This window comes from Hymenobacter terrenus (assembly GCF_000972495.1).
GTDB classification, from domain to species: Bacteria; Bacteroidota; Bacteroidia; order Cytophagales; family Hymenobacteraceae; genus Hymenobacter; species Hymenobacter terrenus.
In genome coordinates this window covers 55627-168132 of sequence record NZ_LATM01000010.1, presented here as the reverse complement: position 1 = coordinate 168132, position 112506 = coordinate 55627, and the positions used below count along the sequence as shown (strand labels likewise).

Here is a 112506-nt window from a genome sequence, read left to right as displayed (position 1 = left end):
GCTCACGAGCCTGCCCCCCGGCATCTACACCCTGCATGCTCACACCAAGGACGGACGACGCTCCCAGCGCCTCACCGTCGAGTAAATACGGCCCTTGGGCCAAATACAAATACCCGTCCTGTTTAGCTAGCGTCCGCGCGGCTGAAGCAGGACGGACTTTTTTGATACGCTTCCTTTTGCTTGGGGACTTGGGTAGCGCCGACAGGCTTCGTGGCGCCTGCCCCGGTGAGAGTGGCCCAATATTCAGGGTCTAATAAATTTCCGGGTGACCTCTGATTTTATTAGACGGCCATGAGGGTATCTCTTCGGCGCACGGGGGTGCAACTCGGGAAGCAGCGCAATGCCTGCTAATGTGGGCGACGCGCCTGCTCCCCTACTCCCCGGCAACCTCCGCAAGGCTACCCACTGGCGGAAATAGCTTGGAGGCCTTGTTATGAGCAGTGCAGCACATGGTGGAATTATGTTCTGCGTAAGCTTAATTTGCCTGACATGTCCAAACAACTTCTTCCCTTGTTGCTGCTGTCGGCCCTTGGCTTCAGCAACGCAGCAGCCCAAAAAGCCAGCAAATCCACCCGCGCGGCCCTCTATTCGGCGGCCGGCAAAAAGGCTAAAGTGTACGCCACGACGGCTAATACGGCCCAGCGCCTGTCGCCCACAGCCGACCTTGTGTTTCAACCCGCCGAGCAGCCACTGGAAACCCAAATATGTGTATTTGTAGACCCTGGCCACACGTTTCAGACCATGCTAGGCATCGGCGGGGCGTTGACTGATGCCGCGGCCGAAACCTTTGCCAAGCTGCCGAAGCCGCAGCAGCAGGAGTTTCTGCGGGCTTATTACAGCCCCAAAGACGGCATTGGCTACACGCTGGCCCGCACGCCCATCCACAGCAGCGACTTTTCGAGTGACAGCTACACGTACGTAGCTGATAAGGACGAAGCGCTGAAGACCTTCAGCGTGAAGCACGACGAGCAGTTTCGCATTCCGTTCATTAAGCAAGCCATAGCGGCGGCTGGCGGCAAGCTCACCCTGTTTGTGAGCCCCTGGAGCCCACCGGGCTGGATGAAGACCACCGGCGACATCCTCCACGGTGGCAAGCTGCTGCCTCAATACCGCCAGGCCTGGGCCAACTACTACGTAAAATTTATCAAGACCTACGAGCTGCTGGGCATCCCGGTATGGGGACTGTCGGTGCAGAACGAGCCAATGGCCATTCAAAAGTGGGAGTCCTGCATTTTCACGGCTGAGGATGAGCGCGACTTCATCAAGGCCTACCTCGGCCCGACGCTGGAAAAAGGTGGCCTGGGCAACAAAAAACTCATTGCCTGGGACCACAACCGCGACCTGGTATATCAGCGCGCCAGCACCGTGCTCGACGACCCACAGGCTGCCAAGTACGTCTGGGGCATCGGCTACCACTGGTACGAAACCTGGACCGGCAGCGCTATGCTCTTCGACAACGTGAAGCGCGTGCACGAAACCTACCCCGACAAAAACCTGCTCTTTACCGAGGGCTGCGTCGAGAAATTCAGTCTGGACCGCGTAACCGACTGGGCGCTGGGCGAGCGGTACGGCATGTCGATGATTGGCGACTTCAACGCTGGCACCGTGGGCTGGACCGACTGGAACGTGCTGCTCGACGAAACCGGGGGCCCCAACCACGTGGGCAACTTCTGCTTCGCCCCCATCATCGCCGACACCAAGGCCGGCAAGCTCATCTACACCAACGCCTATTATTACATCGGCCATTTCGCGAAGTTCATTCGCCCCGGCGCCAAGCGCATTATCAGCTCTGCCAACCGTGACGCGCTACAAACAACCGCCTTCCGCAACCCCGACGGTACCGTAGCCGTGGTGGTGATGAACCAGACCGACAAACCGCTGGACTTCCAGCTCTGGGTTTCGGGCCAGGGTGCTACAGCTACGGCCGCCGCGCACTCTATTATGACGCTGGTTTTCTAGCCAGCTTCCCCATCCCCAAGGTAAAGCCCGCGCTGCTACACAGCGCGGGCTTTTTTGCTCGGAGCCGGCCGTTTCCGCTTGGCTTTCGGCTTCTTGCGAGGTGGCAGGCGCTCGCGCTCCGCCTTACGCTCGGCCCGCATGAGCAGGCGCTCTGGCAGGCGCGCCATGAGCCGGTCGCGCACGTACTGCGCCAGGCTGGCGAGCGGTACTGTGCGTGTAGTGCGCAGGAAATGGCTGATTTCACGGCTCCGCAATGTGCTGGCACCCGCCAAGCCCCGCGCCAGCAGAAACTGCTTCACCTCTTCCAGCAACAGGAGCTTGGCCAGCGGCGCGCGCTCCACGGTGGCATTGTAGCCGGCGGCGCGGTGGGCACGCAGGCCATTGGCTGAGGCCACCAGCACGCCCACCCACTCCGGCAGCAAAGGCAGTAGCTTAGCCAGATGCTTTTCAGTGACAACGAAGGTCACGAAATCATAAACTTCGCCGTAGCAGCGCAGCTGGTTGCCAACGCGCTGCAAGGTATCGCCGTCGCCTTTCACCTCGTAGCCATGCATAAAATCGGGGGTGATGTGCACCACGTCGGCGCGAGTGGTACCGGTGGGCAGCTCATCAACGTGCACGCCGCCCGTGAGCAGTGGATAGAGCAAGGCGCGGATTTCCGGGTCGTTCATGGCAACCCCAAAAATAAGCTCGCTCGGGCTAGTTCGAATAAAATATGAGATGCCCCAACCAGAGCAGGTGACTGGCCGGCATGCTTAGCCTCACCCAAGGCTGTTTAACGCCGCGATTTATGCGGAAAATTCTTTAAGTACGCAGCTCAAGCACAACCCGTATTTGCAGGGAGAAACTGTGAAAAACCCCACCGGAACTTTGTGCTAGTCTCATCGTGAGGCGGCTTGGCAGAGTGATGTGCCCGGCAATACAGCGGCTGTTATCATTTACCCAGATGAACACCAACACTGATTTTGCCGTCCCTTACGGGGCGCTTGGCGACGTTGCCTTTGCGACCTACCTCTACTACCGCGAAGCCCAGAAGGTAGTAGCTACCGCCGCCGATTTTGCCGCCTGGCTGGCCACCCTGCCCATTACCCAGCGGACCCATGCCGAAGCGCGCGGCTTGGCCGCGGCCCGTTCCGTACCGGAGTTCAAGCGCTTTTTATTGGAGGCGCGGGGCCATCTGCTCACCGAACTTTATGGCGGCCCGGCTATCGCCCACGGTGTTTGCCTACTGGCTGGCCCTGCCCGACGAACCCTCTCCGGGGGTGGAAGATGCAAGTACACGACAAGCCTTACTCCACTGCTTGCGACATCCTCGTCTCCTTCTATACCCTCTTGGCAGCGCACGAAGTGGGGTAAAACCGCGCACTTACTGGCGATGCGACGCTACTGGCAGCAGACCGCTGGTCGCTACTTATGAAGTTTCGTTGCCCTTCCACATCCCCAAACCGCTACTTCCGCTTATGGAAATGCTTACCATCCAACTAGGTGGCTACCAGGGCTGCATGGGGCTGAGCCTGCGTGGCAGCTGCTCTACGCCCGCCGATGCCGATTAACTTGTCCAAGCCACCCAACGCATGCTGGTGGCCCGCACCGCCCAGCTATGGATAGACTGCCAGCAGCTCCAGTCGCTTTCGGTGCTGGGCCAGCGGGCGCTGCTACAGGCCGACACCCGCGCGCGGGCAGCGGGCACCGTATGCTACTGGTGCGGCATGTCGGCTTATGTACTGGCGCAGCTGGCCGAAAGTGGCGTGCAGAACGTGCTCACTCTGCTGCCCGCCGAAGATTTTCAAGGTCCGACCTTCCTGCTGCCCTCAACCTAGAGTGGCTTTTCGGGTGGAGTACTGGTCATCAAGCTTCGCTCTCTCTTGGAGAGGAACCGGGGGTGAGCTTAACCCGGCCGCGCTGCATAGATAGTTCTAAGAACCAGTACAGATTGTGCTCACAGTTTAGGCTGGGCTACTGCTTTTCCGCAGGGGGCAGCCCAGGCTGTTTTTGGGGCTTATTCAGCAGTCCAGGGCAATGCGCTGGCAGTCACGGAGCCACGCTTCGGCTTCGGGCAAATGCTGAAATATCTGCAGTTCCAGACTGCCTAACTCCCGGCGGTTGATGCTGGCCGTCACCACGTCGAACAAACAGTCGGCCTGCACCACGTGAGCTATATAACGCAGCCCCATGCGCTCGGCTTGGGGCATCCATACCTGCGCCAGCCACTCAATCGAATCGAACCAGGGGCCGCGCAGAGCCACGTTATCGTTGAGCAGGTACGGGCAATGCAGCTCGGTCAGGGTATGCAAGTAAACGCTGGCTCCGTGCACGGCTTCGTGCATGTCAACGAAGCCGCGCCAGGTGGCCCGCAGCCACCGCTCGCTCTCGTCAAACGTGAGCGTGCATCTACTACCATCAACGTCTGGCAGAGAAGCTATTATCATAATGACGGAGCATGAGGGCGAACGTAATCCCCCGGAGCGGCTTTGTTGAAATACAATTAGGTGTTCATTCGAAGCTTCGGGCTGAATACCTCGTATAGAACGCCTTCAACCGGCCGCAAACGGAGCTGACTGGCAAAAGTACCCGCCGTCTCTAGCAAAAATCCCCAATTTAATACGGATTTGCCGGTGCTTATAATACGGATTTAGCCTTGATAACTACGTATATTTCCTCATATGTCTACTCTCTTTGCCAGGCGAGAAACGTTACTAGAGTTATTTGGCGCTTTTGTTGAAAGGCTTTTAATGCCCCACATTTTCTGTATTTGTTATGATTCGCATCATTCTAGTTGATGACCATCCTATTGTTCGTGACGGTATTCGTTCCTTGCTGGAGCGCGAGCCCGCTCTGCAAGTTGTAGGCACGGCCGGTAACGGCCAGGAACTGCTCGACCAGCTTCCCGATATTCCCGTCGACCTGATTTTGGTAGACATCAATATGCCCGTGATGGACGGTTATGAAACCACGCTCCGCCTGCGGGAGGAGTATCCGGAAGTGCGCGTATTGGCGCTGTCCATGCTGGCCGAGGAGCTATACATTGGTCGTATGCTCGACGCTGGCGCCCGCGGCTACGTGCTCAAGAGCGCCGGCAAGGAGGAAATCGTGTACGCCATCCGGCAGGTGATGGACGGGAAACGCTTTTTATGCTCCGAAGTTGGCCTCAGCATGCTGTATAAGGTTTTGGACTGGAACAACAGCGGGGGCCTGGCCGAGCCCAAACGCACCCAGCTGCTATCCAAGCGGGAAATGGAGGTTCTGCAGCTAATTAGCGAGGGCCTCACCAACGCCGAAATCGCCGAGCGCCTTTTCACCAGCAAGCGCACCGTGGAAACCCACCGCCAGAACCTCCTCGAAAAGACCCAGGCCAAAAATACAGCGGCACTTGTCAAGCTGGCGCTGTCCGATGGGTTGATTAAGTAGTCGCAGCCGCCCATCCCGCGTCGCCATGCCCTTACCTGCCGATTCTTCGCTCTCTGCCCAAGCCCGGCAGCGCCTCCGTGAGCGGGCGGCCGGGCTCAGCATCCCTCCCAAACCGCTCGACGCTTCTACTCTGGCGGCGGTGCCGGAGCTGGTGCGGGAGTTGCAAGTAAACCAGCTGGAGCTGGCAATGCAGTACGAGGCACTGCGGGCCGCGCAAGCCGACGCCGACGCCGAGCGGGCCGCCAGCGAAACAGCCCGGACTCAGTACGACCATCTTTACGACTTCGCGCCCGTGGCGCTTTTTACGCTGGGGGCCGATGGCTGCATTGCGCAGCTTAATGAGCGCGCCAGCCGCTTGCTAGGCAGCACGGGCGCCCGCCTCACCGGCCGGCGCTTTTTGCTCTTCGTGGCCCCAGACAGTCAAAAGGAGTTTGAGGCTTTTTTGGCCAATATCTTCGGCAGCCAACTACGACACACAGTGGAGCTGCACATGCAAACGCACGCTGGCACCCGGTTTGTGGCAAACCTTAGCGGCCAGCTGTGCAACAGTACCGATGGCCCGCCCACTGCTCAGCTGGCTGTGATGGACGCCACGGCCCTGAGCCAGGAAATGGAGCGGCGCCAGCACAGCGAGGAACGCCTGCACCTGGCCCTGGCCGCCTCGGGCACCGGGGTATGGGTGTGGACGATGGCCACTAACACCCTGGAATGGGACGCCCAGGCTCAGGCGTGCTTCGGCCGGCCCCACGACCCCAACCCGACCTCCTTTGAGGTGCTGCAAACGGCCCTGCACCCCGACGATGTACTGCCCATGCAACGGGCCCTGCGGGCCACCGTGACACGAGGGCAGTCGCTCGACATCGAGCACCGCGTGCAGTGGCCCGATGGCTCGGTGCACCATCTGGCTGCGCACGGCAAGGTGCAGTACAACGCGCAGGGTCAGCCCGAATGCCTGATTGGCCTCATCCGGGACGTAACGCCCCGGTACTTGGCTGTGGCCGAGCTGGACTATCGCAACCGCCAGCTACAGGAGCTCCTCGACAATATGCCCATGCTGTTTGCGCGCCTCTCGCCCACGGGCCAGTTCCTGGAGTTAGCCGGCGCGGGGCGGCAGCGCCTGGGCATCACCGACTCCAGCGGCTTGGTTGGGAAATCCGTTTACGATACTTTCCCCAACCTCACCGAGCCCGTTCGCCGCCTGCTCGCGGGCGAGGCCGTCAGCTTCATCGGCTTGATTGAAGTGCTTGGCCAGCCGGTTTATTTCCAGAATTACGGCTTTTTCGACCAGCAGCGGCAGCAGGGTGTCATCTTTGCCATCGATGTGACGGAATCCGAGCAAATGAGATTTCGACTGAGTAAAGAGCAGAGATTCACCAAAAGCCTGCTCGACCACTACGTAGATGGGGTATTGGCCTTCGACCGCACGGGGCGCCTCACGGCCTGGAACCGGGTGATGGAAGCCCTCACCGGCCTGGCCGAAGCCGATGCCCTCGGGCAAGATGTATTTGCCTGCCTGCCGTTCGGCCAAGCCTCAGTGCCGGGCGAAATCATCACCGACCTGTTGCACGGCAGCAGCCGGCCACGTTTCCATCAGCCTTTTACCTGGGCTGTGCCCGCCGTCGAGTTTGAAGTAACGGCCATTTCTCTGCCCAATGAGGACGGCGCTGGTGGTGCCGGCGGCCTGCTCATGCTACGCGACGTGACGAGCCGCAATCGTCTGCATGCCAACGCGGCCCGCATTAAGGCCGAGCAGCAGCGCGAAATATTTCGCATGGTGCTCATGGCCCAGGAAGTGGAGCGCGAACGCATTGCCGAAGCCCTGCACAACGGCGTAGGGCAGCTGCTCTATGCCACCAAGTTGCGTCTGAGCGAAGGCGAAAAAACCCATGGGGCCATGGAGCTATTGGAAGAGGCCATTAAAGCTACCCGCAACGTATCGTTCGAGCTTACGCCCAGAATCCTGGAGGATTTTGGGCTGGCCGCGGCCTTACACAAGCTAGCTCAAAGCATCCCGCCCGAAAAGCTGCGCCTGCAACTGTACCTCAGCGGCTTGCAATGCCCTCTGCCCAAGGTGCTCACGGTGGCCGTGTACCGCATGGTGCAGGAGCTGCTGAACAACGTGGTGAAGCATTCCCGTGCCGAGGAAGCCACCCTGCACGTGGTCTACGAAGACGACCACGTGCACATCAGCATGGAAGACGATGGTAGCGGCTTCGACGTGGCCACCGCCCTGGGCCAGGCCAAGGGTATTGGCCTGGCAGCGCTTTCCAACCGGGTGGCCCTGCTGGGCGGGCTGTTTGATTTAACCTCTCGTCCGGGCCGCGGCACCATCGCCACGCTCACCCTACCGGTGGTGGAATAAGGCAGGGCCTTATGTAGAGTAACCCGAAACCTGGCCGGAGTAGGGTTAGCCAAATGCTCACCTGGGCCGCGACCCAGCTGTTGCTGAGCACCAAGCGGCCGTGCAAACTACTTAATTGATGACCCGAATGCGTGGATAATGTTTATTTAACCTCCCCGCCCATAGCCGGATAAAATCTTGATAATCTTGACTATTTTCCGGTATAAGTAGGCTAGCCGAGTAATTTCGGCGTCGTTGTTTTGCCTGTTGTGCAGTACCTTGGCACCTTGCTACGTTCTCCCTATCAGCCTGTGGCGAGCCGCGCAAACCGCAGTACCCTGGTTAGGTTGTGGGGAAACGAAGCGGTAAGTTTATGCTTTGGTTGCTTTACTGTATCCCCCTACATGTCCCGAAAAAAGGTTCTATTTCTCATCGGTTCGCCCAACCAAACCACGCAGATGCACCAGATTGCACAGCTGCTGGAAGATGAATTTGAGCCCTTCTTCAGCCAGATTTATTACGATGGCCGGCTGCGCCCCTTCTACAAGTTCCTGTGCTGGACGGGTGGGCTGAACCCCACCGTCGTCACGGGCCCCATCAAGGCGAAGGCCGATAAGTACTTGGCCGAACACGGCCTGCACAACGACTTTGAGGCCCGGCAGTTCGGCAACAGCTACGACCTGGTGGTGTGCTGCTCCGACATTATCACGCCCTGGCCGCTGGTGCGGGGCACCAAAACCGTGTTTGTGCAAGAAGGCATGACCGACCCGCTCAACTGGTGGGCGCGCCTCATCCGCAAGCTCAACTGGGCCCCCAGCCTGGCCATCGGCACGGCCCTCAACGGCTTGGCCAACTGTTGCGACGTGTACTGCGTGGCCTCGGAAGGCTACAAGGAGCACTTTGCCCACGTGGGCGTCGACCGCGATAAGCTCATTGTCACGGGCATTCCCAACTTCGACAACGTGGAGCGGGTGCGCCACAACGACTTCCCCCACCGCGACTACGTGCTGGTGGCCACTTCTGACCTACGCGAAACCTACACACCCGAAAACCGCCCGAAGTTTATCCGCGAGTGTGCCCGTATCGCCGCTGGTCGGCCGATGATTTTTAAGCTTCACCCCAATGAAAAGCTGCCGCGGGCCGTCGATGAAATCAAAGAGCACGCCCCGCCCGGCACCCTCATTTATACCGATGGCAACACCGACCACATGATTGCCAACTGCGCCGAACTCATTACTCAATATTCGACCGTAGTTTACGTTGGCTTGATATTGGGCAAACCGGTGCACTCTTATTTCGACGTGGAAGACCTCAAACGCAAGCAGCCCTGGCAGAATGGTGGCACCTCCTCGCGGCGCATCGCGGCCATCTGCCGCGGCTTCAGCCACTTTGAGGGTAGCGGGCCCGAATTCCTGCGCCAGTACCAGTCCGAATCATTTACCGCTTCTTCCGAGGCGGACAATTCCCTAGCCGTTCATTAGAGATATTTAAGAGGAGCGCGTTAAAAGTCAAACCCACCACTTGGTTTTAACCTTTAACGCGCTCCTTTTACATCTGTCTTGCATCGCCTACCAATTTTTCCCTGTTTTAATTCAACTTTCCAGAATATTTCCGTCTGACTACCGACTACGGAATATTGCCTACCGCAATATGGCTGCCCCGAAAATCCTGACCGTTGTGCAAGCTCGCATAGGCTCGTCGCGCCTGCCCGGCAAGGTGCTGCTGCCACTGGTAGGCCAGCCCTTGCTCGTGCGCATGGTGGAGCGGGTGCAGCGCGCTCAGCTGGCCGGCACTGTGGTAGTGGCCACCACCACCGAAGCCGCTGATGATGCCCTAGCCGACTGCTGCGCCACTCATGGCCTGCCCTGCTTTCGCGGCGACGCCCTGGATTTGCTCGACCGCCACTACCAGGCTGCCCGCCATTACGGCGCCGACGTGGTGCTGAAAATTCCCTCGGACTGCCCGCTCATCGACCCCGCCGTGATTGACCAGGTACTGGGCTTTTACCTGGCGAATGCCGAGCACTATGATTTCGTGAGTAACCTGCACCCCGCTACCTTCCCCGATGGCAACGATGTGGAGATAATGCCCATCGCCGTGCTGGAAACCGCCTGGCGCGAAGCCCGGCGACCCCTAGAGCGGGAGCACACCACGCCATTCTTCTGGGAAAACCCCGACCGGTTCCGGCTGGCCAACGTGCCGTGGGAATCAGGCCAGGACTTCTCGATGAGCCACCGCTGGACCATCGACTACCCCGAAGACTACGCCTTCATCAGCGCCGTTTACGAGGCGCTGTACCCCACTAACCCAGCCTTTGGGCTGGACGACATCCTGAATTTGCTAACTGCACGTCCCGACATCGCCCAGATCAATGCCCAATGGGCTGGCGTAAACTGGTACCGCAACCACCTCGACGAGTTGAAAACCGTTGACGCCTCCCAGACCAGGGGGATTTAGTTACTACTTGATGTAAAGGTTAATACCACCAAGTAATAGCAAAGTTCTTTGGCCACGGGCAACCAAGTACGAGCAAACCGCATCTAAACAACGAGCAACTGATACTTATGAACCTCGAGAAACAACAGCATCTTCAGCAACTGGCCTTACGGGTGCGTGAGCACATTGTGCACCTCAGCACCGACGGTGGCTGCTTCACTGGCGCCTCCCTCTCCTGCGCCGACCTGCTGGTGTACCTCTACGCCGACTGCCTGAACGTGCGGCCCGACAACCTACAAGACCCTAACCGGGACTACCTCTTTCTATCGAAAGGTCACGACGTACCGGCCCTCTACGGCACCTTCGTGGAGCTTGGCTTTCTCGATAAGGACCGCCTGGCCCAGCACCTGAGCACCGACGACCATATTTACTGGCATCCCAACCGGAACGTGCCGGGCGTTGAATTCCATTCGGGTTCGCTCGGCCACCTGCCCAGCGTGGCCTTAGGCGTAGCTATGGACTGCCGGATGCGCGGCCAGGACAACAAGGTCATCGTCATCACCGGCGACGGCGAGCTGAACGAAGGTACGGTGTGGGAATCCCTGCTCGTAGCCAGTGCCCACCAAGTAAATAACCTCACGCTGGTGGTCGACCGCAACCACTTCCAGGCCAACGTGGCCACCGAAGACCTGATTCCGCTGGAGCCACTGGCGCCCAAGTTCGAAGCATTCGGCTGCGCCGTGCGCCGCATCGACGGACACGATTTCAGCCAGTTGGAAGACGCTTTCTCGGCTCTCCCCTTCTCGGACACAAAGCCCTCGGTTATCATCTGCGATACGGTGCGCGGGCGCGGCCTGCCCAGCATCGAGGCCCGGGCCGACCGATGGTTCTGCAATTTCTCGGCCGAGGAAGTGGAAGACTTACTGCGCGAGCTGCACAGCCAGGAAGCAACAAACCTGACCAGCGAAACCCTCACGGTAAGATAGGAATCATCATTAAAGAACATCATGTCGAGCGCAGTCGAGACATCTCGCGTGCCACCACTAATTTCTGATTACTGCCCCGAGCGAGATGTCTCGGCTGCACTCGACATGACTGTTTTACGATTTAGGACCACATCATGACTTACGAAGAACTTATCAAGGAAACCGCTCTCGCCGATGACCGGCTGGTGGTGATGACGGCCGAAAACCGCGCCCTCATCCGCAACCTACCCGCCGTACTCGGTCCGCGCTTCATCGACACCGGCATCACCGAGCAAACGCTGATAGGAGCGGCGGCCGGGCTGGCCCTGCGCGGACGCGTGCCAGTAGTGCATGCGCTGGCGACCTTCCTCACCCTGCGGGCTTTCGAATTCATCCGCACCGACGTGGGCATCGGTAAGCTGCCGGTGAAGCTGAGCGGCTTCGTGCCCGGCTTCCTCTCCGACGGCAACGGCCCTACCCATCAAGCTATTGAGGATGTTAGCCTAATGCGCGGCATCCCCGGCATGACCGTTTTTGCGCCCGCCGATGAGGCCGATATGCTCGCCATGCTGCCCGCCATCTGGGCCTCCCCCGTGCCGGCTTACGTCCGCGTCAATACCCGCCCCGCCACCTACGAGCACGCCCCGTTCGAAATTGGCAAGGCCGAAATTGTAGCCGAAGGCACCGACGTAACCATTCTCACCTACGGCATGCTGTTCGAGCAAACGCTGGTGGCCCGCGAACTGTTGCAAGCTCAGGGCAAATCGGTGGGCCTCATCAACCTGCGCAGCCTCAAGCCCGTGGACGAAACCGCCCTGCTCGACGTCGTCCGCCGCGGCTCGCTCATCGTCACGGTAGAGGACCATTTCATTACTGGCGGGCTATACTCTATCCTGGCTGAAGTGCTGCTGCGCAACCAACTTATGGCCCGCGTGCTGCCCCTGGCACTGGAAGAGCGCTGGTACCGTCCCGGCCGCCTGAGCGCCGTACTGGAGCACGAAGGCTTTACTGGTCAGCATATTGCCCGGCGCATTGCCGAAGCACTGGGCGAGACAACGGAAAATATTTCCGCTGGTCCGGCCGTTATGGAAAATCATTTCGCAGAGTAGTGCGTCTGTTGCGCCTAATTGGCTAAACGCAGCAAGTACGTCAGTGTCTTTAGTAGCTAATGCTTTGCCCGGAGTGCCCTTTCTCCTCTGACTTTGAAAGAAAATCCGATGGAAACTTTAGAGACAAAAAAAGTTTCCATCGTACTCGGATAATTCTTGTTGCAATATCTTTGCGGCATTCGTTGCAAAAAGCCAGGGCCTACTTTTAACGCACAAGCAACTCACTATTTCACCGCTCAGCTCTTAGTATTACTCGTTTTTCTCAGGCCCCATTGATATAAGATAACCCGCGAAAGACCTTAACAGCAGTTTGTGTTCTTCCCCGCTCTAAAAGCCATCCTAATGCCCAATACCGTTTCCTTCAACGAGAATTACCCCGACATCACGCAGTCGGACGCCCTATATGCCCGCGCCAGCCGCATTATGACGCCCGTGACCCAGACCCTGGCCAAAGGCCCCGGTCAGTATACCAAAGGGGTGTCGCCGAAGTATGTGAAGCGCGGCCAAGGCAGCCACATTTGGGATGTCGATGGCAACGAATTCATTGATTTCCAGATGGGTATTGGCCCAATTTCGCTCGGCTACGCCTACCCACGGGTCGATGATGCCATCCGGGCGCAGTTGCAGGACGGCATCACGTTCTCGATGATGCACGAGCTGGAAGTGCAGCTTTCGGAGCTAATTCACGAAATCATTCCCAACGCTGAAAGCATCCGCATCAGCAAGACGGGGGCTGACGTGTGTTCGGCAGCCGTGCGGGTGTCACGCGCTTTCACTGGCCGCACCAAAGTGCTGTGCTGTGGCTACCACGGCTGGCACGACTGGTACATCGGCACCACTAGCCGCGACAAAGGGATTCCGCAAGAAATAAAGGACCTGACCGGAGCTTTCGATTACAACAACCTCGATTCGCTGAAAGCGTTGCTGGACGAAGACGTGGCCTGCGTCATCCTAGAGCCGTTCATTTTCGACGCACCCAAGGATAATTTCCTGCATGAAGTGGCTCGCCTATGCAAGGAAAACGGCACGCTGCTTATTTTCGATGAGATGTGGACCGGCTTCCGCGTGGCCGTGGGCGGGGCGCAGGAGTATTTTGGCATCACGCCCGATCTGGCAGTGTACTCCAAGGCATTCGCCAACGGCATGCCCATTGCCTTGCTCACCGGTCGCCGCGATGTGATGGAACTGTTCGAGCAGGACGTTTTCTTCTTCACCACCTTCGGCGGCGAGGCCTTGAGCATGGCCGCGGCCATGGCCACTATCGCCGAAATGCGCGAAAAGAACGTGCCTGCCCGCTTGGCCGAGCAAGGCAAAAAGCTCAAGGATGGCTACAATGAAATTGCCGCCGACTTGGGCCTGAGCCAGTACACCAAATGCTATGGCTACGACTGCCGCACCATCGTAATCTTCGACGCCTCGGCCGGCAACCCGTTGGAGATAAAAGCCTTCGTCCAACAGGAGCTATTCAAGCGCGGCATTTTGTGGGGTGGTTTCCACAACATGTGCTTCTCGCACACCGACGAGGATGTGGCCCACACGCTGGCCGCCTACCGCGAAGTATTGCCCCTACTGAAGGAGGCCATCGAGGCGAAGGATGTAACCGCCCGCCTGCTGGGCGAGCCGGTAGAGGCGGTATTCCGCAAAGTGACCAATGCGGCACCTGCAAAAGCCAAGCTGTAAGTGGCGCGCAGCCTTCGCTGCGCGTACCGCCAGGTCAAACCCTACTCTCTGAACTCTTAACAAGCACAACATCCCCATTCGCCGCGTTGCGGCGATACGCGCAGCGAAGGCTGCGCGCCACAACATGAACTTATTCTCTCTTACTAACAAAACAGCCATTGTGACTGGCGCTTGCGGGCTTATTGGCCGGCAGCACTGCACGGCACTTGCACTGGCTGGGGCCAATGTGGTAGTTGCCGACCTCAACGCCGAAGCCTGCGCGGGCGTCGCCGCCGAACTGCCCGGCGGCCTACACTTGCCACTGGCTGTTGACGTGACCAGCCCTGAGTCCCTGGCCGCCGCGCGCGACCATATTCTGGCCCAGTTCGGCCACATTGATGTGCTGGTGAACAACGCGGCCATCAACGACATGTTTGAAAACCCAGCGCTGGCGGCTGACCTAAGCAAGTTTGAAAATTTCCCGCTCGACACCTGGCAGAAGTCCCTGGAAGTGAACGTGACGGGTATTTTTCTGGCAGCCCAGGTTTTTGGTACGCCAATGGCACAGCAAGGGCACGGCAGCATTATCAACGTGGCCAGCACCTACGGCATCGTGGGCCCCGACCAGAGCATTTACCGCAATGCGCAGGGCGAGCAGACGTTCTATAAATCACCTTCCTACCCAGCCACCAAGGGCGCGGTTATCAGCTTCACCCGCTACCTGGCCGCTTATTGGGGCAAAGATGGCGTGCGGGTAAACACACTGTCGCCGGGCGGTGTGGAAAACAGTCAGGACGAGTTTTTCATCAAGCAGTACAGCGCCAAAACACCGCTTGGCCGCATGGCCGCCGCGACCGACTACCAGGGGGCGGTGGTATTTCTGGCCTCCGATGCCTCGGCTTATATGACGGGCGCTAATCTGGTGGTAGACGGTGGCTGGACAGCCATTTGATTTGGACCACCTAACCAGAGAAATACTTTCGTAATCATTTCATAATCTTCACCCTATGAGGCGCGCTAGGGAAATGTACAATCTTTGATGTCCACTAATTCAGCCGCTTACATGGAGCTTACTGAACTATATGCTAAAGCTCAGCGCGTGAAGCTGGTGCTCACCGATTCGGACGGCGTCCTGACTGATAATGGGGTTTATTATTCGGCGCAGGGCGAGGAGATGAAACGGTTTTCGATTCGTGATGGCATGGGCGTGGAACGCCTGCGCAACGCGGGCATCGCCACGGGCATCGTGACGGGGGAAATGTCACCTTCGGTGGCCAAGCGGGCCGAGAAGCTGCGCATCACGGAGCTGCACCTAGGCGTGAAAGACAAAGCGGCCCGGCTACACGACATCCTACAACGCCTGCAATTGCAGGCCGACGAAGTTGCCTTTATCGGTGACGACACCAACGACGTGGAAATTATGGGACTGGTAGGGCTGGCGGCCTGCCCGGCCGATGCCACCGAGTTTGCCCGCCAATTAGCCCACTACCACTGCACCACTCCCGGCGGCCACGGCTGTTTCCGCGAGCTGGCCGAGCTTATCATTGCCAGCCAAGGCGCTGCTGCCAACAACCGGCAACCAGTATTTCCCGAGCAGCAATTGCTGCACACCTCGCATTAGCCAGATTGGCTAAAACCCTTTTCCACCCTTTTTCGCACGCTAACTTCACTTTTTATGAACGCGGTTGAAATCCAGAAAAGCCGGCACATTGGGGCCGGTCATCCCACTTACATCATTGCCGAAATCGGCATCAACCACAACGGGTCGCTGGACCTGGCCAAGCAGCTCATTGCTGAGGCTGCCCGCGCCGGCTGCGACGCGGTGAAGTTTCAGAAGCGTACGCCCGAGCTCTGCGTGCCCAAAGACCAGTGGGAAAAGCAGCGCGACACCCCCTGGGGCCGCATGAGTTACATCGATTACAAGCGTAAAACCGAGTTCGGCCAAGAAGAATACACGGCGATTGATGACTACTGCCGGGCGCTGGGCATCGACTGGTTTGCCTCGTGCTGGGACGAGCCCTCGGTGGATTTTATGGAGCAGTTTCAGCCTGTGCTCTACAAAATGGCCTCCGCCTCCCTCACCGACCGGCCGCTGCTGGACCGCGTGCGCGCCACCGGCCGCCCGCTGATGCTCAGCACCGGCATGTCGACGCTAAATGAAATTCATCAGGCGGTAGAATGGGTGGGCCTTGATAACCTGCTCATCGCCCACTCCACTTCGGCCTATCCCTGCCCACCGCAGGAGTTGAACCTGCGCATGGTGCCGGCCCTGCAAGCGCTGTTCCCCACCACCCCCATCGGTTACTCCGGCCACGAAACCGGCCTAGCCACTACAGTAGCCGCCGTCGCCCTGGGTGCTAGCTTCGTCGAGCGCCATTTTACCCTAGACCGCGCCATGTGGGGTTCTGACCACGCAGCCTCAGTAGAGCCGGGTGGCATGGCCAAATTGGTGCGTGACATCCGCGACGTGGAGGAGGCGCTGGGCGACGGCCAAAAGCGCGTGTACGACAGCGAGTTGGAGCCTCGGCGCCGGCTCCGGCGCGAGATTACACCAGTGGAGGCTCAGTAAGCCGCCAAAGAATGTAGCGCCCGCCGCAAACAAAACGCGGCTGGGCGCGTCTGAATCGGGAAGGTTTTTCGCGATTAGTATGCCGAGGATATGAAACACGTTGAAATCGTTACCACGGCCATCCTGCTGACATGGGTGGCCGTGGTTATTTTGTTGGAACGGCGGTTCCCCTATCGGAAAGGGCTGCCCTTTTTCCGCGAAGGCTTCTGGACGGACTTGGTGCTCTACACCTTGGTGCAAAGCTATGCGCTGAAAATCATCATTTTCGATTATATCATCCTGCCACTCGACCGCCATTTCGAGTTTTCAAAGCTCCACTTTGTGACGGGCTGGCCGGTGTGGGTACAGGTGCTGTTTTTTGTCATCACCCACGATTTTTATATCTACTGGTTTCATCGGTTTCAGCACCACAGCCCCCTGTTCTGGCGCACCCACGAGGCGCACCATTCGGGCAAGCAGGTGGACTGGCTGGCTGGCTCCCGCTCCCATGCCCTCGAGATTCTCATCAACCAGACCATTGAGTTTGCGCCCATCATCCTGCTCGGCGCCGACCCTGTGGTTGTACCCATTAAGGCGTTGATTGACGCCGTTTGGGGCATTTACATTCACGCCAATATTGACGTGAAATCCGGCCGGCTGCAATACTTTATTAATGGCCCCGAGATGCACCTCTGGCACCACGCCGACCACCAGGAAGTGTTTCACGCGAATTTCTCGACTAAGTTTGCCTTTTGGGACTGGATTTTTGGTACCGCATACTTGCCTGGTCATAAACCGTTGAAATGGGGCTTGTACTACGATTTTCCGAAAGACTACTTCCTGCAACACGTTTTTTCCGTGAAGCGGTTTGATGAACAGCAGTTGTTACGCTACCCGCTTTTCCGCCGTTACTACAACCTGCGCCCAGCCCTTTGGCGACGGCTGCGCACAGCCATTACCCGTAAAAAGCCAGCTGAAACGCCGGTAGCCTCGCAACTGCCCGCATAACCCGGCTCAGTTCGCTCACTTACTTTTTCGCCAATGTCTTGGATTTATTTGGTTGTGGCCTCGCTATTTGAGGTGGCCTGGACCTACAGCCTCAAAAGCCTCAGTATACAGAAAATTCGCACCATCGATTGGTCGCAGTTCCAGTCCCACCCCGCCGGGCTGATGCCTTTGGTGCCGCTGATAGGCTACATAGCATTCGGGGTTGGAAACGTTGTGTTTCTATCCATGGCCATGCGCCAGATTCCCACGGCCACAGCCTACGCCACTTGGATGGCCCTGGCCGTAGTCGGCCTGCGCATCATCGATAGTGTCGTCTTGAAGCAGCCTTTTTCGCTGATGCACCTATTTTACACTTCCTTAATTATCGCGGGAGTATTAGGCCTGCGGCGGCTTGAGTAGCAAAGCTTCGTTTTAAATACTTGCTCGTGAATAGAGGCGGCCCTTTCGCTCGAAGGTTCTGGCTTTGATGAATACGAATGGTTTTTATACAGCTGTAATAAGCTTCTTGATAGGAAATGAGCATGCATGCTCATTTCCTATCAAGATTGCGTTTCGGAGGGCGCGCTGTTGGTTGCATCCAATCATTCAGCCAATTCAAGTTAAGGCCTGACCACGTAGCTAGCGGTCGTCCTCAGTGGGCTAGTGGAGACAGACTAAAAGCCGCGCGGCGGTGACACAGGCGCTAGGTGTTTCTGTCACCGCTATGCGGCTTTCGTATTTTTCCATGCGCGATGTTCACTACCAACCTGTCGCCTTATGAGGTACAACCGCTGCACGCCTAAGCCGCAATTCGGGTTAGCTAGCCGGTTGCTACTTCCCTCCTATTATGTCACCACCAGCTTGCTGATAATTAAATTTAACGATTGACTTATTCTAGGATTAAGTCAAACTATTACGCTGAAAAAGACATCTTATACAAGATAATTAGTATTCAGAGGCAACCTTCCCGGTAGGGCACTCCGAGTTGTCCGAGGTTCACTTATCCGACGCCGTAATTGATGGAGTTGCCGTGCACCAAGAGGCCAGATTTTATTGTTTTGGGATTTCCCAAATTCCTCAATTACCTTTGATGTATCAATTCCTCTCGTTTGAAGGATTGTTTTTATACAGAGGCGTGGAGAGACAGGCTCTATGATACGCCGGCAACCATCCGCAACCGCGGGCAAGGTGCCAAGTCCTGACCATATAAAAACAAGTCGCCGTGTGCTGCTCAACCAACCCCCGATTGCTATCCTCCCACGCTCTTGCTCTGCAATTGCGGTGCTATTGCATGCCCGGCTCCCACGTCTGTATGACGGGGGCCTTCGCTGGTTGTTGAAGCTCCCCTTCTTGCTGTGGTTGCCGCAAAGGCAATACCTAATGCCGGCTGCTGCGCAAGCATCTGCATCCAAGCGTGTGGTCTGGCCGCACGTGCGGTAGCTGCGAGCCGGTTTTTCAGCCACTTGGTGTTTGCCTGCAAACACCCCATCTCTTTCACCTATGGAATTACCCCTGGCAGGGCTGGTTGAGGACCTGCGCCGCTACCTGGTAGGCCAATCAGTGCCGGATACGCTGGCCATGATTGCGGACCATTTCCCCGGCAAAGCCTCCTTTTCAACCTCATTTGGCCTCGAAGACCAAATCATCACCCACTTCATTCTTGAGAATGAGCTGCCCATTCGCGTGTTTACGCTCGACACAGGCCGTAATTTTCAGGAAACCTACTCGACTTGGAATAAAACGCTACTCCGCTATAACAAGCCCATTGAAGTGTTTGCGCCGCAACGTGACAGTGTAGAAAAACTGTTGCAGGAAAAGGGCCCAAACAGTTTCTACGAGAGCATTGAGAATCGGAAGGAATGCTGCCACATCCGAAAAGTGGAGCCCTTGCAACGGGCACTGGCAGGGCAAAAAGTGTGGGTGACGGGCATCCGGGCCGAGCAATCGGCCAACCGCCAGCACATGCACCCGGCCGAGTGGGACGCCGGCCACCAGCTCATCAAGGTTCACCCGCTGTTTGAATGGACCTGGGACCAGGCCTGGGCCTTTGCGCAGGAGCACGGCATTCCGGTCAATCCGCTGCATCGGCAGGGTTTTGTGAGCATTGGCTGCGCGCCGTGTACTCGGGCCATCAAGCCGGGCGAAGACTTCCGGGCCGGGCGGTGGTGGTGGGAAGACCAAGCTGCAAAGGAATGCGGCCTGCACGCTACCACCCCACATCAGGGCTTCGACCCCGTGGTAGAGCAAGTACCTGCCTAAATTTTTATCTTAACCTATCTTAACTCGTGGCGGCGCATGTCAGGCCACCGTTTTTTACGCACCAATGGCTACTGTTGAATTAGATTATCTGGACCGGCTGGAAGCCGAAGCTATTCACATTCTACGCGAAGTTGCCGGGCAGTTTGAGCGCCCCGCCTTGCTGTTCTCGGGCGGTAAAGACTCGATTGCTCTCACCCGCCTAGCCGAAAAGGCCTTCCGACCAGGCAAGTTTCCTTTCCCGCTGGTTCATATCGACACAGGCCACAATTTTCAGGAAATTATTGATTTTCGCGATTCCCTGGCTGCTTCCCTCGGCGAAAAGCTCATAGTGCGCAAGGTGGAAGACACCATCCGGGAGCGCGGCCTGCGCGAGCCGGGCGGCAAGTACCCCAGCCGCAATCCGCTCCAGACCTACACGCTGCTCGATGTGATTGAGGAGTTTGAGTTTGATGCCTGCATCGGCGGAGCACGGCGCGACGAGGAGAAGGCCCGCGCTAAGGAACGGATTTTCTCGGTGCGCGACGAGTTTGGGCAGTGGGACCCACGCCGCCAGCGCCCCGAGCTGTGGAACATCTACAACGGCCGCATTCAGAAGGGCGAAAACGTGCGCGTGTTCCCCATCTCGAACTGGACCGAGCTGGATGTGTGGAATTATATTCAGCGTGAAAACATCCCCTTGCCCGACATCTATTTCTCGCACGAGCGCCGCTGCGTGGTGCTGCCAAGCGGTCAGCTCCTGGGCCTGAGCGAACACCTCCGCCTCGATGACACGGATGAAATCGTGAGTCGCCGCGTGCGTTTCCGCACCGTAGGCGACTCGACCTGCACGGCCGCCGTGGAGAGCGACGCCTCCTCGATTGACGATATCATTGCCGATTTGCTACTGGCGAAAGTGAGCGAGCGCGGCGCGACCAGGCTCGATGATAACCTCTCGGAAACCGGAATGGAGGACCGCAAGCGCAACGGGTATTTCTAAGAGATTTTATACCACACCTATCTGGCCGCCCTACTACGCTCGGCATGACGTTCTAAAGAATCACAACAATGGACCTTCTCCGATTTATCACTTGCGGCAGTGTCGACGATGGCAAAAGCACGCTCATTGGTCGTCTGCTTTATGACAGCGACTCAGTGTCGCTTGATGTGCTGGCTACGCTGGAAAAGCGCCGCCACGCCAGCGGTGAAGTTGACTTGGCACTTCTTACTGATGGCCTGAAGGCTGAGCGCGAACAGGGCATCACCATCGATGTGGCCCACAAATACTTTACTACGCCGCGTCGAAAGTTCATTATTACTGATGCGCCGGGCCACGTGCAGTACACCCGCAACATGGTAACCGGGGCCTCGAATGCTGACCTCGCCATTGTGCTGGTAGATGCCCGCCAGGGGGTTATTGAGCAAACCCGGCGGCACACACTCATTGCCTCGCTGCTGGGGATTCAGCACTTTGTCCTAGCCGTGAACAAAATGGATTTGGTGGGCCATGATGAAGCGGTGTTCAATGAGATTGTAGCGAACTACCAGGCCGTAACCGAGCAGCTGAAACTGGCCAGTGTAGTGGCCATTCCCATGAGCGCCCTCAATGGCGACAATGTGGTACGGCCCTCGCGGCAGCTATTCTGGTACGAGGGTTCCAGCCTGCTGGAACACCTCGAAAGCGTGCCCGTCCCGGCTGATGCCAATCCCAACGAACCCCGCTTCCAAGTGCAATATGTGATTCGCCCGCAAACCGAGGAGTTGCCGGATTACCGGGGTTACGCCGGCCGCATTCAGAGCGGCACCTACCGCCCCGGCGACCAAGTGCGCATTTGGCCTTCGGGGCTGGAAACGACAATTGAGGCCATCGAAGTAAACCAGGCTGAAGTAGCGGAGGCCACGGCCCCGCAGGCTGTGGTATTGCGCCTGCGCGACGACGTAGACGTGAGCCGCGGCGATACTATTGTGCCAGTCACGGCCCACCCAGCCGTGACGCGCGAGGTAGAAGCCACCTTGTGCTGGATGCACGAGCGCCCGCTAAAAGTCGGCCGCAAACTGCTGGTGCAGCACCACAGTGCCGTGGTGAAAGCGTCGGTTACGGCCATTGTGCACAAAACGAACGTGGCCACGTTCGAGAGTGTTGGCACTGATACCGCCCAACTCAACGACATCGTGCGGGTACAGCTGAAAACGGCTGGTCCGCTAGTGGTGGATGATTACCGCCAGAACCGCGCCACTGGCGCATTTATCCTGGTTGACGACCAAACGGGCGAAACCCTGGCCGCCGGCTTAGTAACTGAAACCAACCCTGACCTTTTCGCGACGCCGGTAGCGGCCGAACCCGCCTTTTCTATCTGAGCCAATTACTGGTGGTTAATTGCCAATTCGAACTAACTACCAGCAGCTGACAACTACCAACTGCCTTATGCTTACCAATCTATTCCTTCCGCGCCTGACGGTGGTGGGTGCCGGCCCCGGCGACCCGGAGTTGCTCACGCTCAAGGGCGCGCGGGTGCTGGCCACGGCCGACGTGGTGCTGTACGACGCCCTAGCCAATGAGGCGCTGCTCACCCACGCCCGGCTAGCTACAGTCAAAATATTCGTAGGCAAACGCCGGGGTTTCAAGGGCTTCACGCAGGATGAAATCAACGACCTGATTGTGGAGCAGGCCTACCGTCACGGCCACGTGGTGCGGTTGAAGGGCGGCGACCCGTTCGTATTTGGCCGGGGGCGCGAGGAAATGTTGCACGCCGAGCGGTACGGCCTGAGCACGGAGTACGTGCCCGGTATCAGCAGCGCGGTGGCAGCGGCAGGGAGCCTGGGTATTCCGGCCACACACCGCGGCCTGAGTGAAGGATTTCGGGTACTGACGGCTACTACCGCTAATAACCAGCTGTCGGCAGCCGTGGCGGAGGCAGCCCAGTCGCCGCACACGACTACCGTTATTTTAATGGGAATGAGTCGGTTGTCGGAAATCATGGCTTTATTCTGCCAGCACGGCGGCGCGGATGTGCCGGCAGCCGTGGTGCAGGATGGCACGCTACCCACGGCTCGAATCGTGACAGGTACTGTGGCTGATTTGGCTGCCAAAACAGCCCGTGCGGGATTGCGGGCGCCGGCTGTCATCGTGGTGGGTGAAGTGGTCCGCCTGGCTATCAACCCAGCCGATGCTTTTTCGCCCGTAGACCACGAGACTTTACTTACTCAGCTTTTGCCTTACGCCAACGTGGCCTGAACCCGGCCCGGCTCTCCATATAATTAAAAAATCTGCTTGTTCGTGAATTCAACATTCCCTCCTTTGCCCCTGCCCTCCGGCTTTGACGAAGCGGCGCTCCGCCAGCTATCGACTGGCCTCAACGCGCAACAACTGGTGTGGCTGAGCGGCTATTTCTATGGGCAAGCAGCCGTTGCGGCCGCCGCTGGGGTGCAGCCCGAAACAGCAGTTCAAGCCCCGGCGCAGCTGGCCGAGAAACTTACTATCCTCTACGGCTCGCACACTGGCAATGGCAAAAAAGTGGCTCAGCAAGCAGCGGCAGCAGCTAAGCAGCGCGGCCTGACGGCCGAAGTGCGGGATATGAACGACTACCCCACCCGGCAGCTGGCGCAGGAGCAAAACCTGCTGCTCATCGTGAGCACGCACGGCGAGGGCGAGCCCCCTGTGGCGGCCGAGGAGCTGCACCGCTTCGTGCTGGGAACGCGGGCCCCAAGGCTGCCGCAACTGCGCTTCTCCGTACTGGCGCTGGGCGACCGCAGCTACCTGCACTTCTGCCAGACGGGCCTGGATTTCGACCAGCGGCTGGGTGAACTAGGTGGGCAGCGGCTGCTTGACCGCGTGGATTGCGACGTGGATTACCACGCTGACGCTGATGCCTGGATAGCGGCTGTGTTGGATAAAATAGCTGTGAGTGCTCCGGCTACGACCTCGGCGACGGTTGGCGCCAGTACCAGCACTAGCGCTCCGGCACTAAACGCGGCCATTACGCGGACTAACCCGTGGCCGGCGCGGGTGCTGGAAAGCATTCAGCTGAATGGGCGCGGCTCGACTAAGGAAACCTACCATATTGAGTTGGATTTGGCGGGTTCGGGGTTGCAATACGCACCGGGCGACGCCTTGGCGGTACTTCCGGTGAATGAGGACGGGCTGGTGGAAGAAGTGCTGCGCGCCGCCCGCCTCAGCGACACGGCACCGGTGCAGCTGGGCAACGAGAGCCGCCCGCTGGCCGCCGTGCTGGCAGGCCGCCGAGAGCTAACGGTGCTCACCCGCGACGTGCTGGAGCGCTACGCCGCCCTGGCGCCGCACGCCGAGCTGCACTCGCTGCTGGCCGATACGGCACTCCTGCAACCATACATTTATGGCCGCGACGTGGCCGATTTGCTCACTGATTTCCCCACCGACCAGCTTACGGCCCAGGTGCTGGCCGAAACCTTGCGCCCACTGCCCAGCCGCGCCTACTCCATTGCCAGCAGCCTGCTGGTACATCCTGACGAAGTGCATCTTACCGTAGGTGCCGTGCGCTACAACGCGCACGGCCGCCGCAAGCACGGCGTATGCTCGTCGTACCTGGCCGACCAGGTTTCGGTGGGTGATACGGCGCGGGTATTCGTGGAAACGAACGAATATTTCAAGCTGCCGGCCAACCCAGCCACCGACATCATCATGGTAGGCGCGGGCACGGGCGTAGCACCGTTCCGGGCCTTCGTGGAGGAGCGGGTGGAGTTGGGCGCCACTGGCCGCAACTGGCTACTGTTTGGTAACCCGCACTTCACCACCGATTTCCTATATCAGGCCGAATGGCAGCAGCACCTCAAACGGGGCGGGCTGGCCAAGCTCGATGTGGCTTTCTCGCGCGACCAAGCGGCAAAAATCTACGTGCAGGACCGGCTCCTGGAAAGCAGCCGCGACGTGTTCGGCTGGCTCGAAAACGGGGCGCAGTTCTACGTCTGCGGGGATAAAAATCGCCTGGGCGGCGCCGTGCAAGCGGCTCTGACTGAGGTGGTACGACGCGAAGCGGGCGTATCGGCCGATGAAGCAGCGAGCTACGTGCGTGACTTGAAAAAGCAGCGGCGGTATCTGGAAGACGTGTATTAATTGACAGTCAACGCCTCACGAGAGGATCTGCGCTAAGACTCACCCTAAAAAACTATGAAAATGCTTTTCATCCTGAATAAGACTGTCCGGTTTAGCCCTGCGGGGCGATGTTGTTGAAGCTGCCGCCGACCGCGTGCGGATGTGCCACAGGCGGCACGCCGCGACCTTAAGACGAGTGCTGACTTATCCGACTCAGCCAATTCAACACTCCCGGCAATCTACTTTTGAGATGAAATCTTATTACTCCGCTTTATGGCTGTTTTTGATACTACTATTGGTCAGTGCGACCGCCGCTTTTGCCCAGAGTGAAATTATTGCCATCAGTGGCGAAGTACGCGAAAAAAGCACCAACGAGGCACTGCCGGGGGTAAGCGTGAGCGTGAAAGGAGCCAGCGTAGGCACTCAGACCGACGCGGAGGGAAAATTTGAGCTGCAAGCCAAGCTGCAATACCCGTTCGTGCTCGTATTCAACGCCATTGGGCACGAGCCGCGCGAGATTGAGATTGCCCGCGGCAGCCGGCGCATTGCCGTCTCGCTCGATTCGCGCGAAATCGTTACCAACGAAGTCGTAGTGTCGGCCTCCCGGGTAGAGGAAAGCCGGCTGAAGTCGCCGGTGGCCATTGAGAAGCTGGATATCCGGGCTATTAAGGAGACGCCCGCGCCGAGCTTCTACGACGCATTGGAGAATGTGAAGGGCGTGCAGATGACTACCAGCAGCCTCACGTTTAAAGTGCCAAATACACGGGGCTTTAATATTCCGAACAACTTCCGCTTCATGCAACTGGTGGATGGCGTGGACATGCAGGCGGCTACCCTGGGTGTGCCGCTGGGCAACGCCATCGGGCCCACGGAGTTGGATATTGCCAGCGTGGAAATTACGCCCGGCGCGGCCTCGGCACTCTACGGGATGAACGCCATCAACGGCATGGCCAACCTCACCACCAAAAGCCCTTTCACCTACCAGGGGCTGAGTGTGTACCAGAAAGTGGGCGTGAACCACGTCGACGGCACCGACCGCGACCCGAGCGCGCTCAACGAAACGGCGGTACGCTACGCGCAGGCCTTCAACAACCGTTTTGCTTTCAAGGTGAACGGCAGCTTCCTGCGTGGTACCGACTGGCTGGCCAACACCCAAACCGACCAGAATCCGCAAAACCTGTCCCCGGCCAACCCCCGCTTCCCGGAGCTGAGCGGCCCGAACAACCCCGCCGCCGACCTCTGGAACCGCTACGGCGACGACAACGCCGGCAACGTGAGCATCACCATTCCTTACAATGGCCGCAACGAAACCTTCAACGTGCGGCGCACCGGCTACTACGAGCGGGACCTCACCAATCCCATTGTGCGCAACTTCAAGGCCGACGCCAGCCTGCACTACAAGCTGAAGGACAACCTGGAGCTGAGCTATGGCTACCGTTTCGGGCTGATGGACGGTGTGTTTCAGCGCGGCAACAAGATTCAGCTCGACGGCGTGACTGTGCAAAACCACAAAATCGAGCTGAAAGGCAAAGACTTCACCGCCCGCGCCTACATGCTGATTGAGGACACCGGCGATTCCTACAACCTCAACCCCCTGGCCCTCAACCTTGACCTGCAAAATGGCTCTAATGCCGTGTGGGGCACCAGATTCCGCACCGAGCTGCAAAGCCAGCTCACCGCCGGCCAGCCCCTGGCCACTGCCATGCAGCAGGCTCGCACCGTGGCCGACCAAGGCCGTGCCGTGCCCGGCACGGCCGCCTTCAACGACCTCAAAAACCAGATAACCCGCACCAACAATTGGGACAGCGGCGTGAACGTGCCGGGCGCGCCCATCCCTGGCGGCGCGGCCCTCACCCAACGGAGCCACACCTACCACACCGAAGGCATCTGGAATCTGGGTCCGCGCGTCAAGTTCGCTGATGTGCTCATTGGTGGCGATGCCCGCCTGTACGAAGTGATTCCGGACGGTAACAACTTCGTGGACTTCAGCCGGCCCCTTGCCGAGCGGATTCAGCCCGGCGGAAACAACCAGTACTACAAGAAAATCGGCGGCTTCGTGCAGGCTACCAAGCTCCTGCTGCAAGACCGCCTGAAGCTCACTGCCTCGCTGCGAGCCGACTACAACCCCGAATTTGACCCCAAGCTGAACCCACGCGTGGCCGCCGTGTACACCGTGGCTGAGAAGCACAACTTCCGCGCTTCCTACCAAAATGGCTGGCGTTTCCCCTCGCTGTTCGAAGCTCTCTCCTTCGTGAATAACGGCAACGTGCGCCGCGTGGGTGGCCTGGCCCGTGTCAACACAGGCCTCAATTACCTCGACAATTCTTATACGCTGGCCTCCATCAGCACCTTCAACGCGGCTGTGAATGCTTACGTGGCCGCCAATGCCGGCAGCACCGCCAGCCAGGCCGCCCTGCGCCCCGAAATCCGCAGCCTGCTCACCGTCGGCAACCTGCCCACCGAGCAGCCCGAGCAAATTAATGCCTACGAAGTGGGCTACCGCAGCGTGCTGTTCGAAAACCGTCTATCCATCGACGCCGACGCCTACTATAATGTGTACTCCGGCTTCCTGGGTCAGGTGGAGGTGAGCGTGCCCAGAAACGCCGCCGGCCAGCAAGTAACCGTGGGCTCGGATGATGCCGTGCTGGCCGCGCTAAATGCCAACCGGGGGGCTCGCCAGGACCGCTACCGCGTGTATACCAACGCCCTGAACAAGTACAATAGCTACGGTTCGACCCTGGGCCTGACGTACAATTTCTACCAGAAATTCACCATCGGCGGCAACGTTAACTACAACAACATCAGCACCAATAAGCAGTCTGACATCTTCGTAACCGGCTTCAACACCCCGAAGTGGGCTACCAACCTGTCGTTCGGCAACCGCGAAATCGTGCGTAACGTGGGCTTCAACGTGGTGTGGCGCCGCCAAAGCTCCTTCCTTTGGGAAAGCCCGTTGGCCAACGGACGGGTGCCCGCCTACCAGACCGTGGATGCCCAGGTGAACCTGCGCGTGCCCACGCTGAAAACCACCATCAAGCTCGGCGGCGCCAACGTGCTCAACAACCGCTATATTCAATACGCCGCCGGGCCTACCATTGGTGGGCTCTACTACGTGGCGCTGACATTTGACAACACCGTACTCCATTAGACTTCATGACGAGGCTGATTCTTTCTTGGGGACTGTTATTGCTCGCGGCGTTGCCAGCGCGGGCGCAGAAGCAGTATGTCCGGGAGCAGCAACTCTGGCTGGGCGTGTTCAACCAAACGCGCTTCTCGACGCACTGGGGCAGCTGGACGGATTTGCACCTGCGCCTGCACGAGAAGTTTGTTAACAGCCTGTTTCAGGGCATGGGACGGGTGGGCCTCACCTACTACCTCACCGACGATGTGCGCCTGACCGCCGGCTATGCCTACCTGCACAATTTTCCGGACGGCGCCCGCACCGTGGGCCAGCCCGAGCACCGGCCCTGGCAGCAGGTGCAGTGGTTTACGCGCTTTCCCAAGGCTCGCCTCATGCAGTGGGTACGGTTGGAAGAGCGGTTTCGCCAACAGGTAGTGAATAACGAGAAGCTGGGGTCTAATTTTGACTTCAACTACCGCACTCGGTATAATGCAGCGCTGTTCCTAGCCCTCACCAAAGGCGGATTCGAGCCGGGCGGCCTGCAATTTCTGCTTAACGATGAGCTGATGGTCAACTTTGGCGAAGAAATTCGCTACAACTATTTCGACCAAAACCGGCTGTTTGCGGGGCTTGTGTACCAGATGAGCAAGCACGGCCAGTTGCAGGGTGGCTACATGCACCTATTTCAGCAGCTGCCGGCCGGCAACGTCTACCGCAACCAGCACAGCATCCGGGTTTTCTACTTTCACAATTTTGATTTGCGGCCCAGCACCGCCCCCGTTCCCACCCCGCAGTAATTTATCATGGCCGATACTCCCAAATTATCCGAAGTTGAAATCGTAAAAGATGCCAGCAATTACCTGCGCGGCACCATTGTCGAGAGCCTGAGCAACCGCATCACGGGCGCGCTCAACCATGACGATACGCATCTCATCAAGTTCCACGGCTCGTACCAGCAAACCGACCGTGACCTCGACAGCGAGCGCAAGCTTCAGAAACTGGAGCCCCTGTATTCCTTCATGATTCGGGTGCGGGTGCCCGGCGGCACGGCCACGCCCGCCCAGTGGCAGCGCATGGACGACCTGGCCGACGAGTACGGCAACGGCACCATCAAGCTTACCACCCGGCAGGCCTTCCAGCTGCACGGCGTGCTGAAGCGTGACTTGCAGGCCACCATTCAAGGCTTCAACGAAGCTCTGCTGGATAGCATTGCGGGCTGCGGCGACGTGAACCGCAACGTGATGTGCAGCCCCAATCCGCACGAGTCGGCCGTGCACGCTGAGGTATACGCCGCGGCCGCGGCCATCAGCGCCCACCTTACGCCGCGTACCACAGCCTACTGGGAGCTGTGGCTGAATGGCGAGCAGCAAAGCACCACCGAGCCAGCCGACGAAGAGCCGATTTATGGCAAAACCTATCTGCCGCGCAAGTTCAAAATCGCGCTGGCGGTGCCGCCTTACAACGACGTCGATATTTTCGCCAACGACATCGGCCTCATCGCCATCGCGGAAAAAGGCAAGGTCCTCGGCTACAACGTGGCCGTGGGCGGCGGCCTGGGTATGACCTTCGGTATGAACGAAACCTACCCGCGCCTGGCCGACATCATTGGCTTTGTGCCCGCCGCTAACGTACTAGATGTGTGCGAGAAAGTAGTGACTATTCAGCGCGATTGGGGCAACCGCGAAAACCGCAAGTTTTCGCGTCTAAAATACACCATTGATAAAGTGGGACTGTCGGCGTTTCAGGCCGAGTTGCACCAGCGGCTGGGCTACGACCTGACCCCGGCCCGGCCCTACCACTTCCAAAGCTCCACTGATGCCTTCGGCTGGTCGGGCAACCCCAAGGGCCTGTCGCACCTCACCTTGTTCATCGAAGGCGGCCGCATTCACAACCTGCCGGGCTACGCGCTGAAGACCGCGCTGCGCGAAATTGCCGCCTTCCACACCGGCGAATTTCGCCTCACCGGCAACCAGAACCTGGTGCTGGCCAACATCAAGTCGGCGCACCGCAGCCGCATCCAGGCCCTGCTCGAAGCGCACGGCGCCTGGCCCAACACCGCTCATCAAACTGCGCTACGCCAGCACTCGCTGGCTTGCGTGGCCCTGAATACCTGCTCACAAGCCTTCGCCGAAGCCGAGCGCTACCTGCCCCAGCTGCTCGACAAGCTCGATACCATTATCCGGGCCCACGGCCTAGCCGAGGCCGGCATTCTGATTCGGATGACGGGCTGCCCCAACGGCTGCGCCCGGCCCTACCTCGGCGAAATTGGGCTGGTGGGCAAAGCTCCCGGCCGCTACAATCTATATCTAGGGGCCGACCATGCCGGCGAGCGCCTCAACAAGCTCTACCGGGAAATGCTGGATGAGGATGGTATTCTGCGTGAGCTGACGCCTATTCTGGCCGATTATGCGGCCCAGCGCCAGCCCCAGGAAGGCTTCGGCGATTTTGTAATCCGCCAGGGCTACGTGCAGGCCACTACCCACGGCCTGAATTTCCACGCCTGAACTTCCGTGAACTTATGGCCGTTGACCACCTTGCCTCTACCGCTCCCGTCGTGACGAACGCCAAGCTGCCCCTCGAAGCTCCCCCGACCACCAACGCCCTGTTTCCGGTGTTCTTGAAGCTAGAGCAGTTTCGGGTGTTGCTGGTGGGCGGCGGCAACGTGGGCCTGGAGAAGCTCACGGCCATTCTGCGCAACAGCCCGGCCACGGCCGTGACGGTGGTAGCCCCGCGCCTGTTGCCCCAATTGCGGGAGCTGGCCGGGCGCCACCCGCGGGTGCAGCTGCACGCCCGCCCCTATGCCGACGACGACCTCGACGACCAGGATTTCGTGTTCGTCGCCACCGACGACCCGGCCCTGAACCGCCACGTGAAAGCTACGGCCTCGGCCCGTCGCATCCTCACCAACGTGGCCGACACGCCCGAGGAATGCGACTTTTACCTGTCCTCGGTGGTGCAGAAGGGCGACCTGAAAGTGGCCATTTCCACCAACGGTAAGTCGCCCACCGTGGGCAAGCGCCTGCGCGCCGTGCTCGAAGAAACCCTGCCCGGCGAGCTGCACACGCTCCTGCAGAACATGACCGTCATCCGCCAACGGCTGAAGGGCGACTTTGCCTACAAAATCAAAGCCCTGAACGCCGTGACGGCGGAGCTGGCTTACGGCCCCACCTACGAGTCGCCGGCTACAGCCTACTGGCGGCGCATTGCCACGGGCGCGCTGGCTACGTTTGCGCTTTTTATCCTGGTCAATATTCTCTCCTACTACATTACCTGGGGCCAGGCGTGGACATTTTTGAAGAGTTCCGGCACGTTTTACACGTTTGTGGGAGTGGGCTTTGTAGCGCAATTGATTGACGGTTTGCTGGGTATGGGTTACGGGGTGGTGTCGGCCATCAGCCTGATGTCGCTGGGGCTGAGCCCCGTGTCGGTTAGTGCCAGCATCCACACGGCGGAGATGTTTGCCAGTGGGGCTTCCGGCTACCAGCACTACCGCTTCGGTAATGTTAATAAGCGGCTGTTTAGAGTGTTACTCCTGCCTGGGGTGCTCGGCTCGGTTAGTGGCGCCCTGCTCCTCTCCTACTTCGGCGAGCAGTATGCTGGTTGGATTAAGCCTATTCTGGCCGTGTATCTGCTCATTCTAGGCCTGCGCATCATCAGCAAAGCGGTGCTCAAGCAGCATGACAAGCGCCGCAAGGTGAAGAACGCCGGCTGGCTGGCCGGCGCCGGCGGCTTCCTCGACTCGTTCGGCGGCGGTGGCTGGGGGCCATTGGTTACCAGCACCTTGATTACCAACGGCCGCACACCACGCTACGTTATCGGCACGGTAAGCTTGGTGGAGTTCTTTGTGACCTTCGCGAGTGCGCTCACGTTTTTCTCCATCCTGGGCATTTCGCACTGGCAGATTGTGGCCGGCCTCATCGTGGGTGGGGTGGCGGCTGCGCCCTTTGCTGCCCAGCTTGCCGGCCGCATTCCCACGCGCTGGATGTTCGTAGGGGTGGGCCTGATGGTGATAGTGTGGAGCCTGTGGGCATTGCGTAAGCTGTTTTAGAATAGCTCACCTTTAAAATAGCTCACCGTAACATTTTAGTTAGGAGAACGAAAAATATAATTTCGATAAGCAGAACCATACGGGGGAAAGTGGTACAGTTATGCGGCAACCACCGCTCTATCTGGCTTTCAGGCACACTTTCTTATCTTCTGCTTATGTGCTCCACTCTATCCTGCTGCCGCCAGCGATATACCCGGCCGCTACCCACTCAATTATATTATTTGGCGCGCCTGTTCCTCGCGAACAGTAGCGAGGAGCTACTCCCTGGTCAGCAGCAACGGCTCGAAAACCGCATGGAGGAGCTCTGGAACCAGATCCAGCCAACGGTGGAGCATCGCTGCCACGTGTCAACCATCGACGCCATAGGCCTCACCGAGCGATTAATAGCTACCCTTTTGCAGCAAGAATGCTGTCGCCAATCGCTCCGGCAAACGGTTTCGCTGCTCGAAGCCATGAGCTCAGCGGTACCGCTGGACTAAAATGCGACTAAAAAAGCTTTCCACGTTTAAAATCGCCTTCCCATTTTTGGACTTTCCTTGTAGCCAGTGCGGCGATTTAGCGGGTCTACCTAATTAACAAGAGAAGTAAAGAAGTGAAAAAGCCCCAGCGAGGCTGCACCCGCTAGGGCCTTTTAGATGGGATGCTTCGCAAATTGGATTGAGAGTAGTGATAAATACGGACGAGGAAATACCATTTTAACCGACCGGAACTACGGGTTTTCCGGGTGGCGGCTCCGTAAAAAGTGAACGTATAGCCAGTAGCCAGCGGGGAACTGCGGGCCGTATCAACCACTTTTCATCCTTTCCCACATGTTTTATCACGATAGAGAACTCCAGTATAAAGTGCGAGTCGACAAGCCAAACCCGGCGTTTGCGCGAATGCTTCAGCAAGCTATTGGCGGCGTCGAAGGCGAAATCCGGGTCTGTTTGCAGTACCTATTTCAGGCCTGGGGCCAGCGCGGACCGGAGAAGTACCGTAACATGCTGCTCGAAACCGGCACCGAGGAAATTGCCCACATCGAGATGCTAGCCACCGCCGTGGCCCTCAACCTGGAAGGCGCTCCGATGAGTATGCAGGACGAGTTTGCCAAGGATAAAATGGTGGGCGCCATCCTCGGTGGCATGGACCCGCGCCAGATTCTTTCCGCCGGCCAGGCAGCCCTGGCGACCGATGCCAACGGGGTGCCCTTCAACGGCTCTTGGGTAGTGGGCAGCGGCAACCTCATGGCCGACATGTATTCTAACGTAGCCGCCGAAAGCACCGGCCGCGTCCTAGCTACCCGCCTGTGGGAAATGACGGACGACCACGGCATGAAGGACATGCTGTCCTTCCTTATCGCCCGCGACACCATGCACCAGAACCAGTGGATGGCCGTCATCGAAGAAAACGGCGGCCTGAACGCCATGCCGATTCCCAACAGTTTTCCGCAGAGCGAGGAAGTGCAGGACTTCAACTATGCCTTCGTGAGTACCTACATCGGCGACCAGACCACGACGGCCGGCCGCTGGGCAGCAGGGCCCTCGCTGGATGGCAAGGGCGAATTTCACGTGAAAAAAGCCGCGCCCCTCGGTGGTATCCCGACCCTGGCTACACCCGACCCGCGCGGCCACGCCCAGAAAGAGCAGATGACGGCCATGGAGTCGGTGATGGGGACCATCAGCGACAAAGTGAAGGGCGCCATCAGTGGCAGCGGCGGCCACAGCAGCGACGGCATTTAACTTCTGATTACAAGCGCATAATGTAGCCAATAGCTACCGGCCGCTGGCCGGTAGCTATTGTTTTTCCTACCAGCTGGGCTTACATGGGCAGCGGGCGCATTCGCCGAACCCGCGCTGCCTCCTCGCCAACTACCCCACTTCCTAATCAACCCATAGAACCCTCATTATCTGTACCCAATGCCACTCCACCACGAACTAGATAAGAAGCTGAGCAAGACCTTTGAGCCCTCGTCCCGCATTGATGACGTTTTCAAGGGCTACGACATCACCTTTCTCACCAATGAGCACGGCGAACCGGTTGTGCTGTTTTTCGGCCGGCGCCGACCCGATGGCATCATTGCCGGCGAACGATACACGCGCACCATCAAGCGCGAGCCCGGCAGCCTAGCGGTGAAGCACAGCCATTGGGATTTGCAAGGCAAAATCATGCGCTGATTGGTTCCTGCCGAGTCTCAGCTTGGCGGGAATTAACCATTTCATCAGCCGCAGCCCCTTGACCCTAGCCAGCAAGGCGAGCAAATGCACCTCCTCATCCTTCGTCAAGGTGCCGTCGGCATGGCGGCGCTCCAGGTCAGCCAGCTCGGCGCGGTCCTTATCGGTGGGTGGGGTGTTGCGGCGAATGAAGTCCCACTCGGATTGGTAGCCGGGGTCGTCGCGGCTGTTGGTGGGCACGAGCACGGCCACGGCTGCCGCCACGCCCAGCTCGGGCAGTAGGGCCAGCAAGCGCGCCAGTAGCCCCAGCGGGGCGGGTGGCACGGGCACCTCCACCGGGGGCACTGGTACGGGTGGTACTACCGGCGTCTGCGGCAGCACGAACGGGTTTTGATTGAAGGCCTGTGGGCTGGGGGCGGGGCCGCCGGGCTGCCAGTGCCAGCCGTCGGGGTCAGAGAGGGTAACCCGGCAATTGGTAGGAGCCGCCCTCGGTGTCGCCGCTACTAAAAAACTCCTGGTAGCCCACGCAGTACGCCGCTTCGAAACGCAGCGTTTCCAGCGTGCGGCTCGTTGCGTCAGAAAAGACGGCCTCAGCAGGCAGCCGTTTGAGCGGGTCGCTGGCCCACTCTTCTAAAAAGTCGTGGTCCGGCACGTCGAGCACGAACTCGGCCAGCGTCTGGCGCACCCTAGCAATGGCCCGGCCGCGAGCGTCGGTATCCTGGCTGCTGCCGTAGCTGCTGCCGTAGGTGCAGTGCCAGACGCGGAACACGTACCCCGCTACGCGCAGCTCAGCGTAAAAAGAGGCCATCAGTAGAAGCAGTAAGGGAAGGGAAAGAAGCGGCGAAGATAGGGTGGCGGTGGCCAAACCACGCGGTAGCGGCTGGAGGAGCGGTATAGCAGGTTAATCTTTCACTGACCGTCGCGAAAACTAACCTTAAAAGAAGCTGCTATACATTTTGGGCGCGTGGGAAAAATGTATAGCATGGGCTTGCTATACATTTTTCCCACGCGCCCAAAATGTATAGCAAGCTTGTTCGTAGCTCCACGGCGGCCACTTGGTTGCTTCATATATACTGGCGTCGTCCGTCACGCTGCTACGTACCCACGCGCAGCTGACCTGCCTAGCACAGGCGCCGCAGCAGCTGGCGCACGTCGGCGGGGCCAGCTACGGAATAGCGGGCCAGCGAGCGGGGCGCGCCGCCCACCTTCACGGTGTAGGCCTCGGGCGGCAGCGCGCCAAAGGTGTCCTCGTCGGTGCGGTCGTCGCCGATGGCCAGAATAAACTCGGGCGGGTCGGGGCTGAGCCAGCGGGCCGCCGCGGTGCCTTTGTTGATGCCGACATTCTTGATTTCAAGTATCTTATTGCCTTCCAGCACCTGCAAGTCAGTGTTGGAGGTGATGAAGGTGAGGTGGCTCATCAAGTCGCGGGCCCGGATGGCGCCTAGCTCGGCATCAGCACGGCGGTAGTGCCACACCAGGGAGTAGTCCTTATCTTCGATGAAGGAACCCGCCGTGCGGCGCACGTACAGCTCCAGCATGGGCCGCAGCTCACGCTTCCAGTCGGCCCGCAGCTCCTGGAAAAGCTGCCAGTCTTCGCCGGCCCGCCGCAGCCACACGCCGTGCTCGGCAACGAAGTTGAGTGGCAGGTGGCCCAGCCACTGGTCCAGCGTGGCCCGGTCGCGCCCGCTGATGATGACCACGCGGTTGCGGGCATCACTGGTGAGGGCACCGAGCAGTTCCAGCAGCTCCGCGTCGGGCCGGGCGTGCTGGGGATTAGCCTGGAAGCTCACCAGCGTGCCGTCGTAGTCGAGAAGCAGCAACCGGTGGGGCGCGGCCTGGTAGTCGTGCAGCAGCTGGTCGATGGCGCCGGGACTCAGGGCATCGGTGGCCAGGGTTTGCTGCTTCATCTTGCTATAAGCCAGGCGTTCCATAAACAGTCGAGTCCAGGCAAATACGTCGTACTGGCGCACGAGGGCCTGCAGGTTGGCCATGCGGGTGGTTTGCTCCTCCTCGGGCATGCGCAGGGCCTCGTGCATGGCTTCGGCCATGTAGTCGGTATCGGTGGGGTTGATGAGCAGGGCATCGGAGAGCTCGACGGCCGCGCCGGCTCGCTCGCTGAGGATGAGCACGCCCCTCTGGTCGGTTTTACTGGCGATAAATTCCTTGGCTACCAGGTTCATGCCATCGCGCACAGGCGTTACCAGCGCCACATCAGCCAGGGTGTAGAAGGCCACCAGCTCGTCGAACGGAAACGAGCGGTAGAAGTAGTGAATCGGCGTCCAGCTGATGGAGCTGTGCCGGGCGTTGATGCGGCCTACCAGCTCGTCGATTTCTTCTTTCAGGGCCGCGTACTGGGCCACTTGGTCGCGGGAGGGCACCACTACCATCAGCAGACTCACGTGGCCGCACCATTCGGGATGGCGCACCAGCAGCTGCTCGAAGGCCAACACTCGCTGGGCAATGCCCTTGGTATAATCGAGCCGGTCGATGCTGAGGATGACGCGCACGTCTTTCAAGGCCTCGCGGTAGTGCAACTGATGCGCCTGCGCGGCCTCCGAATCGGCGGCCTCGGCGTAGCGTTGGTAGTCGATGCCCATCGGGAAGGCATCGACCAGCACCGTGCGGGTGCCGGTTTCGACCAGCCCGTTCTGATTCGACAGCCCCAGCAAGTGCGACGCGGCGCTGAGAAAGTGCCGCATGTAGCCGTAGGTGTGAAACCCGATAAGGTCGGCCCCGAGCATGCCGCGCAGCAGGTCGGCACCCCAGGGCAGCACCCGCACCAGCTCGTAGGAGGGAAACGGGATATGCAGGAAAAAGCCGATGGTGGCCTCGGGCCGCTCGCGGCGCAGCATTTCGGGCAGCAGCAGCAGCTGGTAGTCGTGCACCCAAATGGTGTCGTCGGGACCGGTCTGGGCAAGCACAGCCTGGCAGAATTTCTCATTCACGGCCACATAAGCCTGCCAGTGGGAGGAGTCGTAGGTGGCAAACTGCGGGAAGTAATGAAAGGTAGGCCACAGAGTGCCGTTGCTGAACCCCTCGTAATAGTCGCGGATTTCGGGCTCGGTCAGAAACACCGGGGCCATGCTGTTTTCGCGCAGGCGTTCGGTCACCTGCTCGTGCTCGGCCGGGTCGTCCACGAACGTGCCCGGCCAGCCCACCCACACGTTGCCATCGGCCTGGTAGATGGAGCCCAGCCCAGTGGCCAGCCCGCCCTCGCTGGGGTGAAAGGTGAGACCATCGGCGGTGCGCTGTACCTTGGTGGGCAGCCGGTTAGAGACAATTATCGTTCTGGACATTAAGCGGGTGATAGAAAAGTATCGGGTTTACTCGAAACAGATAGGGCCATCAGTAGAGCGCAGCCTCTGGCATGCTACGTCCGGCGCTCCTCGCTTTGAGCGAGGCTATCGGCGGCACGCCAAATGCCATGCTCTGCATGATGGGCAGTGGTTCTTTGGACTATTTCTCTGGTTCCTTCGGCTTCCCTTTGGTCGGCTTGGGGCCGGCGGCGGGGTAGCCGGGCAGGGTAAACCGCTGCCCCTTGGCCAGCAGGTGCACACGCAGGTCTCGGATAGAAAAGACTTCGCCGGGCTGCACTTCATAGATGGTGTTGCCGGTGCATTCGTGGCCATCAACCACCGTGACCATACCGGTGCCAAGCACTTCCAGCTCACGGCCGTCGGTCACGAGCACGGCGGTGTCTTCCTCCAGGCCCAGGCCAACGCAGCCGGGATTGGTGGCAATAATCTGGGCCATGCGCACGATGCGGCCCCGGGCAATAAAGTGGGTGTCGATGGCCACATCGCGCATCAACTGCAGGCCGGTGGTGATGTGAATCTCATCTTTGAGAAAGCCAGCATCGTTGCGGCCCTGGTAAATCATAGGCGTGCTCATGGCCGCCGCGCCAGCGCTGGTGCCGGCAATGATGATGCGCTCGGTAATGTAGCGCTCGGTGAGGCGCTGGAGCAAGTGGGTGCCGCCTAGAATGGCCGTCAGACGCAGCTGGTCGCCGCCCGTAAAAATGACACCATCGGCTCGGTTGATGACCTCCAGTGCCTCGGCCTCATTGGCCTGCTGGCGGTCTTGAATGTCGAGTACTTCGATGTTTTCGATGCCCAGGGAAGTAAATAGACTCACGTAGTCTTGCGCGGCTTCCTTGGGCTCTTGCGAGGCGACGGGCAGCACAACGATGGTGCGCTGGCCTTTTAGCTCATCCACAAAACGCTGGAGGATAAAGCCGGATGATTGTTCGGGGGCAGCATTTTTCTGGTCGGGCGCTTGGCGCTGCTCATGGCCCCCAATGGCCAGCAATAGGCCTTTGGGGGTGGGAAAGTGGATGGGCATGTAGTAGGGTGTTAGTTTTCAGTTGCTCAATGTCCGTTGTCAGGTTTTGACGGTTGAAATCCAGATTGTCTGGCTGCTACGTCCAACAACGGACAAGTGGCAGCAGCCAATAAAAACAACACAGACGCCCCAATGGGCCGTGCCCACTAAAGCGCCTGTGGAGGTAGTGGGGGCCGACGCAGCGGGTAGAATACGGGCATGCTCCCTAGCTCATCGCTGCCGCTGTATTGCCAGCAACGATAGACTCACTGTTTTTTTACGGCTAAGAAATGGGCCTAGAGACACCAGAAATACGGAAAACGGCTACCGGTTAATTGGTATTCTATTAAGTTAAGTATTGAATCCGTTTAGTAAATCGTCAGAACGTCCCGCTACAGAAGGCGTCCTGCCGAGCGCCGAGCGGAAGAGGCCGTCATGCTGAGCGCAGCCGAAGCATCTCGCGTGCTACCACTAATCCAATCGTGAGGACGAACGCGAGCGAGATGCTTCGGCTCCGCTCAGCATGACGGGATTAGAACGGTTTCGGGGTTGATGTCTTGTAGCGCGAACTTTTAGTCCATGAGTCCGCACGTCAGCTGGTCTGGCGGACTCACGGACTAAAAGTCAGCACTACAGCGTGGCGGTGCACAGATTCCGAAACGGCGCTAGGTGCTCCACAAGGCCAACTGTATATGGTCGCTTCTTTCTACTCAGCAGCGTGTTTTTATGTGCCGCCCTCGGAACATGAGTGAGAGTTGACCTACTCGTCTTTCCACATGGCTATGTAGGGCTCGCCGTCGGCCACGCGGTAGGCGCGGCGCATCAGGTTGGAATTAAATTCAAGGGCGATGTTGCCAGCCTGGTCGATGGCAATCATGCCCTTGTCACCTTTCAGGTCTTCGTCGTGCAACTGGAGGGCGGCCTGGCAGGCTTCGACCAGCGGCAGGCCCTTGTACTTGACCAAAGCGTAGACCTCGTGGGCCAGCGCGCCACGCACGATTACCTCGCCGTCGCCGGTGCAGGATATGGCGCAGGCGTCGTTGCTGGCGTAGGTACCACCGCCCAGCACGGGGCTGTCGCCCACGCGGCCTTTGAGCTGGCCTTCGATGCCGCCGGTGCTGGTGGCCACGGCGAGGTTGCCGGCCTGGTCGAGCGCCACGGCGCCCACGGTGTCGTGCCCTGCGGGCTGAGCCAGCTCTTCCTGCTTGGTCTTCAGCCACTCCTGTTGGGTCTTCTCGGTCAGAAAATGGCTTGGCGGCTTCAGGGGCAGGCCGTATTCGAGGGCTAGCTCCAGGGCGCCGTCGCCGGCCATGTACACGTGGGGGCTGCGCTCCATCACGGCGCGAGCCAGGCTGACGGGGTGCTCCACGTAGCGGACGCTGTTGACGGCGCCGGCCTGCAGATTGGAGCCGTCCATGATGGCGGCATCCATCTGCACCTCACCCTGCTGGGTGAGGCCGCTGCCGCGCCCGGCGTTGAAGTGCTCGTTGTCTTCGAGGCTGCGCACACTGGCTTCTACAGCATCGAGGGCGCTGCCGCCGCGGTGGAGGACTTCCCAGCCGGCTTGCAGCGCGAGGGCCAGGCCCTCGCGCTGGAGGGCTTCTTCTTCCGGACTCAGCTGGCCGGGTTTCATGGTCACGGCGCCACCATGGATAACAATTGCGTAGGTACTCATGCGTAGCCAATGGGGGTAAGTTGCCAGAGCTGGCCATTGCCATCGGGCAGGCAGCGGAGGCGGTGATAGCCGCGCAGCCAGTGGCCGCTGAAATTAAGCTGGAGCAATCCCTGCGCCAGCCGGACGCGCAAGTCCGAGGACTTGCCGTCGCGGGCGGGCACCTGGTGAACGGGACCAGTTTCGACGCAGGCTAGCGAATCGGGTGGCGTTGGCGTGGGCAGCAGCCACAGCATGACCGACTTCTTATTCAGCTTCTTGATAGTATTGGGAATTACCCAGTTAGCAACGCACCCTTGTGCATCTTCTATGGTTAGCTGGTGGTAGTTGGGGATTTCCTGGGAGCGGCGCACCGAAAAAGATGGTGTGGAGCGAGCCGTCAGAACATCCGCCCCAGCGGAGGTGGGGAAAGGACTCATAATGAGTAGCGGATTAGCGAGTGAATAATTCTCGCTGTATAACGTGCGCTAACCTCAGCGGAGAGATGTAATAAACACGGGTTTTGGCGGATAAGACCCGCATGTTTTTCTACGTGCTTTTACGTAGTAGCAGCAATTATGTGCACTTAACCCCTTGTCTTTTAGTAGCATTCAGCCACAAAAGCGGGCTGTACACCAAAAGCGCCGGGCACTTTTTTCGCAAGCCCCACAATAACCCTCGCTTTGGCAATCCGGTAAATCAGGCTCTACCCAGAGAGCAGCCAGCAGTGATTGCCCATGGGCGGAGCAGGCTGTTGACTATCACCGGGTTGGTATTGGTGTGGCGATAACCGCTGAAGCAGGCAACAACTACTAAAACCATGAAAAAAGAGGATATCTACTTATGGGATTGGAAGCGCATACTTATCGGGAATGCCCCGGTAGAGTTTATGCTGGAAATAGCCATCCGTACGCTCATTATCTACCTGGCTTTCCTAATTATGATGCGCTTCATGGGCAAGCGCATGAATTCGCAGCTCAACGTGACCGAACTATCGGTTATGATTATGCTCGGGGCCATTGTGGCGGTGGCCATGCAGCTGCCCGAGCGGGGCCTGCTCCACAGCATGCTTGCGCTGCTGTGCGTGTGGGCACTGTACCGGGGCATCAACTGGTGGTCGTTTAAGAGTCAACGGGTGGCCCGCCTCGTGCAGGGCGATTTGCAGCAGGTGGTGGCCAATGGCGAGCTAGACCTGGCGGGCATGGCTACCGTCCGCCTCTCGCGCGAGCAGTTGTTTGCCCAGCTGCGCGGGAAAAAAATTCAGCACCTGGGCCAGCTCAAGCGGGTGTACATGGAAGCCAACGGCGAGTTCAGCATCTACCAGCAGACGCCGGCCCGGCCGGGCCTGTCCATCATGCCCGACAAGGACCTGGCCATGCACCAGACCGAACCGCAGGATGGCCACCAGAAAGCCTGCGAGCGCTGCGGCCATACCGAGCCCACCGACCGCCAGCCCCGCTCCTGCCCGAGCTGCGGCAACGAGGCCTGGACCAACGCCGTGCAACTAGCGCAAGACCGTAAACAGGACCAGGAGCATCCGCAACCCGTACTGTCATGAAACCTGAAGATATCCACCTCAGCGACTGGATACGCATCCTTGTGGGCGATGTGCCCGGCAGCTTCTACATCGAGGCCATTTTCCGGGCCGCGTTCATTTACCTGCTGCTGCTGGGCTCGATGCGGCTGATGGGCAACCGCATGGGCAAGCCCCTGACGCGCAACGAAATCATTGCCATGGTATCGTTGGCAGCCGGCGGTGGCGTGGCCCTTATGGCTCCCGACCGGGGCCTGCTGCCGGTAGTCATCATCTCGGCTATTGTTATCAGCTATCAGCGCCTGATTTCCTGGCTAGCGTTTCGCAATAAGAAGTTTGAAAGCACGGTGCTCGACGACATGAGCATCCTGGTAAAAGACGGCCGCCTGCAGCTCGACAAGCTGGAAGAAGGCGTGCTGTGCCGCGAGCAGGTGTTTGCCAAGCTGCGGCAGGAAGGCATCGCCAACATGGGCAACGTGCAGCGCGCCTACCATGAGGCCAACGGCACGTTCTCCGTCCTCACTTTTTCGGATTCGGAGCCCCGTACCGGCCTGTCGCTGTTGCCCCTGAACGATAAGGCATTTCGGCAGGAGCAGGAGAAAGCGCCTGACCAGTTTGCCTGCGGCAGTTGCGCCAATCTGCTGCACAGCTCCCACCAACCCGTTACCCAATGCCCACGCTGCGGCCACCAGGCCTGGGAGCCGGCCGTGGTGGGCAGTTGATTACCGCAGACACAGGGGCCCACGAGCCCCCTGCGGGGTCGTTCCCGGTAGAGCGGGCCCTCCTCCAGAAGAGTGGGAGCCGGACGTTGAAAGAACGGATGACGGTCTACACAAGCGTGGTGCTACGGCCCCAAAAATCGTGGTACCATCTCGCTTCAGATCTCTACCAATCCACGAAGGCTTTACCGGTAGCAAGCGCTTGCTTCAGCCACTTCTCCTCCTACCCTGCCCGGAAACTGCTATACTTGCCCCTCTTACCATCTGGCCGTTTCATGCAGGACGATGACTATCCGCAGCTGACTATTCGTGAAATCCAACAGCACAGCCCCAATACCCGCACGCTGGTACTCCAGCCCCCGGCTGACGAACCACTTCTCTACGAGGCTGGCCTGACCCTGTTGCACTCGCGGCATGGCAACGAAGCAGGCCAGTGCGGCAATTGCGCCGTGCGCTGCACCCAAGGCCACGTCTGGATGAGTACCAACGAAGTCCTAACGGACCGGGAGCTAGTCCGCGGCCTGGTCCTTACTTGCTCCGGCTACCCAATAGCAGGCGACGTGCATCTGGATTTCAGCCCGGAATAAACCACTCCGGTGATTATCTACCGGCTCCCCCGGCCCCCGGTTAATTTGATGCGCGAAGCCTTCAGAGAGGCAGGAGAGCCAGTCGAAGAAGAAGAGGCTTTGGTTAAAGACAAGCCGTTCGTCTCCAGCGCTCTTCTCGTTGGGAGAGGGAATTGAGTAGGCTTCCATAAGAAATCAGCGGGGCAGCGGCTGCGGTGTGAACGTTGGGCCCTGGCAGCGAGGGCCCTGCGCGGTCCAGGCCAGGGGGTCGATGCAGAGTTGGCGCTCGGTCATGCCTTTGTTCCAGGCGTGGTACACGAGGTATTCGGTCTTACCGTCGGGGCTGAGGACGTGAGAATGATGGCCCGGCCCGCGCACGTGGCCCGGCACCGCGTGTAGCACCCGGGCACCCCGCTCGGCCCCGGCATCGGAGTAGGGCCCCAGAATGTGGTCGGCCACGCAGAAATCCACCCCGTAGCGCTCAGTGAGGAAGTTGGCGCCGCTGTAAAAGCAGTAGTATTTGCCAGCATGGCGGCGCACGAAAGGTCCTTCCAGCGTGTGCCACTGCGCAAACGTGCGGTTGTCGTAAAGCGGCATCCGGCGGTTGGCCTCGAAGAGGGTCCAGGCGTGCTTGGCGCGCATTACGGTGCGGGGCTCATTGGCCAGCTTGGTCATACCCACTAGCTTGTCTACGGCCAAGCCCGTGCCGGGGAGGTAGCCGTTATTAGTATCGATGAAGTCGCGGGCATAAAACAGGTACCACTGGCCGTCGGTGTCGCGGTACGGGTGGGCATCGATGGTGAACTTGCTCTGCGGCACATCCAGCAGGGCAACTTCGGTGTAGGGGCCTTGCGGTTTGTTGCTGGTAGCCACGTGCAGGCGGTGGCCCTCTGTGGCCGCGATGGCCCCACCACCCCGCGAGTAATACATGTAAAATGTGCCCTCGTGCAGCACCACTTCAGGAGCCCAGAACTGGGCGCCCTCGCTACCAGCGGGTGGGGTGAGGGCCCCACCTGCGTCCTGCCAGTCCACCAGATTTCGAGAAGTAAGCAGGCTGAACACCCGCCCGTCCGTAGTGCGGCCGTCGCCCGTAGTACCGAAAGCATAATATGTGTCCTCGTGCCGCAGCACGAAGGGGTCGGGGAAATTGCGGGCCAGTACGGGGTTGGTGTAAGTGCGGGCCGCTGCCTGCGCCGACAGGACCGGCAGCAGCGTGAGGACGCCCCCGGCCGCAACATAGCGCAGAAAGTTGCGGCGGGAAACTTCAGGCCGGGACGTCATCAGCGGAAGGCGGTTCATAGCAATAAGGGAAAGTGGGTGATGATTACGTTAGAACCGATACATGGTAGTAGCGTGGAATCCGTGAGTTTATGACAGCGTTTACGGTTTACGCTCGCCGTCAATACTGTGGTAAACAAGAGGGGCAGCGGAGTCAGGGGGCGTGCACGTAGCACAGGGCGGCGAAGATAGTCGTCGGCAAACCTCCTTCGGCGCTCTATGCGCAAACGTTTGCGTGAGATGCTTCCCACTGTACCTTCGCTGTCCTGACCAACATTAGCGCGGTCCTACTCGTTCTTCAATCTCAGGTTGCTATGTCTGTCAAAAACTTACTGCTAGGGCTCCTACTGCTGGTTAGCCCGCTTGCTCACGCTCAAAAAGTTAGGCCCAAAGCTCCCCGCCAGCCAGCCGAACAAGTATGGCCCATTGCGAAAGCCAAGGCTTGGTACCGCGCACACCCCTGGATGAGCGGCACCAACTTCATCCCCAGCACGGCTATCAACCAGTTGGAAATGTGGCAGGCCGATACGTTCGACCCGCAAACCATCGACAGGGAACTGGGCTGGGCCGAAGGCATTGGCTTCAATACCATGCGCGTATTCCTGCACAGCCTGGCCTGGCAGCAAGACCCAAAAGGCTTCGAACAGCGGGTGGATAACTACCTGAGCATCGCTGACAAGTACCACATCGAAACCATCTTTGTCTTCTTCGACGACTGCTGGAACAAAACGGCGAAAGCCGGCCCCCAGCCCGCGCCCAAAACCGGCATCCACAACTCGGGCTGGGTGCAGGACCCCGGCGAGCCCGTCTCCCGTGACTCGGCCACCTTCGTCGCGCTGAAGCCCTACGTGCAGGCCGTGCTCAAGCGGTTCGGGCACGATAAGCGCGTTCTACTCTGAGACTTGTATAATGAGCCGGGCAACAGCGAGAAGCGCACGGCCTCGCTACCGTTGCTGCGCAACGTCTTCGCCTGGGCCCGCGCCGTCAACCCCGAGCAGCCGTTAAGCGTCGGCTTCTGGGCCTGGGACTTTGAAGCACTAAATACCTATCAGGCATTGCATTCCGACATCATCACCTACCATTGCTACGACGACCTGGTAACACACCAGCGCCTCATTCAGGTGCCGCCTCATTCAGGTGCTAAAAACGCACGGACGGCCCCTCATTTGCACCGAGTATATGGCCCGCCCACGCAACAGCCGGTTCGCCAACATCATGCCCCTGCTGAAACAGGAGAACGTGGGCGCTATCAATTGGGGCCTGGTTGAGGGCAAAACCAATACTAAATATGCCTGGGAAACGCCCCTGGCCGATGGCAGCGAGCCCAACGAGTGGTTCCATGAGGTGTTTCGAAAAGACGGCACCCCCTACCGCCAGGACGAAACCGGGCTTATTAGAAAACTGAATGACAAATAAATAAAACATCACAAAGCCCTGCTGGGGCGGGTGCCGTAGTGCTAATCTTGGTAAGATTAGCACTACGGCACCCGCCCCGTTTTTTGTAAATACTCCATCAAAGACTGAGCGGAAACGTGATTAATACGTAGCCAGTGGTAATGAGTACGTACGCAAACGTTTGTATTAATACTGAATTATTTAAAATAATTCATTAAATTGTTTTAATTTACTTTATCTCCTCATAACAGATGGCCTAACCGCGCAAGGGCAACCCCATAGCCCGATAATCAGTATCATGAGGCATCAAACAGCGTACCGCTTATGACCTGCAAACTGATATGCAACTCACTTACAGCCTTAAACATAATAAATGTGTGGCTTAGCTAGTGCCAATCAACCTCCGCTCTGGCGATTGGCACAGGCAATTTGTATGCTCTAGCCTAGACAGATTAGCGGCAATACGAGCAATAAATCACAGGTTTTATGCAAACGTTTGCAAAATCTAAATCAAATATTACTTTTACCAGAAATCTTTTCCCACTCAACAAATTCTCATGAAAAACAACCTACTCGGGGTAACAGCACTGGGGTCGGTGCTGCCGACGCTGCTTTGTTGCCTGCCTTTGCAGATGGCTGCCATTGGCCGGGTCTCTGCTACTCCGCTTGCTATTGGTATCCGCGATGCCCGGCCCACTACGCTCATTAACGGCCGCGTTGTTGATGAAAAAGGCGAAGGTATCCCCGGCGTGACGGTGCTCGTGAAAGGTACCAGCACGGGGGTATCCACCAACTCCAACGGAGATTTTAGCCTCGACGTGCCCGACGGAGCCACACTCGTATTCTCCTCCGTAGGCTACGCATCCAAGGAGGTTGCCGTGACGGGCCCGACCGTGAACGTAACCCTGGCTCAGGATGTCCAGCAGCTGAGCGAGGCGGTGGTAGTGGGCTACCTGGTGCAGGAGCGCCAGAATGTGACCGGCGCGGTGTCATCGGTGAGCGCGCAGGACGTGCGCCGTGCGCCGGTGGCCAGCGTGGGCGAGGCCATTCAGGGCCGCGTGCCCGGTGTGCAGGTGACCAACTCCGGTCAGCCCGGCCAGGCGCCGACCATCAACATCCGCGGGCTGGGCACCATTGCCAGCGGCAGCGGCCCGCTCTATGTGATAGATGGGCTGTGGGTGCAGGGCCAGGGTGGCCAGCGCGACTTTAACCCGGCTGACGTGGAGTCGGTGCAAATTCTGAAGGACGCCGCTTCGCTGGCGCCCTACGGTGCTTCGGGTGCCAACGGCGTGGTTATCATCACCACGAAGAAGGGTAAATCGGGCACCACAGCCGTGAATTTCAGCGCTAACGGGGGCGTGCAAAACCTGGTGAAGCGCCTCGATTTGATGAATGCGGCACAGTGGGCAAACATCAACAACCAGGCTTATGACAACGCCGGCCTGGCCCGGCAGCCGTTTGCGGCTACCCTGCCCGGCATCGATACCGACTGGCAGGATGAGTTTTTCAAGCAAGGCTCGATTCAGGACTATAATCTGGGCTTTTCGGGCGGCGGCCCCAACTCAAACTTCAACGTATCGGGCGGTTATCTTCGGCAAACCGGCACGGTGCAGGGGCCGGATTTTGAGCGCTACAGCCTACGCGTAAACACGGGCTTCACCCGCGGGCGGTTCCGCATTGGCGAAAACGCGCTGCTCTCGCGCACCAACCAAACCCGCCTGAACGTCATTCCCAGCTACGGCTCGCCATTCTATAACGTGGTGCAGATGCTGCCCGTCAACCCGGTGTATGACCAGACTGTACCGGGCGGCTTCGGCATCGGCAACCCCAACGCCAACACGTTTGGCCTCAATCCTATCGCCTCGCAAAGCCTGCTCAACGACACGGGCACTTCGAACCGCCTGCAGGGCAACGTGTACGGCGAAGTGTCGATTACTGATTTCCTGCGCTATCGTCTCAACCTGGCCACGGAGTTTCACGCTTTTCGCGACCAGCAGCGGCGGAAGTATGGCATCTGGCGGCAGAACGACATCACGCAGCCCTCGAACTTCGGCGACAGCCAAGGCAACGAGTTATTCGGCATGGCCGAAAACACGCTCACCTTCGACAAAAGCCTCGGCGACCATAACGTAACTATTGTGGGTGGCTACAGCCGCCAGCGCTTCGAGCGGGAGTTCACGCGGGGCGTCAACTTCGGCTACGGCGAGGGGCCTAACTATTACTGGGCGCTGAGTGCCGGCAGCCAGACGCCGCAGAGCATTGGCTCATCGTACGTATGGAGCAAGGAGTCCTTTTTCGCCCAGCTTACCTACGACTACAACCAGCGCTACCTGGTGACGGCCGCTTTCCGGCGCGACGGCTCCTCCCGCTTCGACCCCGACAACCGCTGGGGTAATTTCGGAGCTGGTTCGCTGGGCTGGCGGATTTCGAAGGAGAAATTCTTTGAAAACGTCAGTGTCATTTCGGACCTGAAGCTGCGGGCCTCCTACGGCCAGCTGGGCAACGACTTGCTCATTGGCGAGTACGGCGGCTCGTATTTGCCGCAGAGCTTTATCAACACCAATACCAACTATGGCTTGGGGGGCGGCACCCAAAACGGTGCCATCCAAACCAACTACGCCAGCACCAATATTCGCTGGGAAAGGCGCCGAACGACCAACGTAGGCTTCGACGCCGGGTTCCTGGAAAACCGGCTGACGCTGTCGGCCGACTACTACGTGTCGCAAACCACCGACGCACTGGTTGCGCCTAGCCTGCCCTCCATTCTCGGCAACGCGGGGAACAACCCGTACCGCAACTTAGGAAAGCTCGAAAACAAAGGCTTTGAGTTTGTGCTGGGCTACAACGATGACCGCGCCAAGTTCCGCTACGGCGCCACAGCCAACCTGACCACGCTGAAGAACACCGTACTCGACCTGGGCACTGTTGGCGGCGAAGCAGGCAGCGGCTCACGCAACTTCTTCACCGGGGGCCCCCGCGACATCACCCGCACCGAAGTGGGCTACGAGGTGGGGTCGTTCTACCTCTACCAGTTCGACGGCATCTACCAGACCGGCGACGCCAACATTCCGGCGGGCCTGGCTCCCGGCGACGTACGCTACAAGGACATCAACAGCGACGGGGTGATTGATGACCGCGACCGGGCTCACGTGGGCAATGTATTTCCCAAGCTGCAATACGGCCTGAACCTGAACCTGGGCTACGGCGCCTTCGATTTGACGGCCTTCTTCCAGGGGGTGCAAGGCAACGACATCATGAACCTGGGCCGGTTCCTGACCGACAACACCGCCGACAACAGCAACTACCGCGAAGACTTCAGCCCCTGGACGCCCACCAATCCCTCCACCACTACCCCGCGGGCCATCAAGGCAGGTGGCGACAATGGCGCGGCGGCTGGCAACAACGCTCGGTTTAACTCGACGCGCTGGCTGGAAAACGGCTCGTACCTGCGGCTGAAAAACCTGCAACTGGGCTACACCGTGCCCAAAACCCTGCTTGAACGCACCAAGTACGTGGCGTCGCTGCGCATCGTGGCCACGGCCCAGAACCTGTTCACGGTGACCGACTACACTGGCTACGACCCCGAAACCGTGGGCAGCAACGGCGGCTACGACCCCAACACGGGCACCGTGGGCGGCAACAACGCCCTGACTAATAGCCTGGCCCGCGGCGTTGACGAAGGCTCTTACCCCAACCTGCGCTCATTCACACTGGGCATTCAGGCCGGCTTCTAAGGCCTCTTCCCTTCACTCTTCAGTTATCCTTCGATATGAAAGTTTCATTTTTAGCCCGATTGGGATTGGCAGGCGTCTTACTACTTGGTGCCACGGCTTGCGAAAAAGACCTGCTCGACCAAACGAACCCCAATCTGCCGTCTACGGAACAGTCTTGGAAGACGAGCGACGACGCGGTGAAAGCCTCCGTAGCCAACTACGCCGGCCTGCAAGGCCTGGGGATGTACCGGCGCTGGCTGAATTTCGCGCTGGACCTGCGCGATGACACCGGCTTCAGCCAGAGCCCCTGGGGCGAGTTGGCCAACTTCACCCAATTCGTCCAGTCGAACTACGACTTTGAGGTATCGCGCGACATCTGGCGCGACCACTACCGCACCATCTTCCGCAGCAACCAAATACTCACCAACGTGCCCGGCATTCAGATGGACGCCACGCTGCAAAAGCGCATACTTGCCGAAGCACGCTTTTTGCGGGCGCTGAGCTACTTCAACCTCGTTTCGCTCTACGGTAACGTGCCCTTGGTGCTGCAATACTCGACCAACCTGAACCAGACCAGCGCCCAAGGCACCGAAGCTCAGGTGTGGGACCAGATTATCAAAGACTTGCAGGATGCGCAGCCGGATTTACCGGTCTCGTACACGGGCAACAACGTGGGCCGGGCCACGAAAGGCGCCGCCATCACGCTGCTGGGCAAAGTATACATGCAAAACAAGCGCTGGGCCGATGCGCAGGCACAGTTCGCGCAGATTATCGCCCCGAACAGTGGTTACAGCCTGGTGGCCTACACCGATAACTTCCGCCACACGACGGAAAACAACCCGGAATCCATCTTCGAGGTGCAATTTTCGGACGTGAACAGAGGTGGCAACGACGCCGCTGTTAACGGCCCCGACGCAACGTCATCACAGGGCGGGCAGCGCTCGCAGTTCTGGGGCATTCCTGGCACACCAGAAGAAAAGGGCAGGCCCGAAACCGGCATCCCGGGTGCGGGCTTCGGCGATGGCGAGGTGCGGCCGTGGGTGGTGCGCGAGTTTTTGCTAGAGCCTACTGCCACCGGACAGCGCGACCCGCGCCTGGCCGCTACGGTGTTCTACAACCGACGCGACCAAACGCAGTTTGCCACCCCGCTGCCCATCGATGCCGACACCTTGGTGTACGGCCGGGGTTTCGTCACCCGCTATCGCAAGGACGCGCGGAATCTGTCGCGGGTGTACTGGCGCAAGTACGCCACCGACTACTACCGGACCTTCGAGGACTTTGACTCGCCCATCAACCACCGCGTGATGCGCTTTGCCGACGTGTTGCTGTTGCAGGCCGAAGCCATCAACGAGCTGAGTGGCCCGGCCAACGCGGTGCCCCTCATCAACCGGGTGCGCGAGCGGTCTGGCCTGGCGCCCCTCAACGCCGGGGCTTTCTCGCAGGCCTCGCTACGGATGCAGCTCATGCACGAGCGCGTGACGGAGCTGGCCGGCGAGGGCGTGCGGTGGTTCGACTTGCAGCGCTGGGGCCTGCTCGACAACCAGCCCAGTGTTGACCAGTTCAAGGCCCGCGACCCCGACTTCAACAACTTCGTGGTGGGCAAATCGCGCCTGTTGCCCCTGCTGCAAACCGAAGTCGACCTAAACAGACTAATGCAAAACCCTGGCTACTAACCTCTAATTCAACCAGCCAGAATACCTTTCAGCCGCTACGCTCCCACGTAGCGGCTGTTTTGCTTAAAGTAGAGGGGCTCGGTATTGGGGAGCTTCTTTGCCAGAACCTGGGTCTACTAAAGAAAAGAGGCCTGCGCTGCCCATTGAAATGCTCGCATTTTCGCCTTATCCCACTCCATGATGCGCCTCATCACTCGTTCCTTCCTCGCTTTCTGGCTGCTACTGAGCTTATCAGCCTGCCAGAAAACCTCCGAACCCGTGGTGGCCGTGACGCCGCCCACCACGTTCACCAACCCATTGCTGGCTTCGGGCCCCGACCCGTGGGTCATCGAAAAGGACGGCTTCTATTACTACATGCACACCAACGGCCGCAACCTGGTGCTACGCAAAACGGCAAAAATGAGCGAGTTAAGCTCGGCCTTGAGCCGGGTGATTTGGACGCCGCCCACCACCGGCCCGAATAGTAGCGACATCTGGGCGCCGGAAATCCACTTTCTCGACGGCAAGTGGTATGTGTACTACACGGCCGGCCCCGGCAACTGCTGCGGCAGCCAGCGCCTGTGGGTGCTCGAAAACGCCAGCGCCGACCCCACCACCGGCACTTGGACCGAAAAGGGCCAACTCATAGTGCCAGGCGAAGATTTGTGGGCCATCGACGCCACTATTCTCGAGCAGAACGGCAACCGCTACGCCATCTGGTCGGGCCAGGAAGCAGGCTCCGATCAACAGAACCTCTACATCGCTCGGATGAGCAACCCCTGGACCCTCACCGGCCCGCGGGTGCGCCTGAGCCAGCCGCAGGAAAGCTGGGAGATTAATGGCTTTCCCACCTTTCCCAAGGTGAACGAAGGGCCCCAAATCCTCAAGCACGGTGGCAAAACCTTCCTCGTCTACTCGGCCAGCCATTGCAGCAGCGACAGTTACGCCCTGGGCATGCTCACGGCCAGCAGCACCGCCGACCCCATGGACCCCGCCGCCTGGACAAAATCGGCCACCCCGGTTTTCACTCAAAACCCCGCCGCCCGGGCCTTCGGCCCCGGCCACAACAGCTTCTTCACTTCCAAGGACGGGCAGCAAAACTGGATTCTTTACCACGCCAACCCGCAAGCCGGCCAAGGCTGCGGCGACTTTCGCACCCCGCGCATGCAGCCCTTCACGTTCCGCGCCGACGGCATGCCCGACTTTGGCACGCCGGTGGCTACCGGCACGGCCCTGCCGCGGCCCGGTGGCGAATAGTGCCGGGCCGCGGCTCCGGGGCCCCTACTTCACTCAAGGTCTTTTCCATCTTCAACATCTAAAGCTTTCTTTTCTGTGCTTCAAATTCCCCACCGTTTGATTTTGCTTTTCCTGGTGGCCAGCCTGCCTGGACTTTGCCAGCAGGCTCCCAAACGCACCTCCGCGCCCAAACGCCCAGCCACCAAAATCATCAACCCCGCTGCCCCTCCGGCCTTTGTGCTGGCCAACCCCGTGCTGCCCGGCGACTTTCCTGACCCCTCCGTGACCAAGATTGGCGACACATACTGGGCCTCGGCCACGTCGTCGAACTGGGGGCCGGTATTTCCCCTGCTGAAATCGAAGAACTTGACGGAGTGGCAGCTCATCGGCCACGTATTTCCGGATAAGGTGCCGGACTGGGCCGACTACTATTTCTGGGCCCCCGAGGTCACCCAGGAAGGCAACAAGACTTACGTGTTTTACTCCGCGCACAAAAAGGGCGGCAACCTGGCAGTGGGCGTGGCCAGTGCCGACCGTCCCGAAGGCCCCTACCGCGACCACGGCCCCCTGGTGGGCGAGCCCGACGGCTCGATTGACGGCTTCCCGATGCGCGACGAGAATGGCAAGCTGTACTTAATCTGGAAAGAAGACGGTAATAGCGTCAACCAGCCCACGCCCATCTGGGCGCAGGCGCTGAATGATACCCGCACTGCCCTCACCGGCGAGAAAGTCGAGCTGTTTCGCAACACCGCGCCCTGGGAGGGCAACCTTGTGGAAGGTGTGAGTATGATACGCCACAACGGCTATTTCTACGCCTTTTATGCCGCCAACGGCTGCTGCGGGCACAACTGCACCTACGGCACCGGTGTGGCGCGCGCCAAAAGCCTCCTCGGTCCCTGGGAGAAGAATGCGGCCAACCCCATCATTAAAGCCACCACGGCCTGGCGCTGCCCCGGCCACGGCACCGTTACGCAGGGCTTCGACGGCCGCTGGTTTTTGCTACACCACGCCTACGCGGCCGAAAGCTTCGAGAATGTGGGCCGCCAGGGTGTGCTGAGCGAGTTTGTGTGGAACACGGCCGGCTGGCCGGAGTTTTTGCCCAGCGACAGCAAGCCCGCCGCTGTTAACAAAACTGTTTTCCGCCCCATCACCGACGAATTCACGGGCGCGGCCCTGGGCCTGAGCTGGCAGTGGCCGGTAGAAGACAAGCCACAATTTGCCCTGCGCAACGGGCAGCTGCAGCTCACCGCGCACCCCGACAAAGGCGGCGCGGCCCTGGGCCGCCACACGCTCACGGCTACGTACACCGCTACCACTACCCTACTCGCGCCGGCCACGCTGCCCGCCGGCAGCACCGCCGGCCTGGCCGCCATCGGCGACCCCAAGAATACGTTGGCGCTCACGGCCGGCGGGGGCAAGCTGCAGCTCTGGGAGCGGCGCGATGGCAAGACCAGCATGCTGGCCGAAACGCCACTCCCAGCCGCTGCCGGCAAGGCCGTGCAGCTACGCGTGCAGGTGAGCGGCGGCAACAGCTACCGCTTCGCCTGGAGCGCCGACGGCAAAACCTGGACCAACCCCCTGGCCGATAACGGCGCCATCAACGGCCAATTTTTGCCGCCCTGGGACCGGGGCGTGCGCATAGGCATGGTAGCCGAAGGTCCAACCTCCGTGACGGCCGCCTTCGAACGGTTCGCGCTGGATAGCCAGCCCTAGCTAGCGGGCAGTCGCTGGCGGATGGTTATTAGTTGTTTGTTATCAGTTGGGTAAAACACGTCTTGGCTCCTGATAGCTACCAGCTGATAATTAGCGCTTAACAACCGTCCGCCAGCGGCTGACCACTAAGCTGAGAATGCCAGCAAAGTTTTCTATTTATTTTAAGCTCCTCAATATTGTAGTTTTGCCAAGCCAGCCAAGCTCAAGGCTTTGCTTGTGTAAAAGCGCTGCTCGACTTCTTTCTATTGATAAATTTTTACTAATACCCGCACGCAGTGGCAGCAAAACGAGCATCCATCGCGGATTTGGCTAAGGAGTTGAACGTCTCCATTTCCACCGTTTCGCGGGCGCTAAACAACGACCCCAACATCAGCGTCGCCACCCGAACCCGCGTGGTGGCGCTGGCGCAAGAGCGGCACTACCAGCCAAACCGCCTCGCCGCTGGTCTGCGCAAGGGCCGCAGCAACCTGTTGGGCGTAATGGTGCCACACATCGAGGGCGCGTTTTTCGCGGGGGTGATGCACGGCATCGAAACCGCGGCCACCAAAGCCGGCTTCCACGTCATGATTTGCCAGTCGAACGAAGACGTGCACCACGAAAAGCAGAACATTGAAACCCTGCTCAATGCCCAGGTCGAGGGCATTCTGGTGTCCCTCTCCCGCACGACGCACGATTTCAAACACTTCGAAAAAGTGCGGAAGCACGGTGTGCCGCTGGTGTTTTTCGACCGCATTCTGGAGGGCACCGATGTAAATGCCGTCGTAATCGACGACCACCAGGCGGCCTACCAGGTCGTGCAGCACCTCATCGAGCAAGGCCACCGGCGCATTGCGCATTTTGCTGGCCCGCAACATCTCAATATCTACAAAAACCGCCGTCAGGGCTACTTATCGGCCCTCTACACCCATGGCTTGCCGGTGGAGGAAGAGTTGATTTTCACCTGCGATATGACGCTCGACGACGGCGTGGCGGGCATGCAGCAGTTTCTGGGGCTGCCCGCCGCCACGCGCCCCGATGCCGTGTTTTCGGCCAGCGACTTTTCGGCCCTCGGCGCCATGCAGGTACTGAAAGAGCAGGGTCTGCGCGTGCCCCTGGATCTGGCCCTGGCCGGCTTTAGCAATGAGCTGTTTACCTCCTACATCGAGCCGAGTCTGACCTCCGTCGACCAGCGCTGCGAACAAATGGGCCAGTCGGCTGTGGACATGTTTCTCGACATGCTGGAAGTGCGCACCGATGCGCGCCGCACCCGCCGCATTGTACTGCAGCCCAAGGTGTTGATTCGGGATTCATCCGTGCGGCATCCGGCGGCGTAAGGCAAAGCGGGCTAGGCTTTTTGGCGCTTGCGCCCCCGCGTGAGGGCGCTGATGGCCATGCCCAAACCAGCTACCGCTGCCAGGGCCAGTGCCGGGTGTTACTGCGCCTTCACGTAGAGGCTGCCCGAGCGGCACCAGCCGTGGTGGGTGCCCCGCTCGGGCAGGCCGTAGTCAGGCCGGTACAGGGCATTGTCGTCCCGGCTGCGCGAGGGCCGGTCGTCATGCTGCGAGGGGTACATCCAGGCTTCCATGATTTTGTCGGTAAGACGCTCGGCCACGCTGCCGAGCATGGTAAAAAACTTAGCCTGAAAGCCTATGAACAGGTCGCGCTTCGGGTGCTCGGCCGCAAAGAAAATGGCTTCGGCCACGGTTTCGGGGACGTACACCACGCCCACGTGCGAGGGCTGCTTGGGCAAGTAGTTGCGGGCGTGCTCATTGTAAGGCGTATCGATGCGGCCCGGGTGGATGAGCGTGACCGAGACCGGGGCATCTTCCTTTTCCAGCTCCATGCGCAGGGCATCGGTCCAGCCGTGCAGGGCATGCTTGGAGGCCGAGTAAGTGGACTGTACCGGTGTGGCACGGTCGCCAAAAAAGCTGCCGACGTTGATGAGTGCCCCGGCACTGCCGCCCTCTTTAAAATGCTTCACCGCCAACCATGAGCTGTACACGACGCCCCAAAAGTTGGTGTCGAACATGCGCCGCATGTCTGGAATGGACACTTCCTCGCAGCTACCGAAGATGGACACACCCGCGTTGCTCACCCAGGTGTCGAAGCCGCCAAACTCGGTAATGGCCGCTTCGGCAATGCGTATCACGTCTTCTTCCCCCACGTCGGCAATCAAGGCAACAGCCTGGCCGCCCTGGCGGCGGATTTCTGCTGCGAGTTGTTGCAAGGCATCTTCATTGCGGGCAGCCAGTACGAGTTTGGCACCGCGCTGGGCCGCCATGCGGGCCGTAACCAAACCAATGCCGCTGGAAGCGCCGGTGATAACAATGGTTTACTGAGAGAGTAGTTTGAGCGCAAGATTCATAGTTGGGTGGAGCAAAAGGATGGGGAAATATCTTGCTTGTTGTATGAGGGTCCGTACCGATAGAAACACGAGTTCAGCTCGCTGGAAAGACGGAAAATGAACCGTAGCGCGGACCTACAAAGTCCGCGCCTGAACGATATCCCAACAACCAAGGCACCCTTCTCCTCATACGCGGCTCCCAGCGCCCGCACTTCTAGCATTGCCATTTACCGGCGGTCAGCTGGCAGTCGGTGGCGGTGCAGCCTTCGCGCAGCACCCAGTTGCCAGGCTGCCCCCGCCAGTTCAGATTGCCATCGGGGTCGGCACCGTGCGCGATGTCGAGGGACGTCACATCGAGAGTGTCCGTATCGGGCGAAACGTGGTTGACCCGCAGATGCTCCACGTATTGCAGGGCCAGCTTGCCGGTGTCGAGGCAGTTAGGATGCAGGGCCAGGTTGTGGGCCGGCGAAGTCATGGCCGCGGAAGGATAAAGCAGCCCATCGAAGGCCTGGCCCAACTGGCAAGCCTCCGCCACAGCAATGGACAGCCGGTAGTGGTGCTGGTTGTCGTCGTCCACTGTTTTAGTGAAGGTGCTGGTGAGGAAGGCCGCCACGTGGCGGGTAGGAGTCGGCAGCTGCGCCAGGGCACGCTGCAAGGCCTTTTCGCGGTCAGAGTGGGGGTCGTCGGCGCAGGTATCGGCGTAGCCAAAGCTCAGAATGCGCAGCGGCCGCTGAGCCTGCCAACGGGTAATAACAATCCGGTCGCCGGGCTGCACGTGTGCCTCAAAGAAGGGCGGATGCCAGGTGGCGCTGCAATAGAACATGGGCGCCCCGGCCCGGTTGGCCCGCTGGTCGTGCCGCACCCGCTCGGCCGGCGGGTACGATACGTCGACCAGCCGGGCCGGCGGCTCGTTGCACAGAATGCCCCGGTACAGCAGCAGGCCGGGCGTAAATTCCAAGCAGCGCAGCGGCTGGCCTTCCAGCAGCTCGCGCACCCGTTGGGTTAGGTCTTCGATGGAGTGCTGCCGCAAATCCAAGCCCCGGAGCGAAGCTAAGCGGCTTTTTACCAGAGCGTGCGCAGACGGAGAATCGGAAACATCGCTTTTCATCGATAATAAATCAAAAGGCTGCTTCCTTAATTTGATAGATTAACAGCAAAAATGCCCGCAGTAGGCAGGCATTTTTGGCAGCAATAAGCAGCGCTCAATATTCTGAAGAAGGATTCTAGTTACGCTGTCGTCAAAGGGTATTACCCATTCACCAAATTGCAATAAATGTAGCAGGCCCATATCAAATACAGGAAATAATCAGGCTTATTCATTAATTACGAAGGACCATTACATACGCTTTATCAGCGAGCATGTTCAAGTTTATAAGCTCTGTTACCAATTGAATATTTATTAGTTTTTATTAATTATTTACCTCTGAACCTCAGACAAATAAGACCACTTTTTTTGCTTATCAGATTTGCTAATCGCATAAAATACGGAACCAGGAATTACGCATAAATACGCTGCAAATGAGGACTTATTACCGTTTTATCCGCACTACTTGAATTAGAGTCCCCCTTTAATAGCAATTTATCATCACGGCCGGAGTTAGCCTTTACTCTACGGCCAGCTGCCGGGCCTGCCCCCCGCCGCGCACTAGGTACAAGCCCGGCACCAAGCTAGCCGGTAGCTCTAACTGAAGCGGCCCGGTGGCCGGTAGCGCGGCCGTACGTAGTACCCGGCCGGTGAAATCCAGTAGCTGCACCGACTCACCGGGGGGCAAACCGGCCACAGCTACGGTACCGCGCGCCGGGTTGGGCCACACCTCCAAGTGACTAGCCAAGCCGATGGGCACGGGCACGGCTCGCACTGGCGAGAAGGCCTCACTGCCATCCTGGTCTATTTGGCGCAGCCGGTAATACACAGTGGGGCCGGGGTAGGTAGCAAGAGCGGCGTCATCAAACGCATAGCTCGTGGGGATGCTGCGTTCCCCCTGCCCGGCCACCCAGCCCAGGCGATGGAAGTTGGAACCATCCGAAGAAGCTTCGACCGCAAAGCCGGCGCTGTTTTTCTCCGAGGCCGTAGTCCAGGTGAGGTGAGCCGTCGTGTGCCGGGCATCAGCACTGAAAGCGGTCAATTCCACGGGCAGAGGCGTACCGGTGAGGGTGAGGTTGGCGTTGTTGATGGCGAAGAAAACGTTGTTCAGAGCCTGGATTTTCAGGCGGCCCTTGGTAGTAGCCACGTTGGGCAGCTGCACCTGCGCCGTGCCATCGTTGGGAGTACTGGCCAGCAATACGATGGGAAATGTGAGGCCGCCGTCGGTTGAAAACAGGATTTGCACGTCGGTGCAGTTCACGGGAGGTAAGTCGGTACCCAACACACTCCAGGTCACGGTATAGAGGCTGTTCGACGCGGCCGTGAAAGCCCGGCTAGGAGCAGTAACTTTAAAGGGGCCGGCTGCGGCCACGGCCATCCTCAGGTTGACACCGGCCACGCCCCCACCCCCGCTCCGATTGTCGCGCGCCGTAAAGCGAAAATTGAGCGGACGAGCCACTTTCGGCAGGATTTCGCCCAACGAAACCGTATTATCCAGAATACTTTGTAGCACTGGAAACGTGCGAACGGGGCTGGCCACCGGCGCAAAGCTGCGGAACAACGGCGGCCCCGATACGTCGGTAGCCGCCCCCGCCAAGCCGCTGGGGTTGCCCCGGTCCAGCTCCTCCCAGGAGTAGGTAAGGGCGTCGCCATCGGGGTCGGTACCGCTCCCGGCTAGGGCAAAGGGCGTACCGATGGGAATGGTATACCTGATGGACGGCACGCTCACGCTCGGAGGCTGATTATCGGTGGGCGTGAGCGTACCGCAGGTTAAGTCAGGAATAATGGCGCTCAGGCTGCCGGCGTGAAAGTAGTTAATGCCAGGCCCCACGTCATCGGGCGCACATCGCGAGTCATACGACATAATCGTGTTGCCAGCGCCTGGCTCATAGGCCGAGTATGGCTGCCGGGTGCCACCAGCACAGTTGCCCTGGTCACTGTTAAAAGTATGCTCAGCGCCAAGCTGATGGCCGAGTTCGTGGGTTACGACCGTAGCCATCAGCCCCGGCGAATTACCAGTAGAAGCGCCGCCCCCTGCCCAGCCTGGCACGCACACCACCCCCGTATAGGCAATGCCTGAGTAGCCTCCGCTCCGGTATCCCAACACGTGCCCCAGGTCATAATTAGCTGCTCCAACAATCCCATCTATAGAAGTCATATTGGTGTCCATTAAACTCTTAGGGTTGCTGTTATCGTAAGGGTCAGTGGCCGCATCAGGGTAAATAAGCAGGTCATTATTGGCAATAAGCTGAAGCCGCAACGACAGCTCCCGCTCATATACAGCATTTACAGTATTCACCAGCGTCACCATCTGGGCCATGGTACCAACCAAACTTCCGTTGCCAAAGCCTGGGTTCTGATAAAACTCGCCGGTGGCGGCCAGCGCCAAGCGCAGGGTGCGCAACTCCCTGCCGTAAGGGTCTGGCGGACTAGCTGGGAGACCTGTCAGTCGCTTGGCCCGGCCTGGCGCTGGCAGCGCCTGACAGGCAAAATCAACCGTCGCATCCGCACGGCTTTGGTAGAGGTTGGGGGCAGCGGGGTCGGCGGCTAGGCTAAGCGAGCCACTGGGAATAAATACCTGCGCATGAAGGCCCACCGGTGATATTTCCAGGCGCACCGACGTGGCCACATCGATTCCCCGCCCGGCATAGGCCCGAATTTGGGGGTAGCGCGCGGCCAGCGCCGGGGCCATCACCGGCACTTGGGTGATGGCAAAGCGGTGGAGCGTACCGTCCGGGAAGGGCAGGTCCAGGGTAACGGCTTCAGTCGGTCGGGTTTCGGGTGGGACCGAGGCCAGACGAGCCATAAGCTGGGCCTCATTCAATCTAAACCAACTAGCCGGCTTTAATTTATCTTCTGCACCGCGAGCTACGGGAGCCGGCACGGCCTGCCACAACGACCCTCCGGACTGAGCGTATCCCAACTGCACCAAAAGCAGAAACGGCAAAAGGAGCAAGGTGAAATGATGCGTGGTTTTCATAATCAAAGTCGGAGGGCAATGACATTAAATGTGAAAAGACTGGTAGCTAATACGGCACCTTTACATGCGGCGGCGCTTTTTCGGGTCGAAACATATTAATTCGGTCATCAGGCACAGTGTTTATTACCGCCACCGTGAACTCAGAATTGACAAGCTTAGTCTCAAATTCATAAAATAATTTGCGCATCGCACTATCTCACTACTGGCAACTGCAAGCACGCCCATAAATGAAGGGGAAAATGGTTATTAAAAAATTAAATTCTCAGAAAATGTTCAGGAGCTAGCCGGAAAATATTTCAGCCTAATATTCGATTAAGACTCTCCTAAGAATCGTTTTCAAATAATGGAAACTTTGAGAGGATATATACGCCAGCTTGTGCTCTATGAGTAGTACTAAATCACTGCCTATTACATATAACGGGGTTATAATATCACCCAGCAAGGGAAATTGATGAGATAATAGTGTAAACTACAGACAATAAGTGTTTTTTGAGTAGTGCATACCTATTTCTCACCAATGCAATGGCACGCCAGATAATTTGGCGCCGAGTCGTGCCAGCTACGTTAAGCCCGCATTGTAATGACCTGCGCGTAACTTAGGCCCATGAATAGAGCCCTTCTACCTGCGGGGATGATGCTCTTCGCAATGATTGGGTTGACTCCCATTTATGCGCAAGCACCCACTCCGGAGGGCAACCGCATTGTCCTGGTTAAGCTAAACCAACCACCCTGCAAATCACTCTCCAGCGATGATATTATCACGGCTAGGATAGCATACCGCATCGCCGAGGCCGAGCAGTCTGCCGACGGCTTTGCAGTTTCCATCAAGTTTCAGGGAACCGACCCGCGCATGACCTTCTCGGTGACAAGAGGACGCACAAGCACGCCTACTCCTGACGGCACGGCAGTCACCCTGCGCAGCGACACGCTAACGCTGACCTACCCGATGGCAGCCATCATGCAGGATGCGCGGCTGCGACGCCCAATTACGTGCTATTTCTACCTGCACCGTAACATGGGCAAGGGGCGTAGCATCGTCATTGCCCGTACGCCTCCAATTGTATTTCGAGAGTGCCTGTAGCTGGTGAGTAGGGCTTGGCAATAGTGTCACTGCTCGTAGCCTCACCGTTAAATCGAGCGCTTATGCTTCTTCCCCGATGCCGCCCGAGTCAAGCATAAGCATACTGGCGCCGGTGTGGCGGGTGCATACGTACGTGTGGTGAGGTCTGATAGAGCGGTACGACCATCTCTATGGCCTTACCGCGCACATATGCACCCGCATCAGGAGCCAACGCAGGCACCCGGCGTGTTTCAATGGCTTAGGCTTACGCATACCCGTGTATGCAGTTGAAGACGAGAACCGAACTGTTTTTTAGATACTCTGTAGAGCGCGATTCTTTCAGCCGTTGGCAAAATGAATTTCTGTTTCTACTAATCGGCCAGTGGGTCGTTCAACTGAAGTCAGCACCGCCGCTTTCGTATAACCAGAGCAATCAGCCCTTGAGACCGAGTTCTGTAACCGCCACGGTCGAAATAGCGAAAGAAGGAAATAAGAGCTCCCTATTTCTGAATCGAAACGCGCAGGTGCTGCACCTGCTGACCACTTTGCAGCCGTACGAGGTAGATACCCGCGCTTAGTTCCTGTGCTTCCACGGGTACTTCGCGCTGCTCGCCAGTGTGCAATTGGCCGGTGAAGAGCGAGCGCACCCGGCGCCCCTGCAAGTCGAACAAATCAAGTTGCGCCGGGCCCTCGCTGCCTGCTAAGACCTGCACCCGGAACTGACCAACGCTGGGATTAGGCGACGCCTGCAACAGGGTGGGGCCAGTGGTAACGAGCGAAGTAGAGCGTGCGGTAGCCCGCTGAGTCTGGGGGGAAGAGCCCACTTCCAGAGTGACCCTGCCAGTGGAATAGAGAATGGGCACGCAGGGTTCCAGTCCGCCATACTCAACTACGTAGCCAGCCGTGTTGCCCCCGGTGTTGCAATTATCCACGTCGTTCCACAGGCCCGAGTGGCCGTAGAGCTGGCCGTAGTCTTCGCCCTGGGGGCGCCATTGATTTTTATAATCGTCGGGCTGGTTAGGGAGCCAGTGGCTATAGGCCGCGCCGATACCGTTGGCTCCGCCGCGCCAGAACAGTTGCCCCGCCTCCGGGCCAGTCTGCCAGCGCCACTCGCCTTCGACCCCGGTATCGGAGGCGCCAAACCAGTAGGCGCCGGGCGCCCGCCCCACAAGGAAGTCTTTTTCGCCGACAGATGTGATGGTGGTCAGGTAGCCCGCCATGCCCTGGTAGCGCCGGGCGGCCGCGGCGGCCCGCGCATCGGCCCAGCAGATGCCCGGGCCGCTGACGAACTCGTAGTAATGCCCGGTGCCCGGGGAGGCCAGCACTGGGCCCGCCTCCTGAAGCAGATAGGTGAAGGTGGCCGTGCCCACAAAACCCGGCCGGGGAGTGTAGGTGAAAGTGCCGTTGGCGTTGCGCACCAGTGTGCCCGAGCTGGGCGAGCCCACGCTCGCCACCTGGAGCGCCCGGCCTAGGGGGTCGGAGTCATTGGCCAGGAGTTGGGCGGGCGCAATGGTGAGCGGGCCCGCGCCCACGGTCAGGCGGTCGGCAGAAGCCACGGGCTGATTGACAGTGCTATTAGTACAGGCCGATGGTGACGACTGGGAATATTTGATGGTCACAAAGTCGGTGCTAAAATCAGCGTCTTCCGAATCCCCGGTCACGTAGAGGTTGCCCGCTGGGTCCAGGGCCAGGGCAATGCCATTGTCAGCCCCGTTGCCGACCGGGCCATTATAACGGGCCTCCCAGAGCTGCTGGCCGGCGGGCGAGTACTTAACCGTCGCATAGTCTTTGGCGACAGTGCCGGTCACGTACGCGTTGCCTGCCGCGTCGACCTCCAGGTCACTGAAGGAGTCTGAGCCGATACTCGGGCTCTGATTTGTCCAGAGCTGCTGGCCGCCAGAGGAATACTTTGTTGTAATAGAGTTGCCAGTGAGGAAGCTATAACCGCTCACGAACACATTCCCTGCGGCGTCCAAGGCCGTGGCCGTCGGATAGACCCCGCCGCTGGCAGTCCAGAGCTGCTGCCCACTGGGGGAATACTTGACCGTGACATATCCGCTCGCAGTGGTACCGTCCTCATACTGGATATACCCGCTCACGTAGGCGTTGCCCGCCGGGTCCACGGCGATAATGCGCCCTTCGTTATAGGTATTACCCGGGGTATTGTAACGGGCTACCCAGAGTTGCTGGCCGGTTGGCGAATACTTAATGGTGGCAAACTCGCTGGAGTTGGCCATTCCGGCCCGATACGAAATCCCTGTCACGTATACATTACCCGCCGCGTCCAGGTCCAGCCTTTGGGCGTAATCCCCATTGCTGTCGGGGCTGCTGTAGCGGGCGGCCCAGAGCTGTTGTCCGGTCGTAGAATACTTCACCGTAAGGTAATCGTTTTGGGAGTCGCCCGTCACGTAAACGTTGCCCGCCGCATCTACTTTGAGGGAATACAATCGCGCATTGGTTTGGACCGTCCACTGTTGTACGCCGCCGGGCGAGTACTTCAGAATTACCGTGCCGCCCACCCCTTCTGCCGCCACATAGGCATTCCCAGCCGCATCGACGCCGACAGCCATTCCATAGGTTGAAACCACCCGTAAGCCAGCGTACCGGGCCCAGACCTGCTGACCTGTGGGCGAGTACTTAATGGTGAGCAGGTCTCCACTAAATGTAGCTGATAGGCCCGTCACGAACACATTACCTGCGAGGTCGACGGTGACATCACGGGCCAGTTGCAAGCTGGCGGTGCGCGCAGGAACTGGCTGGTAGTGGCGCGCGACCCATTCCTGGGTGACTTGCTCCACACTACTATCAGCCCGTAACGGCGTAGCGGTCATACCTGTAGAGAGCAAAGCCGGGTGGGAAGGCTGCCGGGCGGCCTTGCCCAGCCGAGCCAAGAGGCTCCCGGTGGCTGGGGAGGAGCTAGCTGCCTGATGCCCCCGGTACGGGGCCGGTCGGACGGTCCCTTGCGACGTGGAGGCGCGTTTTTCCTGAGGGGTTGCATGAGGAAAAGGCAGCTGCCGGGCGTAGCCCATCAAAGAGAGCAGCAGACTCCCCGCTAGCAGCAGAGCTGGGGTAAACATTTGTTTCATGGTCCAGGAGTATAAGGGTGACAAGAAAAAGGCCGAGCCCGCAAGCGGGGGATGGGCTTGCTCAAGCTTGGTTATTTGAGTTTCATTAAAGCAGAGTTCAGCATCAGGGAAAGGCATATGCGCCTTCTAATACAAAAGAATACATTTCTAATGTTTATATACTGCGTATTAATACCTGATTTGTTCAGCGCGTTCCCCGCTACCTCCAATTAGCTCTTTCTGTGACCACTTACTATAACCATCTCAGGAGCCGAGGTAGTAGAGCAGCTTGGGGCTGATGCCCTACCGGGTACGACCCAACTGCCGGGCCGCCGCCTGTATGCTGCGGCTCTCGCTGGCCAGACTTAGCGCCTCGACCTTAAATTCCTCGTCGTACCTGCGCCGTTTGTCGGGTGACGCCCCGCTCTTTTTTGCCGTCATCACAGAAGAAATAGACGTCTTCCTTCTATCCGTCTTGCCTAGACTACCTCAGCTATTTGGGTAGAATTTATCAGCGTCCGCTGACCATTCTTCTCGATAAGAATAAAGGGAGAGGCAACCATGCGTTTGAAAAGAGGATAACGACCACCATGGCCGTTACGCGTGTGAGGTAGCGTTTGCCTCAATAGCACCACTTGCAGGGCTCCATCGACTGCTGAGCCGACAGCCAGACTGATGGGCACCACGCTGGCCCCGCAGCGGCTCAGCCCGCGGCAGCCGGCCGTGGCGTGGTACTTGACCGTGTTGCCGCTGTCGCAATAGTACACCTCTGTCTTGGTGCTGCGCGTGGTCTTTGCCTTAACTCTGGTCCCCGCGTGGTGAATGACCGTTTTGCGGGTGGTCCGCGGGTGGGTGGTTTGGGCCGGCGCGGTGAAAGAAAAGCCCAGGATGGTAGCGAGGAGTAGCAGGTGTTTCATGGGAGCAAGGTAAGGAAAAGCCCCACTAGGTGGGCTTGTCCTTACCCAAAACTCAAACGCCTTGCCGGCCATGTGGCTGGAAGAACATTTTTGCGCGGTTACCTATCCGATGTGGTGCTTTTCAAGCGAGGTCAGCCGGCTCAAAAGGGTCTTTGCGTTGCTTCGGGAAAGCCGGAAAAAGATTTGGGTAAGGACAAGGTGGTGCGGGGCTTCTCTTATACCGTTTTGGCTAATCCGTACTTGGATAGGTCTGCTCGAATGGCACCACAGACGCCAACCAAATATTCCCGATATTCTAGAATAGAGGCGATGTAGTTTTCTAATGCGTGCGTGAGTTCTGCTTCCTTCTCGTGGTAGGAGTGCCCTAAGTTTTGCTTACTCTGCGATTTAATGTCCGCTTCATTGAAAAGCCTCCAGATCATCTTTTTATCAGTAGCAACATCAACGAAATGCTTTTCGGCTACGATGAGGCGGCCTGCTACGTCTCCTGTTTTCTGCTCTAGGACTTCTTCTTCAAAATAGAGGTATGCCGTGTTGAGTGATTTGGAGGAGATGGCATCAGCAGCTGCCTGCAGGTCTTCGGACCTTTTCAGTAACTTGGCGCTGTAAGCATTGTCCGCTTCCTCACCGAAATCTGCCGTCAACAGGCCTGCCCGTAATAGGTCTAGTTTGTCAATGATGGAAACCAATCGACCGACGTATTGCTCAGCGGAGTCGATGCGCTTGGCAGCGTATAACTTGCGGAACTCCTGCTCATGGTCGGCCTTGCGCTGCTCAACGTCCAGCCTCTTTAGCCGCACGTTGTGGCGGTTAGTAATGAACAATACGGCTACCGTAGTAGCTAGAGGCAGAAAGAGATTGAGAGTTGCTTGCCAATCCATGGGGATGCCTTTTCTGAATAGATATACTTTACGGCTAACCTACAAAAAAGCCCCAGGGATGCTGGGGCTTTTTTGTAGGTTAAGTCTTGTGCGAAAAATTAACTAAAATTCATGCCAAAGAGTTTGCTGGAAGGTGATAGAACAAGTATTGCTTGGTCTTCTATCAGGGTTGGGTCAGCTAGCTCTTTATTGCCAAAACTATCCTCTAGTGAACCTTCTTCATTGATAGTAATAACGTATTGGAATTCTCGTCCATTCTCTACTACCTTATTAACAAATTCGATTACTGAGATAAAATGCGCTTTATCAACTCCATCAAAAATACCATCATGTATAAGAAACCGCGGAAAATTCTTTGTATGAAGGATATTATTAGTTGCCACCGTTAAATCATAAATGAGAGTTCGGCCGCTATTTTTACCTTTACCGAACATATCAGGCAACTTTATCTGTATGTCTAAGAACCGTTCCTTAGCTTGGTCAAGAGTTAATGTAAAACTAGCGGAGTCGTCTGGCTCGACGTATATCGAACTCAAAACGCTATAGAAGACATCATACAAGCTTTGTATATCCTGCTCATTTTTCTGAATGAAAGAAAAATAATCAGCCTTGACTTGGCTTAACCTCACTTCCAGCTTACTTTTCTCAGAACCTATCTCATTCAGCAATTTATAGTTTGCCTGGATGTCAGCCAATTGCTGTCGTCTATCATTCAATAAATAATAGGATTCAGTAAGGTCCTTTAAAGCGTTTTTATTAGACAGATATGTAAACAGTCGCGCCCTCCTTTCTTCAACGCTTTTAATCTTCTCTTCGTTAGAAGAAATAACCTTTTGTAATCTAGTAATTTCTTCCGTTAGAAATTGCTTTCTCGATTCATGCAGCCGTTTCCTGAATTCAATAGCATCTTCGAGCGTTTTTTTAACTTTGAACGCTAAGTCTTCAGATACCTCAGCAAATATCTTTGAGACACGCTGTGGGCTAACTTTAGTGTCTTGTTCAAAACTTGAGGCATAATCAGCCAATTGCTTTGAACTCACAACATTCTCAAGCAATATACTTTTAATCTGTGCCGTCAAGCTGTTAGCTTCGCCCTCGGAATCTTTGTATTGCTCTGCAAGCTTAAATGAGTCAATAGATTTTTCTAGGCGAGTAACCTGGGCTGTAAGTTTGCCAATTTCGTTGGATACTTGAGCAGCATCTTTCAACTTGTATTTATTAGATACTATTTTCTGAATCTGCTTTATTGCAGCCGCAATCTTTTTCAACTCTGATTGAACCTCAAATGTGTTCTCTGCTAAGTTATTATCTAATCCAAGTAAGTAGAGGTGGTATACATTTAGCTCCAACTCCGATAACTCGGCTATGTATTTCAAAGGGTCGTTAAAAATCCCTTTTTTAAAACGCTGAATTTTTACATAAAAAGCTATAAGTATTCGAAACCATTTACTCTCAAAAACACCCGTGTACCCATCTCTAGCAAATATGAGATTACTGAGAATGTCTTTTACGTCATCAAAATCCATCTCCTTTGCATATCCAAGTTCGCCGAACTCTACAACTTTGGGTTCCTGGACCGACCGCTTTATCGTATACAAAACGCCGGCAATCCTGAAATTGAGAACAATTTTATAGTCGGATAAAATCTCTTTTGCAGCATCTAGTCGCGGGTTCTTAGATTTTTGGATTGAGCCCAGTAAACAAAAATCTACAAGGTCTAAAAAAGTAGATTTGCCAATACTATTCAGCGACTCCTTTGGATTGTCGACATCCTTTTTTCCGTATATAAAATTACATCCGTTCCTGAATGAAACAGGTTGGAATAGGCCAGCAGGCTCAGAGAAAATGTTGATTAAGTACATTATGCTATACGATTGAGTAAATCGTGCTTTCCTTTAATTCAATCGCTTCGATGAGATAGAGAAAAACTAGCGCATCGTTAAAAATATCTAATGGCAAAGTCCTTTTGCTACTAACCTTCCTATACAATTCATCAATATTATAGTTTTTTTTACCTAATAAACTCAATAGCTCCGAAGCAATTACAATCGCATTCTTCTGTAAATCGCCATGCTTAGTAGGTGTCAGCATAATTACCAGAGGCCAAGTTGAATCACTTCGGAAGGAGTCTTTTCAAAAATTGTACAATCCTCGAAGAAAAAAAGCACTAGTGCTTTAGCCATACTTGTGTAACGCGCATTAAGTTTTTGATTCGAAGGAATCACCGCTTCAAACAATCTGTGAAGGTTTTCTAATGCTGACAACCCATCCATTTTATTTACATTATATAGGCCGAACATGTGGCTATGTAATTCAGCTTGGTCTTCACTGTCCAAGGTCTGAAAATAATCCTCAATCATCTTGAGTTTTGGCAACACATACTTATAGTAATTAACTACAGTAAGCACCTGCTCCATGGCGAAGTTTATTTTTATTTTTTCCGAGGTTTTTACCCACCCAACAGGAGGTTTACTCTTGTCATAGTTATTACAATCACTTATATTATCTATAACATATTTGAATATTACAGCAATAACACCCATTTCCTCGACAACTGAGACTGCACCTATGTTGATTGTACCATCATTATGTAGTACGCCATCGTTAGCAATGCCATCAAAGTTACCCCCGACGAACAAATTACCAGTAGAATTAGTTGCCTCTTGGCTAATTTTATTAGCTTTATCCATTATAGTTACCCCCTACAAATCGGTTACCGCTACCACTCTTATTAACTTGCTTTATATCAGAGTCTTTCACACTGGAAGTAATTCTATTCATCTCGGTATTTAACGTTGTAATTTGGGACGTCAGGGTCTTGACTTGTCCAGCTGCACTCCCAGCCTTTATAAGGGCTATAATGGCAACTACTAGCGAGCCTATAGCGCAGGCAGCCATTATCCAGTCGGGTAAGTTTTTCATAATAAATGCTTTGTTTAGTAAATCATTTGCTTTTGAAATCGAATCAGGCTACCAGCCAAACGGGCACCACGCCGTAAACCTCCCTCACCTCCCAAATAGAGTGAATGTCCTTCCGGGCCGCGGTGAACGACCCGCCAGCGCCACCCGTGTGGCGTGCAGCGTCAGGCCCTCCGAGTTGAATTTGAATAGGTCATTAGCAAAAATAGCCCTAACCGTCACTGTATCGTCATAGTCCACGACGCATTTCGTATTGTGTAGGTACTCCCACTTGCGTTCCGAAACAGGCCAGGCAATCACCTGCTGGCCGTCACATAGGCTGGGTTCCACGATGAGAGAGTGCCGGCGCTCAACTGTAATAGGAGCCTTCACGGCACCACCAGCCAGCACTAGACTGGCAATGAGTAGAAACTTTTTTATGGTAGAATTGAACAAAGGATGATGATTAAGAGCGGAAAGATAAGAAGCTGCCGGATACATCTTGCAATCAACTCGGTGGTACTGTCGACTAAGTTATGCCAGACATTATACTTCCGCAGTTCAGCAGCCGCCTAGCAGCACACCAAGAACACCCTAGCGTATGTGGCGTGGCCCAATGTATAGCAGATAGTAGAGGTGTTAAACCACTCAACGGTCATAATTAATGAGTGCTAATATGGGTGCGAATCAACAAAAAAGCCCCCTACGCTATTGTAGGAGGCTTTTTTGTGGGCCCACTTGGAATCGAACCAAGGACCTGCTGATTATGAGTCAGCTGCTCTAACCGATTGAGCTATAGGCCCGGTGCTGGAGGTAGTCATCTTTCACCTCAACCCTTGCCGTTGCCGGCCCTCCAACGGCACAAAAGTACGACCTTCGTTAGAAAGTTGCTAGCTCTTGGCGGTTAGTTGTAGGTTGCGGACGACTTTTTTCCTTAACCATCAGCCAATCATTAGTTCATACCAACTAGAAAACAACACCTTACACTTAATTCCTCACATGTTACCACACCTGTTATTTGATTTCGGCGGCGTCATTATTGACATTGATTACGAGGCCACCCCAGCGGCTATGCGCAAGCTGAGCCGGGTCGGTAGTACTATCGCCTTCAGCCAAGCACAGCAAGCGGAGCTGTTCGATAAGTTCGAAACCGGCCAGCTTTCGCCCGCCGAGTTCCGGGCCGGGCTGCGCGAAGCCTACGAACTCGACGCCACCGATGCCGAACTTGATGCCGCCTGGCACGCCATGCTACTCGACGTGCCCGCCGAACGCCTCGCCCTGATTGGCGAGCTGCGAAAACAAGGTCACCAAACGGCCCTGCTCAGCAATACCAACGTTCTGCACATTGCCGAAATCAATCAGCGCCTGGCTACCAAATATGGTTTCAAAAACGGCATCGCTGATGTCCTCGACCGCGTATTTTACTCCCAGGAAGTGGGACTCCGCAAGCCGGGGGAGGAAATATTCCGGCACGCGCTGGCCGAAATGAACTGGCAGGCCGCGGATACGTTGTTCATCGAGGACAGTCCGCAGCACGTGGCCACGGCCCGTCGCCTGGGGTTGCGGGTGCTGCACCTGGCCCCACCCCTCACTATCATCACTGCCCTGCCCGAAGCCATCCGTGTCTTTCCCCGAGAATACGCCCCCGCCCATTCCTGAGCCCGGCTTTACCGGCTTCCCCACCGGGTACGACCCAGCCGCTACGCCAGCCGAAGCCCTACCGGGCATGCCTCCGGCCGAGGCCAGAGCCAGACTACTGGCAGCCAGGGCGCTGTTCCACCGTTTCGAGCGGCCCGAGCCATCGCCCGGGCGCACGGCGGCGCTGCACATCGGCCTGTTTTTAGTGACGCTCATTACGACTACGCTGGCCGGTATCGAACTGACGCGGGGCGACGTAGGCTTGCTTCCCCTTGACGTATTTCAGCTGCGCGGGGCGGCGCTCAGTGCTGAAGTTCGGCGCGGGCTGTGGTTTGCGCTGCCCTTTTTGGGGGTGCTTACGGTGCATGAGTTCGGCCACTATTTCACGGCGCGCCGCAACCAGGTGCGCACCTCTTTGCCTTACTACATCCCTTTTCCAATGGGGCTGGGCACGTTTGGGGCCATCATCCGCATCAGGCAGCGGATTTTTTCGCGCCGCGAGTTTTTTGATATTGGGCTGGCTGGGCCGCTGGCGGGCTTCCTGGTAGCGGTGCCGCTGCTGATTTACGGCTTCACGCACCTGCCGCCGCTGGATTACCTGTTCACCATTCACCCCGAGTACGCCCCGTACGGCGCCGATTATGCCCGCTACGTGTACCCACCCGGCGAGCAGGGCCTGACCATTGCCAAGCCCCTGCTCTACCGACTGCTCGAAAGCGCTTTCGCCAACCCCGCCCTCCTGCCCCACCCCAACGAGCTGATGCACTACCCCGTGCTGCTGGCCGGCGCGCTCAGCCTGTTTTTCACGGCGCTCAACCTCCTGCCGATGGGCCAGCTCGACGGTGGCCATATTCTCTATGGCCTGCTGGGTCGGCGACGCTTCAATCAACTGGCACTGGTGCTCTTCATCGGCTTTATTTTCTATGCCGGGCTGGGCCTGTTCACACTGCACAGCGGCTGGCAAGCCTGGCTCTACGGCGGGCCGGTCTATGCCCTGTACCTGGGCCTGATATTTTGGCGGGTGCTGCCCACGCCGCGCCGGGGACTGCTGCTGGCGGCGGGCATTTGGGCCGCGCAACTGGCGTATACGGTGGCTGATCCAACTATTCTGGGTAATCCCGGCTGGTTGGTTTTTGGCTTGCTGCTGGGTCGCTTCACCGGCATCTATCACCCGCCGGCGCCTGACGAGCGCCCCCTAAGCCCCGGCCGCAAGGTGCTGGGCTGGGTGATGGTGGCTATTTTTGTGCTGTGCTTCACGCCAAGCCCGTTCAACTAGCTTTCAGAGCCTATCCACCCAATGCTTGACCGTCCTGCGGAGGCCGCCGGAGCATCATTATTGCTTCGCGGCAGGCTGATTTACTAGCTGCGGGCAAGATGCTGTGCCCGGTGGAATGGTTTGTTAGGCTTGGTCTCTTGATTCAATTTTTATTCTGCCGCCGCGTCGGCCTTCTGCCGTTTTTTCTCTAATGATTTTCACCCAGAAACAACTTTTTCAGGGCACCACGCAAATTGCGCTGCGTGCCGAAAGCCTTTACGTCTGCAAACGCAACCCACAAGGGGTTGCCACTCTTGAAACCGAAATACCTTACGAGGAAATCCTGCCCGTTAAATCCGGTGAGCATCGCCACATTCCCACCAACCAACTGCTGCTTACGGGCTTGTTACTGGTGTTTCTGGGCTACGGCCCCTGGCATACTTGGCTGACCACCGGCCAGGCGGGGTTTCAGCTTTACTCCTGGTTCTGTATTGTGGTCGTCAATGCCTTGGCCGTGTGGCTGCGCTTCGAGCAGCAGTGGTGCACCTTCCGCCTGCAAACCGCTCACCTGGCCGTGACGCTGGCCGGCCGGCCGTGGCAGCGCAAGCAATTTCGGGCGTTGGTAACCGAGCTGGAGCGCCGCACCAAAATCTACCTCCGCAAGGAATACGGGCAGGTGAACCCACTGGGTTTCATTGAGCCTCAGCTGCGTCGCCTGGCGTGGCTGCGCGAGCTAGACGTACTGAGTGCCCGCGAAGCGCAAGCCCTGTCTACGCGCCTCACCGGCCGCCGCTCCACCGATACGCTCAAAAGCATGGGGCAGGAGCTCGAATCGCCGTATTTGAACTAAGAAAGTTGGCTTAAAAATACGGCTGTCGCGCTTTGTCTGCTCCATAAGCTCGACATAACGTAACGGTTATTAAGCAACGTAGCGGGGGTTCAACTTTATCAGACTCCATGGCGCCGCTCCCTCCTCCTGAAACCCCGGCTCTGGTGAGCGTCATCATCCCGACGTATAACGAGGCAGACGGCATCGGGGCGATGCTGCACTACCTGCACCAGGCTGGTACCGCCACCGATACGGCCGTGGAAGTTATCGTGGTCGACGGTCATAGCACCGATGCCACCGCTACGCTGGCACAGCAGGCCGGTGCCCGCGTGCTGGCCTGCCCCCGCAAGGGCCGCGCGGCCCAGTTCAACTACGGCGCCCGGCACGCGGCGGGGAGCATTCTCTATTTCCTGCACGCCGACACCCTGCCGCCCGCCGGCTTTTTGGATGATATCCGGCGGGCCGTGGCGGCGGGCTACGGCTGTGGCTGCTACCGCCTGACTTTTGATGAGCCACACTGGTTTTTGCGGGCCAATGCCTGGTTCACGCGCTTCAACGTAGCAGCCTTCCGCTTTGGCGACCAGAGCTTGTTCGTCTTGAAAACGGTATTTGAGCAGGCCGGTGGCTACCGCAAAGAACTGATTATAATGGAAGACCAGGAAATTACACAGCGACTGCGGCGGCACAGCAAGCTGCGGGTGCTGCCGGCTACCATCATCACCTCGGCCCGCAAATACCGTGAGAATGGTATTTTCCGGCTTCAGGGGGCGTTTTATCTGCTCACTATTCTCTACCACCTCGGCGTGTCACAGTCCCACCTGCTCCGAATCTACCGGGCCATCATCCGGCAGGATAAGCTGTAGCGCCCAACTCACTCGCCCGGCTTAAATGTTGCCACTTTGCGGACGGGCCCTCATTCGGATTAGCTGCTACCTGCATGTTGCCGCTTTGTAGCTGATTTATTACTTGAGGTTAGGTTGAAGCTTCCTTCTGCTTTGGATGAGAATGCTACCTGAACGGGCCAGCTTTTTTGCTTTATTGATGCTCGGCTTAGCGGCGACCGAAACGGTAGCGCAGGCCCAAAGAGTTACTGGTAGTAATTCCTTCGTGATAGTAGTTTCCGGAATTCAAGCGGGTGTTGAAGGTCAAATCGTATTGTAACTCAAAGTGCTCACCAAAACGGTAACGCACGCTAGGACCGGCCGTAACTAGTGCTGTATTAAAGCTGGTACGGTAGTCGTAAGGAGTATTAACCTGGTTGTTCTGGGCACTATCAATGGCAATACCGCGGGTGCGATAAATCCTGTGTTCCAATGTAAAACCTCCCAACAGGTCGAATTGCAGGCGGTGGTTTAGTTTGCGCGTCAGCGTATAACGGCCCAGCAACGAGAACGACGTATTTCGCTCGGTGGCCTTGCCATCTATTTGATAATAGGTAGGCTGAGCACCTGTAGAAGAATAGTTATAACGAGCCAGCAGGTGTTCAGAACTTACGCCACTATAGGCTACCCCGAGCTGCACTGCCAGGCGGGGGCGCCACTGGTAGCCCGCCGTGAGCTGAACCGGCACCCTGCTCCCGCTTCCCCGATAAGCATTCTTGCCAAGCTGCTGATAATAGCTGTTGTAGGCAGCGAGACCAATATAAAAGCGAGGTAAAGGCGCTGGGTCCGGGGTTTGGGCAATACTAGCCAAGGGTGCGCCCAGTAATAGGCCGAACACAGCAAATTTTGGTAAAGACATCAGATGAAAATAGGAAAGGGAGAAAGACTGTTACTAAGAATAATGGTCTTTTAAGGGACTAAGCGTTGTATTTTGGCAGTAGAATCGAAGTAGGTTTCCGCAACCACAATCATCAGTAGCTCTTTGCCAGCGCGTAAGCATGCTTCTGGCAGGCCACAAAAAAAGTCCCAACCAACGGCTGGGACTTTTTCTGAGCTTGGGACATAGTCAAGGCTAACCGGCCGAGACTTTAGCCCTGTTGGCTATCTATTCGCGGGTCACGCGCAGGGTCTGAGTTTCGCCATCGAGCACTACGCGCACCACGTACACGCCAGCGGCCAGGCGGCCAGCCTCGGGCAGCGCCACCGCGCTGAGGCCTGTGGGCACGTTGAGCTTGCGTTGCACCAGCAGACGGCCAGCCAGGTCATACACAGCTACCGAAGCGGCGGGCTCGGGCCGGGTGGCTTGTACGGAGAGCGAGAAGCCCGCCGTGCCGAAAGGAACGGGCTGGGCCTGCACGGCAAAGTTGCTAGCAGCAGCATTGCGGGTGGGCAGCATGGCCACGGGCGTGCTCAGCGTCCAGGTGCCGGCAATGGTGCCAACGCCTTCTATGTAGTTCAGGCTGGCATGCTGGGCGGTGGGCGCTACGGGCAGCCATGGGCCAGCCGGCGGCAAAATGAGTGAATTAGAGTAGAAAGGCTGAAGAGCCGCCTCAGCCAGACCATTCAGTTCTGCGTCGCGATAACCCAACCGGATGGTGGCATTGATTACAGCAGTGGTGGGGTAGCTCAGCGCATAGTAGCGACGGATGCTGGTGCGCGCCGGGGCTTGGCCAATGGTCTGATCGGTAATACGCGTGAGGCTGATGTTGCCGGTAGCACCTGTCGCCTGGCTCAGGCTCAGGCCCACGCCACCAAAGGTTTCGGTAGCGCCGGCTCCTACCACGCCCAAGGCCAGCACGCGGCCCGATACATACGCATCGGCCGTTTCGGTGATGGTAGCGCCCCGGGTCAAGCTCAGCGCGGCAGCCTGTGTTTTTAGTACGCCGCGCTGCACCACAATGGCCGTATTCACGATAAGACTCTGGGCCAGACGGGCGGTATCCGCCGCAGTGGGCAGGTTCACGAGCAGGCGAGGCACGTTCAGCGCGGTAGGATTCGGCGCCCTGAGAGTCACGGCCGCGCCGCGCAGGCTAAGCGTACCGTTGGTGCCGCTGATAGTGGCGCCCGCTTCCAACGTGAGAGTGCCATACACTTCTAGCGTGCCGCCGTTGAGGGCCAGGGCCGTGCCGGCACGCAAGGTCAGGTTGCGGACTTGCACCAGGCCAGTGGTGAGCACGGGTTGAGCATTGGTCGCGCCGCGTACTTCCGCGTCGGTCGTCGGAGTGGGGGGGCAGGTCCAATTGGCGGCCAGGGCCAGGTCGGTATTCTGGCGCCGACGCCACTCGGAGCCGGGGGCCACGCGCACATCCACGGTATCGTTGAACGCGCAGCTACCGACGCTCGTGGTACCGATGTAGCGGTAGCGGCCGGGCGTAGCGGGCACGGCCGCCAGCACGTCGCTGCCAATAGCCGTAATGCCGCCCGGGCCGCTCCAGGTCACGTTATTGTCGCGGGTTACCAGGCTCCAAGCCGTCACGGGGCCAATATCACTCGGGCCGCTATCAACCACAAACAGGTTCCAGGTGCCGGTTTGGGGTGAGTTGCGCAGCTTGGCGAAACCAGTAGGCTCATCCACCTGCCAGGTACCGAGGAAAGGTGCCGTTCCGGAACCCAGGGCGCGGGCACCTACCGAATCCACGAACAGCGTGTTTTGGTAGTTATCACCTTCATCACCATTCTGGCGGCTCAGTAGCACGCGGGTTCCGTCGGGCGCTTCCACATACAAGGTCAGGTCGCCGATAAAGGTATGGGTGAGGCTCACCCGGATACCACGCAGATTAAAAAAGCTTTCGGCCGGGCCGGCTACCGTGAGCGGAATGCGTACCCCGGTGAGGTTGTTGTCCGGTATCGGTACGCTGCCGGTAAACCGATAGGGGCCCGTCAGCTGGTTTTCAAACGGGCGGCTGCGCAGGCGGGTCGTACCGCTGGCACAAGCTACAGAATCGATGCCCACCGGGGCAGCCGCCACGGGGCGGAGGGCCGTCACCACCACCGTTTGCCGGGCCGAGCAGTTGCTGCCGGGGGTAGCAGTGCTCACGCTGTAGCGCAAGCGCCCGGCCGTGGGAGGCGTGGTGCGGAGGCGCTTGCCAGTGGCGGCATAGCCCCCGGGCCCCGTCCACAAGTAAGCTTGGCCAGTGATGCTGTCATCGGCCGTTACGCGCAAGTCGATGGGGCCAAAACCCTGGCCAAGCCCGGCGCACAAATCCGTTTGCAGGGCCGAAGCGGCCAGTACGGGCTGGCTCACCGCCACGCTCAAGGCCTGGCTGCTGGTACAGCCAAAGAAGGGGTCCGATGCCAGCACCGTGTAGGTGTAGGTAGCCGTGCCACCACCCACCGGGCCCGCCGGAGTGGCATTAGCTACCAGGCCTGCTGCTTCTACACCTGGGCCTACCCAACGCACGGAAGGTAGGTCGGCGGCATTGCGCCGGAACAGCAGCTCGACGAGTTCAATGGTACCAGCGCTCCCAACTTGGTCATCCTTGGCTTCCAGATTAATCGTAGTCAGGTTACCGCTCAATGCGAGGCTGGCGAAGGTAGTGGCGGGTAGAAAGGTGCCCGCGAGCGTAGTGCCCGTGAGCACAGCCGGCAGCACCGTCGGGGCGTTATCGGCAAAAGTCAGGTCGAGCGCGGTCGGAGCCGAACCGGAAGCGGTGGGCAGTGCACTCGCCAAATCCAAATATACGGGGGCACCACTGGTGCTGGTGCGCACGGCCAGCCGCAGGCCTACTTGCCCGGGCTGGGCATGCGTGAGGCGCACCCGCACGCCGGTCAGGTCGCCGTAGCTGCGGTAGGTGTTTTCGAGATTGCGCTGCAGGGTGGTGCCGCCCACGATGGTGGTGCTGTACACGGGCACGGCGGTGAATGCGGTGGCGCCGTCGGGCAAGGCAACCGGCTGCGTGCTACGCAGGCGGCGGATAGCCGGGTAAGTGGCCGTAGCCGTCAGGGTCAGGGCATCGCCGGCGCAGAGGCTAGTGGCCGAGGCCGTAGCCGTGAGCACGGCGGCATCGCCGTCCGGGCATTGGGCTTGCGTGCCGGTGGGGGCCGCGCTGCTGGTGCCTAGGCCCACGGCATACCAGGCATCGGTCACGGCTCTCACCTCCGGCGAGTTAGCTCCGAAGAGGTCCGTGGCGGCCTGAATGGTGAACACCCGCGCCGAGCGGTAGTCGGAGTTCGGGGTCAAGTAAAGGCGTTCGGCGCGGTAGGCAATGCGGGCGGCCTTGGCAATGCTGATGCCGGTTACGTTATACGCCTGCCCTTGCTCATTCACGCCGGTTTTGCCCATGCTCAGAATATAGTACCAGTGGTTGAGCACGCCCGAGTTGGTATGCACGCCACCATTATCAGTTGAACCGAAGTTCCAGCGCCGGCCCCGGTAGTTGGCCGGGCTCGGCGAGAGCACGCTCGTGGTCAGCGGGTCGCTCATCGAGCGCAGGCCTCCCGAAGTCAGGGTGATGTCCTCCCCCACAATCCACGTTTGCTTGGCGGGGTCTACGTAGTTTTCGATGGTAGCACCCCAGATATCCGAAAAGCCCTCGTTCAAGGCGCCCGACTCATTCATATACACCAGGCCAGCTGTGGCTTGGCAAATGCCGTGGCCCGTTTCGTGGGCGCACACGTCCAGCGACGTAAGGGGCCGAAACAGCGTGGCTCCATCGCCATATAGCATGGCCGAGCCATTCCATCTTGCGTTGTCGAAGTTCGAGCTATAGTGCACGTAGTTAAGCAGCTTGGAGCCGTTGCCGTCCCAGGAGTCACGGCCGTGCATGGTCATCCAATAATCGTATACCTGCGTCGAGCCGAAATGGGCATCGAGGGCCGCATTGTCTTTGGCCGCGTTGTTGAATTCGCCTGCGGTCCAGTTGTTGTCACTATCGGTAAAATCAATGGCACTAGCCAGTACGGTGCTATTACGCGCGTTATAAGTTTCAATGCCCGTGGCGCGGGTGTAGTCGCGCAGGCGGTAGCTGCCATTAAAAAGGTCGGTAGCCACCTGTCTGGTGCCGATATAGCGCGTGGCGAAGGTACCCGTAGCCGTCGACCTGATTCCGCGTACGCTGGCTGGGGCTTTGGTGGGGGGCATGGCCGTGCCGGCCGGCGCCAAACCATGAGCGTGCTTGATAATGGCATCTTGCAGCACCACGTCGCCGGTGCGAGCATCCACGTACACCCAGGCACGGCTTTCGGGTTGCTGGGCGTAGATATTGAATTTCCAGGCCAGAACCACGGGGCGTCGGGCGGGGTCAGCCACGCGGTAGTCCTCCACCAGCACCAATTCACCGGTGGGGCGGTAGGTAGCGGCGGGGTTTTGAGTTTGGCGCTTCAGGCCAGCTTCTTCGGCGGCATCTTCCCACATATAGCGGCGGGCGCCCACGGTGGCCAGGCTCCGTTGCAGGGCCGCGGCGGCACTCAGGGCGGGCTTAGTGCTCAAGTTCGCGGGCACGGGCTTGAATTCCCCACTCAACACCCCGGCCGCCGGGTGCACGGTGTACAGGCCGTGCTCCACCTTCACGCCATTGAAATACTGCTGAAATCGCTCGTGGCGCTGCCCAAGCTCATCAGTTTCTACGCGCAGGGCGCGCAGGTTGTCAGTGGGTCGTAGGGCCAGTTCCTGGCGCAACGTCTGGCGACTATCGACGGCCGGTGCGCGCAGGGCCCCGACCGATTTGGTAGTGAAGTGCCGCAGTTGCGGGCGGCCGTCGTTGGGTAGATTTTGGGCAGAAACCGCCGCTGCCGCCAATAGCGGCAGGGCGCCTAGTACCCCGGCGCGTAGTGGTTGGATCATGAGAATGAAAGTTAGGAAAGAAAGTACTGGCTAAAGATACGCTCCTGTAATCCGCCTATTCTACAGGATTATCAAAACATATTCTTCATTACCGCCTTAGCTACAACAGCTAATTAGCACGCTGCACAGCGACAAACTCAAAAGCAGCTGCGCCGATACGTATCCTAAGCATTTCTTTCAAGTCTCGTTGCCGCCGTCGAAGCTCTGCATGGTGGGTTTGTCGCGCTTACTTCTTATTTATATCTGACAGCTCCGGCAACCAAAATCCTTTCGAGTCCGAATCGAGATAGTTGGGAGTTTCATCCACCGCTTGAGCAGAGATGCTTACCTTTGCCGTTGTAGGCTCCCAGCTATTATCCTGCCCGTGAACCGCCTTCTAGCTTTTTTCCTTGCCACTCTCATGCTGCTCCAGACTCTGGGGCGAGAGATGCTGGTGTTGGATTATGAGCTGAACAAAGTACGCATCACCGAGCTATATTGCGTGAATAAGGCACGGCCACAGTTGCATTGCAATGGCAAGTGTCACCTAGCCCAGGAACTGCGCAAAGCGGATGGGGCAGACAAAAAATCGCCGGCTGGCGCCGTGGCTAAGGTCAAATACGAGGTGCTGCCCACGGTGGCCTTCGTGCTGGCCCCGCAGCCCCAGCGGTGGCCGCTGGGGGCCCAGTGCTACCCGGCCCGCCCCACGGCCCACTGCGCGGCCGTGCCTAGCGCAGAAGTATTCCGTCCTCCCCTGCTATTTACCTGATTGTTGGCCGCTTGCTTCCGCCTCGTCGGAAGCAAGCGGCCATTGCCAGCTCAGCAATACTTCTGCTGACTGGTTGCGCGCATATGCGTGTTTTTTTCAATCAGTTTTTTCCTTTGCTTGATTCCGATGAAACGTTTTTCTGTTTCCACTTTTGCCTGCACTCTCGCCATTGCTGCCCTTAGCTTCACGGGCTGCAAAAAGGACAAGGAAGTTCTTCCGACTACTCCAACCGGCCCGACTACTCAAACCGGCACGCTCGATATCGAGCTTGACCAGCGCGTGGGCAATACCCCGCTGGTGCTGGCCACCCAAACCTACACCACCCCCACCGGCGACCAGTTTCGGGTCACCAAGTTCAATTACTACCTCTCCAACATTAAGCTGACCCGTGCCGACGGGTCGGAGTACGTGCAGCCGGAAAGCTACTATTTGGTGGAGGCCGAAGATAACGCCACGCACCGTTTGGCCATCAAGGACATACCAGTAGGCGATTACACGGGCATCACCTTCACCATTGGGGTTGACAGCGCCCGCAACGTATCGGGAGCCCAAAAAGGCGCCCTCGACCCCAACGAAGGCATGTTTTGGAGCTGGAACTTTGGGTATATCTTCACCAAGCTGGAGGGATTTTCGCCCCAGGCCCCCACGGGAGCATTCACATACCACATCGGCGGCTTCAAAAAACCTTACGACGCGGTGCGAACCGTTTCGCCGGCGTTTCGGAATGGTGCTAAGCTGTTGATCCGCACCGACCACGCCCCCGAAATCCACATGACAGTAGACGTGCTCAAGATGCTCACCGGTGCGACCACCGTGCGGTTTGCTACTTTCGCCACGTCTCACTCGGCCGGTCCCAACGCGATGCTGTTGGCGAATAACTACGCGCAGGGTATGTTTGTCGTCGACCACATTCACGCCAACTAATCCCTGATGCGACGCACAATTGCCGCCTCGCTCGCCGGAGGGCTGGCGGGGCTGCTTTTGGCCGCGTGCCACGCCGACGTGACCCTTCCTGCCGAGCCAGTGGTACCCGGTGCCGTGCTGCCGGCCAATTTCCCGGCGCCGGTATACGCCCCCGATGCCAACCCGCCCAGCGCGGCCGCCTTTGCGCTGGGCCGCAGCCTGTTTTACGATGAGCGCCTGTCGCGCGACGGTTCCGTGTCGTGCGGCAGCTGCCACCAGCAGGCCGTGGCTTTTGCCGACGACGGCCAACGCCTGAGCCAAGGCGTGCGCAAGCAGTTGGGCACCCGCAACACACCGGCCCTGCAAAACCTGCGCTGGAAGTCAGAATTCTTCTGGGACGGCGGCCCCAAGAACATTGAAACGCTGCCCCTCGCGCCCATCACGAACCCCGTGGAAATGGACGAAACGCTGGCTAATGTGCTGCGAAAGCTGAACGCTGACACCGACTATCCGCGGCGTTTTGCGCAAGTGTTCGGCAGCGGCCCCATCGACTCGTATCAGCTTCTGCGGGCGCTGGCGCAGTTCACAGCCGCCCTCACTTCGGCCAACTCGCGCTACGACCAAGCGGTGCGGGGCGAAGGTGGCGTGGTGCTCACGGCTGCCGAGCAGCGCGGGCGTACGCTGGTGGCGCAAAAGTGCGCCAGCTGCCACGCCACGGACTTATTCACTGACGAAACTTACCGTAACAACGGCCTGAACGCATCTTTCGAAGCCGATTCGGGGCGGGCGCACATCACTAGCCGGGTCACCGATGTGGGACGCTTCAAAGTGCCTAGCCTGCGCAACGTCGAGCTTACGAAGCCCTACATGCACGACGGGCGCTTTGCCACGCTCGAACAAGTGCTGGCGCATTACGACCACGGCGTGGTGGCCTCGCCCACCCTCGATGCGGCTCTGCGCCCGACCTCGGGCCCCTTGGGCATTCCGCTCACGACGGCCGAGCAGACCGACATCATCGCCTTCCTGCGCACGCTCACCGACCAGGACTTTATCCGCGACCAGCGGCTGGCGGAGCAACCATAGGCGGCTTTCAGTATTGATTTTATCGTGCGAAAGCGGCCACCATTCCTTATCATGAAAAGCAAAAATCATGTTTTCCTAGTCGGCCTGCTGCTCGGCGGGCTGGCCCTACCGGCCCGCGCCTGCGACATCTGCGGCTGTTTCATGGGCATTACGCCCTACGATAACCAGAGCACCGTGAGTCTGATGCACCGTTACCGCATCTTCAACGGGTACCGGGCCCTGGACCAGAAGCCGCGCTTTTTCCCGACGGGCGCGCGGCCATTTTTCCCCTCAACCCTGAACGGCGACAATGGCTACGCTCACTCCCACAAAGGCAACTCGGGCGATTTTGAGGCTTTTCGGGTAGTTGAGCTGCGCGGCAAATATTTCCTCTCGCGCCGCGTCGAGCTAAACGCCTTCGTGCCCTATGTGATGAATACTTCACAGATAAACGGCAAGCAGCTCAACTCCTCCGGGGTGGGTGACGTGACGGTGTTTGCCGGCTATCACCTTATCCGTCAGATTGAGACCGCCGGGGTGCAGAGCCGCCTCATCGTGGGCGGTGGCGCGAAGCTGCCCACCGGCGAGTACACCCGCCTGAACGACCGCGGCCGGCGGTATCCCCTGCTCAACCAATTGGGCACCGGCACCACCGACGGGTTCATCTACGCCAACTACATCGCCGGCTTTCACAGCTTTGGCCTGAGCATCAACAGTAGCTACCGGCGCTCCACAGAAAATACGTTTCGCAACAGCCTGGCACCGAGCACAGCCACGTTTGCCAACGTTTTCTACCGCATTCCGATGGGCACCGACTGGCAGATTTACCCGTCGGCGCAGTTTTTCTACGAGAAAACCAAAGGCGAAATGCTCGAAGGCCAGCTCACCGGCGAACACGCCATGGACAACGCCCTGCTCGGCCCTGGCTTGGACCTCTACTACAAAAACATATCACTGAATACCAGCTTCCAACTACCCATCTACACCGCCGAAACTGACCACCCGGCCAGCGCCGGCCGCATGGTTGTTTCGGTGGGCTACAGCTTCAATCAAAGCAAATATTTGCTGCACCGAAAAGCGGAGCGCTAGGAACTTGCCAGAATTAGAAGCGTAGACGGGCATTCTACCCATGTTTCTTTCTTATGAGCACTTCCCTCAATCCCCAGGCGGTCATTTATGCCAAGCGTCTTATCCGGGACGGCAAAATCAAGAACGATGAAGGCCACTGGGGCCAGCATAATCCTGATAGTGCCGAAGAAAACGACTTTCTGGAGAAGCACGAAATAGAGGAGTATGGTAACTGGCACCTCGGCCTCGACACGAGCAAGGGCGAAGGCACCAAGGGGCGCTACAAATTTCCCTACGGTGACTTCAAAACCGTACACCGCGACGGCCTTATCGCGGCCAAAGAGCGCGCTGTCCAGCAAGGCTACCGCGACATTGAGAATGCTGCCGATGAGCTGCTTCAGCAACTGGAAAAGCTGGCGAAATAAGTTTTCAATTTCTATGCAAGAGCCCCGGCTGCGTAGGTGGCCGGGGCTCTTGCATTACGCGCCGCGCTGTTCTTACTGGAGCTGCACGTCGGCTAGGGCAAGCTCGGGATTGGGGAGGTAGCCGGCTGGGAAATTCAGCACAGCAGAACGCTCGTAGCCGGTTTCCCAAGCCGTTTGTTGGGCCGCAGGCACCAGCCGGTAGGTGAACTTGAACTTGACACCTGGCCGGAACACCGCGGTATCGGGCAGGGAAAACACCTTCACCTGCGTGTATTCGCGGTCGTTCCAGCCGCGCATTCGGAGCGGCGAGGCCAGTTGCACAATCCAGCGCACACGCGGATTCGCGCCGTGTTCATCATAGGTGATGTCATAGCGTACCACCTGCCCTCTGGATAGGGCAATGGCCGCGGCACCGGAGCCAATGTTGAACTGCTGACAACTGCCCAGCGCGACGGCCAGCAGCAAAATGCCAAATTTGTTCAAGTAGCAAGCAGAAAAGAGGTCAGTAACCCGATGACTAGACAAGTGGCCAAATGGTTGCTTCCACATTTCAAAAATCTTGCCTAATTTGTTATTGGTAGTAATAAAAAAAGCCCTGGCTGCTCGCGCAACCAGGGCTTTTCCGCTTCGTAGCGGCGGTTGGGGTGGTACCTAGCCCAGGGCCGTCACGCCGGGCAGTTCCTTGCCTTCCATGTACTCCAGTAGCGCGCCGCCACCAGTCGAGATGTAGCTCACCTGCTCGCCGAAACCCAGCTGCTGTACCGCCGCGGCCGAGTCGCCACCCCCGATGAGCGAATAGGCACCGGCTGCCGTAGCCTCGGCAATGGCGCGGGCCACCTCCTCAGTGCCCTTCGCGAAATTACTCATTTCAAACACGCCCATGGGTCCATTCCAGAGGATGGTTTTGCTCTCGCGGATGATGGTGGCAAAGGCGTCGCGGCTCGCAGGGCCCAGGTCGAGCCCCATCCAGCCTTCAGGAATGTTGGCGTTGAGCGCCTCTTTCACGTCCGCGTCGTTGGCAAAACGGTTGGCGATGAGTGAATCGGTGGGCAGCACCAAGTTCACGCCCTTGTCCTTGGCTTTCTGGATGAGCTGCCGGGCCAGGTCCACCTTGTCGGCTTCGAGCAGGGAATTGCCCACCTCCCCACCTTCGGCTACGGCGAAAGTGTAAGCCATGCCGCCGCCAATCAGCAGATTGTCAACCTTATCGAGCAGATTTTCGATGATGAGGATTTTATCAGAAATCTTGGCTCCACCCATGATGGCGGTGAAGGGCCGGTCGGCGTTTTCTAGCACCTTCTTGGCGTTGTCAATTTCAGATTGCAGCAGGTAGCCACCCACTCGGTCTTGCGGGGCAAATGAGCTGGCCATCACCGCCGTAGAGGCGTGGGCACGGTGCGCAGTGCCGAAGGCATCGTTCACGTACACATTCCCCAAAGTAGCCAGCTTGGCGGCGAAAGCTGAGTCACCGGCTTCTTCTTCCTTGTAGAAGCGCACGTTGTCGAGCAACAGCACCTGGCCGGGCTGCAAAGCAGCGGCTTTTTGCGCCGCTTCGTCGCCAAGTACGTCGCCGCCCCACTGCACGTCGCGGCCGTACTCCTGCGCGAGACGGGCGACGAGGCTTTCCAGGGAAAACTTTTTTTCGTAGCCGCCCTTGGGCCGGCCCAGGTGCGAGAGCAGCACGACGGAACCACCGTCGTTCAGGATTTTCAGCACCGACCGCGTCGCCATCCGGATGCGCGTGTCGTCGGTAATCTGCAGGTCTTGGTCGAGAGGAACGTTGAAGTCAACGCGCATCACGGCGTGTTTGCCGGCGAAGTTATAGGTATCGAGGGTGTTCATGTGAAAGGTTAGTGAGGCAAAAGATTGGTGGGTTGGGGCTGCAAAGTAGAACAAAAACTCCCCTCCTTACCAGGGAGGGGACGCTGGCGCTACGCGCCAGCTGGGGTGGTTGCAGGCGTTGAACCAACAGGTCAGCGGAGCTAACGACACCCGAACGACGCTAGAGGAACCTGTTCAACGACGTCAGAGCAAGCCGTTCAACGCCCGCAACCACCCCCGTTCAGCCTGCCGGCTGAACATCCCCTCCTTGGTAAGGAGGGGAGTTTATCATTCCGCTCCCTCTTCCCCTGGTTCCCCTTCCCCCGCTCCCCTTTCTTACCTTTGCCCTACTTATGAAAATCGGCATTTTTTTCGGAGGCCCTTCGCGTGAGCGGGAAATTTCTTTCGCTGGCGGCCGCACCGTATTTGATAATTTAGACAAGGCGCTGTTTCAACCAGTGCCCATCTTTGTGGATAGCCTGGGGCAGTTCATTCTGCTCGACTGGCAGTTTATTTACAAGGGTACCATTCGGGATTTTTACCCACCCGTGGCCTCGCAGCCCGCGTCACTGCATCATTTGCAGGTTTACATCGAAAGCCTCGGTGCGCTGAGCCATGAGGAGCGGTTCCATGCCATTGCCAAAGTAGGCCGGCAGGTGCAGGTGGAAGAACTACCGCTGCTCATGGACTTCGCCTTTCTGGCCCTGCACGGGCCCGGCGGCGAGGACGGCGCTATTCAAGGCATGCTGGAGTGGCTAGGCATCCCCTACTCCGGCTCGGGCATTCTGCCGTCGGCGTTTGGCATCGATAAAATTGCCCAGAAAAATCTGCTGCACGCACTCGGCCGCCCCACGCCTAATTTCCGGGTCATCAAGGCTGAGGAGTGGGACAGCACCGACCACGCCGCCACGCTGGCCTACCTCGTGCGCGAGCTGGGCCTGCCGCTCGTGCTCAAGGCCCCTCGCCAGGGCTCCAGCATTGGTGTAAGCATTCTGAAGACTGAGGACTTAGCTAAGTTTGAAGCGGCCATTGAACGCAGCCTATTCCGCAAGACCCTGACCCGCACCGACTGGCAGCGCCTGGGCGAGCAGGATAAAGTGGCTTGGGTACAGCACCTCACCGACATCCGCGAGGGCATCGGCTTACCCGTGACGCTGGCCGTTGCTGGGGAAGCAAGTGAAACACTAGTTTATCACCCTGAGACGCTACTTTTCACTTTAAATGAGCTACTGGAAACGACCGAGACCGTGCGCCTGACCAATGTGGATGGCGAAACCCAGGTGCTGGTGGAAAGCTTCGTGGCAGGCCGCGAGTTCAGCTGCATTGTGGTGGAAGACCCCAACGGTGCGCCCCTGGCCCTACCGCCCACCGAGATTGTGAAAGGCGAGGAGATGTTCGACTATCGCTCGAAATACCTGCCCGGCCTGGCCCGCAAAATCACGCCGATTGACTTGCCGGAGGCAAAAATCCAGGAAATCCGCGAGGCCTGCGAGGAGATGTTCCGTACGTTCGGCTTCCAGGTGTATGCGCGGCTCGATGGCTTCGTGGGCCACGATGGGCAACTGTTTCTGAACGACCCGAACACGACGTCCGGCATGCTGCCGGCCTCGTTCTTCTTCCATCAGGCGGCCGAAATCGGGCTGAATCCGTCGCAGTTTCTTACCTACCTCATCCGGACTTCGTTGGCCGCGCGCCGCCGGGCCGGCTTGCGCCCCGTGAAGCTCGCGCAACTACTGGCGCAGCTGGATGAAGCCGTGGCCGGCCGCCAGCACGAAGCAACGGAGCGCATCCGCGTGGCCGTGATTATGGGCGGCTATTCCTCAGAGCGGCACATTTCGGTGGAAAGCGGCCGCAACATTTACGAGAAACTCAGCTCGTCGGCCAAGTACGCGCCGGTGCCCGTTTTTCTCACTGGCTCGGCCGAGGAGCACCGCCTCTACGTGCTGCCCGTGAACGTAATGCTGAAGGACAACGCCGACGACATCCGCGAGAAAATAGAGCACGCGGAGGCGGGCGAAACGCCGCACCCCATCCTGGAGCGCATCCGGCGCGAGGCCAGCGGCATCACCAGCACCTACGCCGGGCAGGCGCTGGCCGCGCCGCGCCGTATTTCCTTCGAGGAGCTGGCTCAAATGGCGGATGAGGTATTCATTGCCCTGCACGGCCGGCCCGGCGAAGACGGCGCTTTGCAGCAGCAGCTGGAAAAATTCCACCTGCCTTACAACGGCTCGGGCGTGGCCAGCAGCAGCATCACCATCAACAAGTTCGAAACCAATAAGCGCCTGCGCGAAGCCGGCCTGCTGGTGGCCGAGCACCGCATGGCCAACAAGCTGGAGTGGCAGGCCGACACCGAAAGCTTTTACCGCTCACTCGAAACCCAGTTCCCCTACCCTTTCATTGCCAAGCCCGCCGACGATGGCTGCTCTTCGGCCGTCAAAAAAATCAAAAGCAGGGCGGAGCTGGCGGCTTTCAGCCAGTTGATTTTCCGCACCGAGGAAGACCTCACGCCCGGCCCGGCCGAAGTACTACAATTGGGCTTCAAGGAGGAGTTTCCGCGCAAGGATGCCTTCCTGGTTGAAACCCTTATCAGCCGCGACGGGGCCGCGCATTTCCTCGAAATTACCGGTGGCCTGCTTACCTCGTACGACGAAGACGGCCAGCTCGACATTGAAGTATTCGAGGCCAGTGAGGCCCTGGCCACCGGCGAAGTGCTCAGCCTGGAGGAAAAATTCCTGGCTGGCGAGGGTCAAAACATCACCCCCGCCCGCTACGACCTCGACCCCATGGAGCGCCAGCGCATTTCGAATGAAGTAAAATCCGTATTGCGCCGCGTGGCCGAAACACTTGATATTCAAGGTTACGCTCGCATCGATGCTTTCGTACGAGTGCGGCAGGGAGGCCAGGTAGAAGTGCTTATTATCGAAGTCAATTCTTTGCCCGGCATGACGCCTGCCACCTGCATCTTCCATCAAACGGCCCTGGCTGGCTACACGCCCTACCAATTTATCGACCGCATTCTAGAATTCGGCAAGGCCCGGGCCGCACGAACAAGCTGAACGACCAACTCCCCTCCTTACCAAGGAGGGGATGTTCGAGCCACAGGCTCGGACAGGGGTGGTTGCGCCGTTGAACGATGGCTCGAACAATGAATGAACGATGACTACTGCGACGTTTAGCCATCGTTCAACGACGCAACCACCCCGATTTTCGCGGCGCGAAAATGTCCCCTCCTTTCTAAGGAGGGGAGTTTTTCGTTCTTACTTTGCCTGAACAAAAATCACCCAATGGCTTTTCTCAAATCCGATACCCCGCTTGACGTTGTCAAGCACCTGCTGCTCATTTCGGTGGCGGGGCTGTTGCTCGTGCTGGGCTTTTTCTACGTGTACCTGCCTGTGAGCACCCACCACGGCGAAACCATCACGGTGCCCAAAGTGACGGGCATGAACGTGGCCGACCTGGAAAGCTACCTCAGTGGACGCAAGCTAGCCTACTTTGTGGACGACTCCAGCTACAGCCCTAACATTCGGCCATTTACGGTATTAGTACAAGACCCTGCGCCCGGCGAAAAGGTGAAAGAAGGCCGCAAAATCTATCTGCAGGTGAGCATGAAAAACCCGCCGGTGATTAAGATGCCTAAGCTCACCGACGGCTCCATGAAAAACGCCCAGCTCATTCTCAAAAGCTACGACCTCGTGGTGGGCCAGATTCAACTGGTGCCCGACTTGGCCCAAAATGCCGTACTCAAACAACTCGTGAACGGCAAGGAGATTGCGCCCGGCGCTCCCATTGCCAAAGGCACCAAGGTTGACCTGGTAGTGGGCGACGGCCAGGGCAACCAGGTTTTTGCCGTGCCCAACCTCATCAACATGCCCGAAGATGAGGCTATTACCTTACTGGTAGGCCAGGGCCTGCAAAAGGGTGAAGTATTTGAGCTGCCCGCTGAAGAAGGCCAAACCGCCGGCACCGTAGTACGCCAGCGCCCTGTGGCTGGCCCCGATGCCACGATTCGCATGGGCCAACTAGTTGACATTTGGGTGGCAAAGTAAGGCTAATTTGCGAAGCAGGAGCGCTACGCCACGTTTACCGCTGGCGCGCCGTATACACTTTTTCCCTGTCGCCGCCGTTACGTTCTCAAAGCCACTTTAATATGATGACACCCTTCCGCCCGCTTCGCTCTTTGGTATTACCGATGCTGCTTTTAGTGGCTGGTACGGCCAAGGCCCAGGAGATGCCCACCTATCCCTTGTCTGCCGACCCGGCCCGGGCGGTTTACGCCCCAACGGCGGAGCAGCGGACCCAGGGGTTACGTCGGGGCACGGCCGCGCTGGCCCTGCCTTTCTTCGATGATTTTACCACACCCCTCGAAGGCGCGCCCAAGGTGCGCAACTGGCTACCCACCGGTGGGGCCTTGGTCAACAACCGCTTTGCCTTGCAGCCCCCCACCCGCGGCACCGCTACCCTGGATGGCATCAAAGCCGACGGCAGAAACTACAGCGGCCTGGTAACCAGCCCCAACGGCAACCTCGACTCGCTAATTTCACAACCTATCAACCTAGGTGGCCTCACAACTACCGACAACGTGTATTTAAGCTTTGCCTGGCAGGCAGGCAGCATTGTTGGCAACCCGAATAACAACGCCAGCAGCTCACCCGTACGGCTGGAGCTTTTCGCCAAGACGGACCTCGGCGATTGGATATCGGTGTGGCGGGAAGCAAGCACTGGTCAGCGGACGCCTTTTCGTCAAAAGGTAATTTCCCTCAATGAGGGGCGGTACCTGCACGGCGACTTCCAGTTTATGTTCGTAGCCACCGGCGACCGGTCCGAGAGCAAGGACACGTGGAGCGTAGACTATGTTGTGCTTGATCGGGGCCGTACTCTGGCCTTGGCCGATACCACATTTAACGACGTAGCCATTTCCGCTGGCCTGAGAGGCGGTAATCCTTCGGGCGGGCTAAATAGCCCATTGCGACGCTTTTCGGCTATGCCAGTCTGGCAATTCAATGCCGCCGGGGCTGCCCAGCTAAACCGTCGGCTGGGCGTGAATATCTATAACCTTAGCCCCGGAAATACCCCCATACCCATTGGGGTGCAGGGCACTCTCCGGGCGCTACCGGCTGGCCCGCTGCTAAGCTCATGGGTCTACGGAAACCGCCCGGTGCTAGCCAATCCGCGCCTCGATAGCGTGAATATTCCCGCCAATACCCAGCCCCCACCCACAACACCGACCGCTAAGACCCTGCGCTACACCATTGCGCTCGGCAACCCTCAGGAAACCAACCTACGCACGCAGCCCAACGACACCATTTTCCGGGACGTCGAGCTAAACAATTACTACGCCTACGACGATGGCACGGCGGAAAATTATGTTAGTCTGCTGGCACAATCCGTCGGGCAGGCCCAGTCTTTTGCCTACCGCTTCGACCTCAACCAGCCCGACTACGTGGGAGGGCTGCGGCTGTACCCTGTCTTTACCGCCGCCGATGCCAGCGACCGGGCCATTACCGTCAGCGTATGGAGCGATGTTGCGGGCCAGCCTTCTCCCCTACCCGTAGCCTCCAAAAGCGCCGTTGTTCGGTATCCCACACCGGGCTCGTCCAGTGGTCCTTATACCGAAATCACCTTCGATACGCCTGTTCCCGTAACCGGTACTTTCTACGTGGGTTTCTCACAGGCTTCCGTGGGGCGCACGCTGCACTATGGCTTCGATCTGAACAGTAGCTTTCCTCCCGGCTACCTCTGGGTCCGCGACAACGCTGGGGTTTGGGATTCAATCCGCTTCGCCGCCCGGCGCGGAGCCCTCATGATGCGCCCCGTGATGACCAATAACGTAGTCACTGCCACGGCATCGGCCCGCGAGGCGGCAGCTTTCAGCTTCTACCCCAATCCGACGCACGGCACTGTCACCATCGCCGGGCTGGCCTTTGCACGCGCCGCCGTGCTCGATGCACTTGGCCGCACCGTATGGCAACAGTCTGCGGCGCAGGCCGGCAAGGCTACCCTGGAACTCTCCGCTCTGCAAGCAGGCCTTTACACCCTGCGCCTGACCCTGCCCGATGGTCGCACCGTGGGCCGAAGGCTAATGCTGGAATGATGAAACTCCAGGTACTGAAATAGTAAGAAGGCCCGTCGTAGTATATGACGGGCCTTCTTAATTTACGACACGAATAACGAGGAGTAGACAGAAGCGAAATTAAGGAACCTTGCTTCAGCAGTTCCTTGCCTGAACCCTATTTAGCGGGCATCAGGATGGCATCGATTACGTGAGTCACGCCGTTGCTGGAAACGACATCGGGAATGGTGACGGTAGCCATGCCACCTTTAGCATCCTTAATGGTCACGGCACTGGCAGTTTTGGTTACGGTGAGTTGCTCACCCTCTACGGTGGTGAGTACTTGCCCGGACTTGAGGTCGGCGGCGGTGAGGCGGCCGGGCACTACGTGGTAGGTTAGAATTTTGGTGAGTGTCGCCTTGTTTTCAGGCTTTACTAGGGTTTCTACCGTGCCAGCGGGCAGGGCGCTGAAGGCCGCGTTGGTGGGGGCAAATACCGTGAAGGGGCCAGCACTTTTCAGGGTTTCTACCAAACCAGCCGCTTTCACGGCGGCTACCAGCGTGGTATGGTCGGAGCTACCCGCGGCGTTGTCAACGATGTCTTTATCGGCGGTCATCATGGCGCCACCTACCATCACACCACCCGAGGGCGACGCCGAAACTGAAGTTGTGCCCATGCTACCGCTCGTAGCATCGCCGCTCATCGCATCACCCTGACGGGGCTTGGTTTTGGCCTTCATTTTATCGCCGGCGTCGGACTTGCCTTTGACTTTCATTTTGCCATCGTCCGACATTTTGGTTTTGGTGGTCACCCCGTCGGCCTTGGTCTTGGTTTTGTCGCCATCACTTTTGGTTTTCATCCCATCCTGGGCGAAAGTGGGAGCAGCGAGAGCCACAGTCAGGGCTAAAGTGGCGAAGAGTGGTTTCGTGTTCATAAGCACTAGTTCTGGGAATTGGGGTGAAGAAAACTTTGGAGCTCGTCTATACGGCAAAAAAGCATAATGGATGTATCTCTTTTCTACTTTCTAGCTGAGCGGACGGGCATCGCTCTATCAGGCGGCCCTCTCCGGGCAACTAGTACTGTTAACGTGCTTTTTGTGTTTCAAAAGCCACCTTTGCACACCACCCTGTTTCTGCTGCCCATAGCGCCATGACTTCTTAGTCTCAACCCTCCGGTTGTAGCCCATTCCAGAAAGCAAAAAGGCCCCGTGCAGCGTGCACGAGGCCTTTTTAGTGGTGATGCTAGGAATAACACCTTTGTCCTGCTGCATACCCTAAAATATACCCCTGCAACCTACAGGAAGGGATTCACCCCAGGTGTATCCCCCGGTATTCTGTACCAATCTGCCTGATCCGGTACTATATCGGTACTAACTCGTATACTTGTCGCCCGAACGAACCCCCATTTTTGTGAAGGCTGCACTCGTTATCCGAAACCCCACCCCTTCGGGGATGGTAACCATTTATGCGGAATACCGCCACCAGGGCCAATGCAAACGCGTGCCGACGGGCATCAAGGTCCATGAGAAGTACTGGGACACGACCAGAAAGCAGATTCGGGCGAATGGTACTGAGAATGTAGGCAAGGACAACAAGCATATCAATTTGGTCTTAACTGGCCTGAATGACCGCATCAAGAGCCTCTACATCCAGAATGGGGAGATACTACCCACCATCGCTCAGCTGAACGCTACGTATCATGAAGCCTCCCTCCTCCTGACCCAGTCACCGGAGGCTGAACCTCATTCAACAACCGTACTGGAGATCCTGCACTCCTTTATGGAGGAGCACGTCGATTGGGCCCCGGCCACGCGGAAAGGATTTAAAACGCTCTACAACAACATCGCGGCTTTCCAAACAGCCAATAAGCTCACGTGGGTACTCAAGACGCTGACCAATGAGGATATTACCACCTGGCAGCACTGGTTGCTGAAGACCTACAACTACAATAATGCTACGCTTACCAAGCGCGTCAGGATGCTGAGGCAGCTACTGCTGGATAAGCCAGCACCAGCTGTTCAGACGAGCAAAATCAAGCCACTGTACGCCCAAATGCTGACGCCCCCGGTCGTGTTGCACAAACATGAAATAGAGGCGTTACGCAAGCTGGATTTGCACTTCAGCAAAAGGTTAGAGCGGGTAAGGGACCTGATGGTGGCCCAGATATTTAGCGGCCTGCGGTTCTCCGACCTGATTCGCCTGCGCAAAGATCATCTACAAAAAGGACACGTGGTCATTCGCATGCAGAAAACAGGGTTCACCGTTCGAATACCTGTTTTTCCACCTTTGCGGGAGATACTCGATAAGTACACCGACTCGGAAACCAAAGAGCTGGACCTACCAGAACTGAGCAACCAGAAGTTCAATGAGTACATCAAAGAGCTGTGTCAACTCATCCCAGCGCTGCGTGAGGAGATGACCATTGAAACGAAGAAGCGCGATAAGACCATTACCGTCCAGACACCAAAATATGAACTCATCTCCAGTCATAGCAGCCGCCGCAGCTTCTGTACGTTGTGCCTGGATTTGGGCTTCAGTATAAAGGAAGTGATGCAATGGTCAGGTCACAGTACCCTTGCTGCATTCAGCAGGTACATCGGTCTAACCGACTTGCAGCAGGATGCCGCAGACGACTTCGCAGCACGCTACGAAGCAATGCTGAACCAGTAGATATTCTCCAGATTACTTGAAAATTTCACGGCTGCGACCCGCAAAACGAAGCACTCATAGGGGAAGATGATTCAAGGAGGAAACGCCCACACGGGCCTCCTTTTGAATCATGGCACCCGCTCCCAAAACCCCTGTTCCGACGCCCCTTAGCGTGGTGGCAACCCGCAAGTGGTACACCACTAAGTCAACCATCTCCGAGGTCACCATTGATGGTGTATTCTTCTGTCACCTGCTGGAAGATGTTGTGCGCCCAACCACTGCTAAAAAGGTGTACGGCAAGACCGCCATCCCGGCTGGTACCTATAAGCTCATCCTCTCGGTGAGCAACCGCTTCAAAGTGCTCATGCCCGAGGTGCTCAAGGTGCTAGGCTACCTGGGTATCCGCTTACATTCCGGTAACTCGGACGTCGATACTGACGGCTGTGGCATTGTGGGCACCTACGACCCGAAGACCCCAGATTGGGTCTCCAACTCCCGCACAACCTTCGCGAAGCTGATGACCGTGCTCCAGAAAGCAGTGGCCGACAAGCGGCCTATGTCCATCCAGTACGTGGACACCCAGCTCCCAGTGGTCAAATAGTACAACCCGTCCCTTCCTTTTAATACTAACTAATACTCCGTTATGCGCTTCTTTTTCATTGCTTTCGCCTTCCTCACCTGCCTCTGCATCTACTTCTGGATCACTGACGCGCAAGGGTCCGGCATGGTGTACCCCACGTGCATCTTCGCCACGCTGGCCTTGGTCACTGGCGGCTATAACTGGTACCGATACGGTTCACCTGTATCGGAAGGCCCCACCACGTAATGTTACTGCAAGGCACCTTCTGGCTGGTCACGACCGTGATGATGGCCGTCAGCCAGGGTAAGCTCTTACCAGCTATCAAACGCACCGCACCCAGCGCTGAAGCACGTCACCAAGCCTTCGCACTGCACTACCTACTGGTGTTCGTCTGGCTGGCCCCCGCGGTGTTTGTCCCGGACTCGTTACTGTACGCCCTCACCATCAGATTGGCCCTGTTTGACGTGGTACTGAATGTGACGTCTGGCCCAGCGGCATTCAGCGTGGGCCAGACGGCGCTAACGGATAAGGCCATCAACTGGCTCGCCGGGCAGCTACACCTGGAACCCAGTCGCTTCAGTGCCCTGAGTCGCTTGCTGGTACTCACTGGTGTGGTCCTGTGGTACCTGCTCTGAACCTGAAAATAATTATCCGTAAAGTTGGTCAATAGCCTGCCGAGGATGAAGGGATACCACTATTTAAGGTATGAAAATACTACATAAAATCCCCAGTGGCATCAGAATGCTGCTGCCCACACTGGCCATCTTGGCACTATACTTTTTCTTGTTTTTCGGGACGTACGATAACCAATTGCAGGTCACCATACATAATTGGTTCTTACTTTATATGAACCTGCCCAACGAAAGAACGGCATTAGTCGAAGCCATCAGGGCCATGAGGATTCAAGGAGGAAACCCCTCCACCTGATGGTACAAGCACAAGACTTCCTACTCGACGCCACTGATGGTGACCTGCGCGTGGACCCCGTCACGGGTGACCTGCGCGTGGGTTACAGTGACTTCCAGCACATCGAGCACATCGTCGCCTCCTTTCCCGGCTTCTATCGCCAGGCCCCGCTCCTGGGCGTGGGCATTGGCTCCTACCAGAAATCCAGCGGTCAGGGCCCCGAAATCCAACGCCGGGTGGCTATCCAGCTGCAGGCGGATAACTACGTGGTAGAGACCGTCCAGGCCACCAGCCCGCAAGGTCAATTGCAACTGTCCATTAACGCTGAACGCCTCCGCTAATGACCTATAATGTACAGGAGGGCCAGTCCCTCATCGACCTGGCGGTACAGCTGTATGGTGACCCTCAGCTGGTGTTCAAGCTAGCCATCGACAATGGTCTCACGCTGGACAGTGTATTGGATGGCTCGATGGCTATCCAATACGATGAGACACTGACGCAGCTCAGCCCCAGCGCGGCCTACTTGACCCAAATCGGCTTCGCGGTGAACACCTACACCCCATTCACCGCCATTCCCCCGGACCTGCTGGAGCATTCGTGGCAGGAGCATCAGGCCGCGGAACACAACTAATAAGACCTATTATCATGGCCCTCAGCAGCATGCCCTCCACACCCACGCCGTCCACCCCCGCCATCACCCGCCAGGACCTTAACGAGCTCATCCTGGATATTATAAAGGTTCATCCAGACGCCAACGATGCCACCAAGCTCCAAGGTAAACGTCACCGCGCGCTCCTCAACGCCATCCTCGACTACGTGGATGCGCGTGGTGGCTCGGGTGCGGGTGACGGCGAGTTCGCATTTGACTGGACCGTACCCTCCAACGCGTTCGGCAACTACAGCAACAACGAGACGACCTTTGCGAGTGGCATGTGGAAATTCCTGCATCGTGACACCCCGCCGACGGCCAGCCTGACCGCCAGCAATGCCCGCCGTCAAAAAGGGTCCAACCCTGCGGTAACACTGAGTTGGGATGTACGTCAGGGTTCATCCCAACTGGTAGCCAACGTGGTCAATGGCTCCAACCAACCCACGCCCATCCAACGATTTGGTAGCCTGGTGACCACCGCCCCCGGCAACGTAGATAAATCCTTCGCCCTACAGGTCACCGATGCCCGCGGGTTACAGGCTATTGCTACCGCATTGGTCCAGTACCGCCAATTAGGATTCATCGTACCCGGTACCCTGGTAGGTGGTTACAAAGGTGCCAGTGCCACCGCAGTGTCTGAGAATCTGCAGTTCGAAGGCGCCGTCGGCCTGCTCGATAATCGCTTCATGAACGCCAGTGTCACCTGTGAGGGGCAACCCATCGTCATCGCCTTCCCGGCTTCGATGCTCACTGGTGGTACCCAGCCCACGATCGTTGTGAACACCCTGATTGATAATAGCTTCACAATGATCATCTTCCCCTTCACCAACTCGGATGGCTTCGTGGAAGACTACGCGCTGTTGGTGGGCGGTAATGACCTGTTTGGTACCTACACAGTACAGGTACAATAGCCTATGGAATCGCTGTATTTCTTCGCCGAACTGGCCTACCTCCGGCACTCCCGGGCCCTGGACATGGACCATGTTATCCCCTTTGAGGAGCTCCCGGAACGGTTGCAACAGGCTTGGCTGGATACGGTACAGCCGTGCCATGCAACCTGTGATAATTAACCGAAAATAATTATCCGTAAAGTTGGTGATTGTACTGCCGAGGGTGAGCGAGACGCCCTATTTAGGGCATGACAGCTCAGACTATAGACCCTGATAACCAAGCCCTGGCCGACCTTTTCATGAACGCGATCGCGGCGAGCTACGACAAACGCTGGAAACGCTTCGAGTTCCAGCTTGCCAAGTACCAGCTCACGCGCAACGCAGACGCGGAAAACGTGTTTACTGACACACTCCTGAAATGTCAGGACCGAATCACGCGCGCTGGCCTACCCACTGGCTCCGCCTTTGCGACTTATTTCGATCGAGCAGTTGAGAACAACCTGCTCAAATTCCTGATAAAGCATAACCGTGACGGCAAGCACACGGTAGAAATTGAAAAGTTCAGCAACAGTTCCGAAATGGATATTACGTCATACCTAGGTATGACGCAATCAGCAAGCACTCTCCAACAATTCTACCCGCTCCACCCCGAACGTTTGGTCGTGCACCCAGACGTCGACTTTGACGACCCCCAAACCGCTTCCGAGCGCCAGCACTACGAGGCCCTGGTAAAGCGCTGTTTGTTCGAGCTGCCAGCCAAGTATCAGGACGTCTTGACGCTGGTCGTGGATGGGATGCGCTACTGGGAGATTCGCAGGACTCTGGGGCTAACCAAGGACCAGGTGAAGATGCGTATCCTAGTGGCGCGGCGGCTGATGCGCGAGAAGATTGCGCTGCTCACGACCCGCGACGCCACCCCTGACTTTCTGGAACTCGACGAAGACGAAACTTACTGCTAATCCCGATCAGGCCCACCCTCACCGGTGGGCCTTTTTCGTGTCTGGTCCTAATCAGATTACTTGAAATTACCCCTTTTTGTCGTGCCGGATTCAAGGAGGAAACCCCTCCTGTATGGTCTCCGCCGAATCCTTAGCTAACCTGAAACCCGGCAACCGCAACGGCGTCCGCCACCGGGTGACGAAAGAATATGTCACCAAGCTGACAGATTTCCTGATGGACGATTTCGACCAGTTCATCGGTGAGTTGCAGGCCCTTCCCCCGCGCGACCGGGTAGTGGCGAAGCTCAAGCTGATGGATATGATTATCCCGAAAAAGCAGGAGCTCGAAGTGGGGGCCATTGAGACGCCGAAATGGGAAATCGTGCGGGCTTCCGAGCGGTATGCTCACGTCGAGACGCCAGTTCAGGATGCGGAAGTTATCGACGCTCCCACAATTGCCGAAACTTCCACAATTCTCGAAGTTCCCGCCACGCTGCAGGACTACCAGTTGCTCCAGATTGAACGCGCCGCCGACGTGCTGCTCCGTGCGTCGTCACCCGAACTTGTACCTGAACCTGAGCAGCTTCCACCGCCCATCGCGCTGCCTGTGTTTCAGCGTGCCTCAGATGTGAAATAATGTCTGCGGCGCCCTTCATCGTGAATGACGTCTACCTCGACGCCATCATTGCCCCTGCCCAGCGCGGAGAAGCTTTACCCCGGTACCTGGTGCTGAAAGGTGGCGCCGGTGCCGGAAAGTCCCGAGCCATCGCGCAGTACATCTTTTTCCTGTTGACCTCGCGCCGCAACTTTAAGGTGCTGGCGATGCACAAGATGGAAAACCGTATCCGGGAAACCGTCTTTGCTGAACTCAATACGGTGATTAAGGAGTCGGGCTTCGCCTCGATGTTCACTAGTACGGTATCACCGTTCGAAATCAAGTGCACCAGCACCGATTCGAGGGTCATCTTCCGCGGCTTGGATAACCCGGACACCCTGAAATCCATCTCGGGAGTGGGCCTCATTTGGATGGAAGAGGCGGATATGTTCACTGAGGAGGACTGGCTACAGGCCGACACGCGGATGCGCGGTGAAACCGAATTCCCCTACCAACTCATTCTAACCTTTAACCCTACCAGCGAGCTCAGCTGGTTGAAGGCCAAGTTCTTCGACCAGGAATACCCCAACTCGTTAGTGCTGGAGACGACCTACCGCGACAATAAGTTTCTGGATGATGCCTATGCTGAGACCCTGCGCAACCACTCGCCGGCCCACCGCCGCGTGTATATGGAAGGGGAATGGGGACGCGTATCCAGTGACGGCTTGTTTTACAAGAGTTTCGACTCGCTGCAGCACGTATCTGAGCACGCTCGCTACAATTTGGATTTGCCGGTATGGCTCACCTTTGACTTTAACGTGGACCCACACGTCACGTGCCTGGTGTGTCAGCCCCAGGACGAGAAGACCCTTTGGGTGGTCGATGAGATTGCTTTGCCGAGCCCGAAGAACTCGACCAAGTATACGTCCCAAGCCTTCGCCGCCCGCTACCCGGACCACGAGGCGGGTGTGTTTATCACCGGCGACGCCAACGGCAACCATCAAGATACGCGTAACGAGCGTGGTTTCAATGACTACACCATCATCGAGACGGAGCTGAAGAACTACCGTCCCCGCAAGCGCGTGGCCAGTAAAAACCCACCGGTCATTCCGCGGGGTAACTTCATCAACGACATCTTCGACCTGCGGTGGCAAGGCTACCATATTCTCATCAATCCCCGCTGCAAGGTGCTGATAAAGGATTTGACCTACCAGCCGGAGACCCCCACCGGCAAAGACAAGCGCAAAGCCAAGAACGCCCAAGGCGTTATGGTCGAGAAATACGGCCACGCCTCGGACGCCTTTGACTACGTTGTCTGTGAGGTATTTGTCTTAGGGTTCGGAGAACACCTTCGGGGACCCAAAAAGGTCAGCTACCAGTTTGGGAAAAACCAGCTGAGTTCGAAATACCGCTAATTGAGGTCCTATCAGAAAACAAAAAACAGAGCCCGGTACTAGGAACCAGATAGACTGGTTACCATCATTTTGCCCTTTGTGTAAACGCGAGCGTAGATTACAGAACAAACTAAGTTAAGTACTAGCCGAATTTGGGAAAATTTCCGCCGAAAATTTCACGCCATTTATTGATTGCTTTTTCGGGTTCATCCTTTGCAAGCATAATTGCATTGTAACTCTTTTCATAAGCCTCACCCGCTTTTGCTGATATCTTATTTTTATCGTCATATGACAAAGTATTCAACTCACCCTGAAATCCTTTAGGGTCAGTGCAGGAGTTATAAACCGCTGTTTTTAAATGACTCCAGAAGCACCAAAGTTCATAAGTCGAAAAAGATGTAATAGGCTGACGAGTGTTAAGATAATTTATCAGTATAGTTTCAAAGAGGTAAGAACCCATAGTGGGCATTTGAGCATACTCATTCCAAAATTTTAGCGTTCTGATAAGTTGTAGAGCATTGCCATTATGCAGACTATTCGTATCTCTGGTTCTTTTTTGGTCAATACGGGGATCAGTAGCTTTCCAGTTACCATTTCCATCAGGAATGAGATAGTGTCCTGTGTCTGTATAGAGCGCAGGTACAATATCGAAGTTCCACTCATATGATGAAAGTTGTAAAGTCGCTGCTTCCTGCTTTCTGTGGATATCAGCAGACTTATAATGCTCGATATTACTCAAGGCTTTAACTATCTTATTGACAACTTTAATAGAATTTAATTGGTCATACTCATTACAGAGCTTTCGCAGATTTGTTGCTGATTGTGGAACAGATAAAACATAGGTGTTTCCATACCCAATAGAACTATAAGAAGTCCCATCTGCTGCAAAAGTGATAATTAGGTCGATGTCATCTAAAGGCCTAATCTTCGTATTTCTTGCAAAAGAGCCGTAACGGATATGCATTCCGTCATATAGGCGGGGAAAAGACTCCTCTTTAGAAGGAAATCCTTCCAATTGCCGCATTAACCAGTCCCTACTGCTACGTCCCACTTTGGTACGCTCAGAAATTAGATTAACTTCATCTGCATTGAAAATCGAAAATGCACTAGTAACTCCCTCAGCCATACAAATTTTATTGTTTGATGATTATAAAAAAACATATTAACGTATATCTATAAGCAATTGCTCGCAAGTGCCTCATCAACTAATAATCTAGCAGATGCATTCATTGTAGCTTCGTCTTCGTCTCTGAACTTATTATACAGCCAATCTAGAATTAAAGGATTATTAGTACGATAATTAAAAATTTCATCTTGAAGCCTTCGTGATTCGAGGGTTAATATCTCCTCTGCCCCACAATCATGGACTGCTCTATTCCACAGTTGAGCAGCAAAATAGTACAACTCATCGAGCCTTTTTATAGCGTCGACATTATCGTTGTGTTGCTTGATACAGTATTGAAAAAATGGTGTTAGTCCGGCAATTATAAGTAGAATAGAGGTAATATCCATTTCTCTATAGCATCCTACTGACAGTACAATAATTAGTGCAACGACACTACTGTACTTCAAAAAATGGGCGAATCTCTTTCTAAGCGTTGCATCCCACCAGCAGTTGGTTCGTTGGCAAATAATACGAGCAATGTGTATGGGTACCTCGCCTACTTCCTTTGAATACCATCCTACTATCTTCTCAATATTGGTTGGAATTTTAGCATGGGCTTTATAATGTCGCAGAACTTCTTCCACCTTTATGTCATCTGCTACTTTCAATGGTGAAGAAGGAAGCTGCAAAATATCACAATCGAAAAGCTCTTGAATCTTTACTGCTCTTTCCTTACGGCTTTTAATATTCCTATCAACAAGGTAAGCATCGACAAAAAGCGAAGCTGCGCCAAAAACTGCTGAAATAGTAGAAAATTCTTCTTTAATAAGCGCTATCAGTGCAAGAATTATAGGTATAGCTGTAGTGATAAGTAATTGCCAGCCATACCAGACTTTAGCAGCTGAATATAATTCTCTCTGCGCTGCAAGCCTTTCTAATTGCTTCCGCTCTACCTGAGACTCCGGAATAGTGTTCATCAAGTGAGCCATAACCTGAAAATCATGCTTTTGTAAAGCCTTTGTGAAGCATTCGTAAAGCTACTGTTTTTTGAATGACTTTCCTACCCATGTCAAAGGCTCCAAAAGCGCGCATTTGAGGGCCTTTTGGTGGAGATTTTTCTGAAAGTCTATATAGACCCAAACTCCCCACCGGCGTGCAGACGGGCGTGGGTCATGAAGCCAAAATGAGGTTGACGGATTCAAGGAGGAAACCCGCTCGCATGTACTTCCTCACGCAATCCGATTTCGATACCGTCATCGCCTCCGACCAGCTGGCCAAACTATTAAGCGTGCAGCCCGCTGGGGTCCTGGACAAAGCCGTGGCCAGTGCTGTCGACGAAGTAGTAAGCTATCTCACTGGACGCTACGACCTGGAACAGGCCTTTGCCACCACCGGCGAGGACCGCAACGACATCCTGGTTCTGCGCACCGTCGACCTGGCGCTATATCACCTCTACGCCACCATCAGCCCCCGCAACATTCCGGATTTGCGCCGGGACCGATATACCGAAGCGGTGGACCTGTTCCGGGGAGCCAGCAAGGGTACTCGGTTCCTAGCACTCCCGGTAAAATCAGTCGAAGGTCAATCTACTTACCTGCTGTACGGCAGCAATAAACGTTTTCAATACTAATCCATGGCCACCTTCATCAGCACCTTCAGCGCCGGGGCCCGGGACTACGTCAACCGCCTGGTCACCAAGATAAAAGCACCTTCCGAGACAGAGCGTCTCACGAAGCAATTCTTCGCGCAGAACTATCAGCGCTCGAACCAGACCATTATGGAATGGCGTCAGGCTATGAACCAGGCGGAAAGCATCGTGATGCCGAATCGCCAGCAGCTGTACAGGATGTACAAGAACATCGAGACCGATGCACACTTGTCAAGCGTGGCCAGTTCGCGACGCATGAAAGCCACTGGAACCTCGTTCCGCCTGGTGAACGCCGCGGGGGAGGAAGCAACTGAAAAGACGCAGCTACTGCAAGGGGCCTGGTTTCAGCAGACACTTGATTTGATGTTCGATGCGACGCTGTATGGGTACTCACTCATTCAGTTGGAAGGCATTACCGAGACGGGTTCCATTAGTGGTGTGAGCCTGGTACCAAGAGAATTCGTCAAGCCCGATTTGGGCATCGTGGTGCCCTTCCCGGGCGCAGTGACTGGCATTGACTACCTGGCCAACCCCTGGGCCGTCGGCGCCGGCAAGATCATGGATCTGGGCCTGTTCGCCAAGGTGGCCCCGTTGGTACTTTTCAAACAGTTCGCCCTCAGTGCCTGGGCTCAGTACGTGGAACTGTTTGGGATGCCGCTCCGGCTTGGTAAGACCAACATGGCGGACGAGGAGCGCGCGAAAGCGATGTTCAAAATGCTCGCGGAAATGGGTTCCGCCGGCTTCGGGGTGATGGACAAGGACGACGAAGTAGCATTCGTATCGGCGGCCAGTACGGGCGGTGGACCGCAAGGCCCTCACCTGGCCCTCATCAGCTACATTGACGCGCAGATTTCCAAGCTCGTATGGGGTCAGACGATGATGTCGGATAACGGTAGCTCGCGGTCACAGGGAGAAGTGCACGAGCGCCTTACGGACGAAATACTACAGTACGACCTGCGCTGGCTCACCTATTACGTCAACGACCAGCTGCTGCCCCACCTCATCGACTTGGGGCTCCCATTGGCGGGCCTCCGCTTCGAGTTCTACCAGGAGCCCAATTTGAGTGCTCTCTTTGAGCAGACCATCAAGCTGGTGGCCGCCGGGTACAAGGTGCCGGCCGCCTGGGTGTCAGACAAATTTGGTATCCCCGTGGAAGAGGTCGAAAAGGTGATAGCTCCGGCCCCCGAGGCTCCCGAGACGGACGACCAGAAACCAACGAAAGATGGACCCGAACCAGTTCGCAAGTAAGCTCAATGCGATGGCCCGGGTGGGGGATTTACTCCCCGCCCTCATGGCCACTGCTGGCCGCCAGAGCCTCAAGTTCTTCCTCGACAATTTCGACCGTCAGGGCAGCATGGAAGGCGAGCGCTTCGTGCCCTGGAAGCAACGCAAGTACCAGGTAAACCATAAGCTGCTCAACAAAACAGGCCACCTGCGCGCCGGATTCCAGCTCAAAAGCCAGGGTAGTAAAGGCTTCACCATCACCAACGACGTGCCCTACGCCCAATATCAAAACGAAGGCACCAAGCACCTACCCAAACGTCCGGTACTCTACGCTTCCAAGGGACTGGAGAAGCAGCTCACTAGTCAGATTACCACCGCCCTCAAAGGCCTGTTTCGATAACCATGGATGAATTCCTCCAATTAGTACTCGCTCGGCTCGACCAGGTCCCCGATCTGCGGGATACTACACGTATCTGGAACAACCAGCTGCGGCGCCTCAACGAGGAGCAACAGTTTCTGTATCCCGTTTGCTTCATCGAACCAACGAATGTCCGCTACGTGGACCTCTCAGGTGGTAACCAAGAGGTCACCCTCACGCTCACCGTGCACGTTGTAAACGAGAGCCCTTTTCAAGGTACTGAGCTGGACATCTACACGTTGAAAAACCAGGTAAACCGCTACCTGTACCAGTTTACTGCAAGCGGTAACTGTACCCCTTTTATCCGTACCAGTGAGCTGTTGGACCTGGACCACGACAACCTGTACGACTACCAGATCAGCTACACCACGCTATTCCGCGAGTACGTGGAGCCGCTTGATGAGCAGGTGGCCCGGCTGGGTGCCTACCAGATTGGTTTCGACCTGGACGTAGAGGACCAGGTTATTCGCAGCGGCGACAATCGTGGCTACGTATTCCCGGTTGGAACCGTCATGACCATGGACGAGGGTGACATCCCCGCCTAACGAAGCCATCCAGGCCATGAAGATTCAAGGAGGAAACACCTCACGATGGCCCGCACCTTCCTTGAAATCCAGCAGCAAATCACCGAGAACATTCAGGCCAGTCCGGTCCTGACGAACCTGACGAGCACCTCCCAGACGAGCATCTGGGGCCAATTCCGGGATGCTATTGCCAGTGTCCTGCAGCTCAATGAGCAGCTGCAGGATGCCCAGGAGGCGCGGATGAACACCATCGCGGACGAAGCCGTCCCTGGCACGCCCGCGTGGCTTCAGCGCCAGGTATTGAAATGGCAGTACGGCGACACCATCCGGCTCAACAGCGATCTAACGTTCTCGTATCCAGTTGTGGATACCAGTAAAAATATCGTCAGCCGGGTTTCAGTACAGGAGCTAGATGACACCAGGGAGGTCCTCATCAAAGTGGCCAAAGGTGTAACCGGTAACCTCGCGGCGCTCACCCCCGCCGAGCGCCTGGCACTGAAGTCCTACCTGGAGCGCATCAAGTTCGCCGGTATCCATCTGGTGGTGGTCTCATTACCCGGCGATCCAGTCGTAACCCCCGTGCAGGTCTTCTATGACGCCCAGTTCGTGGCTGATGAGGTAGAAGCAGCGGTGAAACAAGCCATTGAGGACTACTATGCCACCATCACTTTTGATGGTAACCTGGTACTCAGCAAGCTCGAAGACGCCATCCAGGCCGTCAAAGGGGTCTCCGATGTGGTACTCGGGGATGTGACCGCGAGAGTCTACACCACTGCCGTCGATGACCCTACGCTCACCCCCATCGTGCGCACCTACAATGCCCAGTCCGGTTACCTCGTCGCCGAGACCGCGGCCGGTTACAGCCTGGAGGATACCATCACCCTCATCCCCGCCTAAGTCGTGAATATCCAGCTTTTCGCCATCGCCCAATACGCTCGTCTCTACCTCTCCCCGTTACTCAGAGGCGACCGGCTCATCAGCTTCCTGAGCTCGTTGTTGGCTCCGCTCCAGTTCTGGCGTGACCAGCGCACCAATACGGTATACCCCGACCTGGAGCGCCGGGCCCGGTACAACGCCCAGGTAGCACGCTTCGAGCGGGCCCTCAATACGCTGTTCAACGTCACGACCACCCCTGGCATCTACATCGACGATTCGGCCTCACGCAACCGCACCTATCTGTACCGCACCATTGAGGAGCAACCGCTCTACGTGTATACCGCGGCCGAGAACGTGGACGACCCGAGCACCATCCTGTACCTCTTCAGTGCACCGGAATATTTCCCGGTTTATGACTTCGTGGTCCACGTACCAATGGCTCTATATAACAGCCAGTTGCCCCGACTCAATAGCCTGATTCGCAAATACAAGCTTGCTGGAACCACGTACTCTATCGTCGGATATTAACCCCTTTTCGTCCCGGCGGATTCAAGGAGGAAACCAGACCTGACACATGAAAAAACTACTTAGTCCGCTGCCCGCCGGGGGCTTTCCTTTTACGGTTGAGGACCTGCTGAATTTACAGGACGAGGTCTACCGCAGCATCTATGCGCTGTACGGCACTGTTGGCGCCTCATTCGTGGTCAGTGGTTGTACCACCAGCAACGGTGGCAATCCATTTGGTGGCAACGTCGTGGTCACCCCCGGCTATGTGTGGCTCAACAATGAACTGCGTTATTTCCCAGGTTACTCAGGTGCTTTCCCTTTTCATATCGTCCCCGATTTGGATGTTCTGGAGACCCGGACCTATGCGAATGGCGCGGTACAGAACAGCTACCGCACCTCGCCGGCCAAGGCCAGCCGGACCGCAGGTGGTGGACCCAGCATCTTATTCAACCCCGGTACGTCCCAGCGTCTCGTTCCCCTCATTAACGCCAGTGAGGCGGCCACCCGCAAGGCCGCGGATGATGTACTCACGGATGGCCTAGCGGGTGAAATTGAGGCCCGAGTGCAGGCTATCCAGGAGTTATCCAACACGTTGACCACGCTGCAAATCCAACTCAACACGTTGACCAACACAGTCAACACCAAGGTAACCCGCGTCAGGGCTGCCACCCCCTGGACCAACTTGGTGCTTGAGCCTAAGTGGTTTCCATTTCCGGTTGGCTCTGCTTTTAATCCACCGCAATGGAAACAGAATGAGGATGGTTTCATCCACCTGCGTGGTCTGGCGATTACGAACGGCAATCCTTATGACAGCCTAATAGCATCACTACCATTAGGTTATGGCACGCGCACTTTTGTCAATATTGGTGGGTATCGCCTTAATAATGATCCCTATCAAAGCGTTCGCGTTTCGGCCGCAGCCCAAGGCGAGACGTCGGGAATATTCTACGAAATTAACCCAACGCCCGTCATCGGTTCTGGTCAGTCGCTGTCTGTCTTCCTCGATGGCATTTCCTTTTACAACGACCTCCCCTAATCATGGCTTATCCCACTTTTTGCTACGCCACGCAAACGTCCGACACCAGTGCCACGATGCGGCTGCATGGTGAAATTGGCTATGATGTTTCCTCGCGCATTTTCCTCGACGAACTCGCCTACCTGGAAACCAATGGCGTGACCGACATCACCGTGCACATCCATAGTGTGGGTGGCTCAGTGGTCGATGGCTTCGGCATCTTCACCGCGCTGCTCAACAGCAAGGCGAACATCACCACGATGAACGAAGGCCTGGCTGCGTCGACCGCCGGGTGGCTGCTCTGTGCTGGTAAAACGGTGAAATCCGCCGACTACGCGCTGCTGATGGTGCACAACCCGATGACCTACGACGCTTCTCCCAAGGCCCAGGAAGTCTGCTCGATCATGCGCCAGTCCATTATTACCATCCTGGCCGCCCGCTCAGGTAACACCCCAGAGGCTGTGTCCGCCATGATGGATGAGGAAACCTGGCTTACTGCGGACCGCGCCCTGGCGGCGGGATTTATCACTGAAATCGTTAAAACCGAAGCTATCGTGGCCCTGGCGCCGCAAGAGCAAACCGTCAACACCATGTACCAAGTAGTCAATTCAGCTCTCAAACTGGGCGCCGCCGGGTTCACCAATACCACAACTCCCGAAACTGTCGAAACTCCTGAAACTCCCAGAACTGTCGAAACTCCCACAATTGTCGAAGCTCCCGAAGTTACCAGCACTCCGGAAGTTCCCGCAATTGTCGAAGTTCCAGAAGTTCTCGCCGTTGTCGACGCCGACACTCAAGCTTTATTGGATGCTGAAGCCGCACTCGAAGCAGCCGCTGAAGCTGAACGTGCTGCTGCAGAAGTAACCGCTCCGGCCGAAACGGAAGTAGTGGCCGAAACGGTGACCAATTCCGCGGACCTCACGAGCCGGGTATTGGAGCTGGAAGCCTTGGTCAAAAGCTACCAGGACAAGGAGGCTGCTATTGAGGCCGAGACCGTGCGCAACGTAGCCACCACGATGGTGAAGAACGCCATCACCGCCGGCCGTATCGAAGCCACGGCCGAAGCGACTTGGGTAAACCTGGCCATTGCCAACCCCGAGCTGGCGCGCACCACGCTCGATGCCTTGAAGCCCCAGGCCCGCAACGCGGTCAACGTGCTGGCTCAGGCTCAGACCGCAGCCGGTGCCACGAATTCGGCCGGTCAACTGTCTTTGCGCGAGCTGGAGAAGAAAAATCCTGCCGAGGTTGCTCGCCTGAAACAGCAGACCCCCGAGGTATACAACCAACTGTACTTCAACCAGTATGGCGTCTACCCCAAGTAAGTTTCAGTAGGTCCAATCCATTCGAAGCCCCGGTCTCAAGTCGAGAACCGGGGCTTTTTTCTACACCATTTCGGGGTCACGGATTCAAGGGGGAAACGGGCACAGCGCCCTTACCACGTAACCTTAATCCCCCCACCCTCATGGCTGGTTTGAACAAAGAAGTCTGGATTGCTGACATCCAGGAAACCCTCACCCAGGATGCCGCATTCCTGACCACTATGTCGGACTGGACGGAATTCGTGGACAACGAGTTCATCAACATCCCCCAGGCTGGGGCGATCGGCGGCTCGGAAAAAAACACGACCACGTTCCCGCTGACCGTGGCCAAGCGCACCGACTCAGTTCAACAGATCAAGATGGACCTGTACAACACCCCCGCGGTCCTGATTTCTGAAATCGAGTCGTACCAGCTCAGCTACAATAAGCGCCAAAGCGTTATGGGTCAGCACGTGCGCCAGATGGTCGAGTTCGCGGGTAACACTATCCTGCAGAACGTCGCTCCCACAGACGCTGCTCACCAGGTCAGCATCACTGGTGCGTTGACCTACGAGGACGTATTGGCCGCGGCTAAAATCCTCGATAAGGATAACGTCCAGAAGTTCGACCGCACCCTGGTGCTTGATACGGACATGTATTACGAGCTGCTGAATGACGACAAAGTCATTCGTCTTGGTTGGAACCAGGCGGCCATCGAGGAAGGTAAAATCCTCAAAGTCGCTGGCTTTAGCATCTACCAGCGCCCCAGCGTGGCGACACTGAGTGGTCAAGTCGCCAGCGTAGGCTACCAGAAAACCGCGGTCGGTTACGGCAAAGGCGCGGTTGACATCATGAGCGATTCAGGTGACAACGGCCTCGGTAACCCGCTCTACCTGGGCGCAATCCTCACGGGTATCATGAAATTGGGTGCTGGCAAAGCACGCACTGACTCGAAAGGTACGGTCGCCCTGGTTCGCCTGAACGCCTAATCCAACCAAGTCACAACCGATAGAAAGGGCCGCCAGCAACGGCGGTCCTTTTTTCATCCCCTCACCGCTGACCGGGTCGGTCCTCCCCTATGAGCTTATTTGATGTAACTTTTCTCCAAACCGACGGCGGCCTGGGCCGGGTGCTGGCGGGTGACGACGCTATTTCCGCCATCGTCTACCAAGGTGAACCCACGGCCTTGCTGCAAAACGGCGCCGTAATTTTCTCCAGCGCTGATGCTGATAACCTGAACATTACCAGCGCCACCGCAGACACTGCCCCATTGCGCTTCGCCATCGACCGATTCTTCGAGCAGGTTTCGGCCCCGCTCTACCTGGCCATCGTGACCCAGGAATCTGATGCGGCTGCCGCATTGGAAACCATTCAGAATGCCGCCGACGGCGCCGTTCGCCAGGTACTCTACGTAGGTGGTACCTTCTCCGTGGCCAACGTCAATACCCTGCAGGCGGCCGCAGCTAGCCAGTACGCCTTGCACCGCGGTCTGAGTGTGATCTACGCTCCGGACTCGCTCGGTACGTTTATGCTGGCTACCCTGCCCACGCTGGTGACAGGTTCAGCCCAATACGTGAGTGTGGTGCTAGGTACTGATTACCTCTCCAGCCAATCGCAAGGTGGTGCCACCCTGGGTACCATCGCCAAGTCCAAGGTGAGCGACTGTATCGGCTGGGTACGCCAGTACAACGTGAGCGGTACCTTCTTCGACCGTCTCGGCTTCGTCGGTGGCGAAGACTACAAGAACGTGACAATGGCCCAACTCAAGGCTATCAAGGACAAAGGCTACATCTTCCTGCGCAAGTACACCGGCTTCAGCGGCAGCTTCCACAGCGACTCACAGACCGCGACGCTGGGTAGCTCGGACTACGCCACCATTGAGAACGTGCGCACCATGGACAAAGCCCAGCGCTTAGTACGTGCCGCCTTGGTTCCAGAACTGGGTTCGCCTTTGCGGTTGAAAGGTGGCAAGCTGAGCGAGCAAACGCTGGCCAAATTCGAGTTGCTTGTAACCAATCCGCTCACTGCCATGGTGGACGCCCAGGAATTGAGCGAATTCTCTGTGTTCATCAACCCCGCCCAAAACGTGCTTTCTACCAGCACCTTGGAAATCCAGTTAGGTCTCACGCCATTGAGTGTCGCCCGGCAAATCACGGTCCCCATCGGGTTCCAGGTAAAAGCCTCCAACTAAATAAAAATCCCGGTCGATTGGCCGGGATTTTTTATACCCCATTTCGGGCAACCGGATTCAAGGAGGAAAGCAACCCCTCTAACCTAATACAACTATGCTAGTTAACGGCATCGAATATTCCTGGTCCAACGCCGTATTCACCGTCGCTGGCAACGTCATCGCCGGTATCTCGGAAATCGAGTACAGCGATGAGCTTGAAAAAGTACACAACTGGGGTGCTGGCTCGGCCCCTGTCAGCCGCTCGTATGGCAAGTACGAGGCCAAGGGCAGCATCACGCTGCATTCGAGCGAGGTGGAACGGTTGACCCGCGTAGCGCCGGGTGGGGACATCAAAGCCATCCCTCCATTTGACATTACCGTCACTTTTGCCGCCCAGCTCGGTCAGCTCCCGGTCCGTCACAAGCTCCGCAGCTGCGAATTCATGAACAACATGCGCGGGATGAAGCAAGGCGATGAAAAGTTCGACGTTAAGCTCGACCTGATTATCGCTGAAATCGCCTGGCTGTAAAAGCATTTGGTATTCGTATTCCAGGATAACCGATTTCTTTTTGGGGATCGGTTATTTTTTGGTCTATGCCTATGCCGAGGATGAGCGAGACCCCCTATTTAGTCCGAACCCAAACAATACGACAATGCCCAAATTAAAAGTTACCACCGCTAGTCAACATCCCATGACTGCTTCAGTTGGTGAATATGCGGATGAATACACCGCTCAGCCCGAAGCCATCGACGACGAATTGGCCGCACTGAAAGAACAGTGGGGCACGGTGTATACCATCACTGGCGAAGTCGATGGCAAGACCGAGCGCATGTACCTGCGCAAGCCGGACTTCAACGCCCGCCGGGCAGCGCTGGCCGCCATTTTCGCCGCCAAGGACCCGTCCGGGATTGATGCCCAAATTGATAGTGGCATCATCATTTTAGGTATGTGCTTCATCGGTGGCTACGACCTGAACACCAATGATGATACCCGCCTGGAAGCCTCGCTACAAGCGGCTAAGATGGTGGAAATGAATGGTACGCTGGCACTAAAAAAAAACTAAACCAGGGCAGCTGGGGGGACTTTAATGAAAAGGATAACCTTCAGCTGCGCCACCTCTTCGCCCTCATCCGCTTCCATCACAAGATGGAGCCGTGGGACCTGATTAGCGAAGACCCCCGGACCGGAGAGATGGATTTCTCTCGCTTTGTCGAGGTCTGGCACGGCCTGGAATGGGTGCTGAAAATGGAGCACAAACTCAAAGCTATTTAAGTACCGCCCCGGCCAATCATGACCGGGGCTTTTTCGTGGGGGCAATCGTTGACCTGATTTGTTACCTTGACCCAGGAAATAAAAATAATTGACAATTTGTCAATTATTTTTATCACTGATTAATAGATACTTAAACGCTTTCTAAATATACAAAGTATATCCGGCGGATACTTGGGATATACTTTTGCGTTGAAGAAATAAATAAATAAAAAACAAGGAACTGAACCTTGCGGTTCAGCCCCCTGCCTTACTTGATCCAATGAGTGGCTGCCGATAGGGCGCTGCCACTCACCAGAACCCCCACGAGCCACTTCACTAGCTCGGGAGGCACACGGAGCTTGAACTTGAGTTCAAAGTCCGTCCTCGCT

Annotated in this window: 101 protein-coding genes, 1 tRNA gene and 1 riboswitch (1 of these 103 only partly in view); of the genes, 73 read left to right on the top strand and 29 right to left on the bottom strand. The window is 57.5% G+C overall.

Going from position 1 to position 112506, the window contains the following annotated elements; genetic code table 11:
* Window positions 1-489: 489 nt before the first annotated feature.
* The gene (locus WX88_RS14490) at window positions 490-1959 is read left to right on the top strand and encodes a glycoside hydrolase family 30 protein (protein ID WP_046245091.1); all 1470 of its coding nucleotides are present in this window, start codon (window positions 490-492) and stop codon (window positions 1957-1959) included.
* A 35-nt stretch (window positions 1960-1994) separates the two neighbouring features.
* On the opposite strand, the gene WX88_RS27715 is transcribed toward WX88_RS14490, so the two are convergent.
* Window positions 1995-2630 carry a sce7726 family protein gene (locus WX88_RS27715; RefSeq protein ID WP_052732702.1) on the bottom strand — a complete coding sequence of 212 codons (636 nt, stop codon included), beginning with the start codon at window positions 2628-2630 and terminating at the stop codon, window positions 1995-1997.
* 275 nt (window positions 2631-2905) lie between these two features.
* On the opposite strand from WX88_RS27715, the gene WX88_RS14480 reads away from it, so the two are divergent.
* Both WX88_RS14480 and WX88_RS14475 read left to right on the top strand, forming a co-directional pair.
* The gene (locus WX88_RS14480; protein WP_046245090.1) at window positions 2906-3376 is read left to right on the top strand and encodes a hypothetical protein; all 471 of its coding nucleotides are present in this window, start codon (window positions 2906-2908) and stop codon (window positions 3374-3376) included.
* 163 nt (window positions 3377-3539) lie between these two features.
* Window positions 3540-3779, top strand: coding sequence for an STAS domain-containing protein (locus WX88_RS14475; RefSeq protein ID WP_197076792.1), 240 nt, complete (start codon window positions 3540-3542; stop codon window positions 3777-3779).
* A 183-nt stretch (window positions 3780-3962) separates the two neighbouring features.
* On the opposite strand, the gene WX88_RS14470 is transcribed toward WX88_RS14475, so the two are convergent.
* Window positions 3963-4388 (bottom strand): hypothetical protein, encoded by a 426-nt coding sequence (locus WX88_RS14470; protein WP_156176142.1) that lies wholly within the window; start codon window positions 4386-4388, stop codon window positions 3963-3965.
* Between the two features lie 328 nt (window positions 4389-4716).
* Between WX88_RS14470 and WX88_RS14465 the strand changes: the two genes are divergently transcribed.
* From WX88_RS14465 to WX88_RS14350, 24 genes are all read left to right on the top strand, one after another.
* Complete coding sequence (locus WX88_RS14465) at window positions 4717-5367, top strand: response regulator transcription factor (protein WP_046245087.1); 651 nt, start codon at window positions 4717-4719, stop codon at window positions 5365-5367.
* A gap of 25 nt (window positions 5368-5392) precedes the next feature.
* Window positions 5393-7729 carry a sensor histidine kinase gene (locus WX88_RS14460; RefSeq protein WP_046245086.1) on the top strand — a complete coding sequence of 779 codons (2337 nt, stop codon included), beginning with the start codon at window positions 5393-5395 and terminating at the stop codon, window positions 7727-7729.
* Window positions 7730-8112: 383 nt separating this feature from the next.
* The gene (locus WX88_RS14455) at window positions 8113-9189 is read left to right on the top strand and encodes a glycosyltransferase family protein (protein WP_046245085.1); all 1077 of its coding nucleotides are present in this window, start codon (window positions 8113-8115) and stop codon (window positions 9187-9189) included.
* Between the two features lie 169 nt (window positions 9190-9358).
* Window positions 9359-10165, top strand: a complete 807-nt coding sequence (locus WX88_RS14450; RefSeq protein ID WP_046245084.1) for a cytidylyltransferase domain-containing protein — start codon at window positions 9359-9361, stop codon at window positions 10163-10165.
* A 107-nt stretch (window positions 10166-10272) separates the two neighbouring features.
* Window positions 10273-11130, top strand: coding sequence for a transketolase (locus WX88_RS14445; protein WP_046245083.1), 858 nt, complete (start codon window positions 10273-10275; stop codon window positions 11128-11130).
* Between the two features lie 134 nt (window positions 11131-11264).
* Complete coding sequence (locus WX88_RS14440; protein ID WP_046245082.1) at window positions 11265-12218, top strand: transketolase family protein; 954 nt, start codon at window positions 11265-11267, stop codon at window positions 12216-12218.
* Window positions 12219-12560: 342 nt separating this feature from the next.
* Complete coding sequence (locus WX88_RS14435) at window positions 12561-13898, top strand: aminotransferase class III-fold pyridoxal phosphate-dependent enzyme (protein ID WP_046245081.1); 1338 nt, start codon at window positions 12561-12563, stop codon at window positions 13896-13898.
* 124 nt (window positions 13899-14022) lie between these two features.
* A complete protein-coding gene (locus WX88_RS14430; RefSeq protein WP_046245080.1) occupies window positions 14023-14829 on the top strand; it encodes an SDR family oxidoreductase in 807 nt (268 codons plus the stop codon).
* Window positions 14830-14916: 87 nt separating this feature from the next.
* On the top strand, window positions 14917-15498 hold the full coding sequence (locus WX88_RS14425) for a KdsC family phosphatase (protein WP_046245079.1): 582 nt from the start codon (window positions 14917-14919) through the stop codon (window positions 15496-15498).
* Window positions 15499-15552: 54 nt separating this feature from the next.
* Window positions 15553-16446, top strand: a complete 894-nt coding sequence (locus WX88_RS14420) for an N-acetylneuraminate synthase family protein (protein WP_046245078.1) — start codon at window positions 15553-15555, stop codon at window positions 16444-16446.
* 90 nt (window positions 16447-16536) lie between these two features.
* Entirely contained in the window at window positions 16537-17433 is an 897-nt protein-coding gene (locus WX88_RS14415) for a sterol desaturase family protein (protein WP_046245077.1), read from the top strand.
* Between the two features lie 33 nt (window positions 17434-17466).
* Window positions 17467-17832 (top strand): DMT family transporter, encoded by a 366-nt coding sequence (locus tag WX88_RS14410; RefSeq protein ID WP_046245076.1) that lies wholly within the window; start codon window positions 17467-17469, stop codon window positions 17830-17832.
* A 700-nt stretch (window positions 17833-18532) separates the two neighbouring features.
* Window positions 18533-18625, top strand: a riboswitch (SAM riboswitch).
* A 287-nt stretch (window positions 18626-18912) separates the two neighbouring features.
* Window positions 18913-19671 carry a phosphoadenylyl-sulfate reductase gene (locus WX88_RS14405; protein ID WP_046245075.1) on the top strand — a complete coding sequence of 253 codons (759 nt, stop codon included), beginning with the start codon at window positions 18913-18915 and terminating at the stop codon, window positions 19669-19671.
* Window positions 19672-19735: 64 nt separating this feature from the next.
* Complete coding sequence (cysD, locus tag WX88_RS14400; RefSeq protein ID WP_046245074.1) at window positions 19736-20647, top strand: sulfate adenylyltransferase subunit CysD; 912 nt, start codon at window positions 19736-19738, stop codon at window positions 20645-20647.
* A 68-nt stretch (window positions 20648-20715) separates the two neighbouring features.
* Window positions 20716-22005, top strand: coding sequence for a sulfate adenylyltransferase subunit 1 (locus WX88_RS14395; RefSeq protein ID WP_046245073.1), 1290 nt, complete (start codon window positions 20716-20718; stop codon window positions 22003-22005).
* A gap of 67 nt (window positions 22006-22072) precedes the next feature.
* Window positions 22073-22882, top strand: a complete 810-nt coding sequence (gene cobA / locus WX88_RS14390) for a uroporphyrinogen-III C-methyltransferase (protein ID WP_046245120.1) — start codon at window positions 22073-22075, stop codon at window positions 22880-22882.
* Between the two features lie 63 nt (window positions 22883-22945).
* Window positions 22946-24736: an assimilatory sulfite reductase (NADPH) flavoprotein subunit gene (locus tag WX88_RS14385; protein ID WP_052732700.1), complete on the top strand. Its 1791-nt coding sequence runs from the start codon at window positions 22946-22948 to the stop codon at window positions 24734-24736.
* A gap of 229 nt (window positions 24737-24965) precedes the next feature.
* On the top strand, window positions 24966-27863 hold the full coding sequence (locus tag WX88_RS14380; RefSeq protein ID WP_046245072.1) for a TonB-dependent receptor: 2898 nt from the start codon (window positions 24966-24968) through the stop codon (window positions 27861-27863).
* A gap of 5 nt (window positions 27864-27868) precedes the next feature.
* Entirely contained in the window at window positions 27869-28633 is a 765-nt protein-coding gene (locus WX88_RS14375) for a DUF2490 domain-containing protein (RefSeq protein ID WP_046245071.1), read from the top strand.
* Window positions 28634-28639: 6 nt separating this feature from the next.
* Complete coding sequence (locus WX88_RS14370) at window positions 28640-30340, top strand: NADPH-dependent assimilatory sulfite reductase hemoprotein subunit (RefSeq protein WP_046245070.1); 1701 nt, start codon at window positions 28640-28642, stop codon at window positions 30338-30340.
* 14 nt (window positions 30341-30354) lie between these two features.
* Window positions 30355-31884: a TSUP family transporter gene (locus tag WX88_RS31995; RefSeq protein ID WP_082116035.1), complete on the top strand. Its 1530-nt coding sequence runs from the start codon at window positions 30355-30357 to the stop codon at window positions 31882-31884.
* Window positions 31885-32039: 155 nt separating this feature from the next.
* Window positions 32040-32363 (top strand): hypothetical protein, encoded by a 324-nt coding sequence (locus tag WX88_RS14360; protein WP_156176140.1) that lies wholly within the window; start codon window positions 32040-32042, stop codon window positions 32361-32363.
* A gap of 330 nt (window positions 32364-32693) precedes the next feature.
* Window positions 32694-33602, top strand: coding sequence for a manganese catalase family protein (locus WX88_RS14355; protein ID WP_046245068.1), 909 nt, complete (start codon window positions 32694-32696; stop codon window positions 33600-33602).
* Window positions 33603-33779: 177 nt separating this feature from the next.
* The gene (locus WX88_RS14350) at window positions 33780-34037 is read left to right on the top strand and encodes a hypothetical protein (protein WP_046245067.1); all 258 of its coding nucleotides are present in this window, start codon (window positions 33780-33782) and stop codon (window positions 34035-34037) included.
* On the opposite strand, the gene WX88_RS14345 is transcribed toward WX88_RS14350, so the two are convergent.
* The 6 genes from WX88_RS14345 to WX88_RS14320 all read right to left on the bottom strand — a co-directional run bounded on the left by WX88_RS14345 (window position 33987) and on the right by WX88_RS14320 (window position 40445).
* Window positions 33987-34415 carry a hypothetical protein gene (locus WX88_RS14345; RefSeq protein WP_046245066.1) on the bottom strand — a complete coding sequence of 143 codons (429 nt, stop codon included), beginning with the start codon at window positions 34413-34415 and terminating at the stop codon, window positions 33987-33989. The two genes, WX88_RS14350 and WX88_RS14345, sit on opposite strands and share 51 nt — an antisense overlap.
* A 70-nt stretch (window positions 34416-34485) precedes the next feature.
* Window positions 34486-34842 carry a type VI secretion system tube protein TssD gene (gene tssD / locus WX88_RS14340; RefSeq protein ID WP_052732699.1) on the bottom strand — a complete coding sequence of 119 codons (357 nt, stop codon included), beginning with the start codon at window positions 34840-34842 and terminating at the stop codon, window positions 34486-34488.
* A gap of 313 nt (window positions 34843-35155) precedes the next feature.
* Complete coding sequence (locus tag WX88_RS14335; RefSeq protein ID WP_046245065.1) at window positions 35156-37330, bottom strand: bifunctional alpha,alpha-trehalose-phosphate synthase (UDP-forming)/trehalose-phosphatase; 2175 nt, start codon at window positions 37328-37330, stop codon at window positions 35156-35158.
* Window positions 37331-37490: 160 nt separating this feature from the next.
* Entirely contained in the window at window positions 37491-38375 is an 885-nt protein-coding gene (locus WX88_RS14330; protein ID WP_046245064.1) for a cyanophycinase, read from the bottom strand.
* A gap of 739 nt (window positions 38376-39114) precedes the next feature.
* Window positions 39115-40029 (bottom strand): isoaspartyl peptidase/L-asparaginase family protein, encoded by a 915-nt coding sequence (locus WX88_RS14325; protein ID WP_046245063.1) that lies wholly within the window; start codon window positions 40027-40029, stop codon window positions 39115-39117.
* Window positions 40026-40445: a hypothetical protein gene (locus tag WX88_RS14320; RefSeq protein WP_156176139.1), complete on the bottom strand. Its 420-nt coding sequence runs from the start codon at window positions 40443-40445 to the stop codon at window positions 40026-40028. Before WX88_RS14320 ends, WX88_RS14325 begins: the two co-directional genes overlap by 4 nt.
* A 380-nt stretch (window positions 40446-40825) precedes the next feature.
* Here WX88_RS14320 and WX88_RS14315 point away from each other — a divergent pair, with 380 nt between their 5' ends.
* The 3 genes from WX88_RS14315 (at window position 40826) to WX88_RS14305 (ending at window position 42845) form a co-directional block, all read left to right on the top strand.
* Window positions 40826-41563 (top strand): DUF421 domain-containing protein, encoded by a 738-nt coding sequence (locus WX88_RS14315; protein ID WP_046245061.1) that lies wholly within the window; start codon window positions 40826-40828, stop codon window positions 41561-41563.
* Window positions 41560-42261, top strand: a complete 702-nt coding sequence (locus tag WX88_RS14310) for a DUF421 domain-containing protein (RefSeq protein WP_046245060.1) — start codon at window positions 41560-41562, stop codon at window positions 42259-42261. The genes WX88_RS14315 and WX88_RS14310 overlap by 4 nt, the downstream gene beginning before the upstream one ends.
* A 272-nt stretch (window positions 42262-42533) precedes the next feature.
* Window positions 42534-42845 (top strand): 2Fe-2S iron-sulfur cluster-binding protein, encoded by a 312-nt coding sequence (locus tag WX88_RS14305; protein WP_046245059.1) that lies wholly within the window; start codon window positions 42534-42536, stop codon window positions 42843-42845.
* 174 nt (window positions 42846-43019) lie between these two features.
* Here WX88_RS14305 and WX88_RS14300 read toward each other — a convergent pair whose 3' ends face one another.
* Complete coding sequence (locus tag WX88_RS14300; protein WP_197076791.1) at window positions 43020-44123, bottom strand: glycoside hydrolase family 43 protein; 1104 nt, start codon at window positions 44121-44123, stop codon at window positions 43020-43022.
* Window positions 44124-44416: 293 nt separating this feature from the next.
* Here WX88_RS14300 and WX88_RS31420 point away from each other — a divergent pair, with 293 nt between their 5' ends.
* The 8 genes from WX88_RS31420 to WX88_RS14270 all read left to right on the top strand — a co-directional run bounded on the left by WX88_RS31420 (window position 44417) and on the right by WX88_RS14270 (window position 55124).
* On the top strand, window positions 44417-45001 hold the full coding sequence (locus WX88_RS31420; protein ID WP_231590707.1) for a hypothetical protein: 585 nt from the start codon (window positions 44417-44419) through the stop codon (window positions 44999-45001).
* Window positions 45002-45004: 3 nt separating this feature from the next.
* Window positions 45005-45370 (top strand): hypothetical protein, encoded by a 366-nt coding sequence (locus WX88_RS31415; RefSeq protein ID WP_231590706.1) that lies wholly within the window; start codon window positions 45005-45007, stop codon window positions 45368-45370.
* Window positions 45318-45518, top strand: a complete 201-nt coding sequence (locus WX88_RS31410; protein WP_231590705.1) for a hypothetical protein — start codon at window positions 45318-45320, stop codon at window positions 45516-45518. The genes WX88_RS31415 and WX88_RS31410 overlap by 53 nt, the downstream gene beginning before the upstream one ends.
* A 536-nt stretch (window positions 45519-46054) precedes the next feature.
* Window positions 46055-49231 carry a SusC/RagA family TonB-linked outer membrane protein gene (locus tag WX88_RS14290; protein ID WP_052732698.1) on the top strand — a complete coding sequence of 1059 codons (3177 nt, stop codon included), beginning with the start codon at window positions 46055-46057 and terminating at the stop codon, window positions 49229-49231.
* 35 nt (window positions 49232-49266) lie between these two features.
* Entirely contained in the window at window positions 49267-50883 is a 1617-nt protein-coding gene (locus WX88_RS14285; RefSeq protein ID WP_046245058.1) for a RagB/SusD family nutrient uptake outer membrane protein, read from the top strand.
* Between the two features lie 177 nt (window positions 50884-51060).
* A complete protein-coding gene (locus WX88_RS14280) occupies window positions 51061-52119 on the top strand; it encodes a glycoside hydrolase family 43 protein (RefSeq protein WP_046245057.1) in 1059 nt (352 codons plus the stop codon).
* 96 nt (window positions 52120-52215) lie between these two features.
* The gene (locus WX88_RS14275; protein WP_231590704.1) at window positions 52216-53811 is read left to right on the top strand and encodes a family 43 glycosylhydrolase; all 1596 of its coding nucleotides are present in this window, start codon (window positions 52216-52218) and stop codon (window positions 53809-53811) included.
* Window positions 53812-54086: 275 nt separating this feature from the next.
* Window positions 54087-55124: a LacI family DNA-binding transcriptional regulator gene (locus WX88_RS14270; protein WP_046245056.1), complete on the top strand. Its 1038-nt coding sequence runs from the start codon at window positions 54087-54089 to the stop codon at window positions 55122-55124.
* A 98-nt stretch (window positions 55125-55222) separates the two neighbouring features.
* On the opposite strand, the gene WX88_RS14265 is transcribed toward WX88_RS14270, so the two are convergent.
* The 3 genes from WX88_RS14265 to WX88_RS14255 form a co-directional block, all read right to left on the bottom strand.
* Entirely contained in the window at window positions 55223-56113 is an 891-nt protein-coding gene (locus tag WX88_RS14265) for an SDR family oxidoreductase (protein ID WP_262489842.1), read from the bottom strand.
* 235 nt (window positions 56114-56348) lie between these two features.
* A complete protein-coding gene (locus tag WX88_RS14260; protein ID WP_046245055.1) occupies window positions 56349-57242 on the bottom strand; it encodes an RES domain-containing protein in 894 nt (297 codons plus the stop codon).
* Window positions 57243-57738: 496 nt separating this feature from the next.
* Window positions 57739-60198: a reprolysin-like metallopeptidase gene (locus WX88_RS14255; RefSeq protein WP_052732695.1), complete on the bottom strand. Its 2460-nt coding sequence runs from the start codon at window positions 60196-60198 to the stop codon at window positions 57739-57741.
* Window positions 60199-60802: 604 nt separating this feature from the next.
* On the opposite strand from WX88_RS14255, the gene WX88_RS14250 reads away from it, so the two are divergent.
* Window positions 60803-61279, top strand: a complete 477-nt coding sequence (locus WX88_RS14250) for a hypothetical protein (protein ID WP_046245054.1) — start codon at window positions 60803-60805, stop codon at window positions 61277-61279.
* Between the two features lie 479 nt (window positions 61280-61758).
* Here the strand turns inward: WX88_RS14250 and WX88_RS14245 are convergent, their stop codons facing one another.
* The 9 genes from WX88_RS14245 to WX88_RS14205 form a co-directional block, all read right to left on the bottom strand.
* Window positions 61759-64344: a cadherin-like domain-containing protein gene (locus WX88_RS14245; RefSeq protein WP_197076789.1), complete on the bottom strand. Its 2586-nt coding sequence runs from the start codon at window positions 64342-64344 to the stop codon at window positions 61759-61761.
* 282 nt (window positions 64345-64626) lie between these two features.
* Entirely contained in the window at window positions 64627-64764 is a 138-nt protein-coding gene (locus WX88_RS30845) for a transposase (protein ID WP_197076788.1), read from the bottom strand.
* Between the two features lie 38 nt (window positions 64765-64802).
* Window positions 64803-65240: a hypothetical protein gene (locus tag WX88_RS14240; protein WP_046245052.1), complete on the bottom strand. Its 438-nt coding sequence runs from the start codon at window positions 65238-65240 to the stop codon at window positions 64803-64805.
* A 215-nt stretch (window positions 65241-65455) separates the two neighbouring features.
* On the bottom strand, window positions 65456-66121 hold the full coding sequence (locus WX88_RS14235; RefSeq protein WP_046245051.1) for a hypothetical protein: 666 nt from the start codon (window positions 66119-66121) through the stop codon (window positions 65456-65458).
* Window positions 66122-66219: 98 nt separating this feature from the next.
* The gene (locus WX88_RS14230) at window positions 66220-67983 is read right to left on the bottom strand and encodes a DUF2326 domain-containing protein (RefSeq protein ID WP_046245050.1); all 1764 of its coding nucleotides are present in this window, start codon (window positions 67981-67983) and stop codon (window positions 66220-66222) included.
* Between the two features lie 4 nt (window positions 67984-67987).
* Entirely contained in the window at window positions 67988-68212 is a 225-nt protein-coding gene (locus WX88_RS14225; protein ID WP_046245049.1) for an ABC-three component system middle component 6, read from the bottom strand.
* A gap of 2 nt (window positions 68213-68214) precedes the next feature.
* Window positions 68215-68811: a hypothetical protein gene (locus tag WX88_RS14220; RefSeq protein ID WP_046245048.1), complete on the bottom strand. Its 597-nt coding sequence runs from the start codon at window positions 68809-68811 to the stop codon at window positions 68215-68217.
* A gap of 316 nt (window positions 68812-69127) precedes the next feature.
* Window positions 69128-69475 (bottom strand): hypothetical protein, encoded by a 348-nt coding sequence (locus WX88_RS14210; protein WP_046245046.1) that lies wholly within the window; start codon window positions 69473-69475, stop codon window positions 69128-69130.
* A gap of 273 nt (window positions 69476-69748) precedes the next feature.
* Window positions 69749-69822: transfer RNA gene (locus WX88_RS14205), tRNA-Ile, on the bottom strand.
* Window positions 69823-70018: 196 nt separating this feature from the next.
* On the opposite strand from WX88_RS14205, the gene WX88_RS14200 reads away from it, so the two are divergent.
* The 4 genes from WX88_RS14200 (at window position 70019) to WX88_RS14185 (ending at window position 73604) form a co-directional block, all read left to right on the top strand.
* Window positions 70019-70678, top strand: a complete 660-nt coding sequence (locus WX88_RS14200; protein ID WP_052732694.1) for an HAD family hydrolase — start codon at window positions 70019-70021, stop codon at window positions 70676-70678.
* Window positions 70641-71933, top strand: coding sequence for a site-2 protease family protein (locus WX88_RS14195; RefSeq protein ID WP_316932330.1), 1293 nt, complete (start codon window positions 70641-70643; stop codon window positions 71931-71933). Before WX88_RS14200 ends, WX88_RS14195 begins: the two co-directional genes overlap by 38 nt.
* Window positions 71934-72123: 190 nt before the next feature.
* A complete protein-coding gene (locus WX88_RS14190; RefSeq protein ID WP_046245045.1) occupies window positions 72124-72762 on the top strand; it encodes a hypothetical protein in 639 nt (212 codons plus the stop codon).
* A gap of 107 nt (window positions 72763-72869) precedes the next feature.
* On the top strand, window positions 72870-73604 hold the full coding sequence (locus tag WX88_RS14185) for a TIGR04283 family arsenosugar biosynthesis glycosyltransferase (RefSeq protein WP_046245044.1): 735 nt from the start codon (window positions 72870-72872) through the stop codon (window positions 73602-73604).
* A 187-nt stretch (window positions 73605-73791) separates the two neighbouring features.
* On the opposite strand, the gene WX88_RS14180 is transcribed toward WX88_RS14185, so the two are convergent.
* Both WX88_RS14180 and WX88_RS27710 read right to left on the bottom strand, forming a co-directional pair.
* Window positions 73792-74481: an outer membrane beta-barrel protein gene (locus WX88_RS14180; protein ID WP_046245043.1), complete on the bottom strand. Its 690-nt coding sequence runs from the start codon at window positions 74479-74481 to the stop codon at window positions 73792-73794.
* Between the two features lie 246 nt (window positions 74482-74727).
* The gene (locus WX88_RS27710) at window positions 74728-79404 is read right to left on the bottom strand and encodes a M4 family metallopeptidase (protein ID WP_052732693.1); all 4677 of its coding nucleotides are present in this window, start codon (window positions 79402-79404) and stop codon (window positions 74728-74730) included.
* Between the two features lie 400 nt (window positions 79405-79804).
* Between WX88_RS27710 and WX88_RS14170 the strand changes: the two genes are divergently transcribed.
* From WX88_RS14170 to WX88_RS14150, 5 genes are all read left to right on the top strand, one after another.
* The gene (locus WX88_RS14170; RefSeq protein WP_197076787.1) at window positions 79805-80152 is read left to right on the top strand and encodes a hypothetical protein; all 348 of its coding nucleotides are present in this window, start codon (window positions 79805-79807) and stop codon (window positions 80150-80152) included.
* Window positions 80153-80278: 126 nt separating this feature from the next.
* A complete protein-coding gene (locus tag WX88_RS14165; protein ID WP_046245041.1) occupies window positions 80279-81076 on the top strand; it encodes an MbnP family protein in 798 nt (265 codons plus the stop codon).
* A gap of 6 nt (window positions 81077-81082) precedes the next feature.
* Complete coding sequence (locus WX88_RS14160) at window positions 81083-82138, top strand: cytochrome-c peroxidase (protein ID WP_046245040.1); 1056 nt, start codon at window positions 81083-81085, stop codon at window positions 82136-82138.
* 51 nt (window positions 82139-82189) lie between these two features.
* Entirely contained in the window at window positions 82190-83206 is a 1017-nt protein-coding gene (locus WX88_RS14155) for a hypothetical protein (RefSeq protein ID WP_046245039.1), read from the top strand.
* A gap of 53 nt (window positions 83207-83259) precedes the next feature.
* Window positions 83260-83610: a hypothetical protein gene (locus WX88_RS14150; RefSeq protein ID WP_046245038.1), complete on the top strand. Its 351-nt coding sequence runs from the start codon at window positions 83260-83262 to the stop codon at window positions 83608-83610.
* Window positions 83611-83682: 72 nt separating this feature from the next.
* On the opposite strand, the gene WX88_RS14145 is transcribed toward WX88_RS14150, so the two are convergent.
* Window positions 83683-84093, bottom strand: a complete 411-nt coding sequence (locus tag WX88_RS14145; protein WP_046245037.1) for a hypothetical protein — start codon at window positions 84091-84093, stop codon at window positions 83683-83685.
* Window positions 84094-84261: 168 nt separating this feature from the next.
* Entirely contained in the window at window positions 84262-85452 is a 1191-nt protein-coding gene (locus WX88_RS14140) for a phosphoglycerate kinase (RefSeq protein WP_046245036.1), read from the bottom strand.
* 332 nt (window positions 85453-85784) lie between these two features.
* On the opposite strand from WX88_RS14140, the gene WX88_RS14135 reads away from it, so the two are divergent.
* The 3 genes from WX88_RS14135 to WX88_RS14125 all read left to right on the top strand — a co-directional run bounded on the left by WX88_RS14135 (window position 85785) and on the right by WX88_RS14125 (window position 91522).
* Window positions 85785-88487 carry a D-alanine--D-alanine ligase family protein gene (locus WX88_RS14135; protein WP_046245035.1) on the top strand — a complete coding sequence of 901 codons (2703 nt, stop codon included), beginning with the start codon at window positions 85785-85787 and terminating at the stop codon, window positions 88485-88487.
* A gap of 228 nt (window positions 88488-88715) precedes the next feature.
* The gene (locus WX88_RS14130; protein ID WP_046245034.1) at window positions 88716-89477 is read left to right on the top strand and encodes a PASTA domain-containing protein; all 762 of its coding nucleotides are present in this window, start codon (window positions 88716-88718) and stop codon (window positions 89475-89477) included.
* A 143-nt stretch (window positions 89478-89620) separates the two neighbouring features.
* Window positions 89621-91522, top strand: a complete 1902-nt coding sequence (locus WX88_RS14125; RefSeq protein WP_046245033.1) for a T9SS type A sorting domain-containing protein — start codon at window positions 89621-89623, stop codon at window positions 91520-91522.
* A 136-nt stretch (window positions 91523-91658) separates the two neighbouring features.
* On the opposite strand, the gene WX88_RS14120 is transcribed toward WX88_RS14125, so the two are convergent.
* On the bottom strand, window positions 91659-92156 hold the full coding sequence (locus WX88_RS14120) for a fasciclin domain-containing protein (RefSeq protein WP_072053018.1): 498 nt from the start codon (window positions 92154-92156) through the stop codon (window positions 91659-91661).
* Between the two features lie 733 nt (window positions 92157-92889).
* Here WX88_RS14120 and WX88_RS14110 point away from each other — a divergent pair.
* The 10 genes from WX88_RS14110 (at window position 92890) to WX88_RS14060 (ending at window position 100101) form a co-directional block, all read left to right on the top strand.
* Window positions 92890-94149 carry a site-specific integrase gene (locus WX88_RS14110; RefSeq protein ID WP_197076786.1) on the top strand — a complete coding sequence of 420 codons (1260 nt, stop codon included), beginning with the start codon at window positions 92890-92892 and terminating at the stop codon, window positions 94147-94149.
* Window positions 94150-94258: 109 nt separating this feature from the next.
* Window positions 94259-94729: a DUF5675 family protein gene (locus WX88_RS14105; RefSeq protein WP_052732692.1), complete on the top strand. Its 471-nt coding sequence runs from the start codon at window positions 94259-94261 to the stop codon at window positions 94727-94729.
* Between the two features lie 42 nt (window positions 94730-94771).
* Window positions 94772-94954: a hypothetical protein gene (locus tag WX88_RS14100; RefSeq protein ID WP_046245030.1), complete on the top strand. Its 183-nt coding sequence runs from the start codon at window positions 94772-94774 to the stop codon at window positions 94952-94954.
* Window positions 94954-95343 (top strand): hypothetical protein, encoded by a 390-nt coding sequence (locus tag WX88_RS14095; protein WP_046245029.1) that lies wholly within the window; start codon window positions 94954-94956, stop codon window positions 95341-95343. The genes WX88_RS14100 and WX88_RS14095 overlap by 1 nt, the downstream gene beginning before the upstream one ends.
* Before the next feature lie 291 nt (window positions 95344-95634).
* The gene (locus WX88_RS14085; RefSeq protein WP_046245027.1) at window positions 95635-95955 is read left to right on the top strand and encodes a hypothetical protein; all 321 of its coding nucleotides are present in this window, start codon (window positions 95635-95637) and stop codon (window positions 95953-95955) included.
* Window positions 95955-96245 (top strand): hypothetical protein, encoded by a 291-nt coding sequence (locus tag WX88_RS14080; protein ID WP_046245026.1) that lies wholly within the window; start codon window positions 95955-95957, stop codon window positions 96243-96245. The genes WX88_RS14085 and WX88_RS14080 overlap by 1 nt, the downstream gene beginning before the upstream one ends.
* A 14-nt stretch (window positions 96246-96259) precedes the next feature.
* Window positions 96260-97174: a hypothetical protein gene (locus WX88_RS14075; RefSeq protein ID WP_046245025.1), complete on the top strand. Its 915-nt coding sequence runs from the start codon at window positions 96260-96262 to the stop codon at window positions 97172-97174.
* A 227-nt stretch (window positions 97175-97401) separates the two neighbouring features.
* Window positions 97402-98112 (top strand): RNA polymerase sigma factor, encoded by a 711-nt coding sequence (locus WX88_RS14070; RefSeq protein ID WP_046245024.1) that lies wholly within the window; start codon window positions 97402-97404, stop codon window positions 98110-98112.
* Window positions 98113-98224: 112 nt separating this feature from the next.
* Window positions 98225-98728, top strand: coding sequence for a hypothetical protein (locus WX88_RS14065; protein WP_046245023.1), 504 nt, complete (start codon window positions 98225-98227; stop codon window positions 98726-98728).
* A complete protein-coding gene (locus WX88_RS14060; protein WP_046245022.1) occupies window positions 98728-100101 on the top strand; it encodes a PBSX family phage terminase large subunit in 1374 nt (457 codons plus the stop codon). The genes WX88_RS14065 and WX88_RS14060 overlap by 1 nt, the downstream gene beginning before the upstream one ends.
* Before the next feature lie 121 nt (window positions 100102-100222).
* Here the strand turns inward: WX88_RS14060 and WX88_RS30065 are convergent, their stop codons facing one another.
* Both WX88_RS30065 and WX88_RS27700 read right to left on the bottom strand, forming a co-directional pair.
* Window positions 100223-101206 carry an SMODS domain-containing nucleotidyltransferase gene (locus WX88_RS30065; RefSeq protein WP_046245021.1) on the bottom strand — a complete coding sequence of 328 codons (984 nt, stop codon included), beginning with the start codon at window positions 101204-101206 and terminating at the stop codon, window positions 100223-100225.
* Between the two features lie 47 nt (window positions 101207-101253).
* Window positions 101254-102162 (bottom strand): S-4TM family putative pore-forming effector, encoded by a 909-nt coding sequence (locus WX88_RS27700; RefSeq protein WP_156176135.1) that lies wholly within the window; start codon window positions 102160-102162, stop codon window positions 101254-101256.
* 242 nt (window positions 102163-102404) lie between these two features.
* Between WX88_RS27700 and WX88_RS14045 the strand changes: the two genes are divergently transcribed.
* From WX88_RS14045 to WX88_RS13990, 12 genes are all read left to right on the top strand, one after another.
* Complete coding sequence (locus WX88_RS14045) at window positions 102405-102815, top strand: phage protein Gp36 family protein (RefSeq protein WP_046245020.1); 411 nt, start codon at window positions 102405-102407, stop codon at window positions 102813-102815.
* 3 nt (window positions 102816-102818) lie between these two features.
* Window positions 102819-104081 (top strand): phage portal protein family protein, encoded by a 1263-nt coding sequence (locus WX88_RS14040; protein WP_046245019.1) that lies wholly within the window; start codon window positions 102819-102821, stop codon window positions 104079-104081.
* Window positions 104082-104124: 43 nt separating this feature from the next.
* Window positions 104125-104457, top strand: coding sequence for a hypothetical protein (locus WX88_RS14035; protein ID WP_046245018.1), 333 nt, complete (start codon window positions 104125-104127; stop codon window positions 104455-104457).
* A 2-nt stretch (window positions 104458-104459) separates the two neighbouring features.
* Window positions 104460-105020, top strand: a complete 561-nt coding sequence (locus WX88_RS14030) for a hypothetical protein (protein WP_046245017.1) — start codon at window positions 104460-104462, stop codon at window positions 105018-105020.
* A gap of 45 nt (window positions 105021-105065) precedes the next feature.
* On the top strand, window positions 105066-105896 hold the full coding sequence (locus WX88_RS14025; protein WP_046245016.1) for a hypothetical protein: 831 nt from the start codon (window positions 105066-105068) through the stop codon (window positions 105894-105896).
* A 3-nt stretch (window positions 105897-105899) separates the two neighbouring features.
* Window positions 105900-106403 carry a hypothetical protein gene (locus WX88_RS14020; protein WP_046245015.1) on the top strand — a complete coding sequence of 168 codons (504 nt, stop codon included), beginning with the start codon at window positions 105900-105902 and terminating at the stop codon, window positions 106401-106403.
* A 46-nt stretch (window positions 106404-106449) separates the two neighbouring features.
* Window positions 106450-107418: a hypothetical protein gene (locus tag WX88_RS14015; RefSeq protein ID WP_046245014.1), complete on the top strand. Its 969-nt coding sequence runs from the start codon at window positions 106450-106452 to the stop codon at window positions 107416-107418.
* Window positions 107419-107420: 2 nt separating this feature from the next.
* Complete coding sequence (locus WX88_RS27695) at window positions 107421-108719, top strand: Clp protease ClpP (RefSeq protein WP_052732689.1); 1299 nt, start codon at window positions 107421-107423, stop codon at window positions 108717-108719.
* A 140-nt stretch (window positions 108720-108859) separates the two neighbouring features.
* The gene (locus WX88_RS14005) at window positions 108860-109684 is read left to right on the top strand and encodes a phage capsid protein (RefSeq protein ID WP_046245013.1); all 825 of its coding nucleotides are present in this window, start codon (window positions 108860-108862) and stop codon (window positions 109682-109684) included.
* Between the two features lie 89 nt (window positions 109685-109773).
* Complete coding sequence (locus WX88_RS27690; RefSeq protein ID WP_052732688.1) at window positions 109774-110886, top strand: DUF2586 family protein; 1113 nt, start codon at window positions 109774-109776, stop codon at window positions 110884-110886.
* A 94-nt stretch (window positions 110887-110980) separates the two neighbouring features.
* Complete coding sequence (locus WX88_RS13995) at window positions 110981-111394, top strand: hypothetical protein (RefSeq protein WP_046245012.1); 414 nt, start codon at window positions 110981-110983, stop codon at window positions 111392-111394.
* Between the two features lie 163 nt (window positions 111395-111557).
* Complete coding sequence (locus WX88_RS13990; protein WP_046245011.1) at window positions 111558-111929, top strand: hypothetical protein; 372 nt, start codon at window positions 111558-111560, stop codon at window positions 111927-111929.
* A gap of 456 nt (window positions 111930-112385) precedes the next feature.
* Here WX88_RS13990 and WX88_RS31800 read toward each other — a convergent pair whose 3' ends face one another.
* Window positions 112386-112506, bottom strand: partial view of a hypothetical protein gene (locus WX88_RS31800; protein WP_262489841.1) — the 3' portion only. Its footprint extends 14 nt past the window's final position; 121 of the gene's 135 nt are visible here — the last part of the coding sequence; its start codon lies off the right edge, out of view; its stop codon occupies window positions 112386-112388.

What these genes read in the sequence shown, in the direction of transcription:
- WX88_RS31410 (WP_231590705.1), top strand. Translation starts at nt 45,318, where the DNA reads ATGCCCCTGCTGAAACAGGAGAACGTGGGCGCTATCAATTGGGGCCTG.
- WX88_RS14200 (WP_052732694.1), top strand. Translation starts at nt 70,019, where the DNA reads ATGTTACCACACCTGTTATTTGATTTCGGCGGCGTCATTATTGACATT.
- WX88_RS14430 (WP_046245080.1), top strand. Translation starts at nt 14,023, where the DNA reads ATGAACTTATTCTCTCTTACTAACAAAACAGCCATTGTGACTGGCGCT.
- WX88_RS13990 (WP_046245011.1), top strand. Translation starts at nt 111,558, where the DNA reads ATGACTGCTTCAGTTGGTGAATATGCGGATGAATACACCGCTCAGCCC.
- WX88_RS14235 (WP_046245051.1), bottom strand. Translation starts at nt 66,121, where the DNA reads ATGGATTGGCAAGCAACTCTCAATCTCTTTCTGCCTCTAGCTACTACG.
- WX88_RS14065 (WP_046245023.1), top strand. Translation starts at nt 98,225, where the DNA reads ATGGTCTCCGCCGAATCCTTAGCTAACCTGAAACCCGGCAACCGCAAC.
- WX88_RS14280 (WP_046245057.1), top strand. Translation starts at nt 51,061, where the DNA reads ATGATGCGCCTCATCACTCGTTCCTTCCTCGCTTTCTGGCTGCTACTG.
- WX88_RS14410 (WP_046245076.1), top strand. Translation starts at nt 17,467, where the DNA reads ATGTCTTGGATTTATTTGGTTGTGGCCTCGCTATTTGAGGTGGCCTGG.
- WX88_RS30065 (WP_046245021.1), bottom strand. Translation starts at nt 101,206, where the DNA reads ATGGCTGAGGGAGTTACTAGTGCATTTTCGATTTTCAATGCAGATGAA.
- WX88_RS14230 (WP_046245050.1), bottom strand. Translation starts at nt 67,983, where the DNA reads ATGTACTTAATCAACATTTTCTCTGAGCCTGCTGGCCTATTCCAACCT.
- WX88_RS14030 (WP_046245017.1), top strand. Translation starts at nt 104,460, where the DNA reads ATGGATGAATTCCTCCAATTAGTACTCGCTCGGCTCGACCAGGTCCCC.
- WX88_RS27700 (WP_156176135.1), bottom strand. Translation starts at nt 102,162, where the DNA reads ATGAACACTATTCCGGAGTCTCAGGTAGAGCGGAAGCAATTAGAAAGG.
- WX88_RS14120 (WP_072053018.1), bottom strand. Translation starts at nt 92,156, where the DNA reads ATGGGCACAACTTCAGTTTCGGCGTCGCCCTCGGGTGGTGTGATGGTA.
- WX88_RS14070 (WP_046245024.1), top strand. Translation starts at nt 97,402, where the DNA reads ATGACAGCTCAGACTATAGACCCTGATAACCAAGCCCTGGCCGACCTT.
- WX88_RS14375 (WP_046245071.1), top strand. Translation starts at nt 27,869, where the DNA reads ATGACGAGGCTGATTCTTTCTTGGGGACTGTTATTGCTCGCGGCGTTG.
- WX88_RS14095 (WP_046245029.1), top strand. Translation starts at nt 94,954, where the DNA reads ATGTTACTGCAAGGCACCTTCTGGCTGGTCACGACCGTGATGATGGCC.
- WX88_RS14260 (WP_046245055.1), bottom strand. Translation starts at nt 57,242, where the DNA reads ATGAAAAGCGATGTTTCCGATTCTCCGTCTGCGCACGCTCTGGTAAAA.
- WX88_RS14160 (WP_046245040.1), top strand. Translation starts at nt 81,083, where the DNA reads ATGCGACGCACAATTGCCGCCTCGCTCGCCGGAGGGCTGGCGGGGCTG.
- WX88_RS14190 (WP_046245045.1), top strand. Translation starts at nt 72,124, where the DNA reads ATGATTTTCACCCAGAAACAACTTTTTCAGGGCACCACGCAAATTGCG.
- WX88_RS14405 (WP_046245075.1), top strand. Translation starts at nt 18,913, where the DNA reads ATGGAATTACCCCTGGCAGGGCTGGTTGAGGACCTGCGCCGCTACCTG.
- WX88_RS14150 (WP_046245038.1), top strand. Translation starts at nt 83,260, where the DNA reads ATGAGCACTTCCCTCAATCCCCAGGCGGTCATTTATGCCAAGCGTCTT.
- WX88_RS31995 (WP_082116035.1), top strand. Translation starts at nt 30,355, where the DNA reads ATGGCCGTTGACCACCTTGCCTCTACCGCTCCCGTCGTGACGAACGCC.
- WX88_RS14040 (WP_046245019.1), top strand. Translation starts at nt 102,819, where the DNA reads ATGGCCACCTTCATCAGCACCTTCAGCGCCGGGGCCCGGGACTACGTC.
- WX88_RS14170 (WP_197076787.1), top strand. Translation starts at nt 79,805, where the DNA reads ATGCTGCTCCAGACTCTGGGGCGAGAGATGCTGGTGTTGGATTATGAG.
- WX88_RS30845 (WP_197076788.1), bottom strand. Translation starts at nt 64,764, where the DNA reads ATGACGGCAAAAAAGAGCGGGGCGTCACCCGACAAACGGCGCAGGTAC.
- WX88_RS14320 (WP_156176139.1), bottom strand. Translation starts at nt 40,445, where the DNA reads ATGAGTCCTTTCCCCACCTCCGCTGGGGCGGATGTTCTGACGGCTCGC.
- WX88_RS14470 (WP_156176142.1), bottom strand. Translation starts at nt 4,388, where the DNA reads ATGATAATAGCTTCTCTGCCAGACGTTGATGGTAGTAGATGCACGCTC.
- WX88_RS14105 (WP_052732692.1), top strand. Translation starts at nt 94,259, where the DNA reads ATGGCACCCGCTCCCAAAACCCCTGTTCCGACGCCCCTTAGCGTGGTG.
- WX88_RS14130 (WP_046245034.1), top strand. Translation starts at nt 88,716, where the DNA reads ATGGCTTTTCTCAAATCCGATACCCCGCTTGACGTTGTCAAGCACCTG.
- WX88_RS14285 (WP_046245058.1), top strand. Translation starts at nt 49,267, where the DNA reads ATGAAAGTTTCATTTTTAGCCCGATTGGGATTGGCAGGCGTCTTACTA.
- WX88_RS14445 (WP_046245083.1), top strand. Translation starts at nt 10,273, where the DNA reads ATGAACCTCGAGAAACAACAGCATCTTCAGCAACTGGCCTTACGGGTG.
- WX88_RS14315 (WP_046245061.1), top strand. Translation starts at nt 40,826, where the DNA reads ATGAAAAAAGAGGATATCTACTTATGGGATTGGAAGCGCATACTTATC.
- WX88_RS14100 (WP_046245030.1), top strand. Translation starts at nt 94,772, where the DNA reads ATGCGCTTCTTTTTCATTGCTTTCGCCTTCCTCACCTGCCTCTGCATC.
- WX88_RS14380 (WP_046245072.1), top strand. Translation starts at nt 24,966, where the DNA reads ATGAAATCTTATTACTCCGCTTTATGGCTGTTTTTGATACTACTATTG.
- WX88_RS14325 (WP_046245063.1), bottom strand. Translation starts at nt 40,029, where the DNA reads ATGAGTACCTACGCAATTGTTATCCATGGTGGCGCCGTGACCATGAAA.
- WX88_RS14465 (WP_046245087.1), top strand. Translation starts at nt 4,717, where the DNA reads ATGATTCGCATCATTCTAGTTGATGACCATCCTATTGTTCGTGACGGT.
- WX88_RS14015 (WP_046245014.1), top strand. Translation starts at nt 106,450, where the DNA reads ATGAAAAAACTACTTAGTCCGCTGCCCGCCGGGGGCTTTCCTTTTACG.
- WX88_RS14480 (WP_046245090.1), top strand. Translation starts at nt 2,906, where the DNA reads ATGAACACCAACACTGATTTTGCCGTCCCTTACGGGGCGCTTGGCGAC.
- WX88_RS14350 (WP_046245067.1), top strand. Translation starts at nt 33,780, where the DNA reads ATGCCACTCCACCACGAACTAGATAAGAAGCTGAGCAAGACCTTTGAG.
- WX88_RS14425 (WP_046245079.1), top strand. Translation starts at nt 14,917, where the DNA reads ATGTCCACTAATTCAGCCGCTTACATGGAGCTTACTGAACTATATGCT.
- WX88_RS14180 (WP_046245043.1), bottom strand. Translation starts at nt 74,481, where the DNA reads ATGTCTTTACCAAAATTTGCTGTGTTCGGCCTATTACTGGGCGCACCC.
- WX88_RS14440 (WP_046245082.1), top strand. Translation starts at nt 11,265, where the DNA reads ATGACTTACGAAGAACTTATCAAGGAAACCGCTCTCGCCGATGACCGG.
- WX88_RS13995 (WP_046245012.1), top strand. Translation starts at nt 110,981, where the DNA reads ATGCTAGTTAACGGCATCGAATATTCCTGGTCCAACGCCGTATTCACC.
- WX88_RS14140 (WP_046245036.1), bottom strand. Translation starts at nt 85,452, where the DNA reads ATGAACACCCTCGATACCTATAACTTCGCCGGCAAACACGCCGTGATG.
- WX88_RS14225 (WP_046245049.1), bottom strand. Translation starts at nt 68,212, where the DNA reads ATGCTGACACCTACTAAGCATGGCGATTTACAGAAGAATGCGATTGTA.
- WX88_RS27715 (WP_052732702.1), bottom strand. Translation starts at nt 2,630, where the DNA reads ATGAACGACCCGGAAATCCGCGCCTTGCTCTATCCACTGCTCACGGGC.
- WX88_RS14025 (WP_046245016.1), top strand. Translation starts at nt 105,066, where the DNA reads ATGGCCCGCACCTTCCTTGAAATCCAGCAGCAAATCACCGAGAACATT.
- WX88_RS14335 (WP_046245065.1), bottom strand. Translation starts at nt 37,330, where the DNA reads ATGTCCAGAACGATAATTGTCTCTAACCGGCTGCCCACCAAGGTACAG.
- WX88_RS14080 (WP_046245026.1), top strand. Translation starts at nt 95,955, where the DNA reads ATGACCTATAATGTACAGGAGGGCCAGTCCCTCATCGACCTGGCGGTA.
- WX88_RS27710 (WP_052732693.1), bottom strand. Translation starts at nt 79,404, where the DNA reads ATGATCCAACCACTACGCGCCGGGGTACTAGGCGCCCTGCCGCTATTG.
- WX88_RS14245 (WP_197076789.1), bottom strand. Translation starts at nt 64,344, where the DNA reads ATGAAACAAATGTTTACCCCAGCTCTGCTGCTAGCGGGGAGTCTGCTG.
- WX88_RS31420 (WP_231590707.1), top strand. Translation starts at nt 44,417, where the DNA reads ATGTCTGTCAAAAACTTACTGCTAGGGCTCCTACTGCTGGTTAGCCCG.
- WX88_RS14460 (WP_046245086.1), top strand. Translation starts at nt 5,393, where the DNA reads ATGCCCTTACCTGCCGATTCTTCGCTCTCTGCCCAAGCCCGGCAGCGC.
- WX88_RS27690 (WP_052732688.1), top strand. Translation starts at nt 109,774, where the DNA reads ATGAGCTTATTTGATGTAACTTTTCTCCAAACCGACGGCGGCCTGGGC.
- WX88_RS14045 (WP_046245020.1), top strand. Translation starts at nt 102,405, where the DNA reads ATGTACTTCCTCACGCAATCCGATTTCGATACCGTCATCGCCTCCGAC.
- WX88_RS14220 (WP_046245048.1), bottom strand. Translation starts at nt 68,811, where the DNA reads ATGGATAAAGCTAATAAAATTAGCCAAGAGGCAACTAATTCTACTGGT.
- WX88_RS14360 (WP_156176140.1), top strand. Translation starts at nt 32,040, where the DNA reads ATGTGCTCCACTCTATCCTGCTGCCGCCAGCGATATACCCGGCCGCTA.
- WX88_RS14085 (WP_046245027.1), top strand. Translation starts at nt 95,635, where the DNA reads ATGGTACAAGCACAAGACTTCCTACTCGACGCCACTGATGGTGACCTG.
- WX88_RS14435 (WP_046245081.1), top strand. Translation starts at nt 12,561, where the DNA reads ATGCCCAATACCGTTTCCTTCAACGAGAATTACCCCGACATCACGCAG.
- WX88_RS14420 (WP_046245078.1), top strand. Translation starts at nt 15,553, where the DNA reads ATGAACGCGGTTGAAATCCAGAAAAGCCGGCACATTGGGGCCGGTCAT.
- WX88_RS14395 (WP_046245073.1), top strand. Translation starts at nt 20,716, where the DNA reads ATGGACCTTCTCCGATTTATCACTTGCGGCAGTGTCGACGATGGCAAA.
- WX88_RS14250 (WP_046245054.1), top strand. Translation starts at nt 60,803, where the DNA reads ATGAATAGAGCCCTTCTACCTGCGGGGATGATGCTCTTCGCAATGATT.
- WX88_RS14075 (WP_046245025.1), top strand. Translation starts at nt 96,260, where the DNA reads ATGGCCCTCAGCAGCATGCCCTCCACACCCACGCCGTCCACCCCCGCC.
- cysD (WP_046245074.1), top strand. Translation starts at nt 19,736, where the DNA reads ATGGCTACTGTTGAATTAGATTATCTGGACCGGCTGGAAGCCGAAGCT.
- WX88_RS14455 (WP_046245085.1), top strand. Translation starts at nt 8,113, where the DNA reads ATGTCCCGAAAAAAGGTTCTATTTCTCATCGGTTCGCCCAACCAAACC.
- WX88_RS14490 (WP_046245091.1), top strand. Translation starts at nt 490, where the DNA reads ATGTCCAAACAACTTCTTCCCTTGTTGCTGCTGTCGGCCCTTGGCTTC.
- WX88_RS14305 (WP_046245059.1), top strand. Translation starts at nt 42,534, where the DNA reads ATGCAGGACGATGACTATCCGCAGCTGACTATTCGTGAAATCCAACAG.
- WX88_RS14415 (WP_046245077.1), top strand. Translation starts at nt 16,537, where the DNA reads ATGAAACACGTTGAAATCGTTACCACGGCCATCCTGCTGACATGGGTG.
- WX88_RS14125 (WP_046245033.1), top strand. Translation starts at nt 89,621, where the DNA reads ATGCTGCTTTTAGTGGCTGGTACGGCCAAGGCCCAGGAGATGCCCACC.
- WX88_RS14035 (WP_046245018.1), top strand. Translation starts at nt 104,125, where the DNA reads ATGGCCACTGCTGGCCGCCAGAGCCTCAAGTTCTTCCTCGACAATTTC.
- WX88_RS14450 (WP_046245084.1), top strand. Translation starts at nt 9,359, where the DNA reads ATGGCTGCCCCGAAAATCCTGACCGTTGTGCAAGCTCGCATAGGCTCG.
- WX88_RS14330 (WP_046245064.1), bottom strand. Translation starts at nt 38,375, where the DNA reads ATGCCCATCCACTTTCCCACCCCCAAAGGCCTATTGCTGGCCATTGGG.
- WX88_RS27695 (WP_052732689.1), top strand. Translation starts at nt 107,421, where the DNA reads ATGGCTTATCCCACTTTTTGCTACGCCACGCAAACGTCCGACACCAGT.
- WX88_RS14155 (WP_046245039.1), top strand. Translation starts at nt 82,190, where the DNA reads ATGAAAAGCAAAAATCATGTTTTCCTAGTCGGCCTGCTGCTCGGCGGG.
- WX88_RS14310 (WP_046245060.1), top strand. Translation starts at nt 41,560, where the DNA reads ATGAAACCTGAAGATATCCACCTCAGCGACTGGATACGCATCCTTGTG.
- cobA (WP_046245120.1), top strand. Translation starts at nt 22,073, where the DNA reads ATGCTTACCAATCTATTCCTTCCGCGCCTGACGGTGGTGGGTGCCGGC.
- WX88_RS14370 (WP_046245070.1), top strand. Translation starts at nt 28,640, where the DNA reads ATGGCCGATACTCCCAAATTATCCGAAGTTGAAATCGTAAAAGATGCC.
- WX88_RS14240 (WP_046245052.1), bottom strand. Translation starts at nt 65,240, where the DNA reads ATGAAACACCTGCTACTCCTCGCTACCATCCTGGGCTTTTCTTTCACC.
- WX88_RS14185 (WP_046245044.1), top strand. Translation starts at nt 72,870, where the DNA reads ATGGCGCCGCTCCCTCCTCCTGAAACCCCGGCTCTGGTGAGCGTCATC.
- WX88_RS14290 (WP_052732698.1), top strand. Translation starts at nt 46,055, where the DNA reads ATGAAAAACAACCTACTCGGGGTAACAGCACTGGGGTCGGTGCTGCCG.
- WX88_RS14165 (WP_046245041.1), top strand. Translation starts at nt 80,279, where the DNA reads ATGAAACGTTTTTCTGTTTCCACTTTTGCCTGCACTCTCGCCATTGCT.
- WX88_RS14005 (WP_046245013.1), top strand. Translation starts at nt 108,860, where the DNA reads ATGGCTGGTTTGAACAAAGAAGTCTGGATTGCTGACATCCAGGAAACC.
- WX88_RS14355 (WP_046245068.1), top strand. Translation starts at nt 32,694, where the DNA reads ATGTTTTATCACGATAGAGAACTCCAGTATAAAGTGCGAGTCGACAAG.
- WX88_RS14255 (WP_052732695.1), bottom strand. Translation starts at nt 60,198, where the DNA reads ATGAAAACCACGCATCATTTCACCTTGCTCCTTTTGCCGTTTCTGCTT.
- WX88_RS14135 (WP_046245035.1), top strand. Translation starts at nt 85,785, where the DNA reads ATGAAAATCGGCATTTTTTTCGGAGGCCCTTCGCGTGAGCGGGAAATT.
- WX88_RS14300 (WP_197076791.1), bottom strand. Translation starts at nt 44,123, where the DNA reads ATGAACCGCCTTCCGCTGATGACGTCCCGGCCTGAAGTTTCCCGCCGC.
- WX88_RS14060 (WP_046245022.1), top strand. Translation starts at nt 98,728, where the DNA reads ATGTCTGCGGCGCCCTTCATCGTGAATGACGTCTACCTCGACGCCATC.
- tssD (WP_052732699.1), bottom strand. Translation starts at nt 34,842, where the DNA reads ATGGCCTCTTTTTACGCTGAGCTGCGCGTAGCGGGGTACGTGTTCCGC.